The organism is Nitrospina sp. P1_D6, assembly GCF_052156615.1.
GTDB lineage: Bacteria > Nitrospinota > Nitrospinia > Nitrospinales > Nitrospinaceae > Nitrospina.
In genome coordinates this window covers 115344-229460 of sequence record NZ_JBQKUN010000005.1, presented here as the reverse complement: position 1 = coordinate 229460, position 114117 = coordinate 115344, and the positions used below count along the sequence as shown (strand labels likewise).

Annotated in this window: 113 protein-coding genes and 1 other RNA gene (2 of these 114 running past the window's edge); 64 read left to right on the top strand and 50 right to left on the bottom strand. The window is 57.1% G+C overall.

Annotated features, from left to right (window positions below):
• Nucleotides 1-682, top strand: the final stretch of a protein-coding gene (asnS, locus tag ACTRXA_RS10690; RefSeq protein ID WP_442427180.1) for an asparagine--tRNA ligase. 719 nt of this gene lie to the left of the window's left edge; the window shows 682 of its 1401 coding nt (coding positions 720-1401); its start codon lies beyond the left edge, outside the window; its stop codon occupies nt 680-682.
• A gap of 12 nt (nt 683-694) precedes the next feature.
• Here the strand turns inward: asnS and rlmD are convergent, their stop codons facing one another.
• Nucleotides 695-2080 carry a 23S rRNA (uracil(1939)-C(5))-methyltransferase RlmD gene (gene rlmD / locus ACTRXA_RS10685; protein WP_442427179.1) on the bottom strand — a complete coding sequence of 462 codons (1386 nt, stop codon included), beginning with the start codon at nt 2078-2080 and terminating at the stop codon, nt 695-697.
• A gap of 89 nt (nt 2081-2169) precedes the next feature.
• Between rlmD and ACTRXA_RS10680 the strand changes: the two genes are divergently transcribed.
• Nucleotides 2170-2928 (top strand): phosphorylase family protein, encoded by a 759-nt coding sequence (locus tag ACTRXA_RS10680; protein ID WP_442427178.1) that lies wholly within the window; start codon nt 2170-2172, stop codon nt 2926-2928.
• A gap of 23 nt (nt 2929-2951) precedes the next feature.
• The gene (locus tag ACTRXA_RS10675; RefSeq protein ID WP_442427177.1) at nt 2952-3320 is read left to right on the top strand and encodes a hypothetical protein; all 369 of its coding nucleotides are present in this window, start codon (nt 2952-2954) and stop codon (nt 3318-3320) included.
• A gap of 55 nt (nt 3321-3375) precedes the next feature.
• Here ACTRXA_RS10675 and ACTRXA_RS10670 read toward each other — a convergent pair whose 3' ends face one another.
• Genes ACTRXA_RS10670 through ACTRXA_RS10660 form a run of 3 tightly spaced genes read right to left on the bottom strand, consistent with a single transcriptional unit; the run spans nt 3376 to nt 5665 of the window.
• Nucleotides 3376-4332 (bottom strand): Kelch repeat-containing protein, encoded by a 957-nt coding sequence (locus ACTRXA_RS10670; RefSeq protein WP_442427176.1) that lies wholly within the window; start codon nt 4330-4332, stop codon nt 3376-3378.
• 39 nt (nt 4333-4371) lie between these two features.
• Complete coding sequence (gene kdsA, locus ACTRXA_RS10665) at nt 4372-5208, bottom strand: 3-deoxy-8-phosphooctulonate synthase (protein ID WP_442427175.1); 837 nt, start codon at nt 5206-5208, stop codon at nt 4372-4374.
• Between the two features lie 46 nt (nt 5209-5254).
• Nucleotides 5255-5665: a hypothetical protein gene (locus ACTRXA_RS10660; RefSeq protein ID WP_442427174.1), complete on the bottom strand. Its 411-nt coding sequence runs from the start codon at nt 5663-5665 to the stop codon at nt 5255-5257.
• A 169-nt stretch (nt 5666-5834) separates the two neighbouring features.
• On the opposite strand from ACTRXA_RS10660, the gene ACTRXA_RS10655 reads away from it, so the two are divergent.
• The 9 genes from ACTRXA_RS10655 to ACTRXA_RS10615 all read left to right on the top strand — a co-directional run bounded on the left by ACTRXA_RS10655 (nt 5835) and on the right by ACTRXA_RS10615 (nt 14702).
• The gene (locus tag ACTRXA_RS10655) at nt 5835-7196 is read left to right on the top strand and encodes an NfeD family protein (protein ID WP_442427173.1); all 1362 of its coding nucleotides are present in this window, start codon (nt 5835-5837) and stop codon (nt 7194-7196) included.
• A 7-nt stretch (nt 7197-7203) separates the two neighbouring features.
• A complete protein-coding gene (locus ACTRXA_RS10650) occupies nt 7204-8067 on the top strand; it encodes an alpha/beta hydrolase (protein WP_442427172.1) in 864 nt (287 codons plus the stop codon).
• The gene (locus ACTRXA_RS10645) at nt 8064-8729 is read left to right on the top strand and encodes an ankyrin repeat domain-containing protein (protein ID WP_442427171.1); all 666 of its coding nucleotides are present in this window, start codon (nt 8064-8066) and stop codon (nt 8727-8729) included. The genes ACTRXA_RS10650 and ACTRXA_RS10645 overlap by 4 nt, the downstream gene beginning before the upstream one ends.
• A gap of 113 nt (nt 8730-8842) precedes the next feature.
• Complete coding sequence (gene proB, locus ACTRXA_RS10640) at nt 8843-9997, top strand: glutamate 5-kinase (protein WP_442427260.1); 1155 nt, start codon at nt 8843-8845, stop codon at nt 9995-9997.
• Between the two features lie 2 nt (nt 9998-9999).
• Nucleotides 10000-10410 (top strand): YkgJ family cysteine cluster protein, encoded by a 411-nt coding sequence (locus tag ACTRXA_RS10635; RefSeq protein ID WP_442427170.1) that lies wholly within the window; start codon nt 10000-10002, stop codon nt 10408-10410.
• A 149-nt stretch (nt 10411-10559) separates the two neighbouring features.
• Nucleotides 10560-11846: an adenylosuccinate synthase gene (locus tag ACTRXA_RS10630; protein ID WP_442427169.1), complete on the top strand. Its 1287-nt coding sequence runs from the start codon at nt 10560-10562 to the stop codon at nt 11844-11846.
• A 21-nt stretch (nt 11847-11867) separates the two neighbouring features.
• A complete protein-coding gene (locus tag ACTRXA_RS10625) occupies nt 11868-12161 on the top strand; it encodes a CC/Se motif family (seleno)protein (RefSeq protein WP_442427168.1) in 294 nt (97 codons plus the stop codon).
• A gap of 67 nt (nt 12162-12228) precedes the next feature.
• Nucleotides 12229-13932, top strand: a complete 1704-nt coding sequence (locus tag ACTRXA_RS10620; RefSeq protein WP_442427167.1) for a carbon starvation CstA family protein — start codon at nt 12229-12231, stop codon at nt 13930-13932.
• A gap of 194 nt (nt 13933-14126) precedes the next feature.
• A complete protein-coding gene (locus ACTRXA_RS10615; protein WP_442427166.1) occupies nt 14127-14702 on the top strand; it encodes a NifU family protein in 576 nt (191 codons plus the stop codon).
• Between the two features lie 50 nt (nt 14703-14752).
• On the opposite strand, the gene ACTRXA_RS10610 is transcribed toward ACTRXA_RS10615, so the two are convergent.
• The 17 genes from ACTRXA_RS10610 to ACTRXA_RS10530 all read right to left on the bottom strand — a co-directional run bounded on the left by ACTRXA_RS10610 (nt 14753) and on the right by ACTRXA_RS10530 (nt 29044).
• A complete protein-coding gene (locus ACTRXA_RS10610; RefSeq protein WP_442427165.1) occupies nt 14753-17530 on the bottom strand; it encodes a hypothetical protein in 2778 nt (925 codons plus the stop codon).
• A gap of 331 nt (nt 17531-17861) precedes the next feature.
• Nucleotides 17862-18326: a urate hydroxylase PuuD gene (locus tag ACTRXA_RS10605; RefSeq protein ID WP_005005572.1), complete on the bottom strand. Its 465-nt coding sequence runs from the start codon at nt 18324-18326 to the stop codon at nt 17862-17864.
• A gap of 223 nt (nt 18327-18549) precedes the next feature.
• A complete protein-coding gene (locus tag ACTRXA_RS10600) occupies nt 18550-18894 on the bottom strand; it encodes a hypothetical protein (protein WP_442427164.1) in 345 nt (114 codons plus the stop codon).
• 50 nt (nt 18895-18944) lie between these two features.
• Nucleotides 18945-19892 carry an aldo/keto reductase gene (locus tag ACTRXA_RS10595; RefSeq protein ID WP_442427163.1) on the bottom strand — a complete coding sequence of 316 codons (948 nt, stop codon included), beginning with the start codon at nt 19890-19892 and terminating at the stop codon, nt 18945-18947.
• 1 nt (nt 19893) lies between these two features.
• The gene (locus tag ACTRXA_RS10590) at nt 19894-20208 is read right to left on the bottom strand and encodes a hypothetical protein (RefSeq protein ID WP_005005568.1); all 315 of its coding nucleotides are present in this window, start codon (nt 20206-20208) and stop codon (nt 19894-19896) included.
• A gap of 106 nt (nt 20209-20314) precedes the next feature.
• On the bottom strand, nt 20315-20917 hold the full coding sequence (locus ACTRXA_RS10585; RefSeq protein WP_442427162.1) for a uracil-DNA glycosylase: 603 nt from the start codon (nt 20915-20917) through the stop codon (nt 20315-20317).
• A 14-nt stretch (nt 20918-20931) separates the two neighbouring features.
• The gene (locus ACTRXA_RS10580; protein WP_442427161.1) at nt 20932-21081 is read right to left on the bottom strand and encodes a hypothetical protein; all 150 of its coding nucleotides are present in this window, start codon (nt 21079-21081) and stop codon (nt 20932-20934) included.
• 15 nt (nt 21082-21096) lie between these two features.
• Nucleotides 21097-21504 (bottom strand): hypothetical protein, encoded by a 408-nt coding sequence (locus ACTRXA_RS10575; protein ID WP_442427160.1) that lies wholly within the window; start codon nt 21502-21504, stop codon nt 21097-21099.
• A gap of 28 nt (nt 21505-21532) precedes the next feature.
• A complete protein-coding gene (locus ACTRXA_RS10570) occupies nt 21533-21982 on the bottom strand; it encodes a hypothetical protein (protein ID WP_442427159.1) in 450 nt (149 codons plus the stop codon).
• Between the two features lie 72 nt (nt 21983-22054).
• Nucleotides 22055-22501, bottom strand: a complete 447-nt coding sequence (locus tag ACTRXA_RS10565; protein WP_442427158.1) for a DUF1566 domain-containing protein — start codon at nt 22499-22501, stop codon at nt 22055-22057.
• A gap of 4 nt (nt 22502-22505) precedes the next feature.
• The gene (locus ACTRXA_RS10560; RefSeq protein ID WP_442427157.1) at nt 22506-23621 is read right to left on the bottom strand and encodes a squalene/phytoene synthase family protein; all 1116 of its coding nucleotides are present in this window, start codon (nt 23619-23621) and stop codon (nt 22506-22508) included.
• A gap of 61 nt (nt 23622-23682) precedes the next feature.
• Entirely contained in the window at nt 23683-24564 is an 882-nt protein-coding gene (ispH, locus tag ACTRXA_RS10555; RefSeq protein WP_442427156.1) for a 4-hydroxy-3-methylbut-2-enyl diphosphate reductase, read from the bottom strand.
• A 131-nt stretch (nt 24565-24695) separates the two neighbouring features.
• On the bottom strand, nt 24696-25448 hold the full coding sequence (sdhB, locus tag ACTRXA_RS10550) for a succinate dehydrogenase iron-sulfur subunit (protein WP_442427155.1): 753 nt from the start codon (nt 25446-25448) through the stop codon (nt 24696-24698).
• Between the two features lie 11 nt (nt 25449-25459).
• A complete protein-coding gene (gene sdhA / locus ACTRXA_RS10545; protein ID WP_442427154.1) occupies nt 25460-27400 on the bottom strand; it encodes a succinate dehydrogenase flavoprotein subunit in 1941 nt (646 codons plus the stop codon).
• On the bottom strand, nt 27400-28083 hold the full coding sequence (locus ACTRXA_RS10540) for a succinate dehydrogenase (RefSeq protein ID WP_442427153.1): 684 nt from the start codon (nt 28081-28083) through the stop codon (nt 27400-27402). Before ACTRXA_RS10540 ends, sdhA begins: the two co-directional genes overlap by 1 nt.
• Nucleotides 28084-28302: 219 nt before the next feature.
• Nucleotides 28303-28575 (bottom strand): hypothetical protein, encoded by a 273-nt coding sequence (locus ACTRXA_RS10535; RefSeq protein WP_442427152.1) that lies wholly within the window; start codon nt 28573-28575, stop codon nt 28303-28305.
• 127 nt (nt 28576-28702) lie between these two features.
• Entirely contained in the window at nt 28703-29044 is a 342-nt protein-coding gene (locus ACTRXA_RS10530) for an HU family DNA-binding protein (RefSeq protein WP_005005540.1), read from the bottom strand.
• Nucleotides 29045-29371: 327 nt separating this feature from the next.
• Between ACTRXA_RS10530 and ACTRXA_RS10525 the strand changes: the two genes are divergently transcribed.
• On the top strand, nt 29372-30169 hold the full coding sequence (locus ACTRXA_RS10525) for a D-2-hydroxyacid dehydrogenase (RefSeq protein ID WP_442427151.1): 798 nt from the start codon (nt 29372-29374) through the stop codon (nt 30167-30169).
• Nucleotides 30170-30205: 36 nt separating this feature from the next.
• Here the strand turns inward: ACTRXA_RS10525 and ACTRXA_RS10520 are convergent, their stop codons facing one another.
• The 6 genes from ACTRXA_RS10520 to rnr all read right to left on the bottom strand — a co-directional run bounded on the left by ACTRXA_RS10520 (nt 30206) and on the right by rnr (nt 37866).
• Entirely contained in the window at nt 30206-30910 is a 705-nt protein-coding gene (locus ACTRXA_RS10520) for a hypothetical protein (RefSeq protein WP_442427150.1), read from the bottom strand.
• 128 nt (nt 30911-31038) lie between these two features.
• Nucleotides 31039-32490, bottom strand: a complete 1452-nt coding sequence (gatA, locus tag ACTRXA_RS10515) for an Asp-tRNA(Asn)/Glu-tRNA(Gln) amidotransferase subunit GatA (RefSeq protein WP_442427149.1) — start codon at nt 32488-32490, stop codon at nt 31039-31041.
• A 2-nt stretch (nt 32491-32492) separates the two neighbouring features.
• Nucleotides 32493-32780 carry an Asp-tRNA(Asn)/Glu-tRNA(Gln) amidotransferase subunit GatC gene (gatC, locus tag ACTRXA_RS10510; RefSeq protein ID WP_442427148.1) on the bottom strand — a complete coding sequence of 96 codons (288 nt, stop codon included), beginning with the start codon at nt 32778-32780 and terminating at the stop codon, nt 32493-32495.
• Between the two features lie 51 nt (nt 32781-32831).
• On the bottom strand, nt 32832-33038 hold the full coding sequence (locus ACTRXA_RS10505; RefSeq protein WP_442427147.1) for a hypothetical protein: 207 nt from the start codon (nt 33036-33038) through the stop codon (nt 32832-32834).
• Between the two features lie 125 nt (nt 33039-33163).
• Complete coding sequence (locus ACTRXA_RS10500) at nt 33164-35719, bottom strand: DNA internalization-related competence protein ComEC/Rec2 (RefSeq protein WP_442427146.1); 2556 nt, start codon at nt 35717-35719, stop codon at nt 33164-33166.
• A gap of 17 nt (nt 35720-35736) precedes the next feature.
• Complete coding sequence (gene rnr / locus ACTRXA_RS10495; protein ID WP_442427145.1) at nt 35737-37866, bottom strand: ribonuclease R; 2130 nt, start codon at nt 37864-37866, stop codon at nt 35737-35739.
• A gap of 162 nt (nt 37867-38028) precedes the next feature.
• Between rnr and pheT the strand changes: the two genes are divergently transcribed.
• The 12 genes from pheT (at nt 38029) to ACTRXA_RS10435 (ending at nt 50385) form a co-directional block, all read left to right on the top strand.
• Nucleotides 38029-40128: a phenylalanine--tRNA ligase subunit beta gene (pheT, locus tag ACTRXA_RS10490; protein WP_442427144.1), complete on the top strand. Its 2100-nt coding sequence runs from the start codon at nt 38029-38031 to the stop codon at nt 40126-40128.
• 63 nt (nt 40129-40191) lie between these two features.
• Nucleotides 40192-40470 (top strand): hypothetical protein, encoded by a 279-nt coding sequence (locus tag ACTRXA_RS10485; RefSeq protein ID WP_442427143.1) that lies wholly within the window; start codon nt 40192-40194, stop codon nt 40468-40470.
• Between the two features lie 5 nt (nt 40471-40475).
• Nucleotides 40476-40799 (top strand): cell division protein ZapA, encoded by a 324-nt coding sequence (locus tag ACTRXA_RS10480; RefSeq protein ID WP_442427142.1) that lies wholly within the window; start codon nt 40476-40478, stop codon nt 40797-40799.
• A gap of 66 nt (nt 40800-40865) precedes the next feature.
• A non-coding RNA gene (ssrS, locus tag ACTRXA_RS10475) (6S RNA) lies at nt 40866-41042 on the top strand.
• A 337-nt stretch (nt 41043-41379) separates the two neighbouring features.
• Complete coding sequence (locus tag ACTRXA_RS10470) at nt 41380-41952, top strand: 5-formyltetrahydrofolate cyclo-ligase (protein ID WP_442427141.1); 573 nt, start codon at nt 41380-41382, stop codon at nt 41950-41952.
• A gap of 74 nt (nt 41953-42026) precedes the next feature.
• Nucleotides 42027-43595: a ribonuclease Y gene (rny, locus tag ACTRXA_RS10465; protein WP_442427140.1), complete on the top strand. Its 1569-nt coding sequence runs from the start codon at nt 42027-42029 to the stop codon at nt 43593-43595.
• Nucleotides 43596-43685: 90 nt separating this feature from the next.
• Nucleotides 43686-45188, top strand: coding sequence for a lysine--tRNA ligase (lysS, locus tag ACTRXA_RS10460; RefSeq protein ID WP_442427139.1), 1503 nt, complete (start codon nt 43686-43688; stop codon nt 45186-45188).
• A gap of 61 nt (nt 45189-45249) precedes the next feature.
• Nucleotides 45250-46518, top strand: coding sequence for a lipoprotein-releasing ABC transporter permease subunit (locus ACTRXA_RS10455; RefSeq protein WP_442427138.1), 1269 nt, complete (start codon nt 45250-45252; stop codon nt 46516-46518).
• Complete coding sequence (locus ACTRXA_RS10450; RefSeq protein WP_442427137.1) at nt 46511-47221, top strand: ABC transporter ATP-binding protein; 711 nt, start codon at nt 46511-46513, stop codon at nt 47219-47221. The genes ACTRXA_RS10455 and ACTRXA_RS10450 overlap by 8 nt, the downstream gene beginning before the upstream one ends.
• Nucleotides 47222-47243: 22 nt before the next feature.
• Nucleotides 47244-48260: a UDP-3-O-(3-hydroxymyristoyl)glucosamine N-acyltransferase gene (lpxD, locus tag ACTRXA_RS10445; RefSeq protein WP_442427136.1), complete on the top strand. Its 1017-nt coding sequence runs from the start codon at nt 47244-47246 to the stop codon at nt 48258-48260.
• A gap of 70 nt (nt 48261-48330) precedes the next feature.
• Nucleotides 48331-49395: a leucine-rich repeat domain-containing protein gene (locus tag ACTRXA_RS10440; RefSeq protein ID WP_442427135.1), complete on the top strand. Its 1065-nt coding sequence runs from the start codon at nt 48331-48333 to the stop codon at nt 49393-49395.
• 15 nt (nt 49396-49410) lie between these two features.
• Nucleotides 49411-50385, top strand: a complete 975-nt coding sequence (locus ACTRXA_RS10435; RefSeq protein WP_442427134.1) for an acetyl-CoA carboxylase carboxyltransferase subunit alpha — start codon at nt 49411-49413, stop codon at nt 50383-50385.
• Between the two features lie 21 nt (nt 50386-50406).
• Here the strand turns inward: ACTRXA_RS10435 and ACTRXA_RS10430 are convergent, their stop codons facing one another.
• Complete coding sequence (locus tag ACTRXA_RS10430; RefSeq protein ID WP_442427133.1) at nt 50407-52131, bottom strand: ABC transporter ATP-binding protein; 1725 nt, start codon at nt 52129-52131, stop codon at nt 50407-50409.
• Nucleotides 52132-52268: 137 nt separating this feature from the next.
• Here ACTRXA_RS10430 and ACTRXA_RS10425 point away from each other — a divergent pair, with 137 nt between their 5' ends.
• On the top strand, nt 52269-53213 hold the full coding sequence (locus tag ACTRXA_RS10425) for an aldo/keto reductase (protein WP_442427132.1): 945 nt from the start codon (nt 52269-52271) through the stop codon (nt 53211-53213).
• Here ACTRXA_RS10425 and ACTRXA_RS10420 read toward each other — a convergent pair whose 3' ends face one another.
• The 7 genes from ACTRXA_RS10420 to ACTRXA_RS10390 form a co-directional block, all read right to left on the bottom strand.
• On the bottom strand, nt 53214-53825 hold the full coding sequence (locus ACTRXA_RS10420) for a hypothetical protein (protein ID WP_442427131.1): 612 nt from the start codon (nt 53823-53825) through the stop codon (nt 53214-53216).
• Nucleotides 53826-53860: 35 nt separating this feature from the next.
• Entirely contained in the window at nt 53861-54661 is an 801-nt protein-coding gene (locus ACTRXA_RS10415) for a prepilin peptidase (RefSeq protein WP_442427130.1), read from the bottom strand.
• Between the two features lie 63 nt (nt 54662-54724).
• Nucleotides 54725-55198: a regulatory protein RecX gene (locus tag ACTRXA_RS10410; protein WP_442427129.1), complete on the bottom strand. Its 474-nt coding sequence runs from the start codon at nt 55196-55198 to the stop codon at nt 54725-54727.
• Between the two features lie 20 nt (nt 55199-55218).
• Nucleotides 55219-56301, bottom strand: coding sequence for a recombinase RecA (gene recA, locus ACTRXA_RS10405; protein WP_442427128.1), 1083 nt, complete (start codon nt 56299-56301; stop codon nt 55219-55221).
• A 34-nt stretch (nt 56302-56335) separates the two neighbouring features.
• Entirely contained in the window at nt 56336-56920 is a 585-nt protein-coding gene (thpR, locus tag ACTRXA_RS10400) for an RNA 2',3'-cyclic phosphodiesterase (RefSeq protein WP_442427127.1), read from the bottom strand.
• 77 nt (nt 56921-56997) lie between these two features.
• The gene (locus tag ACTRXA_RS10395; protein ID WP_442427126.1) at nt 56998-58107 is read right to left on the bottom strand and encodes a mechanosensitive ion channel family protein; all 1110 of its coding nucleotides are present in this window, start codon (nt 58105-58107) and stop codon (nt 56998-57000) included.
• A gap of 180 nt (nt 58108-58287) precedes the next feature.
• Nucleotides 58288-58593: a hypothetical protein gene (locus tag ACTRXA_RS10390; protein ID WP_442427125.1), complete on the bottom strand. Its 306-nt coding sequence runs from the start codon at nt 58591-58593 to the stop codon at nt 58288-58290.
• 262 nt (nt 58594-58855) lie between these two features.
• Here ACTRXA_RS10390 and ACTRXA_RS10385 point away from each other — a divergent pair, with 262 nt between their 5' ends.
• Nucleotides 58856-59770, top strand: a complete 915-nt coding sequence (locus ACTRXA_RS10385; RefSeq protein ID WP_442427124.1) for a hypothetical protein — start codon at nt 58856-58858, stop codon at nt 59768-59770.
• Between the two features lie 12 nt (nt 59771-59782).
• Here ACTRXA_RS10385 and ACTRXA_RS10380 read toward each other — a convergent pair whose 3' ends face one another.
• Both ACTRXA_RS10380 and ACTRXA_RS10375 read right to left on the bottom strand, forming a co-directional pair.
• Nucleotides 59783-59920, bottom strand: coding sequence for a hypothetical protein (locus tag ACTRXA_RS10380; RefSeq protein ID WP_442427123.1), 138 nt, complete (start codon nt 59918-59920; stop codon nt 59783-59785).
• Nucleotides 59921-59943: 23 nt separating this feature from the next.
• Complete coding sequence (locus ACTRXA_RS10375; RefSeq protein WP_442427122.1) at nt 59944-60990, bottom strand: formylglycine-generating enzyme family protein; 1047 nt, start codon at nt 60988-60990, stop codon at nt 59944-59946.
• A 154-nt stretch (nt 60991-61144) separates the two neighbouring features.
• On the opposite strand from ACTRXA_RS10375, the gene ACTRXA_RS10370 reads away from it, so the two are divergent.
• From ACTRXA_RS10370 to dtd, 5 genes are all read left to right on the top strand, one after another.
• On the top strand, nt 61145-61966 hold the full coding sequence (locus ACTRXA_RS10370; protein ID WP_442427121.1) for a lipoate--protein ligase family protein: 822 nt from the start codon (nt 61145-61147) through the stop codon (nt 61964-61966).
• Between the two features lie 40 nt (nt 61967-62006).
• Nucleotides 62007-63260, top strand: a complete 1254-nt coding sequence (locus tag ACTRXA_RS10365) for an FG-GAP repeat domain-containing protein (protein WP_442427120.1) — start codon at nt 62007-62009, stop codon at nt 63258-63260.
• Between the two features lie 25 nt (nt 63261-63285).
• Nucleotides 63286-64191, top strand: coding sequence for a TerB family tellurite resistance protein (locus tag ACTRXA_RS10360; RefSeq protein ID WP_442427119.1), 906 nt, complete (start codon nt 63286-63288; stop codon nt 64189-64191).
• A gap of 62 nt (nt 64192-64253) precedes the next feature.
• Nucleotides 64254-64439 (top strand): hypothetical protein, encoded by a 186-nt coding sequence (locus tag ACTRXA_RS10355; RefSeq protein WP_237100473.1) that lies wholly within the window; start codon nt 64254-64256, stop codon nt 64437-64439.
• Between the two features lie 22 nt (nt 64440-64461).
• Nucleotides 64462-64899, top strand: coding sequence for a D-aminoacyl-tRNA deacylase (dtd, locus tag ACTRXA_RS10350; RefSeq protein ID WP_442427118.1), 438 nt, complete (start codon nt 64462-64464; stop codon nt 64897-64899).
• On the opposite strand, the gene ACTRXA_RS10345 is transcribed toward dtd, so the two are convergent.
• From ACTRXA_RS10345 to ACTRXA_RS10330, 4 genes are all read right to left on the bottom strand, one after another.
• Nucleotides 64883-66070: a tetratricopeptide repeat protein gene (locus ACTRXA_RS10345; RefSeq protein WP_442427117.1), complete on the bottom strand. Its 1188-nt coding sequence runs from the start codon at nt 66068-66070 to the stop codon at nt 64883-64885. The two genes, dtd and ACTRXA_RS10345, sit on opposite strands and share 17 nt — an antisense overlap.
• A 76-nt stretch (nt 66071-66146) precedes the next feature.
• On the bottom strand, nt 66147-67682 hold the full coding sequence (locus ACTRXA_RS10340; RefSeq protein WP_442427116.1) for an NADH-quinone oxidoreductase subunit N: 1536 nt from the start codon (nt 67680-67682) through the stop codon (nt 66147-66149).
• Between the two features lie 163 nt (nt 67683-67845).
• Nucleotides 67846-68541: a hypothetical protein gene (locus ACTRXA_RS10335; RefSeq protein WP_442427115.1), complete on the bottom strand. Its 696-nt coding sequence runs from the start codon at nt 68539-68541 to the stop codon at nt 67846-67848.
• A 3-nt stretch (nt 68542-68544) separates the two neighbouring features.
• The gene (locus tag ACTRXA_RS10330) at nt 68545-69645 is read right to left on the bottom strand and encodes a 2-aminoethylphosphonate aminotransferase (RefSeq protein WP_442427114.1); all 1101 of its coding nucleotides are present in this window, start codon (nt 69643-69645) and stop codon (nt 68545-68547) included.
• Between the two features lie 152 nt (nt 69646-69797).
• Between ACTRXA_RS10330 and ACTRXA_RS10325 the strand changes: the two genes are divergently transcribed.
• The 17 genes from ACTRXA_RS10325 to sfsA all read left to right on the top strand — a co-directional run bounded on the left by ACTRXA_RS10325 (nt 69798) and on the right by sfsA (nt 88420).
• Entirely contained in the window at nt 69798-70568 is a 771-nt protein-coding gene (locus ACTRXA_RS10325; RefSeq protein WP_442427113.1) for a DUF4159 domain-containing protein, read from the top strand.
• A complete protein-coding gene (locus tag ACTRXA_RS10320; RefSeq protein WP_442427112.1) occupies nt 70565-72868 on the top strand; it encodes a glutamine amidotransferase in 2304 nt (767 codons plus the stop codon). Before ACTRXA_RS10325 ends, ACTRXA_RS10320 begins: the two co-directional genes overlap by 4 nt.
• A gap of 105 nt (nt 72869-72973) precedes the next feature.
• Nucleotides 72974-74314: a hypothetical protein gene (locus ACTRXA_RS10315; protein WP_442427111.1), complete on the top strand. Its 1341-nt coding sequence runs from the start codon at nt 72974-72976 to the stop codon at nt 74312-74314.
• Between the two features lie 437 nt (nt 74315-74751).
• Entirely contained in the window at nt 74752-75105 is a 354-nt protein-coding gene (locus ACTRXA_RS10310; protein WP_442427110.1) for an NADH-quinone oxidoreductase subunit A, read from the top strand.
• Between the two features lie 74 nt (nt 75106-75179).
• Nucleotides 75180-75680: an NADH-quinone oxidoreductase subunit B gene (locus ACTRXA_RS10305; protein WP_442427259.1), complete on the top strand. Its 501-nt coding sequence runs from the start codon at nt 75180-75182 to the stop codon at nt 75678-75680.
• Complete coding sequence (locus ACTRXA_RS10300) at nt 75677-76222, top strand: NADH-quinone oxidoreductase subunit C (RefSeq protein ID WP_442427109.1); 546 nt, start codon at nt 75677-75679, stop codon at nt 76220-76222. Before ACTRXA_RS10305 ends, ACTRXA_RS10300 begins: the two co-directional genes overlap by 4 nt.
• Entirely contained in the window at nt 76213-77415 is a 1203-nt protein-coding gene (gene nuoD, locus ACTRXA_RS10295; protein ID WP_442427108.1) for an NADH dehydrogenase (quinone) subunit D, read from the top strand. The genes ACTRXA_RS10300 and nuoD overlap by 10 nt, the downstream gene beginning before the upstream one ends.
• Nucleotides 77415-77891 (top strand): NADH-quinone oxidoreductase subunit NuoE, encoded by a 477-nt coding sequence (gene nuoE / locus ACTRXA_RS10290; RefSeq protein WP_442427107.1) that lies wholly within the window; start codon nt 77415-77417, stop codon nt 77889-77891. The genes nuoD and nuoE overlap by 1 nt, the downstream gene beginning before the upstream one ends.
• Before the next feature lie 4 nt (nt 77892-77895).
• Complete coding sequence (gene nuoF / locus ACTRXA_RS10285; RefSeq protein ID WP_442427106.1) at nt 77896-79170, top strand: NADH-quinone oxidoreductase subunit NuoF; 1275 nt, start codon at nt 77896-77898, stop codon at nt 79168-79170.
• A 19-nt stretch (nt 79171-79189) separates the two neighbouring features.
• Entirely contained in the window at nt 79190-81670 is a 2481-nt protein-coding gene (locus ACTRXA_RS10280) for a molybdopterin-dependent oxidoreductase (protein ID WP_442427105.1), read from the top strand.
• A 26-nt stretch (nt 81671-81696) separates the two neighbouring features.
• Nucleotides 81697-82716, top strand: coding sequence for an NADH-quinone oxidoreductase subunit NuoH (gene nuoH / locus ACTRXA_RS10275; protein WP_442427104.1), 1020 nt, complete (start codon nt 81697-81699; stop codon nt 82714-82716).
• A 13-nt stretch (nt 82717-82729) separates the two neighbouring features.
• On the top strand, nt 82730-83227 hold the full coding sequence (locus ACTRXA_RS10270) for a NuoI/complex I 23 kDa subunit family protein (protein WP_442427103.1): 498 nt from the start codon (nt 82730-82732) through the stop codon (nt 83225-83227).
• 157 nt (nt 83228-83384) lie between these two features.
• Complete coding sequence (locus tag ACTRXA_RS10265) at nt 83385-83972, top strand: NADH-quinone oxidoreductase subunit J (RefSeq protein ID WP_005011798.1); 588 nt, start codon at nt 83385-83387, stop codon at nt 83970-83972.
• A gap of 7 nt (nt 83973-83979) precedes the next feature.
• Complete coding sequence (gene nuoK, locus ACTRXA_RS10260; protein ID WP_442427102.1) at nt 83980-84279, top strand: NADH-quinone oxidoreductase subunit NuoK; 300 nt, start codon at nt 83980-83982, stop codon at nt 84277-84279.
• Nucleotides 84280-84283: 4 nt separating this feature from the next.
• Nucleotides 84284-86155: an NADH-quinone oxidoreductase subunit L gene (nuoL, locus tag ACTRXA_RS10255; protein ID WP_442427101.1), complete on the top strand. Its 1872-nt coding sequence runs from the start codon at nt 84284-84286 to the stop codon at nt 86153-86155.
• 21 nt (nt 86156-86176) lie between these two features.
• On the top strand, nt 86177-87694 hold the full coding sequence (locus ACTRXA_RS10250) for a complex I subunit 4 family protein (protein ID WP_442427100.1): 1518 nt from the start codon (nt 86177-86179) through the stop codon (nt 87692-87694).
• 36 nt (nt 87695-87730) lie between these two features.
• Nucleotides 87731-88420, top strand: a complete 690-nt coding sequence (gene sfsA / locus ACTRXA_RS10245) for a DNA/RNA nuclease SfsA (RefSeq protein WP_442427099.1) — start codon at nt 87731-87733, stop codon at nt 88418-88420.
• 6 nt (nt 88421-88426) lie between these two features.
• Here sfsA and ACTRXA_RS10240 read toward each other — a convergent pair whose 3' ends face one another.
• Nucleotides 88427-88903, bottom strand: a complete 477-nt coding sequence (locus ACTRXA_RS10240; RefSeq protein ID WP_442427098.1) for a hypothetical protein — start codon at nt 88901-88903, stop codon at nt 88427-88429.
• A gap of 116 nt (nt 88904-89019) precedes the next feature.
• On the opposite strand from ACTRXA_RS10240, the gene ACTRXA_RS10235 reads away from it, so the two are divergent.
• Both ACTRXA_RS10235 and ACTRXA_RS10230 read left to right on the top strand, forming a co-directional pair.
• Nucleotides 89020-89889 (top strand): class I SAM-dependent methyltransferase, encoded by an 870-nt coding sequence (locus ACTRXA_RS10235; RefSeq protein WP_442427097.1) that lies wholly within the window; start codon nt 89020-89022, stop codon nt 89887-89889.
• A 73-nt stretch (nt 89890-89962) separates the two neighbouring features.
• Nucleotides 89963-90343, top strand: a complete 381-nt coding sequence (locus ACTRXA_RS10230) for a hypothetical protein (RefSeq protein ID WP_442427096.1) — start codon at nt 89963-89965, stop codon at nt 90341-90343.
• An 8-nt stretch (nt 90344-90351) separates the two neighbouring features.
• Here the strand turns inward: ACTRXA_RS10230 and tgt are convergent, their stop codons facing one another.
• From tgt to ACTRXA_RS10215, 3 genes are all read right to left on the bottom strand, one after another.
• Nucleotides 90352-91461 (bottom strand): tRNA guanosine(34) transglycosylase Tgt, encoded by a 1110-nt coding sequence (gene tgt, locus ACTRXA_RS10225; protein WP_442427095.1) that lies wholly within the window; start codon nt 91459-91461, stop codon nt 90352-90354.
• Nucleotides 91454-93055, bottom strand: coding sequence for a hypothetical protein (locus tag ACTRXA_RS10220; RefSeq protein WP_442427094.1), 1602 nt, complete (start codon nt 93053-93055; stop codon nt 91454-91456). The genes tgt and ACTRXA_RS10220 overlap by 8 nt, the downstream gene beginning before the upstream one ends.
• 203 nt (nt 93056-93258) lie before the next feature.
• Nucleotides 93259-94458 carry an acetylornithine transaminase gene (locus tag ACTRXA_RS10215; protein WP_442427093.1) on the bottom strand — a complete coding sequence of 400 codons (1200 nt, stop codon included), beginning with the start codon at nt 94456-94458 and terminating at the stop codon, nt 93259-93261.
• Between the two features lie 121 nt (nt 94459-94579).
• On the opposite strand from ACTRXA_RS10215, the gene ACTRXA_RS10210 reads away from it, so the two are divergent.
• On the top strand, nt 94580-95302 hold the full coding sequence (locus tag ACTRXA_RS10210; protein ID WP_442427092.1) for a double zinc ribbon domain-containing protein: 723 nt from the start codon (nt 94580-94582) through the stop codon (nt 95300-95302).
• Between the two features lie 2 nt (nt 95303-95304).
• Here the strand turns inward: ACTRXA_RS10210 and nhaD are convergent, their stop codons facing one another.
• Nucleotides 95305-96639, bottom strand: a complete 1335-nt coding sequence (gene nhaD / locus ACTRXA_RS10205) for a sodium:proton antiporter NhaD (RefSeq protein ID WP_442427091.1) — start codon at nt 96637-96639, stop codon at nt 95305-95307.
• A 587-nt stretch (nt 96640-97226) separates the two neighbouring features.
• Here nhaD and ACTRXA_RS10200 point away from each other — a divergent pair.
• The 5 genes from ACTRXA_RS10200 to ACTRXA_RS10180 are packed head-to-tail and all read left to right on the top strand — an operon-like array spanning nt 97227 to nt 102265.
• The gene (locus ACTRXA_RS10200) at nt 97227-98117 is read left to right on the top strand and encodes a polyprenyl synthetase family protein (RefSeq protein WP_442427090.1); all 891 of its coding nucleotides are present in this window, start codon (nt 97227-97229) and stop codon (nt 98115-98117) included.
• Nucleotides 98118-98137: 20 nt separating this feature from the next.
• Nucleotides 98138-100126: a 1-deoxy-D-xylulose-5-phosphate synthase gene (gene dxs, locus ACTRXA_RS10195; RefSeq protein ID WP_442427089.1), complete on the top strand. Its 1989-nt coding sequence runs from the start codon at nt 98138-98140 to the stop codon at nt 100124-100126.
• Between the two features lie 20 nt (nt 100127-100146).
• Entirely contained in the window at nt 100147-100734 is a 588-nt protein-coding gene (hisB, locus tag ACTRXA_RS10190) for an imidazoleglycerol-phosphate dehydratase HisB (RefSeq protein ID WP_005011756.1), read from the top strand.
• Complete coding sequence (hisH, locus tag ACTRXA_RS10185; protein WP_442427088.1) at nt 100735-101349, top strand: imidazole glycerol phosphate synthase subunit HisH; 615 nt, start codon at nt 100735-100737, stop codon at nt 101347-101349.
• A 4-nt stretch (nt 101350-101353) separates the two neighbouring features.
• On the top strand, nt 101354-102265 hold the full coding sequence (locus ACTRXA_RS10180; protein ID WP_442427087.1) for a DMT family transporter: 912 nt from the start codon (nt 101354-101356) through the stop codon (nt 102263-102265).
• Nucleotides 102266-102295: 30 nt separating this feature from the next.
• Here the strand turns inward: ACTRXA_RS10180 and smpB are convergent, their stop codons facing one another.
• Genes smpB through mtaB form a run of 3 tightly spaced genes read right to left on the bottom strand, consistent with a single transcriptional unit; the run spans nt 102296 to nt 104867 of the window.
• Complete coding sequence (smpB, locus tag ACTRXA_RS10175; RefSeq protein WP_442427086.1) at nt 102296-102757, bottom strand: SsrA-binding protein SmpB; 462 nt, start codon at nt 102755-102757, stop codon at nt 102296-102298.
• An 11-nt stretch (nt 102758-102768) separates the two neighbouring features.
• Nucleotides 102769-103557, bottom strand: coding sequence for an SAM hydrolase/SAM-dependent halogenase family protein (locus tag ACTRXA_RS10170; protein WP_442427085.1), 789 nt, complete (start codon nt 103555-103557; stop codon nt 102769-102771).
• Nucleotides 103545-104867 (bottom strand): tRNA (N(6)-L-threonylcarbamoyladenosine(37)-C(2))-methylthiotransferase MtaB, encoded by a 1323-nt coding sequence (mtaB, locus tag ACTRXA_RS10165; RefSeq protein ID WP_442427084.1) that lies wholly within the window; start codon nt 104865-104867, stop codon nt 103545-103547. Before mtaB ends, ACTRXA_RS10170 begins: the two co-directional genes overlap by 13 nt.
• 200 nt (nt 104868-105067) lie before the next feature.
• Here mtaB and ACTRXA_RS10160 point away from each other — a divergent pair, with 200 nt between their 5' ends.
• The 5 genes from ACTRXA_RS10160 (at nt 105068) to thiD (ending at nt 110633) form a co-directional block, all read left to right on the top strand.
• The gene (locus ACTRXA_RS10160) at nt 105068-105334 is read left to right on the top strand and encodes a helix-turn-helix domain-containing protein (RefSeq protein WP_005011742.1); all 267 of its coding nucleotides are present in this window, start codon (nt 105068-105070) and stop codon (nt 105332-105334) included.
• Nucleotides 105316-106068 carry an NTP transferase domain-containing protein gene (locus ACTRXA_RS10155; protein ID WP_442427083.1) on the top strand — a complete coding sequence of 251 codons (753 nt, stop codon included), beginning with the start codon at nt 105316-105318 and terminating at the stop codon, nt 106066-106068. The genes ACTRXA_RS10160 and ACTRXA_RS10155 overlap by 19 nt, the downstream gene beginning before the upstream one ends.
• Nucleotides 106069-106107: 39 nt before the next feature.
• Nucleotides 106108-107313: a bifunctional sugar-1-phosphate nucleotidylyltransferase/acetyltransferase gene (gene glmU / locus ACTRXA_RS10150; protein ID WP_442427082.1), complete on the top strand. Its 1206-nt coding sequence runs from the start codon at nt 106108-106110 to the stop codon at nt 107311-107313.
• 10 nt (nt 107314-107323) lie between these two features.
• Nucleotides 107324-109147 (top strand): glutamine--fructose-6-phosphate transaminase (isomerizing), encoded by a 1824-nt coding sequence (gene glmS / locus ACTRXA_RS10145; protein ID WP_442427081.1) that lies wholly within the window; start codon nt 107324-107326, stop codon nt 109145-109147.
• A gap of 97 nt (nt 109148-109244) precedes the next feature.
• Nucleotides 109245-110633 carry a bifunctional hydroxymethylpyrimidine kinase/phosphomethylpyrimidine kinase gene (gene thiD, locus ACTRXA_RS10140; protein ID WP_442427080.1) on the top strand — a complete coding sequence of 463 codons (1389 nt, stop codon included), beginning with the start codon at nt 109245-109247 and terminating at the stop codon, nt 110631-110633.
• Between the two features lie 6 nt (nt 110634-110639).
• Here the strand turns inward: thiD and ACTRXA_RS10135 are convergent, their stop codons facing one another.
• Nucleotides 110640-112586, bottom strand: coding sequence for a SurA N-terminal domain-containing protein (locus ACTRXA_RS10135; protein ID WP_442427079.1), 1947 nt, complete (start codon nt 112584-112586; stop codon nt 110640-110642).
• A gap of 251 nt (nt 112587-112837) precedes the next feature.
• Between ACTRXA_RS10135 and ACTRXA_RS10130 the strand changes: the two genes are divergently transcribed.
• Together ACTRXA_RS10130 and mreC are read left to right on the top strand one after the other, a co-directional pair.
• Nucleotides 112838-113860 carry a rod shape-determining protein gene (locus ACTRXA_RS10130; protein ID WP_442427078.1) on the top strand — a complete coding sequence of 341 codons (1023 nt, stop codon included), beginning with the start codon at nt 112838-112840 and terminating at the stop codon, nt 113858-113860.
• 76 nt (nt 113861-113936) lie between these two features.
• Nucleotides 113937-114117, top strand: partial view of a rod shape-determining protein MreC gene (gene mreC / locus ACTRXA_RS10125; protein ID WP_442427077.1) — the 5' end (the start) only. Its footprint extends 566 nt past the window's final position; 181 of the gene's 747 nt are visible here — the first part of the coding sequence; its start codon is at nt 113937-113939; the stop codon falls past the right edge of the window.

The window sequence follows — 114117 nt, the reverse complement described above, 5'->3', positions numbered from 1 at the left end:
CAGCCGGCACCTCGCGGAGTTCTGGATGGTGGAACCGGAGATGGCGTTCTACGACCTGGATGACGACATGGACCTCGCGGAAAAATTCATCCAGTACCTGTTCAAGGACGTGCTGGAGGAATGCTCCGAGGACCTGGAGTTTTTCAACAGCCGCATCGACAAGCACCTGATCGAAACACTGACGCACGTGGCGGAAAACCGGTTCGAACGCATTCCGTATTCTGACGCCGTTCACCTGCTGGAGAAGAGCAATGAAAAGTTCACCTACTCGGTGGAGTGGGGTTGCAACCTGCAGGCGGAGCACGAGAGGTACCTCGCCGAAAAGCATTTCAAGAAGCCGGTGATCATTTACAACTACCCGGAGTCGATCAAGCCGTTTTACATGAAACTCAACGACGACGGCGAGACGGTGCGTGCGATGGACGTTCTATTGCCGAGACTGGGCGAGATCATCGGCGGCAGCCAGCGCGAGGACGACCTGGATACGCTGCAGAGACGTATAAAGGAAAAGGGACTCGATCCGGAGGAATACTGGTGGTACCTGGACCTGCGGCGCTTTGGCAGTGCGCCGCACAGCGGTTTCGGGCTTGGATTCGAGCGGCTCGTGCAGTTCGTCAGCGGCGTCGAGAACATCCGCGATGTCATACCCTTTCCCCGTACCCCCAAGCATGCCGGGTTTTGACGTCCGCCTGCATCATTCCCGTTCCAGAAGCACCGCTGTCTCCACGTGTTGCGTCTGCGGAAACATGTCGATCACTTTGATGGCGCTCACAGTGTAGCCCTGCAGGAGTGCGAGGTCCCGCGCCAGCGTGGCCGGGTTGCATGATACGTAGACGATGCGGTCCGGTTTCATCTCCAGAATCCCCGCCACCACTTCCGGCGAACAGCCTTTGCGCGGAGGATCGAGGACCACTGTCTTCACCGACGCCAGTTCCTCTTTAAGCTGAAACGCCCTCTCCAGTGGCAGGTTCCAGAACCGGCAGGAGGTGAGCCCGTTCAGCCGGGCGCTTTGTTCCGCGTCCTCGATGTTCGAGGCGGCGGAGTCGATGCCCACCACCTCGCACCCTGCCTTCCCCAGCCACAGGCTGATGCCGCCGTTGCCGCAGTAGGCATCGAGCACCTGGCCGCCGGTGCCCTCCACCCAGCTCTGCACGATGCCGTAGAGTTTGACCGACTGGTACGGGTTGACCTGGAAGAACGAAGGCAGGGACAGGTGAAACTCGAGTTCGCCCAGTTTCTCGCGGAAAAAATCCTGCCCCCACAGCGTGGTGTTTTCGTGACCGAGGATGACGTTGGTCCTGGCGCGGTTGATGTTGTGCACGATGCCCCGGATGCCGAATTTTATTAGAACGGCCTCATCGGTCAGGTCGTCCATGAACTTGCGCGAGAACTCGCCGTGGGTGGTGACCAGTCCCACCAGCGACTCGCCCGTTGCCGCCGAATACCGCACCACCAGCCCGCGCAGGAATCCGGTGTGACGCCGTTCGTTGTAAATCGACAGGCTGTGACTTTCGATCAATCCCCGCAACCATTCCTTGATGGCGGTGATCGGTTCCATCAGCGTGTGACATTCGACGTGATCGACCACGTGGTGCGTGCCCTGGCGGTAAAAGCCGATCGACGGTTTCTTGCCACGCTTCTCGACGGCGTAGTTCGCCTTGTTGCGGTAGTGCAGTGGTGGATCGGCGGGAACAGGTTCGATTTCCACCGTGATGTTCAACCCCCCGATATGCCCCAGCGCGTCCTGTACCTGCCGGACCTTGAACCCCATTTGCTTTGCGTAATCCCAGTCCTGGATTTTGCATCCGCCGCATTCCGGAAACACCGCGCACGGCGCATCCACCCGGTCGGGCGTCGAATGGAGTCGTTTGATGACTCGTGTCACCCCGAAGCGTTTCGTGGTTTTGGTGACCCGCGCTTTCACCCGGTCCTGCGGAAGGGTGTGGGGCACAAACAAGGTGTAGCCATGGTGGTGGGTGACGCCGTCGCCGCTCGATGCCAGCGATTCAACTTCCAGTTCCACGTCGTCGCCGACGTGCACCGGGATTTCCAGTTTCTGTTTGGCCAAGGTGTGCTCCATGTGAGAAAGGTCTGCGATCATACTACCGCAAAGCCCGCCGCGTCAAAAATGGATTCAATCGGCAGGGCGAAGGGAGTACAATCGGGCGCATGGAACACCATCTATGCATCATTGGCGCCATCCGGGAAGAGATTGCGGGCATCAAGGGCCGCATGCGCATTGACGAATCGTTGAAGCTGAACGGCGCCTCGGCGTTCATCGGCACGTGGGAGGGGTTTCGTCTTGTGCTGGTGCGTTCGGGTGTTGGGCGCAGACGTGCCGCCAAGGCGTTTCAACAGGTGTGCGACCATTTTCCTCTCGTTCAGGTGATTTCCATCGGCTTTGCCGGGGGGCTCGATCCCGCCTTGCAGGTCGGAGACCTGTTGATCGCCGATACCATCACGATGGTTTGCGACGGCGCGGCGGTGACCACCGAATCGATGGCCATCCCCGTGGCACTGGTGAACCAGGCGATGGTGGTGGCCTGCCCGGAGGGGGCAACCGCCTACCAGGGAACCCTGGTGACAGTGGACGACGTCGTCAGCCACCCCGACGACAAAAAAAAGCTGGGGAAAACGCACGGTGCACTGGGGGTGGATATGGAAACCTTCGAACTGGCCAAAGAAGCCGAGCGGCGCGACGTCCCGTTTTTGTCCGTGCGCGCGATCACCGACACTGCGGGGCAGACGTTGATGAACTGCTCGCATCTGGTCGATGACGACGGCAATGTCTCGACCCTCAAAGCCGGGTGGCACGTGCTGACCCATCCCGGCGACCTCACCGGCATGATCGAACTCGGCAAACACGCCCGCCTTGCCACCGCCCACCTGACGTCTTATTTAAAAGAATACCTGCATTGCCTGAAATGATATTTCCAAAGGAGCGAACGCGAATGTTGCGATGGATGAGTTGTGCGCTGTTTTCATTAGCCCTTTTGCTTCCGGGGTCCACTGATGCCCGGGAATTACGCCAGCCGTGGCAGATATTGATCGATTCCGTCACCTACCTGCGCGGTCTGCCGGAGGTGGCATGGGTCCGTGCCGAGGGGCACCATGTGATGGTAGGCTGGACCGATCCGCCGCGCCGTTTCCGCGCCATCAACCTCACTGCCGCGAAATACGCCAGCCGCGCCCTTCCGAAAGATGAGGTGCACATCGTCAGCCTGCGCGCCAATCAGACCGATTGGCATCCGGGCAGTGACGAATCCTCCCTCTGCACCACCGCCGCAATCAAAGGCGAAATCATCGAGACCAATTGTTAGACAGGGGAACGCGCGGAGGCGCAGGGTTGCCACCGGGAACCGTTTCCCCTTTCGGTCAGGGGGTGAATACCTGGTGGTACTGGCTGCCGCCGCCACCGGGGTTGGGGCCGCCGGTGATCAGGTGGATGGACCCGTTCACCACCGCCGAGCCCAGGCCGTGGCAGGGGTTGGGCATGGGTTTGTAGGTTTTCCAGGTGTTGGTGCCGGGATCGTAGGCCTCGTTCTTGTCGAAAGTGCCCTTGGTGGCTTCGCCGCCGAATACGAAAATCCTTCCATTCACCGCCTGCGAGGTGATGCCGCTCCGTTTGGTGGGGAGCGGCGCCAGCCTCTGCCATTGGCCGGTTTTCGGGTCGAACGACTCGTTGAGGTCGAGGTTGTTGCCGAAATCGACATCGATGCGTCCGCCCAGCGCATAGAATTTACCGTCCACGACAGAGACGGTCAGGTGATCACGCGGCGTTGGGATATCGGCCGCTTCCGTCCACGTGTCGGTGGCCGGATCGTACACCTCGTGCGCGCCGGTGTTCTTGAGCCGGAAGAATTTCCTGAACGCGCCGCCCACTGCATGAATCTTTCCGTCGATCACCCCCGCCCCCAGCGCACCGCGTTCCGTGGGCATCGGCGCCTTTTCCGTCCACTCATTTGACTGCGGGTCGTACTCGTAAATCGTGTCCACCGGCGACCACATTCCCGTGGCGAATCCGCCGACGACGTAAATTTTTCCGTTCACCGTCACCGCCGCGACATGGTGCAGGGCGCGAGGCAGGGGCGCGGCTTCCGACCATCCGCCGCTTGCCGGATCGTACACCTCGACTTTTTCAGCGATGCCTTCCGGCGTGAAGCCGCCGATCACGTAAATTTTTTCGTTGAGGGTGACAACGCCGACTTCGGTGCGCGGTGTCGGGGTGGGGGTCAGGACTTTCCAGCTTCCTTCCTGTGCAAGTGAAGCGGAGGGACCTGCGGCAAAGATCAGGGCGCATCCCAGAAAAAACAGGAGCGATTGAAGTTTCATCCCACACCTCCGGGGGAGAAAGGGAAGAAGGCGGCGGTTTTAAGTAAGTCGCAGGGCGTCGAGCTGCCTGATCTGGTCGAGGAGTGCCGGAAGCGTGTCCAGCCTCAGCATGTTGGGTCCATCCGACGGTGCGCTATCGGGGTCCGGGTGCACTTCCATGAACAGCATGTCGCAACCCACGGCCACTGCGCCGCGCGTGAGGTGCGGCACCAGGTCGCGCTGTCCGCCGGAGGTCGTGCCCTGTCCGCCGGGCAACTGCAAACTGTGTGTGCAGTCGAAGCAGACCGGAAACCCCAGTTCGCGCATCAGCACGAGAGAACGCATGTCCACGACCAGGTTGTTGTAACCGAACATGAAGCCGCGCTCGGTGAGCACGATGTTCTCGTTGCCCGTTTCCCTGACCTTATCGACGACGTTTTTCATGTCCCATGGCGCGAGGAACTGGCCTTTTTTCACGTTGATGGGCTTGCCGGTTTTGGCCGTCTTCACCACGAGGTCCGTCTGCCGGCAGAGGAACGCCGGAATCTGCAACACGTCCAGCACTTCGGCGGCGGGATCGACCTCCTCCTCCTTGTGCACGTCGGAGAGGACCGGCACGCCGAGCTCGGTCTTCACTTTGTTCAGGATGCGCAGGCCTTCATCGAGGCCCGGTCCGCGGAACGATTTGTACGACGAGCGGTTGGCCTTGTCGTAGGACGACTTGTATATGAACGGGATGCCCGCTCTGGAGAAGACCTCCTGCAACTGTTCGGCGGTTTCCATGGCGTGTTTTTCGGACTCGATGACACACGGCCCCGCGATGACCGCCAGCGGATGACCGTTGCCGACCGCGATGGGACCGATGTGCACTTCCTGCGTTTTCAGACTGGATTCCATAAATAAAAATTTCTAGTGCGAGGTTGCTTGTTATTTCGTTGCCAATTCAGGGAAGGGGCAGGGGGTGCGGCGTTTCCGGGCGCGACTGCAACCCGTCGGGCGCGAGGTAGCCATAGGCGATCTCCCGAACCTTCTCATTGTTGGTCGCGGTGAAAATGTTCTCGAACCCCATTTCCCGGTACGGTCCCAATTCCACCTTCTGGTCCGCGTGCTGGACCATCAGGATGAAATGGAGGTTCCGGTCCTTCTTCTTCACCCGCTCCAGCGCCTTCAGGTCCGTCTGCCCTTTGCGGATGACGTAAATCAGCAGGTCGCACTGGATCGGCGTGCGTTTGCCGAAGGCGTTGGCCAGGCTGACGAAGCTCATGATGGTGAAGCTCTCCTGCTTGAGAAACTTGGCCAGCTGGAGGCGCTCGAACTTGACCGGATCGACAATGAAAATGGTTTTGTAATCCATGAGTAATACCTGTGTTTCCAATCGGTTCAGTGTAACACCAAACATCCGGCCCGTTGAACCAATTTTCCCAAATGCCCGTTTTGGCCTGTTTGGACGCGGCTTTTAGGTTTGACTTTGTTCCGGCGGTCTGAAAAAATATTTGTAATCAATCCTTTATCCCGTGCTCCCTATGTACTGGAAACAATGGATGGCGGTGTTCGGATGCGGTCTCCTGCTGGCGGCGGGCGGAGCGCTGGCCGAGGACACCGAAACCCAGCAAGCGCCGCCAGAGTCCTCGACCCAGAGCACCTCCTCGGGCCGGGTCGTGGTCATCAACATTGCGGGAGCCATCAACCCCGTTTCCGCCGACTACACCAGCAGACACATCCAGGCCGCCAATGACGAGGGCGCGGCGCTGGTGGTCCTGCAGATGGACACGCCGGGCGGACTCGACACCGCCATGCGGCAGATCATCAAGGCCATCCAGGCCTCGGACGTTCCGGTAGCCACTTATGTAGCGCCCAGCGGATCGCGCGCCGCCTCGGCGGGCACGTTCATCACCATCGCTTCCCATATCGCCGCCATGGCGCCGGGCACCAACATCGGTGCGGCGCACCCGGTCAACATGATGGGCGGCGGCCAGCAGGATGACAAGCAGGGCAAACCTTCACCGATGGAAGAGAAGGTGGTCAACGACGCTTCGGCGTACATCCGCTCGCTCGCCGAAAAACGCGGCCGCAACGCCTACTGGGCGGAAAAGGCCGTTCGGCAGAGCCAGTCCATTTCCGCCGAGGAGGCGAAGAAACTGGGCGTGATCGATCTCGTGGCCGGGAGCCTCGATGCGCTCCTGCTGGCCATCGATGGACGCGAGGTGAAACTCGACAACGGGCGCACGGTGACGCTCGACACCAAAAACAAACCTCTCGTCCATCGCGAGATGACGCCGCGCGAACAGATCCTCGACGTCATCTCCAATCCCAATGTCGCCTACATCCTGATGATGATCGGCATGGTGGGACTGTACTTTGAATTGTCCAATCCGGGGCTCATCCTGCCCGGCATCCTGGGCGGCATCAGCATGATCCTCGCCCTCTACGCGATGCAGACCCTGCCCATCAACTACGCGGGATTGCTTTTGATCCTGCTCGGTGGCATTTTGTTCGTCGTCGAACTCAACGTGCCGACGTTCGGCCTGTTGACGGCGGGCGGCACGGTGTCGCTGTTGCTGGGATCGATCATGCTGATCGACAGCGACGACCCGGCGATGCAGATTTCGAAGACGGTGCTGATCCCGACGTTCGTCGTCTCGGTGCTGGTGACCGCAGGCGCGGTGTGGCTGGCCACGCGCTCCGCCGGACTCAAGGCGGTGAGCGGGCACGAGGGGCTCATCGGCGAGCACGGCACGGCGTACTCGAAGCTCAACCCGAAAGGCCGGGTGCTGGTGCACGGCGAAATCTGGCAGGCGGTGTGCGACGGCACCATCAAGAAGGGCGATCCGGTGGTGGTGGAAGCGCTCGACGGCCTCACGGTGCGGGTCAAAAAATCCGGTTGATGCGTTGATGAAAGGAAAGCGTATTTTCGAGACGGCGGCGGCAATCCTGGCGATCCTCGTGTTCTACGCGGTGGTGCTGGTCAGTTGCGAGAACAAGATCATCTATCACCCGCACACGTACCCGGACGGGGAGTGGGACGCGGCGGACGGCATGCCGGTGGAGGACGTGTGGTTCACCGCGTCCGATGGAACCAGACTGCACGGCTGGTATTTTCCCGCCATCGAGGCGCGCGCGACGTTACTCTTCTTTCACGGCAACGCGGGCAACCTGACGCACCGCGTGGACAACATCCAGCGCCTCACCCCGCTCGGCCTCAATGTGTTCATCTTCGATTACCGCGGTTACGGCAAAAGCGAAGGCGCGCCGGACGAGGCGGGCATTCTGCAAGACGCGCAGGCGGCGTACGACACGCTGGTCAAGGAACGCAAAGTGCCGCCGGATACGGTGATCCTGTTCGGCAGGTCGCTGGGTGCGGCGTTCGCCACCGACGTGGCCCACCGCAACCCGGCGGCGGCGCTGATCCTCGAGGCGGCGTTCACCAGCGCCAGAGACATGGCAGGCGCGATGTTCCCCATCCTGCCCATCGGCTGGGCCATCCGTTCGAAACTGAACGCGGTGGACAAGGTCCCGGACATCACCATCCCGAAGCTCATCATCCACGGCACCGGCGACGAGGTGGTGCCGTACAAACTGGGACGCAAGCTGTACGACGCGGCGGCGGAGCCGAAAGCGTTTTACGATCTGCCCGGCGCGGGGCACAACAACACCTACCGCCTGGGCGGGCAGGCATACTTCGACCGCATCCACCGTTTCGTCGATGAGGCGCTGGCGGAGGGCAAACCGAAACTTTCAAACAAGCAGACTCCATGAAAAAAATCTGGATGGTATGGATGGCGGCGGCGGTCTGGATGCTGGGCGGACTCGCCGCCTGCGGCAACGAAGCGACCAGCCACCTGCACGAGGCGGCGAAGATCGGCGCGGTCGGCATGATGGACAAGCTGATCGAGCAGGGCGAGAACATTGACGTGAAGGACGCGTTTCACCGCACGCCCCTGCACTGGGCCGTGGCGCGGAGTCACGTGGAGGCCGTGCGGTATCTCGTCGATCACAAGGCCAACGTCAACGCGCGCGACCGCGAGGGATTCACACCGCTTCACTTGGCGACGCAGTTGGGCGAACCGGCGATGGCGCGCCTGCTCATCGAAAGCGGCGCGGACCTGGAGTTGAAAGAGAACTCGTGGCAGAAAACGCCGCTTCATTTCGTGGCGCAGTTCGGCACCGAAAACCTGGCGAAGCTGTTCGTCGAGAAGGGCGCGAACGTGAACGTGCGCGACGCGCTGGAGCTGACGCCGCTTCATTACGCGTCGCTCAGCGGACAGCAGGGCGTCGTCACGTTGCTGGTGGATCATGGAGCCGACGTTCACGCGCGGGGACAGGACCCCTTCACCCGCCAGCCGAACACGACGCCGATGCAACTGGCCTTCGACCCGCAGATGCGCCTCCTCCTCAAATCCCTGGGCGCGAAGGAGTGACGCGTTCTTCCCTCATCTTGTGCCCCTCCTGCAAATGGATTATGATGCCTTCCTTTGGTTTTTATTTACGGAACAGGTGAATGGCGACACGGGCGGGGGCTAAAGAAAAAGAACTGCGGCGGGAGATCCTGAAGGCGGTCAAGCGTGTGGTGATCAAGATCGGGAGCGGCGTGATCAGCGATCACGAGTCGGGCCGCACCGCGCTCGAACGGGGCTTGAGCGAAAAACGCATCCGCAGTTACGCCCGGCGCATCAAACACATCACCGATCTCGGCGTCGAGGTCATCGTCGTGTCTTCCGGCGCCATCATGGCCGGCCGCCAGCGCCTCAACCTGGTGCGCTCCACCCTCGACATTCCGGAAAAACAGGCCTGCGCCGCCATCGGCCAGAGCCACCTCATGCGCACCTACGAACATTATTTCGACAAGCAGGGCCTGAAGGTGGCGCAGATCCTGCTCGGCCACGACGACCTCGAGCACCGCAAACGCTTCTTGAACGCCAAGCACACCATCGAGGCCCTTTTGGAGCGCGGCGTCATCCCCATCGTCAATGAAAACGATTCGGTGACGGTCGATGAAATTAAGATCGGCGACAACGACACGCTGTCGGCGAACGTCGCCTGCATGGCGGGGGCGCAGTTGCTGGTCATTCTGTCGGACGTGGACGGCCTGTTTGACGGCGACCCCGCCCGCGCGCGCAAAAACGCGGCGGACGCGCCGAAGCTGATCTCGCACGTGGACCGCATCACCGCGGATATCGAACAGCTGGCGGGCAAAAGCCGGAACCCGCTCTCCGTCGGTGGCATGTACACGAAGGTGCTGGCGGCGAAAAAGACCATGAGCTTCGGCATCCCCACGTTGGTGGTCAACGGGCTGGATGGTAAGATACTGGACAGGATCTTCGCCGGGGCGGCGGTGGGCACGCTGTTCTGGTCGGGAAAGACCAAGATCCGCGACCGCAAGCACTGGATTGCCCACACGCTCAAACCGGCGGGCACGCTGACCGTCGATGCCGGGGCCTGCAAGGCCATCGTCGAGCGCGGCAAAAGCCTGCTGCCGGCGGGGGTGGTGAAGGTCGAGGGCGCGTTCGAGTTTGGTGCGTCGGTGCGCATCGTGTCGGACGGCAACGAGATCGCCCGCGGCCTGGTCAATTACAGCGCCGGGGCGCTCGATCGCATCAAGGGCATGAAGACCCCGGCGATCCGCAACCTCGTCGGTACCGATTTCTACGAAGAAGTCGTGCACCGCGACGACCTGGTGGTGCTTTAATCATGGCGAAATGGTGGGAAAAGGAACCGGTCCGCTTCGAATGCCAGCAGGGGTGTTTCAAGTGCTGCATGAAACCCGGCGTGGTGTATTTCGATTCCGACGACGTCCACCGCGCGGCGGACTATGTGGGGCTGAACCCGAGCGAGTTCCGCAAAAAGTACCGCCTGCGCAAGTTCGAGGGCTACTGGGAGATGGAAGTGAAGGAGGGGTCTGCCTGCACCTTCCTCACCATGCAGGGCTGTTCCATCCACCCGGCGAAACCGAAACAGTGCAGTGCCTACCCGTTCTGGAAGGAACACCTCGACTCCAAAAACTACTGGACCCTGGTCGGGGGGTTCTGTCCCGGCATCAACGAAGGCCCGCCCGTTCCCGCTAAAGAGATCAAGCAATACCTGCGGGATTTCCGCCTCTAGCCTGCATTTCCCGCTGTCCCAAAAGCGGTTGACATTGCCCCGGCGCGGACCGATAATAACTTCCCGGTCAAAACTCTGAGACCAACCCCGCACGACCGGCCTTGCCAGCCTGTGCTCGATTCCATTAAACCGACAAAGAAGGGACCATCATGCCTGTTTCCGTAGTGGTGGGTATGCAGTGGGGCGATGAGGGTAAAGGGAAAATCATCGACCTGTTCTCCGAAGAAGCCGACGTCGTCGCCCGTTACCAGGGAGGCCACAACGCCGGCCACACCATCTGCTTTGGCGACCAGAAGTTCATCCTGCACCTCATCCCGTCCGGTATTTTCCACAAGGGCAAGCTGTGTGTCATCGGCAACGGCGTGGTGATCGATCCCAAGGCGCTGGTGGAAGAGATCGGCATGCTCAAAAAGGCGGGGTTCGAGTTCGACGACAAGCTGGTGATCAGCGACCGCGCGAACATCATCCTGCCGTACCACATGGTGTCCGACCAGAACAAGGAGAGCACCTCCGGCGACCGCAAGATCGGCACCACCGGTCGGGGCATCGGTCCGTCCTACGCCGACAAGGTGGCCCGCGCGGGACTGCGCCTGTGCGATTTCCTGGACGAGGCGATCCTGAAAGACACCATGCGCGCCAACTACGAGGAAAAGAAAAAAATCCTCAAGAACCTGTACGGTTGCGACCTGCAGGATTTTGAAAAACTGTACGACGACCTGCTCGGCTACCGCCAGGTCATCCTCAAATACATCAACGACACCCAAAGCATCCTGCGCAAAGAGATCGCGGCGGGTCACAAGGTTCTGTGCGAAGGCGCGCAGGGCACCATGCTGGACGTGGACCATGGCACCTATCCGTTCGTCACCTCGTCCAACGCCACCTCCGGCGGCGCGTGCACGGGGCTCGGCATCCCGCCGAACAAGATCACCCGCGTCATCGGCGTGATCAAGGCGTACACCACGCGCGTCGGCGAAGGCCCGTTCCCGACGGAGCTGACCGACGAATTCGGCGAGCAGTTGCGCAAGAACGGCGACGAGTTCGGCTCGACCACCGGGCGGCCTCGTCGCTGCGGCTGGTTCGACGCGGTGGTGGCGAAGTACGCGGTGGAACTGAACGGCATCGACGCGGTGGCTCTGACCAAGATCGACGTGCTCGATACATTCGACACCGTCAAAGTCTGCACCGGTTACTCGCACAAGGGCAGGGTGCTGGAAAGCATGCCCGCCTGCCCGCGCGTGCTGGAGGAATGCGAGCCGGTGTATACTGAGTTTCCGGGCTGGAAGCAGAAAACCTCCGGCGTGCGTTGCTTCAGTGATCTGCCGGACAACGCCAAGCGTTACATCGACGGCCTGCAGAAACTGCTGGACGTGGAGATGCTGATGATCTCCACCGGGCCGCACCGCGACCACACCATTTCGCAGGGCGCACTGTTTTAATTCTTCGCATCGAGGTGGGCGATGAAGATTGAAGTTGCCGACAACGTTGCCGAATTCCTGAACGAGCGGGGCCGGTCCGACCTGACCATCGAGGTCGAAGACCTGGAAACGCCGTGTTGCGTCGGCAGGCTTCCTGAGATGCGGGTCCGGCACCAGCCGCCGCTCGATCCCACCGGTTACCGTCATTTTGAGGCGGGCGGCATCACCCTCCATTTATCAAAGCTTCTGCACACCGGCGACACCGTGCGGGTGTACGTTTCCGGCATGGGCCCCTTCAAAAAGATCGAAGTCTCTGGCATCCACCTCATTTTGTAATTTATAATAAAGCTCCATTATGAATGTCGTTTTTCCCGGTCGATAACCCGGGGTTTGTAAAGGCGTTATGCTGACCTGGACCATACTCATTGGCGCGTGCCTGTTTTTTTATTTCGCCGGTTACCGGTATTACGCCGGGCGGCTGGACCGCGACGTGGTGCGCCCGGATGCGGGATCGCACACCCCTGCGGTGACGGAGAACGACGGCGTCGATTACGTGCCCAGCAAACCGATGGTGCTGTTCGGCCACAATTTCGCCTCCATCGCCGGGGCGGGGCCGGTGATCGGTCCCATCATCGCCATGCACCATTTCGGCTGGGCGCTGACCCTGGTGTGGGTGCTGGTCGGCAACGTGTTCATCGGTGCGGTGCACGACTACCTGACGCTGATGATGTCGGTGAGAAACCGTGGCCGCTCGGTGGCGGACATCGCCGAATCCACCATGGGCTCGCGCGCCAAATCGGTGTTCGCGCTGTTTCTTGTGCTGGCGATGTTGCTGGTCATCGCCGTTTTCGGCGTGGTGGCGGCGAAGACCTTGATCGCGCAACCGGAGATGGTCATTCCCACCTTCGCCATCATCCCCATCAGCATGATCCTGGGCTGGTTCATCTATAAAAAAGGCGGCAACCTGACCGCCGCGTCGATTGTGGCCGTGCTGGCACTCGTCGCAAGCATTTATGCCGGATTCAAACTGCCCCTGCCGCTGGAAGGCGATGTGCTCGGTCTGTCGCCCCTGATGTTCTGGTTCGTCCTGCTCATGATCTACGCCGCCGTGGCGTCGGTGCTCCCCGTCCACGTTCTCCTGCAACCGCGCGATTACCTCTCGACGTACGTGCTGTTCGGCAGCATGTCACTCGGCATCCTGGCGTTGCTGTGGGTGGCGCCCGGACTCAACACGCCTGCGTACATGGGCGGGTTTTCGCAGGAACAGGGTCCGGTGTGGCCAATGCTGTTCGTGCTGGTGGCGTGCGGCGCAGTATCCGGATTCCACTCCCTCGTCGCCGGAGGCACCGTGTCAAAACAACTGGCGAGCGAATCACAGGGTCGCCTCATCAGTTACGGCGGCATGCTGACGGAAGGCGTGGTCGCCGTGGTCACGGTGTTGCTGGTCGGCGGCGGGTTGTACTGGGTGGCGCCTGCGGGCGGCGGCGTCGATATGGCCGAGCTCGGTTTCCGTGAAACATTGAAGGCCGGGGGCTGGATCCACGCCTTCGGCCACGGTTACGGCAACGTGGTCCACCAGATGCTGCCGTTTCTCAGCTTCACGCTGGCGTCGATGATCGCCGTGCTGGCGCTCAACACCTTTGTCATGACGACTTTGGACACGGCGGTGCGCATCACGCGTTTCATCGTGCAGGAGTCGCTGGGCCAGCGCGTGCCGGTGTTCCTCAACAAATACGTCACCACGGCGGGCGTCATCGCCATCGCGTTTGTGATCGGCGCGAGCGACGGCTGGCAGAAAATCTGGCCGATCTTCGGCGCGACCAACCAGTTGATCGCCGCCGTCGCGCTGTTCGTCATCGCGACTTACCTCATCGGTGTCAAGCGGCCGACCGCCTACGCGTTGTATCCGGCGGTGTTCATGGTGATCACGACCATTGGTGCGTTGTCGTGGCAGGCCTACCGGTTTTTCACCGCGCCGGAGCCGCACCTGTTTCTGGGGACGGCGGCGCTGGTGCTCATCGGGCTCGCCCTGTTTGTCGGGCATGAGGGATTGCAGGCCTTGAAAGGCCGCAAAATCAGCACCGAACCCGCCCCCAGCGAGGCGTGAGGAGGACCGGATCCGGGTTTCCCCGGGGCCGCCTGCGGTGTGCGGTTGATTTTTCCCCGGCCGGGGTTGTATGATGGGCGGAATGGACCGATCCAGTTGAAAGGGGTAGCGTTATGAAGTTGAGCGAGGTCATAGCAAGACAGACGGAGAAGAAAACCGGAGGTCAGACGCCCGGAGACCGCCCAAGGACCCCCGTGAACAACCGGGCGCTCAAAGTGATCCGCACCCGCGAAACCCCGAATCCCAACGCCCTGCAGTTTGTGTTGAACGCACAGATTCTTGAGACCGGGAACAAATCGTATTCCTCGCCTGAAGACTGCGGCGACGACAAGCTGGGTCAGGCCCTGTTCAAGAATTCGGCGGTGAAGAACGTGTACATCATGAAAAACTTCGTCACCGTCACCAAGCAGGACACGGCCGGGTGGAATCCACTGAAGACCCAGGTCTGGAACACCATCGACGAGCTGGTGGACGTGTACCCCAGCGAGGAGGCAGGCAAGACGGCGCACGTGGACGTGTCCGATTTCAACAGCCTGCCGCACGAAAAGAAGCTGGAAGCCATTGAGATGGTGCTGAACCGCTCCATCCGCAGTCAGCTGGCGCAGGATGGCGGCGGTGTGGACCTGCAGGGCCTGGAGGGCAAGGAGGTGCTCATCCACTACCAGGGTGCCTGCGAGAACTGTCCGTCATCGATGACCGGCACCCTCCAGCACATCGAAAAACTCATCAAACAGCAGTTGGACCGCGAACTCGTGGTCAAATCTGTCTGACCTCCTGGGAGGGGTCGGGGATAAACGGGCCTCCCGGACGGGAGGCTTTTTTATTTCCCGGTGAATGCGCCACCGGTGAGAAGGTCCCCCAGAGCTTCAAAGATGCGCTTGGGCTTGGCGAGAATCGATTTGGCGGCTTCCATGTCCACGTGGGGATCGTTGAAGGGCCCTTCCAGCTTGAAGTAGGTTTCCACCAGTCCTTCGTCGGTTTTGCTACCCGCCACGAACCGACCCAGAAGGGGCACCCCCTGTAAGACTTTGTCCAGGTCCCCCATCGGCAGGGCCTTGCCGTGCATGTCAAATTTCTCTGTGTTGAGATCGGCCGTGCCTTCCAGGTACACCTTCAGGTACTGGCCTTCCAGTCCCATCAAGGGAGTGTGCACGACGCCTTTTTTGATTTCAAACGTTCCGCCCATGCGGTCGAACAGCAGTCCCTTGTCACTCAGCTTTTGCAGGGCGGTGGGATTGAGGATGGTGAGGATGGCTTTCACCGCACCCAGTTCCTTGAGGCTTCCTTCCGTGACCAGCAGTTTGAGGTCGCCGTTCATGCCCCTGGTTGCCGGACCTTTTTTGGGGACATGCCCCTTCAGGTTCCCGGTGAACTTGACGATGCCTTTGAGGTGTTTCTTTTCGTAATCCTCAATGGAAAGGCCCTTGCCGCCGAAAGAAAAATCGTATTTGTCCTTCGCCGTGTTGTAGACCCCCTTGATGCCCATGGTGCCGTTGCGTGGCACGAACGCAGACTGGCTGAGAACGATCCTGTTTTTTGGCAGAGTCACTTCGCCGGTGATACGCTTGAATGGATACCCCTTCGCGTTCACCCGGGTCAATTTGAACCCGATGGACACCGGCACCTTGGGCGGCCTGGAGTTCACCCGAAACACTGCATCCTGAATCGAAAAGTTGTGTTTATTCGGAGAAAGCACCATTTTCTCTCCCTGAAGGGTGCCGTTGAGCCGGATGCGGTCGATTTCAACCGGGCCCCGCGCTTTCACGTTGCCCGACAATACCGTTTTGACCAGACCCCACTCCGAGGGCCACTTCACCTGCGAAAGATCGAGTTTGTCGAATTTGAAATCGGAGTCGAGCCGGGTTACCGATTTCTTGCTATCCGGTTTGGGGAGAATGATCTTTCCATTCTGGGTCAGTTCCCCGTTCAACACCGACGCTTTGATTTTGCTCTTGATGTTGCGGCCGTTCATGGTCGCGTCCGCATCCAGCCGCGAAACGGGAAGGACCATATTGTCGAGGGCCTGGATTTTGATGAGCACGTCATCGGCAACCAGACTGGTCTCGTACGTCAGCTTGTCCGGGTTGTTCACCGGGCCCTTTGCCGTCAGTTTGCCGGTAAGCACGCCTTTGCTTATGCCTGCCGATTTGGGAATCGGCAGTCGTACCACATCCACGCGGTTCACTGTGACGGTGGAGTCGAGGATCATGCTTTCGTTTTCTTTCGCGGGAAAGGTGAGGTCCCCATCATACTGGACTTCTCCGCCGAAGGCCGTGGCCTTGAGCGTGTTGTGGAGTTTGCGGTTTTTCATCTGTGCATCCGCCTGCCAGCGACCAACAGGGATTTGCAGGTCAGCGGGTGTGAGCAGCAACTCGTCCCCGGATAGCGAAGCGTTGAGGATCAACTCATCGAGGACGGCGGGTCCGCGCAACTCGAATGACCCGGTCACCAAACCATTCGCCCATTGGGAGACCTCTGGGATGCCCAGCTGATTGAGTTCCAGCTGGTTCACCTTTGTGGTCGTGTTCAATTCCGGATCCGGGTTGTTTTCCAGAAACCGCAGGTCACCGGAATGCTCGATTCGGCCTGCACCCATGTCCAGGTCGAGGTGATGGTTCAGGTTGCCCTTTCGCCAGATAACGTGGCTGTCCATGTGATCGAACAGGTAAATCCGATCTGCGGCGGTGACGGAAACATTGTTTCCCATGATGTGCGCCTGAACTACTGCCTGCTTCGTGAATTTATCTCCATCTTCCAAAGCATCCAAAGGCACCTGCATTTCCGCCTGAAGTAACTCGAAATTCCCCTGGGGTTGGTATTTTTCCAGAACTTTCGAGGGATCGACGGGAATAAAAAAATGGATGGCTTGAAGGTCCTTGAGGTGGAACCGGTTCAACTCCATATGAACATCCAGGGATGCGTTTGGGGTCAGCACTTCATGCACCACAAGGTCGCCGAAGAGGTGAAGTTGGTCCATATAAACATCCAGGTCGGTCAGGGCCAGGTCCAGCTTTTGGTTGCTGGGTCGGGAAATCTGGATCAACCCGGACAACCGCATCATTTGCTGATCTACGGGCTTTCCGCCCCTGCGTTTGATCCAGTAAATGCGACCCTGTTCGACGTCGATGTTATCGATTGCCAGATGAAAATTGCGAAAGGTGTCGCGGATGGAATTGACCACGGTCTTATCGTCTTTACTTCCAGGTACCGGCTCTTCAGGCTTTTCTTCCTCTTCGTCCTGATTGAGGTAGATGGTGACCACGGGCTGAATGAGGTCGATGGTCTTCACCTCAACTTTTCCTGCAAGCAGGGGCATGAGGTAAACATGAACGAAAAGGGTTTTGGCGGAAACGAATTTGTCCTTTCCATCCATGGACTCAACGCTCACGCCATCGGCTTTCAGGCCGAATCCGTCGTGAAAATCGTAGGCAAGCCCTTCGATTTTCACCTTCATACCGGTGGCTTCGGTGAGAGTCTGGGTGAGAGACCCTTTCAGGGATTTTACATCCACGAAATATGCAAGCCCGGCGAGAACCAGAACCCCCAGGAAGACCATCGCCGCAAAACCCCACATGACCCGTTTGACCAGTCGGACCATTCTCCTTCCACGGGGCGATTTTTTTTTGGGTTTGTTTGACGCCGGAGTTTTTCCGGAAGAGGGAGGGGTGGCTTTTGAAGCGTTTCCGGAACCAGCCGGAGAGCTGCTTTTGGCCCCTTTTTTTGGGGAATTGAATTTCTTGGGGGTATTGGCCATACCTTTAATTATAAAGGTTTATTAGCCAGAGAGAAAACCGATTTCAGGGTTGCGGGAGGCCCGGGTGTCAGGCTTTTTCGCGGCACTTACCGGATTCGGGAAAGAAACTTAAACAAAAAAACGGCCGGATTCCCAACGAACCCGGCCGCTTCTTTAATTCTGCTTTTTGGGGTGCTTAGAATGTCCAACTTCCGTGGTTGGCCACGATCATGCACATCAGCATGGGGATGGACAGGATGGCATTGGTGCGGCTTGCCACAAAAGCGGTCTTTTTCGCCTTGGCCAGCGCATCGCCTTCCAGTTCGCCCGCGATGATCTTTTTCTGATTGGGCCAGATGAATGCCCAGACGTTGATCATCATGATGATACCCAAAACCATACCGATGTGAATCGTCATGCTGGGAATGCCTTCCACCTGGCCACGGCCGACGCCGTAGTAAATGATTCCCGACACGACGGTCAACCAGGCCATATGGCGAAACCACCAGAGGGCTTTCGGCAGGACGACCTGGGTATAAGGTTTGGCAGCTCCCTGTTCCGTCAATTGGGGCATGCTGGAAACCTGAATGATATTGAAAAACCAAAGCAGGCCAATCCAGAAAATCCCGAACACGACGTGAAAAAATTCAGCTACCCACATAAAATGTGCCTCCTTTATATATGCCTTGAAATTGCTGGTTTATGAAATTCGGATTTTTGAGAATCAAGCTCTGGGCCGAATGAGGACGGACAGACATTTTAGAAGTAAGATGGAAAATCGGGGTTAGAGATTCATCAATTTTGGAAAATTTTGGGAAAAATGGGCCGATTTAAATGCGCCCGAACGGATTTTCGTGCTTCCAGCCACAGGACGGAGTGGCGGATCAGCGTTCAAGGAGAAAGATCAACAGAGTCCCCAGGGCCAGCAGGTTGAAAATGAGGAGGGACCATGCCCAGCTTCGTGGCACCATCGCGCGCGAGGTGGGAACCTCCGGATCCGGGGCAGGGGAATTTCCGATGGCGGTGCCGGTGCGGGCCAACGCGTCCTGCAGGCTCCGGTTTTCCGCAGTCAGTTGTTCCACCTGCTTTTGCAATGAGTCTACCTGGTCGCGCAACTGCAGGCGCTCCACTTTAAGCGCTTTCGACCGGGCTATTTCCCGTTCCAGGGCTTCTTCCGGTCCCCGGGTGATGCCTTCGCTTTCGGGCGGGTCGTCCCAGTCTTCGGTCATGGTGCTGGAGGCTTTCTCCCACCGGATGATGTGGCGTCCGACAGGTGATTTCAGGCTGTATTGCTGGCGGCGTGAAAGCGGCCGCTTGCTTCCATCAGCCGTTGCATGTGGCCCGGCGATAATATGAGGTCGCCCGCCTGGGCGAACTCCCGGATCTGCGTGGATTTTTTGGAACCGACCACCGCCGTCACCACGTTGTCCTGTGCCAGCACCCAGGCGAGGCTGACGTTCACCGGGGCGGTGTCCAGCTCCTGGGCGACGGCTTCCACTTCTTCCCGAACGGGTTTGGAATTCGAAAAATAAGGCTCCTGGTACAGATAGTATTCCCGACGTGTGGGTGCCTTGCGTGCGGTAGCGTCGATGCGTCCCGCCAGGAGTCCCCGTGCGGTGGGGGAATAAATCATGTAGCCGATCTTGTTCTGCTTGCAGGCGTCCAGCGTCCGGCCCTCGTATTCGCGTTGCAACAAATTGTAGGGAATCTGGTTGATGGTAAATGTGCCGGCGCGGTCGCCAAGAAGTTGCAGGTCGGTGGAATCAAAATTGGACAGGCCCACCGTGCGGGCTTTGCCGCTGTCTTTGAGTGCCTGCATGATTTCGCACAGTTTGCGCGATTTCTCAGGCGAGTTGAAGAAAGTACCCGGCCAGTGGACGAGGTACACATCGACATAATCCCTGTCGAGCGCCTTCAGGGTCCCGTTCAGGCGTTCTTCATACGCGTCGCGGGTGAGGTCCGCATCCGGCCAGATTTTGGAAATGATGAGAACGTCGTTCTTTTTGCTGCCGAGGGCCTTGCCGAGACGCCGTTCGGATTCCCCATCACCATAGCCTTCGGCGGTGTCGAAGGCGGTGATGCCGCCGTCCAGCGCGGCCTTCACGGAGGCGTCCGCCTCCTCCGGCGTGGCGTAGTCGCCCCAGCCGCCGCTGGGGGCGATTTGCCAGCATCCGAAAGTGATCACGCTCCAAGGTATGTCCAGGCCCTTTACGGAGACGGTTCGCATGTTACCTCACGATCATGGTGAAACTGCGGTAGCGGTAATGGGGACCTTCCGTCTTGATGGTGGCGGCGAAGGGTTCGCCTTCCTTTTCCACTTTCTCGATGTGTTTCTTGAAGCGGTACAGGCGGTATCCACCGATCAGAGCCGCGGCGCCGACAATCAGGATCAACGTTGCGAACAGGAATCCCAAAAGCGCCGGATACAGGAAGATCAGTACGGCAAGCGTAATCAATGCGACACCAAAAATCAACACCGACCACTGTAATGAATTGTAGCCTTCAGTGAACAAATCCTTGGGTTGATGGGTACGTTGGAACATAGGGCCTCCTTTTTAAAAGGCTCCATTGCCTTTCATACCACATACATAAAATCGCGACGGGGCCGGGTCAAGACCCGTGTGTGCCGATTGGGGCGAATTTTGGAATTCAGGCGGGCTTTTCCAGCAGGCGGCGGATCCGGTTGAAATCCCGTTTCTGCCGGGAAAGGGGCCGACGCCAGTTGACCACGCGCGGGCTGGGATGATACAGGGCCAGCAGCGTGAATGTTGCCAGATTCTGCGGTTTGGCGAGCACCTCGGCCAGCTTGAACCGTGTGCCTTTGAGGCGGTTGATGGCATCGAGGCCCACCGTGCCCAGAGTCACCACCACGCGCGGCTGGATGATTTCCAGCGTTTCCTCCAGGAATCCGGCGCAGGTGTCTATTTCTTTGGTTGTGGGGCGACGGTTGTTGCCGTTTTCCAGGGGATTGCACAGGACAGCGTTGGTGACGAACACGTCGTTGCGGGTGAGGCCGATATGGGCCAGCAGAATCTCGAAGTTTTTTCCTGACTGGTCACCGGAAAAAGGAACGCCGGTGCGGGCGGCGCCGAATCGGCCGGGGGCTTCGGCAACAAACACCACCTCGGCGTTGAGACTGCCGTTGCGGTCGCTCAAAATGGCCTGCTCGGATGCCAGCCGGGGACACTGTATGCATTCGGCGGCACGTGTGGAAAGCGAAAGAAAGTGGCGGCGTTTGGCGGATGCACTCATGGTGCGGTTCCCTCTCAGGAATTTTCCGTCTTGTCGCGGCGGGCGGGGTCGTTGGTCAATTCGTCTTCCGTCTCGTCCTCCTCGTCATCGTCGCTGGAGCGGCAGATGACAAGGAAACCGACGAGCAACAGCACGCTGGCCAGAATGGTGAACAGAATGTCCATGACGCCTCACGCAAATCAGAACGGCTTGACGGTGGCGAAATAGATCATGCCGCCGCCAATGAGGAAAATCGCAATATGCACCATCATAGCGTATTTCTTCGGCAACGTGTCTTTATTGATTTGAACGCCGTTCTGGAACCCCAGCGCGATGAGCACCAGCAAAAGCCCCAGCTTGGGATAAATCCATTTCGATTCGTTGAACACGCTGGTGGTGACGGCAAGGTAAATGCCGGACAGGATGGTGACACCGAGGATTGGGTAGTAGATGAATTTGTGGATGCGCTTCTGGGTTTTGCGCAGGCCGTCGCGTTCCTCCGCAGACTTGAGTCTCAGGCGAAACACCACGGTGAGCGATTGCAGAAACAATGTGCCCACCACCAGGCACATGGAAACCATATGAAGGGTCAGAAAGAAATTTTTCATGGACTCGAAACCGCTCCGTGTGACTTGATCAGGGACTGTTCTCAACCGCCGGTTTATCCGGGCCGGCTCTCCAGTATACGAGGCTGGAGACCATGAGTGCCATGCCGACGCCGCAGTAGATTGCCGCCACCACCACATATCCCCCCAGGTGTTCGTTCAACGCGCGGAGCATGAAGCCGAGGCCCATCATGGCCGCAATAAAGATATAAAACGGTTTTGCGTACACATGATGGAACTTGAGCGGAGGTGTGAGGTTGTCAATACGGTTTTTGTTGCGCCGCGCGGTTTTAGTGAGCACAAATTTGCCTTTCACCGCGCCGATCAAAAGCCCTGCGGCCAGCGAGATGAACACCGCATTCTGGGACGAACCCTGGGTTTCGATGGCAAGGAAGTACATGCCGATGCCGCGTACCAGCAAAAACAGGCCCACCAGGCCCCAGATGCTGCCCGCAAGCGTGTACAGTTGGTTTTTAGTCATGATGTCATGGCTTTCCAGCCGCCCGAGTCTCAAAACCAGATGCCGGGCTGGGTTAAGGGTTTGTGCCTGCGTTCAGGGATTGGCCTTGCGGTCGCTGAACGGTTTGCCACGGACGGGCCGGGTCGCCATCCGTCCGCTTTTGCTTTTATAGAGCAGGCGGGTCTCGCCGTTTCTCAGGTCCACCAGGTACCCGTCCTGCCCGATCCCCTCCGTGGTCCACATGTAGGGCAGGGGGCCGGCGGGAAACACAGGGTTCAGGTGAATTTCGTGTTCGTACTTGTCGCGGTTCACAGGATCGGGTTCAATGAGCGACTTGCACTCCTCGACTTCCGGAAGCCGCCATTCGTCGAAACCTGCAAATTTGTTGGTCGTCAGCTTTTTGCAGTATTCCAGCGCTTCATCCCAGGTCAGCCATTTTTGTTCGGCCTGCCAGGAGTCTTCCTTTGTCCACAGCAGGTCGTGAAGGGTGTCCTTGATGGTGCCGTCGCCGTTATCGATAAATCGTTCTTTGTCGCTCATGGTTTCAGTGTGAAAGGGCGGTTTCGTTTCCGAGGGGATCCAGGGAAATCCGATTCAGCCGGTCGTTGAGGGCATCCAGATCGAAACGGGGCGGGTTTTTCAGCTGCGCCCGTTTTTTAATATCTCCAAAGGCCCATTTCAGAAGAAGGTCCGAGTAACACAGCCAACGCGTCCGCCGCAAAATGCGGCGTACCGTGGACCGCGAGATTTTAACCGGATCGTCGGAGTTGAGCAACGACTGGTTGTTGTGGAGAACAGCGACGGTCTCCATCGCCATCCATAACGGCCAGATGCAGAACAGCCGGATACGCGTCTGGTTTCGGGGAATGGCCAGAGTGAATCGCAGGGCATCCTCCAGGTGGCCCAGGGTTTTGTGTAGAAGGCGTTCCATTACTTCGAGATTCTGATTGATGGACGTGCCGGCGTTGAACTCCTCCACCGTCAGCCCCTGCCCGGTGATATAAGAACGCGGGATGTACGACCAGCCGCGGCCACGATCCACAATAATGTCCTTGGAGATATTCGTCATCTGCAAACCCAGTCCAAAGGAAACCGCGGTACGCTGCATGGTCTCCCTGGATTTTGGCGACAGGTTCGGGATCTCCTGGAAGAACAGGTTGCACAGCATTTCGCCCACCAATCCGGCGACAAAGTAGCAATATTCTTCCAGCTCGTGTTCGTCTTCAAGCAGGGTGATTTCGTTGAACGAGAATTTCTGCTGGAAGTAGGCCATGCCCCGTGCCATGCGCGAGACCGAGGGTACGATCTGTTCCTGATGGTTCACGGGTAGAGAGTCGAACACGTTGAACACGCGCGGCGTATTGATCAGCAGGTCGAGATCGTTTTCCGAGCCGTCCACGGCGCGGCAATCCTCCACCCAGCCATCCAAATTCCGGGCACGGTGGTCCGGGTCCTCAATGATTTGCGAGAACTCCTGCAGGAGGCGGATTTTGATCTTGGGATCGAGCTCCGCTGCGTCTTCCACGGTATCGACGATGCGGCAGAACAGGTAGGCGGTCAGGATACTGCGGTGCAGGTCATCCTTGAGAACGGTGATATTGAGAGCGAAGGTGCGGCTGACCTTCGGCAACATCTGTTTGCAATATTCCCAATCCTGCATTGTGTATCCAAAGTACGGGACCCGTCATGTGGGGTGACCCTCCGGAATGAGGTCAAAAGGCCTAATGTGTGGCCTGTGACATTTCTTCCATTTCCTGCGCGATTTTCAAAATGGCAGTGTGGACTTCGTTGATCACGTATTCCGGGGTGCTGGTTCCGGCGGTGATGCCCACGTGTTTTTTATTGGTGAACCAGCTTCGGTCCAACTGGGTGGCGGCTTCAATGTGATGCGCTTCCACATCTTTCTCGTCGCACACCTGGACCAGCTTCTTGGTGTTGGAGGAATTGTAACCGCCGATGACGATCATCAGGTCCACCTGGTCGGCCAGGTCGCGCACCGCAATCTGCCGGTCGCGGGTCGGCTGGCAGATGGTGTTGACGAAGGCAACGTCTTCCACGCAGTCCATCTCGCGGATTTTACGCACCAGGTTCTCCACCTTTTCCATCTGCTGGGTGGTCTGGCTGACGATGCCGAACCGCTTGGTGGGCGCGGCACGCAGTTTCTCGAGATCCTCTTCATTGTTGATGACAATGTAGTCGTCCAAATCGCCGACGATGCCCTTCACTTCCACGTGTTCTTCCTGCCCGATGACAACGGGGAAGTAGTTCTGCTCGACCATGCTCTTGACGGTTTTGTGCACGCGCATGACGAGGGGGCAACTGGCGTCGTAAACGATGTGCCCGGCTTCCACCAGCGCCTCTTTCATTTTTTCGGCGGCGCCGTGGGCGGTGATCATGACTTTTTTGGTTTTGATTTTATCGAGATCATCGATGCCGTTGACCAGATCGACACCGTTGCGTTTCAACGATTCATTCACCTGACGGTTGTGGACCAGCTGACCCACGATGGTGAGGTCGGATTTGAACTGAGGTTCCATCGCCAGATTGATGGCGTCCTTGACGCCGAAACAGGTGCCGAGCGCACTTGCGAGGGATACTTTCATCGTCCGTCCTTATTCTGGAAATGTGGAGTGAATACCCGGAAGTGGGTTTTTCGTTAACGGTTTAAGTTCAAAATCATAACAGAATGCAGGCGGTATGGGAATAAAAAACCGTTTTGCCCATAACTGCGGAATCACTTGAAAATGAGGTTTTTGACCAGCTGCCAGGTGGTCTGGCGGCCGATTTCAGCGATGCTTTCGGTCAATGGGATGTTTTTGGGGCAGACTTCCACACAGACCTGCGCGTTGCCGCAATCGGCGATGCCGCCCTTGCCCATCACCGCCTCCAGACGCTCCTCCTTTTCCATTGCGCCGGTGGGGTGCATGTTGAACAGCCGCACCTGGCTGAAGGTGGAGGCACCCAGGAAGTCGTTGTCCAGCGCGAACTGCGGACAGGCCTCCAGGCAGCAACCGCAGGTCATGCACTCGGAGAGCGCGTAGGCGGCGTTGCGCCGTTTTTCGGAAATTATCGGGCCTTCGCCGATGTCGTGACTGCCGTCGATGGTGATCCAGGCATGGACTTTTTTCAGGTTCTCGAACATGCGGGTGCGGTCCACCGCGAGGTCCCGCACTACCGGGAACTTTTTCATCGGTTCCAGCACAATCGGTTTTTCCAACTGGTGCACCAGTGCCGTACAGGACTGACGGACGCGGCCGTTGATGTTCATGGTGCAGGAGCCGCACACTTCCTCCAGGCAGTTACACTCCCAGACCACAGGCGTCACGGTTTGACCGTCGGCGGTGACCGGGTTTTTCTGGATGTCCATAAGACAGGAAATCACGTTGGCGTTTTCCCGGTCAGGCACCTCAAATTCCTGCCAGTACGGTTTGGAATCCGGGGTGTCCTGCCGCTTGATTTTCAGTCGAACTTTTTTCTGGTTGCTCATGTCCTGCCGCCTCACTCGTATTTGCGCGGACGCGGGGTGATCTGCGATGTGTCCACGTCCTCGTAATGGATTGCGGGCTCCCCATCCTTGTACTCCGCGATGGTGGTTTTCAGCCATTCCCGGTTGTTCGCCTCGAAACGTTTCATGTATTCCAGGTGTCCGGATCGGAACTCGCTTTCGTCCACCTCCCCGTATTGGCTTTTTTCCAGGTAATCGACGTATTCGTGTGGATCGAAATTGTCCGGCTGTGTCAGGTCGAATTCCGGCTTGTAATGGGCGCCGCGGAATTCGTTGCGCCTGAGCGCGCCGATGGTGATGATCTTCGCCAGGTGGATCATGCAGTGCAATTGGTTGATGAAGCTCGGCGCCGGGTTGGACCAGTGGGTGGTGTCCAGGCACTTCACGTCGCGGAACCGTGTCTGGATGTCGTGGATCAGGGTCAATGCCTTTTCCAGCTTCGGGTTCTCCCGTACGATCAAAACATTTTTCATCAGGATGTCGCCCAGTTCTTTTTGCAGGACATGCGGGTTTTCCTTGCCGTTCATGCGTTTGATGTCTTCGAATCGCGATTCCCATTGTTTGCGAGCATCTTCGAATACCTGCGACGACACATCCTCGTGGTGCATGTCGAGGTTTTTGCTGTACTGGATCATGCCCGGACCCATCATGAGTCCCGTGTAGATACAGCTCAATAAAGAGTTCGCACCCAGCCGGTTGGCACCGTGGAACTGGTAATCCGCTTCGCCTGCGGCATACAGGCCGCGGATGTTGGTCATCTGGTTGCGCGGCGACCGGTGGTCGATGAGCCCGTGTGCCTCGCTTTCGTAATCCGTCCAGATGCCGCCCATTGAGTAATGCACGGCAGGAAAAATTTTCATCGGCACCTTGTGCGGGTCGTCGCCGGTGAACTTTTCGTAGATTTCAAGAATGCCGCCCAGGCGCTCGTTGAGGTAGTCCTCGGTATGATGGGTGAGGTCCAGATACACCATCTGCTCGCCGCCGACGCCCAACCCCTGGTTGATGCAGACGTCGTAGATCTCGCGCGACGCCACATCGCGCGGCACCAGGTTGCCGAACAGGGGATGGTTTTCCTCGAGGAAGTAGTACCGTTCCGCATCCGGGATGTCGAGCGGGTTGCGGTCGTCGCCCGCCTTGCGCGGCACCCAGATGCGACCGCCCTCGCCACGCGCCGACTCGCTCATCAGCCGCAGCTTGTCCTGCCCCGGGATGGCGGTGGGGTGGATCTGGATGAATTCGCCGTTGGCGTAGCGCGCTCCCTGCAGGTAGGCGGACATCGCCGCCGCGCCGTTGCACACGGTGGAGCCGGTGGCCTTGCCGTACACCTGTGTCGGTCCGCCGGTGGCCAGCACGACGCCGTCGCCTGCCAGGGTGAAGATCTCTCCCGTGTGCAGGTCGTGGATCACCGCGCCGCGACAGGTGCCGGTCTCATCGATCACCGCCCCCAGGTATTCGTGCCATTCGAGTTTGGTCACCTGCCCGTCGGACTCGTACCGTCGTACCTGCTCGTCCAGGGCGTACAGGAGTTGCTGTCCCGTGGTGGAGCCGGAAAACGCGGTGCGGTTGTACAGCGTGCCGCCGAAGCGGCGGAAATCCAGGTGTCCTTCCGGGGTGCGGTTGAAGGTGACGCCCATGCGGTCCATCAGGTGAATGATGGCCGGGGCCTGGAAACACATGTCGCGCACCAGCGGCTGGTGGGCAAGGAAATCGCCGCCTTTGACCGTGTCGTAGAAATGGATGTCCGGCGAATCGCCCTCTCCCTTGGAATTGATGGCGGCGTTGATGCCGCCCTGCGCACACACCGAGTGGGACCGCTTGACCGGCTGGTAGGAAACCAGCAATACCTGGGCGTTGTTCTCGCACAGCTTCATGGTGAGAGACAGGCCCGCAAGGCCCCCGCCAATGACGATGAATTTGGGTTGACGCTTGGGCATCACAGGCCTCCCACTTTGGTGGGCTCCACTGGAACCGGGTTCAGTGAAAACTCAACCACGGTGGCGAGGCCCAGTACCGTCAGCCCCAGTCCGATCAGGATAAACGCGATTCCCGCGTTTCTCTGCGCTCTGGGTCCGACGATGATGCCCCACGAAATGCAGAATCCCCACAACCCGTTGCCGAAATGAAACGTCGCCGCGACGATGCCGATGAGGTAAATGATGCGCCCCGTCCAGGTCTGGAATTCGTCGTTCATCACGCCGATCAGAAACGGGGCCGCCTGGAACTCGTTGTGTCCGTACCAAAGCTTCGGCACGACAGTGGTGCTCATGTGGTAAACCAGGAAAACAAACACAATGGCACCGGTCAGCCGTTGCATCGTGTACATCCAGTTGCGCGGGTAACGGTATCGAATGAAGTTGTACTTCGCAATGGAGGTCAGGTAGAAACCCATCACCGAATGAAACAGGATGGGAATGTAGAGCACGAAGATTTCGATCCAGATCAGAAACGGCAGGTTGTTGATGACGTCGATGCTGAGCTGGTAGGGGAACACGCCGACGGTGCGCAGGCTGTTGACCGCGAGATGGAAGACCAGAAAGATGCCGATGGGGATGAGACCGGTCAGGGAGTGGATTTTTAGAAGAAGAAAATGCGCCTGGTCTCGCTGGATCGCGCCCATGGTCTCGTCCACGTGAAGAAGATTGGAACCGCCGCGCTCTTACTCGAATTGCCGACCCAAGGGACGCACCGGGCGGATGACAGGGTGCGCTCCTTCCGGCAAACCGACCCGTAAAACGGGTCTGTATTTTTCATTTTACGCGATTGAGCTGTGCAGGGGAACGATTTAATTACGCCGCTTTCGACGCATCATAAACAGGCTGGGAAAAACAGGGTGGGTTCAGAAATCGTATTCGAGGAGCGGCCGGTGTTTGTAATCAGGGTCGACCGGTTTGTCGTTGCGGGTGATCATGAGCTTCTTCGGCTCTTCGACGAAAAGATCGACGAATCCGCACTTGCCGCACACGCGGGGCTGAAGCGGCACTTTCTTCTCGATACCGTGGTCCTTGCGCACGACCATGATGAGTTCCAGGTCCCGGCTCGTACGAAGACCGATGTCTCCCTTCAGGATACTCTCCTCACCACATTTGGAACATGCGTTGGGATCACTCATGCCGGGCCCCTCCTGTGAAAGGTCGATGGATGAGGGGAGGAAAACCTCCCCCTGCCATCAGGTCAGCCGCCATTATAGCACAAGGGTGAATGGGCGTTAAGGGATTCCCACTCAAGGCGTTTTTGCATTACGGACGTTGTACGTACAGCGGAGCTGATTCCACGAACACGCGGGCGATCGGCACTTCCTTGCCTTCACGGTTGATGAGTGCGTTGAGTTCCTTGCTGGCATGGAACACCGGTTTCTTGCGTGCCGGAATTTCGATGGGCTCGCCGGTCACCGGTTTTTTGCCGATGCGGGCCGGGTATTCGCGCACCCGGAAGGAACCGAATCCCTGGATCACCACGCGTCCTTCTTTCTCCAGATTGGACATGATGCCTTCCACAAACGTGAGCAGAATGCGGTCGGCTTCCTGCTTGGAAATGTCCAGTTTTTGAGCTAACTTGTTGGCCAGATCGGATCGAATCATTGCTACCCCCCATTGGTAAAAAGTTGGTTTCGCACTATGACTTCAAGAACCGTGCCAATGCAGTCTTAACGGCATAACCCCTTGATTTCTGAATGTTTTGAAAAAAGCCGTTTTAGCGAGGGGGTGATTTGTTTATCTTTTTTCATAAACCGGCTTGAAAGAAAGTGAACAGTTGATATCCGTTGAATTTGGCCTATGAAGAACCTGTTGATTTACCTGACTCACCCGCATGTGGGGGTGTGGAACCTGCAGGACCGGCATGTTGAGCAATTAAGTGCACAGTTTCCGGGGTTTCGGATTGTAAAATGCCTGCATTCAAAGGAATTTTTGGAAGGAATTTCCGAGGCGGACGCGGCGATCTGCTGGTATTTTCGCCGCGAATGGGTGGAGCGGGCCTCACGCCTGCAATGGATTGCCACCCCCGCAGCCGGGAGTGACTGGATCGACCTCCCCGCTGACTCCAGCATCACCATCCACCATGGCGGCTTCCACGGATGGATGATGGCGGAGAGCGTGCTGGGTGCGATGCTTTATTTCTGCAAGGCCTTCGAGCCGTCGCGCCGCTTCCAGAAACAGAAGAAGTGGGCGCGTATCAAACTCTCCCAACAGATCACGTCCCTCTACCGGGCGCGGGTGACCATCCTCGGTTTCGGCCGGATTGGCCAGACCATAGGCCGGGTTGTGAAACCCTTCGGCAGCCTTGTGACGGGCGTGCGCCGGCGGACGGATGCAAGGCCGGATTACTTTGATGAGGCCGACCGTATCGTTTCCGTCGATCGCCTCGACGACGTCCTGCCGGAGACGGATCACCTTGTCCTCGTCCTGCCAGGTGGGAAGGAGACCGACGGACTGCTCACCGCCGACCATTTTGCCCGGCTCCCCGCCCACTGCCACCTCTACAACGTGGGCCGGGGCAACCCCTACCGGGAAGAAGATCTGGTGCGGGCCCTCGAGACCCCGCAGATTGCCGGAGCTTACCTCGATGTGTTCGACGAGGAACCCCTGCCGGAATCGTCGCCTCTCTGGAGCTTCGACAACGTCCTCATCCAACCCCATCTGTCCGCAGCCTCGCCGCAGTACCTGGATCTTTTTATTCAGGAATTGGTTGAAAAATTAAAAAGGTGAATGGACTCGTGAGCGGGCCGGTTTTTGTGGGGGAGGTCAGTCGCCCAGGAAGGGGTTGTTGATGCCGCTTTCCAGGTTCTCGGTGATGGCCTGGGTGCGCCAGATGATTTCGATGATCTCGAAGATGCGGTTGGCGATGGAATCGGCTTTCGAGCCGTATCGGGAAATGACCACGCCGGCGTCGCCGATCAGCCCCCAGATGGGATCGAGGTTGACCGATTTTTTGTGCAAAATCTGCAGTGACCGTTGAATGCGGTTGATGAGCCGGGTCATGTGGTTTTCGTCGAGGTAGTCGGAGCGGGACACGATGTGCCCCAAAAGCCGCAGGAGATTCTGCGTCTTGCGCAAGTCACCGTCGGAGAACTGGTAGGCGAAGCTCCTGCCGAATTTCTGCGCGTACTGGTCCTTGATCAACTGAAAGTCCAGTTTTTCCTGGACCATCTTGAGCTGGCGGAGCTTGCTGTTGGCGTAGTGGTTGAAGGCTTTGCTGATGTTGAGGACGTTTTCGTCCTTGTTGTTGACGTTCAGATCGGGAAACACGATTTTAAGGTCGTGCGCTTCGGAATACGCCTGCAATACGGCATAAGCCTTCAGCATGTCCGGATAATGCCCGTTGAAATCCGGATGCTTCTTCATTTTGAAGCGGTTGGCGCTTTCCCACTCCTGAAACTTGCCGATCAGCTTTTCCAGAGCGTCCACCGGGTTGTCCGGCAGGTTGTCCAGAAATTCGTCAGTAAACATAATTTGCTCCACCCCAAATGGGGTATCGAACGTGAGGCCCCAATCCTCTATCGGTCATATAAATTATATACTTGAAAGCTTTTTGTCCGAAGAAAAATTGAGAACCGGGATATTCGGCACTTCTAAAATCACGCAGGTGGGTTTTTAAGGTGATGGTCGGTGGTGATCTGGAACCGGTGGCCGACGTTCAACAACAGCGCTTCGTCGAAGTGGCGGCCCATGAGTTGCAGGCCGATGGGCAATCCCTCCTTGGAATGGCCGCAGGGGACGGACAAGGCGGGAATGCCCGCCAGGTTGGCCGACAGGGTGAGCAGGTCGGAAAGATACATCTGCAAGGGGTCGTCCAGTTTTTCGCCCAGCCTGAACGGCAGGGCAGGCGCAACCGGCGCGGCCAGAACATCGCATTTCCTAAGAGCGGCGTCAAAATCCTGCTTGATCAGGGTCCTCACCTTCTGTCCCTTCAAGTAATACGCGTCGTAATATCCGGAACTCAAAACGAATGTGCCGAGCAGGATGCGGCGTTTGACTTCCTCTCCGAATCCTTCCTCGCGGGTGTGTGTGTACATATCGAGCAGGTTCTCCGCGTTTTCGGAGCGGTAACCGTACTTCACGCCGTCGTAGCGCGACAGGTTGGTGCTGGCCTCGGCGCAGGCGAGAATGTAATACGCCGCCACGGCATACTGGGTGTGCGGCAAGCTGACTTCCACGCGTTCCATGCCCAGTGATTCCATGTGCCGGATGGCCGCTTCCACAGCCGCCTGCACCTGCGGATCGATGCCGTCGGTGAAGTATTCCTTAGGCACGCCCACCTTCAACCCTTTCACGTCGCGGTCGAGCGTCGCGGTGAAATCGGGTAGTTCCACGTTGGCGCAAGTGGAGTCCATCGCATCGTGTCCGCCGATGACGTTGAGCAGGGTCGCGGCGTCTTCCACCGTTTTGGTCATGGGGCCGATCTGGTCGAAAGACGAGGCGAACGCCACAAGGCCGAAACGGGACACGCGGCCGTAAGTGGGTTTGAGTCCGGTGATGCCGCAAAAGCTGGCGGGCTGGCGGATTGAGCCACCGGTGTCGCTGCCCAAAGCCGCAACGCATTCGTTGGCGGACACTGCCGCCGCCGATCCACCGCTCGATCCGCCGGGAACGCGGGTCTTGTCCCACGGGTTGCGCGTGACATGGTGATACGCGGTTTCGTTGGACGAGCCCATAGCGAACTCGTCCATATTGGTCTTGCCGATCAGAACCGCCCCGGCATCTTTCAGGCGCGCCACCACCGTTGCGTCGTAGGGCGCGACGAAGTTGTCGAGGATGCGCGACGAACAGGTGGTGCGGGTGTCTTTCACGCAGATGAGGTCTTTGACGGCGATGGGCACCCCGAGCAAGGGAGCGTCTTCTCCTCTGGCGATGCGTGCATCCGCGGCCTGGGCCTGCTCTTCCGCCAGTTCGCGCGTCAGATGGGCGTAGGCGCCGATGTCTTTATCCACCTTGTCGATGCGCTGGTAATACTCTTCCAGCAGGTCGAGCGATGAGTAGGATTTCGCCTTCAGGTGTTTGCGGGCCTCGGCCAGGCTGGGTCTTTGCATGGCTACGAGATGATCTTGGGCACTTCGTAATGCCCCTTGGCGGCGCGCGGCGCGAGCGACAGGTAGTCGGCTTCCGGAAACCGCACCATCGCTTCGTCTTCACGCAGGACATTCTGGAGCGGCAGGACGTGCGAGGTCGGTTCCACGTTTTCGGTATTCAGCGTGCCGAGGTGGTCGATGTACTCCACGATTTTCTGGAACTGCGGGCCGAGCTTCTCCCTTTCTTCCGGGGTCAGCTCCAGCCGGGCGAGGTGGGCGATTTTTTGAATGTCGACGTTGTCGTGGGACATGATGTTGTGTGAATCAAACGAAAAAGAGAAGGGGGGAACAGTTTCGTGGGATCAGCCTTCTTTCTTTTTCTTGCCTTTTTCCGCCAGCATCTTTTCCCTGTAGTCGATCTTTGCCACCTTGCGGGTCAAGCGCTTGAATTTCTTTTTGGATTGGCGCAGATTCGAATCGTATTTGTTATCTCCCGCTTTTTTCTTTGCTTCCTCTTTTGCCGATTTGGCCTTGTCGATGTGGCCTTTCAACTGTTCCTTCGTTGCCATGGTTGTGTCTGCCTCGATTGGGTAAAGGGTTGAGATTGGGGCTCGTTTATACCAGATTTCCGGCCTTTCCGCAAACCTTCTGAGAGGAAGTAACGGGAAAGCCGGGTCCGGCTCCCCCATTTGCCCTAAAGGCCTTCGTGGGTTTTGAACTGATAGTCGTGTCCGTTGGTGGTGAGGGTGATGGCGCCATGCCGGTCGGTGCGCCACACGCGGGTGCCCTGGTCTTCAAGCCGCTTCAGGGTTTCATCATGCGGGTGGCCGAAGGGATTGACGTGGCCCGCTGAGATGAGGGCGTCCTTCGCCCCGACGGCCTTTAAAAAATCCGGGGAACTGGAATAACGGCTTCCATGATGCGGCACTTTCAGCACGTCCGCCCCAAGCGGCTTTCCGGAGGCGACCAGGTGGGCCTCGGCCTCGGCGGTGATGTCTCCGGTCAGCAACAGGCTGAACTCGCGGAAATCAAGGCGCAACACCCAGGACAGGTCGTTGTCGATGCGCCGGGGTGGAAGGCCCACGGTCTGAATAAAAGGTCCGGCCGGATGCAGGGCGGTGAGATGCACTTCCCCGAATTCGAGGGTCTCTCCCGGCACGAGAATGAGACGCTTTGTTCCGCTTTCATGAAGCGTCTGATGCAAGTGATCGATCTTCGTGTCGGCGATGGGCGGGGTGCGGTCGAGAAAATGCCCCACTTTCATCAGCTTTGACAGGGAGAGCAGGCCGCTGATGTGGTCGTGGTCCGAATGCGTCGCGGCGAGGTAATCGAGACCGCGCTCCCCCCGGTGCCAGAGGAAACGGCCCACCACCGCCTTGCCGATATCGAGGGCGTCGCGGTAAAAGCCGCCGCCGTCGATCAGGAGGGTTTCGCGGTTGGGGAATTCGACGAACACGCTTTCGCCCTGGCCGACGTCGAGCATGGTTATCTTCAGTGTGTCGGTCTGAAACCTGGGAAACTGCGGCCACATCCACCAGACAAACACGCCAAGAGCGCAAACCACGAGCCCTGCCGCCTGACTGCGTTGCGGTGTCAGCAACTTTTGAGACGGGATCTCCTCCGTTGTCTTCGCGGTCAGGTGGTAACGATACAGATACGCGGGAACGCCCAGCACCAGCGCGATATAAAACACCAGCCAGAAGTCCGGCGGGGTCGGTACATAAAATGAGGCGAAATCAAACGATGCGGCCCACACCGGGAGCGCGACGAACACGCCGAGGAGTCCATCGACGCCGCTCATCAAAAAATCGGAGAGCGTCGGGAACGCGGCATTGAGGAGGGCGATCAACAACGTGGCCGGGATGAGCAGGGATGCCAGAGGCACCAGCACCAGGTTCATCAGGAACCCGACTGCGCTCACCCGGTTGAACTGGTACACGAGCGCGGGAAAGGTGCCGAGGATGGCGGCGGCGGAGACAAACGCCGTGCCGTAGACAAAGCGCAGAGCGGAAGAGATCGCCCCGCCGTGCTCGTCCTGCAATCCAGGCAGGCGACGGTACCAGGGTGGTTCTCCCAGACGATCGACCGCATCCCCTTGCACCTGCATCAGCATGCGGTGCAGGTACAGAATGGCGAACACCGCACCAAAGGACAATTGAAAACCGGGAGTGAGGAATGCCCCGGGACTCCACAGCAAAATACCGAACGCCGCCACCAGCAGGGCGTTCAGCACGCTGCGTTCGCGGTCGGCAAGCACGGCGATCAGGAAGAGGATCACCATCGTTCCGGCGCGGAGGGCTGAGACCTTGTTTCCCACCAGGATCAGGTACATCAGTACAGGCAGAAAACAGAATGCCACCGCCCATTTTTGTGTGCGCCCGAGGTACACCCAGCGCGGGCGGTATCTTGAAAACAGTTTCCACAAGACGGGGTGAATGAGGAAGTACGTCGCGGCCGCGACGAAACCGATATGGAGACCCGACACCGCCATCAGGTGTGCCACGCCGGTGGCGCGAAATGCTTCCTGCATTTCCTCGCTCAGAAACTCTTTCTCCCCCAGCACCATGCCCCGCAACAACGCCCCTTTATGTGCATCGAGGTTGCGGTCAAGCAGCGCCCGTATGGAATGAAGCATCGCTTCGTGCAGGCGGGAGAGGGCGGTGGCCTCCGTCGAATCGATGCGCTCCACGCGTTCCGCTTTCGACACACCGCCGGTGACGTCGATTCCTTCCGTCCTCATGTAGTGTTCGTAATCGAATCGGCCGGGGTTTTTAAAATTGCGTGGACGTTTCAACCGCAACTGGTGGACGCGGATGCGATCGCCTTCGCGCAGGTCCGGTTTCGCTTCGTACACGGTGATGCGGGCGCGTCCGGTGACCGGGATGGGCGTGTCGTGGTATTGGAGGGATTCGAGATCGAGATGCACACGCACGCGATCAGGGTAATGCTGCGGGGGTTGGATGACCACGCCGGTGATATCGCCGCGGCGCCGGTCCTCAACATGATTCAGGATGTGGGCTTCGGGACGCAGTGCCGTGTCGCGATAAGACGTCGTCGCCCCCAACACGAACAGCGCTGTCAGCAAAATGAACTGCCACGCGGCGCGAATGCAAAGCCGCCGGGCGCACCCAACTGCGAGCGCCAGTGTAACGAATGCCAGCGCACCGGGGAACAAAAATTCCCGGGAGGCGGGATGGGCGAGAAAAATTCCCGAAAGGTAAAATAAAAAGTAAGGAAGCAACGGTCCCATAACCGTGGGCCTTGACTCTACCGGGCCACCAGCGCCAGGTCGATCTGTTTCTTTGCCATGTCCACCCTTTGCACCCGCACCTTGACCGGGTCGCCAAGCCGGTACGCCTTGTGTTTGTGCTGGCCCTTGAGCGCATGCTCGTGTTCGAAAAACACGTAGTAATCGTCCGACAGAGTCGACACCCGCACCAGTCCCTCGACAAACACGTCAGCGAGCTCCACGAAAAAACCGAAGGAAGTGACGTTTGAGATGTGGCCTTTGTGCGTGGAGCCCAGCTTGTCGGCCATGAACTGCACGCGGCGCAGGTCGCTGACCTCGCGCTCGATTCCCATGGCCTTGATTTCCATGTCGGTGGACTGCTCGGCGGCCTTGGCGGTCTGGCTCATCAGCTGCTTGCGCTCTTTGAGCGAACATTTCTTTTTGCCCAGGTACTCCTTCACCACGCGGTGGGTGAACAGGTCCGGGTAACGCCGGATGGGCGAGGTGAAGTGGGTGTAGTGTTCGAAGCCGAGGCAGTAGTGGCCGGGGTCTTTTTCCGAGTACACGGCTTTTTTCATTGAGCGCAACAGCACGTAATTGAGCGCACGCTCCTCCGGTTTGTCGCGGGCACGTTCCAGAAGTTTTTGCAGGTGCGTGGATTTCACCTTCTTGAACGATGGCAGGCGGTAACCGAAGTCCGCGGCGAACTCTCCGAAACGGTGAATGCGGTCGGCGTCCGGTTCTTCGTGAATTCGGTGAATGACTGGCAGGTTCTTCTTCGCCATGTCTTCGGCGACGACTCGGTTGGCCGACAGCATGAACTCCTCAATGATCTCATGCGCGATGTTGTGCGGCGCTTTGCGGATGGTCTGGATTTTACCGTCCTGCGTCATCAGGATCTCCGCCTCGGGAATGTTGAAATCGACACTGCCTTCCTGGAACCGTTTCTTGCGCAGGATGCGGCTCAGCTTTTCCATGTCCTTCAGCATGGGCATGACCTCGTCGAACTGTCCTTCCGGGTCGCCGTCTTCCAGCAGAGACGCCACTTGTGTGTAGGTGAAGCGGATCTTGCTTTCAATGATGGAGTCGTAGATGTCGTAGTCCACGACTTGGCCCTTGCTGTTGAACACGATGTCGCAACTGAGCGTCAGGTGTTCCTCGTTGGGCCGCAGGCTGCACACCTCGTTCGACAATTTGAACGGAAGCATGGGGATGACCCCCTCGGCGTAGTAGATGCTGGTGCCGCGCTTGAACGCTTCTTCATCCAGGGGCGAGTTTTCGGTGACGTAATGGCTGACGTCGGCAATGTGCACTCCGAGGCGGTACAGGTCTTTTTCGCGGGTGAGCGTCACCGCGTCGTCGAAATCCTTGGCGCGTTCTCCGTCGATGGTGAAGATGAGTTGATCGGTCAGGTCGCGCCGCCGGGACCGTTCTTCATCGGAAATTTCAAGGCTCAGTTTCTTCACCTGCCGCAGAACCTTGGTCGGGAATTCCTGCCGGGCGTCGTGCTTGTGGAATATGGAGCGCAACTCCACCGCAGGGTCGTCCGCAGGGCCCAGCACCTGGATGACGCGTCCGACCGGGGGATGGTGCCGCGTCGGGTAATCGACGATCTCCACCTGCACCATCTCGCCGGACTGCGCTCCCAGGATATCCTTGCCGGGGATGAACACGTCCTGGAAGTACTTGGCGTCGGAAGGCACCACCCAGCCGTCGCGGTTGAGCGCTTCGAACAGGCCCACCAGTTTCTGGGTACGGCGTTCGAGGATGCGGATGACGCGTCCTTCCGGACGCGAGTAACCGCGGTATTGCGACTCGATGCGCACCACGATCTTGTCCTGGTGCATGGCGCCGCCCATCTTCTGGCGGCTGATGTAGATGTCCGGCTCCTCGCCTTCACGGATGAGGAAGCCGTAGCCGTCCGGGTGGCCGTGCAGGAGGCCGGAAACGAGGCTCATTTCGTCCGGGAGGCCGTAGCGGCCGCCACGCAGTTTGACGACGGAGCCTTCGCCCGCGAGGTCCTTGAGCAAGTGACGGAACTCTCGGCGCTGGGTTTCCGGAATGCCGAGCGTTTTCATCAGCTCGGAAAACTTCATCGGCCGGTTGGTTTTTTCGTGGAGGAGTTTGAGAACGACGGATTCGCTGAGTTCCATAAGGGGGCAGGTCACGATTAGAATGTTTCTTCATCGTAACATCAACCCCATTCCCTGCGAAACCGAATCGGCAGTGACTCATCCAAATCTCTTTTTTCTTACCCGTTCAGGCGTTTTGCTTTTTGAAAGCAACTCCCCTATAATCCTTTGAAATTTTGCGAATCAAGGGTTTGAGACATGAAAGTTCAGTTGGACTGGCTTAGGCAATACGTGAAGTGGGACATGTCCAAGGAAGACCTGTGTCACCTGTTGACCATGGGCGGGCTGGAAGTGGAAGCCGACGAACCGGTGGACCTGGGCGGAGGCAACCTCACCGAGGTGGTGGAGTTGAACGTCACGCCCAACCGCGGATACTGCCTGAGCCACCTGGGTGTGGCGAGGGAAATCGCGGGTTTCACCGGAGCCGCGTTCCGTTCGCCGGAGCCGGACCCCGAGCTGGAAAAAGCATTCACCTCGAGACCGGCCGCCGATGCCCTGCAGGTGGATAACGAAGAGACCGGGTTGTGCCCACGTTACGCCGCCCTGGTCATCGACAACGTCAAGGTCGCGCCGTCTCCCAGGTGGTTGCAGGAACGGTTGATCGCCATCGGACTCCGTCCCATCAACAACATCGTGGACATTACTAACTTCGTGATGATGGAATACGGACAGCCCCTGCACGCCTTCGACCTGAACCTGCTCAAAAACCGCCGTATCCTCATACGTCGTGGCCGGGACAGGGAAGCGTTCGTGGCGCTGGACGGCACGCAACTGCGGCTCGATCCCGACGCGCTGGTCATCGCGGACGGAGAAAAGCCCATCGCGCTGGCTGGCATCATGGGCGGCGCCAACAGCCAGGTGAACAAGGACACGACCACCGTGGCTCTGGAAAGCGCGTACTTCGATCCCGTCACCGTTCGGCAGGCATCCAAGAAGTACGGCCTGCGCTCGGATTCCTCGTATCGCTTTGAGCGCGGCGCCGACATTGAGGCCGTCATCACCGCACAAAGCCGGGCGGCGTTGTTGATCCGCGAGCTGGCGGGAGGCGAGATTTTAAACGGCCGTTTCGATATCTATCCCAACCCTGTGCCGCGCAAACAGATTTCTCTCCGCGTCTCCCGTACCAACCAGGTGCTGGGCACTGAGTTGCAGGCGGACAAAATTGTTAAATACCTGAAGGGACTGGGACTGGAAATAGCCAAAGAAGAACAGGCCGGCGAACGATTTCTGGTGGAAGTGCCGGCCTTCCGCCCGACCCTGCAACGCGAGATCGACCTCATCGAAGAAATCGCAAGGCTGGACGGCTATGACCAGGTTCCTGTTACCAGTCCGAGAGGGGCGTTGTCGCCGGTGATCGATTCGCCGACCCGCACCCTCGTGCAGGAGGCCCGCGCACGGTTGTGCCACCTGGGGTACGCCGAGGCGGTGAACTACAGTTTCATTGAAAAGGAATACGCGACGAATTTCATGACGGCGTTCGCGCCCGGGGTTGCCGGGACGATCGATCTCGACAACCCGATCAGTGCCGATCTCGGCACCATGCGCACCAGCCTCATTCCCGGTCTTTTGAAGACCGCGATCAGCAACATCAATAAAGGGAATAAATCAGTGCGCCTGTTTGAGGCCGGCAGCATTTTCCACCAACCCAACGGCGGGCAGAAGGCGGTTCAGAATACCTGTATTGCCGTGCTGGTTGCCGGACCGCATCCGACAAGCGTTTGGAAGGGGGCCAACGCCGGGCATGATTTTTTCGATATCAAGGGCGTGCTGGAATCGCTGCTGGAGGGCTTCGGCGTGAAAGCGCAAACCGGGTCCGCCAGCCGCGCCTTTCTCGATGCCGGGCAGTCGGCGGCCTGGACCGTGGAGGGCCGGGAGATAGGTTATTGCGGTAAAGTGGAAGGGAAACGGGCTTCCGCAATGGGACTCGACACCCCTGCTTATGTATTGGAGATTCACGTCGGTCTCCTGGCTGAGAGCCTGCCGGGTCGCAAAAAATTCCAGCCCCTGCCGAAGTTTCCCGAGACCTACCGCGACATCTCCATCCTGGTGGACAAGCCCGTGGCGTCGGGCGAGATCAGCGACCTCATCCGGGAGGCGGGACAGCCGTTGTTGAGCCGGGTGGAGTTGTACGATCAATTTGAGGGGAAGAAACTTCCGGAGGGGAAGAAAAGCCTCACCTACGCCCTTGCATTTCAGTCGCCGGACAAGACCCTGACCGACGAGGAAGTGAACCCCGTTTTCCAAAATATTGTGAAGGCACTGGACGACCAGGTGGGAGCCACTCTCCGCGACCAGTAACGGGTCCTGCCAGGCCGTTCCCATGCAATTGACACCCCTGTCGCCCGGTGATACGATTCGCCCATGTCCACGCACCCGGTTGACAAGCTGGAGCGCCTCGTCTCCGAATGGATCGAGACCGCCCGCACCCTGCGGGAAGAAAACGCTCGCTTGCAAACCGAAGTCCGGCAACTGCGACAGCAGGTGGAATCTCTCTCGCAGGAGCAGAACGGCACCCAGGCGAAACTGAACCGCCTCGCCAGCCTGGAAGCGGAGCAGAGACGCTGGGAGGAGGAGAGAAAAACCATGCGGACCAAAGTGCGCGGCATCCTCGAACAGCTCCACCGCATTCCGGCAGAGTGACGGCCATGGCTCCCGGCACGCAGATCCAGATTTACGGAAAAAAATACACCGTCAAAGCGACCTCTTCCAGCGTGTCTTTGCAGGAACTCGCGGATTATGTGGATTCCCGCATGCGGGAGCTTTCGTCTACCAGCCGTACCGTTCCGGCGGATGTGGCGGTGCTCGCCGCGCTCAATATCGCGCAGGATTTATTTGAATTGAAACAACAATTTCAAGCCCTGAAGATGGAAAACGAAGCGGAAAAAAAAGAGTTGGAGGAACGGACCCGTTCCCTTTCCGAAAAGCTGGAAAACGAACTGGCGCGAACCCGCGAAAACCCCGGTAAATGACACAAAAGAATAGGCTTGAGGGGGTTCGGGGGTTGTGCTACGATTGATCGAAAAATGGGGTACAGTGCTTCCCTGTGGTGCTCGAGTATAAAATCAATTCTTGAGCCAACATTAACCAACGGGATCGAAACTGGCTGTGGTGAGCAAGCCTCCGTCGGAGGAAGCCTAAAACAGTTCACGGAGAACCCACCTGTCCTTGGCAGGTTCAAAAACTGATTTTGACACGGCACACGCGGGGAAGCATTTCCGAATATTTTAGTGGGTGTGCAGGCGGTAAACCCGGTCGCCAGTTCCCAGTAAGGGACGAGCTGAAAATCAGGCGGGACCGGTTTTGATTTTGAAAAGGATCAACGGATCTTGAATCAGGGATACGTTATTAAATATAAAATCTGGACAACTCCCCAACGGTTTGCCGGTAGGTTCTCGCCTTGTGCAGTGCGGCCGGGTGCTACAAGCCAGCGCAAACCCGATTCTTCCCGTGATTCGGAAGGGTCCGGTTGACGCGGCAGACCGCTTCCACCGACTCCTCCAGAGCCTGACCCTCTTTACTTGGTTTCACCCACGGAATATTGAGGGCTCTTTGCATTCGAAAGCAGTCATCCGGAAAGAGATTCTGGCCCATCGCCGGACCCTGGATCCGGAAAGCCTGAAAACGCTGAGCGGCCGCATCACCGAAACGGTGCTGGAACTGGATGCGTTCCGGCGTGCGGGTACCATGTTGATTTACCTGTCCATTCCCGGTGAGGTGGAAACGGACGGTCTGGTCAGCGCAGCGCTGGATGTCGGCAAGCGCGTGTGCGTGCCGGTCGTCCATTCCCGGTCAGGCGAACTCACCGCCACGCACCTTCCGGGATGGGACATCGAGTTCCGAACCGGGCCGTTCGGTATCCGCGAGCCGGAAGACCGGTTCCTCAATCGGGTGCCGCCGGAGGAAATCGACCTGGTTTTGCTGCCGGGTCTGGCTTTTGACAGGAAAGGGGGACGCATCGGGTATGGCAAGGGGTACTTCGACCGGTTTCTGGACCGGTTGAACGACCGCGCAGGCAGGATTGCACTGGCTTTCGATTTCCAGATTCACGACACCCTGCCTCAAAGCCCTTTGGACCGGCGCGTTCACAAAGTCATAACTGAGAAAGAGATCATTCATTGCTGAGCGGAGGGTTCCGTTCGGGCAGGATGTTTTGAGATATAACCAGGGGTTACGTTATGGGAAATGCAACGGGTGGTATGGAACTGAGCTTGGTGACATTGATTGTGAGCCTGGCCGGGACCCTGGGTATCGGGTTTTTCGCCGGATACCTTCTGCGTAAGAAACTCTCTGAGTTTCAGTTGAAAGAGTCGGAGGAACTGGGCGCCAGGATCCTTCAGGAAGCGGAAAAGGAAGCGGAAAGGCTCAAGAAGGAAGCCGAACTCCAGGTCAAGGAAGAACAGATCGCCATCAGGGCCCGCATGGAGAAGGAACTGGAGGGTGAGATGGGCGAGCTGCGTGAGCAGGAGAAGGCCCTGCGCCAGAAAGAGACCGAGCTGAACAACCTCATCGAAAAAAACCGCCAGGCGGAACGCAATTTCGAGTACCGCGGAAAGGAACTCGACGAAAAAGAAGCCGCGGTTGCGAAACAGAAAAAGGAATACGAGACGCTGGTCGTCGATCAGATCAAAAAACTCGAATCCATCAGCAACTACACGGCCGAGGAGGCAAAGGAAGCGATCCGCAACCAGATGCTGGAAGAGGCACGCCAGGATGCGGCGCGTCAGGTGAAGCGCATCGAGGAAGAGGCGCGGACCAATGCGGAAGAAGAAGCCCGCCGGCTCATTTCCATGGCGGTGCAACGGCTGGCCTCCGACCACGTGGCGGAAACCACGGTGTCGGTAGTCGAGTTGCCGAACGACGACATCAAGGGCCGCATCATCGGACGTGAAGGACGCAACATCCGGGCGCTCGAGCAGAGCACGGGCGTCGACCTCATCATCGACGACACGCCGGGTGCGGTGGTGCTGTCCAGCTTCGATCCCATCCGCCGGGAGATCGCGCGCCGCGCGCTGGAGAAACTCACCCTCGACGGACGCATCCACCCCGGCCGCATCGAGGAAGTGGTCTCCAAGTGCAAAAAGGAAATCAACCAGGACATCATCGATGCCGGCGAGCAGGCGGTGATGGACGTCGGCGTGGACCGCATGCATCCGGACATGGTGAAGCTGCTGGGCCGACTCAAGTACCGCACCAGCTACACGCAGAACGTACTCCAGCATTCCAAGGAAGTGGCGTGGGTGTGCGGCGCGATTGCTTCCGAGATGGGCCTGGATGTGCAGTTGGCAAAACGCTGCGGACTCCTGCATGATATCGGTAAGGCCATCGACCGGCAGACCGACGGCACGCACACCCAGCTCGGCGTGGACATCGCCAATCGCTACAACGAACACAAGTACGTGATCAATGCCATTGGCGCGCATCACGAAGACATCGAACCGGATTCCATTTATGCCGTGCTGGTTGCAGCCGGGGATACCATCTCCGCATCCCGGCCGGGCGCGCGCCGCGAAATGCTGGAGACCTACGTCAAACGCATGTCGCAGCTGGAAGAAATCGGCGATTCGTTCAAGGGCGTCGAAAAGACCTATGCGATCCAGGCCGGACGCGAGGTGCGCATCGTCGTCGTTCCCGACAATATCACCGACGAGGAAGCCATCCTGCTGTCCAAGGACGTGGCCAAACGCATCGAAAAGGAAGTGACGTACCCCGGCGAGATCAAGATCACGGTGGTGCGCGAATCCCGCTTTGTGCAGATTGCCCGCTGATAAAGGCGGTCCATCAACAATCCGAAAACTCCCATGCACCCGCTTGCTGAACGCGGGTGTGTTCCTTCAAATTCCCTAGCCTCCGAATTCATGGAAGAGACCAGCAATTTTCTACAACAGCGCCGCGACAAACTCGATGAACTGCGGCAGATGGGTGTCAACCCCTACATCAACCGCTTCAAGGTCAACGCGCATATCGGCGATCTTTTGTCCGCTCACGGGGATAAAAGCAAGGAAACATTCGACGAGGAAAATCTGAATTTTGTCGTCGCCGGGCGCGTCATGACCCGCCGCAAGCATGGCAAGACCACGTTCTGCCACATCAAGGACGGCACCGGACAGTTCCAGATTTACGTGAAGAAGGACGATATCGGCGCGGACAACTACGAATGGTTCAGCAAGGTGGACATGGGGGATTTCCTCGGCGCCGAAGGGCGGTTGTCCAAAACCAAAACGGGTGAGCTCACCCTGTTCTGCACGAAGGTCACCCTGCTTTCCAAATCGCTCCTGCCGCTTCCGGAAAAATGGCACGGTTTGAAAGATGTCGAGCTACGTTACCGTCAACGGTACGTGGACCTCATCGTCAATCCCGGGGTGAAGGATGTGTTCGTGGCGCGGAGCCGCATCATCCAGGCCATCCGCACCTTTTTGAACGATCGAGATTACCTGGAAGTGGAAACGCCGATGATGCAGTCCATCCCCGGCGGCGCGACGGCGAAACCGTTCAAGACGCACCACAATGCGCTCGACATGGAACTGTACCTGCGTGTGGCGCCGGAGCTATTCCTGAAACGGCTGGTGGTCGGCGGCATCGACCGGGTGTACGAGATCAACCGCAATTTTCGCAATGAAGGCATTTCCACCCAGCACAATCCCGAGTTCACCATGCTGGAGTTTTACACCGCCTACGCGGATTACCGGGATCTCATGGACCTGACCGAGGAGTTGTTCCGTTACATCGGCACCAACGTGTTCAACACGCTCACCTTCCCCTGCACGATTAACGACAAGGAAGGCCGTACGGAAACCCTCGATCTGTCGAAACCGTTTCAGCGGTACACGTTCTTTCAGTCCATCACGGAGTTGGGGGGCGTGCCCGCGGACGTGCTTCAGGATTACGACAAGATCACCGGCTATGCGCTCGAGCACAAGGTGCCGCTGGAAAAACGCGACACGCTGGGCAAGGTTCAGGGCAAGCTGTTTGATCACTTTGTCGAACCGAAGCTGGTGCAGCCGACGTTCATCATCGACTACCCGCTGGAACTGTCGCCGTTGTCCAAAAAAAAGGAAGACGATCCAAACCTGGTGGAACGCTTCGAGTTTTTTGTCGGGTGCCGGGAACTGGCCAACGCGTACACCGAGTTGAACGATCCCATCGACCAGAAAGCCCGGTTTGAACAGCAGGTGGCGCAGAAGGATGCGGGAGACGAGGAAGCACACTGGATGGACCTCGATTTCATCCGCGCACTGGAATACGGCATGCCGCCGACGGCGGGCGAGGGCATCGGCATCGACCGCCTGGCCATGCTTTTCACCAACTCCCCGTCCATCCGGGATGTGATTTTGTTCCCGCAGTTGAAAAAAGAATCCTGAACGCCGTACTCTAATCATCCGGACTGCGGTCCGGTTTCGGTCAACCTCACTTGCCATCGTCATGGGTTACGAATTACGAGTCAGCTGGCGGTATCTCTGCTCCCGGAAATCCCACAAGTTCATCTCCCTCATCACCTTCATCTCCGTCGGCGGGGTGGCCCTGGGCGTGATGGCGCTCATCGTGGTCATCGCCGTCATGTCCGGTTTCAGTAAGAACCTGCGCGACAAGATCCTCGGCACCAACAGCCACATCGTGGTGACGAGTTTCGAGCGCGAGGGCATCGCCCATTACGAAAAAATCGTGAGTACGGTGAAGGAAGTCGAGCAGGTGAAGGCGGCGGCGCCGTTCATCCTCAAGCAAGTGATGCTCACCTACGGCCAGCGCACGTCCGGTGTGGTGATCCGCGGTGTCGATCCCAAACGGGAGGGCGACATCTCCGATCTTGAGAAGAACATGGTGGAGGGCAAACTGGAGAACCTGGCAGGAACCGCCCCCAGTAAATCGAATATCCATCGGCAGGGGATCATTCTCGGGGTGGAGTTGTCACGCTCGCTCGGCGCGTCGGTGGGGGATGTCATCGGTATGCTCGCGCCCTCGGTGCGCATGACCCCGCTGGGCGTCATCCCGAACATCAAGATGGTGCAGGTGGTGGGGCTGTTCCAATCCGGTATGTATGAATACGATGCCAACCTCGCGTTCGTGTCGATCGAATCCGCACAAAAGCTGTTCAATATGAAGGGCACGGTGACGGGTGTGGAGATCAAGGTCGAGGACATTGACCTCGCGTGGAAAACCGCCGAATCCATACAGAAAAAGCTGGAGTTCCCCTACATCACCCGCGACTGGATGCAGATGAACAAGAATTTATTTTCGGCGCTCAAGCTGGAGAAAATCACCATGTTCATCATTCTCATCCTCATCATTCTTGTCGCCGCGTTCAACATCATCAGCACGCTGTTCATGGTGGTCATGGAAAAGTCCAAGGACATCGCGATTTTGAAATCCATGGGGGCCACCGGCGGCAGCATCATGAAAATTTTCAGTATGCAGGGACTGATTATCGGTCTCGTCGGAACGGGGCTGGGGGTGGTGGCGGGATTCACCATCGTGCCCAACCTGAATGAGATCGTCGGTTTCATCGAGTCGATGTTCAGCATCCAGGCGTTTCCGAGCGATGTGTATTACCTCGACCGCCTGCCGTCGGAGATTCAATACTTCGATTCTTTTTTGATCATCGTATTTTCCATTCTCATCTGCTTTGCGGCGTCGCTGTATCCCGCGTGGCGCGCGGCGCGGCTGGACCCGGTGGACGGATTGCGTTATGAATGATCCGCGCGGAGAGATCCTGCTCAGCGTGACCGGCGTGTGGAAAGCCTACCGGCGCAATGCGGAGTCGGTCGAGGTGCTCCGGAATGCCGACTTGCAGGTGAAGACGGGGGAGGTCCTCGGTATCGTCGGCGCCAGCGGGGCGGGCAAAAGCACGTTGCTGCACATCATGGGCGGCCTCGACCACCCGCAGAAGGGAACGGTCGAATTCAAGGGACAGGACATCTTCGCCAAGAAAAACGGTTTCCTGGAGCAGTTCCGCAACCGCCATATCGGATTTGTGTTTCAGTTGTTCAACCTGTTGCCGGATTTCACCGCACTGGAAAACACGCTGTTTCCCGGTTTCATTGGGGGGCAGGATGAGGGCGAGCTTCGCGAGCGAGCCGTGGGCCTGCTCACGCAGATGGGATTGAAAGACCGCCTGCATCACAAGCCCGGAGAGTTGTCCGGCGGTGAGACCCAGCGGGTGGCGCTGGCGAGGAGCCTGGTCAACCAACCGGATCTTTTGCTGGCGGATGAGCCTACGGGCAACCTCGACTCAAAATCCAGCGATGCATTCATGGACCTGGTGCGCGATCTCAACAAGAAATCCAACCAGACGTTTGTCATTGTCACCCACAGTCCACGCATCGCCAAAAGCCTGGACCGGGTCCTGCAACTGGTGGACGGCGAGATCAAACCGATCGACAAGGAATTGATTCTGTAACCTTTCACACCCAAGAGGCAGTATGAAACTGAAGGACATCATCGCGCAGGTGGGCGGCACCGTGCAGGGCGACGACCAGATCGACATCACCGATGCGTGCGGACTCGACCACGCCCAGGCCGGACACATCACCTTCCTCGCCGATAAAAAATACAAGGACAAACTGGCAACTTCTCCCGCCTCGGCGGTGCTGGTCAAAGAGCCGATGGAAACAGGAATGACGCAGGTCATCCACCCCGCGCCCCAGCTTGCGTTCGCCAAAATCCTCGCCGCATTCCATCCCGAGCCGAAACCCGAACCCGGGATCGACGAGCGCGCGGCTGTGGATCCAACGGCGAAGCTCGGCAAAAACGTCACCGTTTTTCCTTTCGTCACCCTCGGCAAAGACGTGACCGTCGGCGACAACACGGTACTGTATCCCGGTGTGGTGGTTCACGACGGGAGCCGCATCGGTAACGATTGCACCCTGCATGCCAACGTCACCGTGTATCGGGATACGCAGATCGGCAGCGGCGTCATTCTGCATTCCGGTGTGGTGGTCGGTGCGGACGGGTTTGGCTACACGCCGAACGAGAAAGGCGAACATGTGAAGATCATGCAGGTCGGCCGGGTGGTCATTGAAGACAACGTCGAGGTCGGGGCGAATACCTGCATCGACCGCGCGGCGTTCGGCGAAACCGTCATCCGGCAGGGAACGAAGATCGACAATCTCGTCCAGGTGGCGCACAACTGCGATATCGGGCCACACTCCATCCTCGTCTCGCAGGTGGGGTTGTCTGGAAGCTGCAAACTGGGACACCATGTCATCCTCGCCGGCCAGGTGGGACTGGCCGATCACGTGACCCTCGGCAGCCAGGTGATCGTTGCGGCCAAGGGAGGTGTGAACAAGGACATTCCCGATGCGGGATTCTACGGTGGAAGCCCTGCCGTCTCGGGCATGACCTGGAAAAAATACGTTACGATGTTTCCCAAACTGCCGGAAATGGCGCAGAAACTGAGAGAATTGGAAAAGCGCCTGAATGCGATTGAAAACAAATGAAAACGCTTGCTAAAATAAACAAATAATGTATTTTAGCGAACTTTTGTGATTCTAAAAGGTGGATCGAAACATGAAATCGACCTGCAAGGCACTTTTGTTGTGGGTGGGCCTCGGGATCATGACCTCCGGCGCGGTCTGGGAAATGACGCCGGAAGATCTCGGCCAATATATAGAAAAGAAACTGCGCCGCAATGACCGGTCGCTCAAGCTGAATGAAAAAATCATTCATGAGTCCGGTGCGAAGTTCCTCGCCAACTCCCCGCTTCTTGAAAGCGTCACCGTGCTCAAGATTTACAAAGGGGATATCGGCGACGAAGGAGTGCGTGCGCTGGCGCAGTCACGCTACCTGAAAAACCTGAAAGAGTTGTCGATTGAAAACAACGGGGTGACCGATGTGGGGGCACGTTACCTGGCGGAGTCTCCGTATCTCGGCAATCTGGAAACGCTGAACCTGTTCAACAATAAGATCGGCGATGCGGGGGCCAAAGCCCTGGCAGAATCGCAAACGCTTTCGGGGCTTCTGGACCTGAATCTCAACTACAATGAAGTGGGTGACGCGGGTACCTTGGCGATTCTCCACTCTTCCAGTTTCAAAAGACTGATGCACATCGGCCTCGCTTACAACAAGCTGGGCAAGGAAGGGGCGCAGGCGCTGAAGGATTTCCGCCTGCGGCAGAAGATCGAGGAATGGAAGGCAACCGATTCTCTTGAAAACCTTGAGAAGAACTACATAGGCGACCGCGGGGTGATGATCCTTTTGGAGTCGCCCTATATCAGCGAGATTCAGGAGTTGAACCTGAGCAACAACAACCTGACGGACGAGGCCATTGTGGCGCTTGCCAACTCATCCAAAGTGAGCAAGCTGCGATCGCTCCGCCTGGCGGGCAATTACATCACGGACCGCGGGGCGGAAGCGCTGGCCAAATCCGAATCCCTGCGTAACCTGAAAAATCTGGATTTGAACTTCAATTACATCGGCGATGAAGGCGCGTTTGCGCTGGCGAAGGCGGAACACCTGTCACAGCTGGAAATGCTCCGGCTGGGGCAGAACCGTATCGGCTTCGAGGGAGCGAGAGCCCTCGACCAGTCTCCTTATCTCAAAAACCTCATTTATCCCATCTTCGGCTTTTACTGATCCCGGACACGACTCATGGCGCAGATACTCGAATTTGAAAAGGAAATTTTTGCGGTCGAAAACCAGATCCGCGAGCTTGTTTCGCTGTCGCACATGTATGACAGCATCGGCGACATCTCTCACGAAATCGCCAAACTCAGGAAAAAGCTTCGGCGCATGAAGTACGACACGTTCAATAATTTGGACGGCTGGCAGAAGACGCAGGTCGCACGTCATCCCATGCGACCGTACACCATGGATTACATCAACGGCATTTTCACCGATTTTCAGGAGCTGAGCGGCGACCGTCATGGGGGACTGGGTGCGCCCATTATCGGCGGCATGGCGAAATTCGGCGACCTCACGGTGATGATCATCGGTCATCAAAAGGGTCGCGATACGAAGGAAAAACTGCTTCGCAATTTTGGCATGCCGCAACCGTCCGCTTACCGCAAGGCCTTGCGCTTGATGGAGATGGCGGAAAAGTTCAACCTGCCCATCGTGACGTTCATCGACACCCCCGGTGCGTATCCAGGCGTGGATGCCGAAGAGAAGGGCCAGTCGGAAGCCATCGCCCAGAACCTGTTTGTCATGGCGGGGCTCAAGGTGCCGATCATCGCCACCATCATCGGCGAAGGCGGCAGTGGCGGTGCGTTGGCCATAGGCATGGGCAACCGCGTGCTCATGCTGGAACATTCAGTGTATTCCGTGATCTCGCCGGAAGGCTGTGCATCGATTTTGTGGGGTGATAAAGAAAAGGTGAAGCAGGCCGCAGATGCGCTTTGCCTGACCGCGCAACAGCTCATCACCATGAAGGTCATCGATCAGATTGTGACCGAACCTCTCGGCGGCGCCCATCGCAATTACAAGCGCGCCACCATCCTGCTCAAAAAGGCCCTTCGTGTGCATCTCAACGCATTGACGCAGATGAGCGCAGAACAGCTTGTTGAACAACGGCAGGAAAAATTCCGAAATCTCGGCGAGTTTGTTACCGGCCCGGTGAAGGAATGATCATTTCCGGATAAACGTGAATCAAAGGTGGAGTTGAGACCGGAACAGGTTCGCGTAGCTGGTGTCTCCCTGAATCAGGTCTTCATGCGTTCCGGATTCTACCAGTGTGCCTTCCTGCAGGACCACGATGCGGTCCGCATCCTCCAGCGTGGACAGACGATGCGCGATGATGAGCGTGGTGCGGCTGGCCATGAGCTGGCGAAGCGCTTCTTTGATCTGCATCTCGGTTTCCGAATCGACCGATGCCGTGGCTTCGTCCAGCACCACAATGGGCGGATCTTTTAAAAACACGCGGGCGATGGCGAGTCGGTGGCGCTCTCCGCCGGACAGCTTCACCCCGCGCTCCCCGATCAACGTATCGTATCCATTAGGTAGTTTTTCGACGAATCCCGCGGCATTCGCCGCTTTTGCAGCGCGACGGATGTCTTGCTCCGAAGCCTGAAGGTTGCCGTAACGGATGTTGTCGGCCACGGTTCCATTGAACAAAAACGGCTCCTGCGATACCAGCCCGATCTGTTCGCGCAGATAGGACAGGCTGAGTTCGCGAAGCGGGTAGCCGTCGATGCGCACCTCCCCCGCCGTCGGATCGTAAAACCGCATGAGCAGTTTCACCAGCGTCGATTTGCCGCTTCCCGTATGTCCCGCCAATGCGATGGTCTCTCCCGGCTCAATGTCAAAAGAAACGCCGTGCAGAACTTCCTTGCCTTCGACATAGGAAAAATGAATGTCGCGGAAATCGATGTGGCCGCGCACGTGGGTGGAGGGCACGATGGGGTTTTCCGGCTCCTTCACTTCCGGTTCCGCGTCGATGATTTCAAACAACCGCTCGCTGGAGGCCAGTGCGTGTTGCAACATGTGGTTGAGCGAGTGCAATTGATTGATGGGGGTGTAAAAGAGAGCGAGGTAGCCGATGAAGGCAACCAGCGTCCCGACGGTGATTTCCCCCCCACGCACCAGCCCAATTCCATAAAGCACGATCAGCACTGTGCCCATCGATCCCAGAAACATCATGCTGGGTGAGTAATACGCCCACAGCTTCATCACTTCCAGCGTTCCCTTGCAATAGGCGTCGCTCCGTTTTTCAAACCGTTCGATCTCGTGATTCTGCCGGTTGAAGGCAAAGGTTTCCTTCATGCCGGAGATGGTGTCCTGAAGGATGCCGTTCATCTTTGCCGCGCGTTCACGCACCATGTGGTACAGATCGTGCGCCTTGAAGGTATACTTCCATGCACCCAGGATCAGCAGGGGGATCGGGATCATCGACGCCAGTGCCAGCTTCCAGTGCAGGAAAAACATGATGATGGTGATGCCGATGAGCGTCAGGACCGCCGTGACCAACTGCTCGATACCATCGATGAATATGCGCTCCACGTAGGTCACATCATCATTCACGCGTGACATGATTTCGCCCGTCGCTCGATTTTCGTAATACTTGAGCGACATCTTCTGCAGGGAGCGGTACACGTGCGACCGCAGGTCGAAGACCACTTTCTGCTCGAGGTTGTTGTTGAGCCGGATGCGTTTGTAATTTGAAAAATTACGGCCGAAGTAGGAGAGAACGAGTGCCAGCACGACCCAGTAGATCGCACTGCCGGCCTGCTCCTGCACCAGTTGATCGACGATGATCTTGATGAGCCACGGTGGAACGAGGTCCAGAAGGGTGGTCAGGATGGCGAATCCCAGAGTCCATGCCACATAAGGTTTGTAGGGTTTCAGGTAGCCCAGAACCCGGAGAAGAGATTTCATGATGCGTGTGTGTCAGCGTTGTTATATTTTTTTGTGTGTCATGCATGGTGACTTGACCCTGTTGAGGTCCATGGTTCAATATTAGACCAGACAGGGCGGAAATCTTAAATAAAAACTTCTGGATGGATGGAGAAGGCATGGAATATCGACAGTTGGGATCGAGCGATTTGAAGGTTTCGGTATTGGGTTTTGGTGCGTGGGGTATCGGCGGTTCGCCGTTCTGGACGACGGAGGGCGATCGTGCCTCCGAGAAAGCTCTCCTTAAGGCGGTGGAACTGGGAATCAATTTTTTCGACACCGCGCCGGTATATGGATTCGGTCATTCGGAGTCAATTATAGGAAAAACCCTGAAACCGCACCGGGACAAACTGGTCTACGCCACCAAATGTGGCCTGCGTTGGGAAAAAGAATCGTTGGGCTCCATCCGAAAGGTGGCGACCCGCGCGTCGATCGAGGAAGAAGTCGAACTGAGCCTCAAACGCCTGCAGACGGACGTGATCGATCTCTACCAGGTGCATTGGCCGGATGTGGACACGCCGCAGGCCGAGACCATGGAAGCCCTGATGCGACTGAAAGAGCAGGGCAAGATCCGACACATCGGTGTCAGCAATTACAATGTCCGGCAGATGCAGGAGTGCCTGGAAGTGGGGCCAATTGTCTCCCTGCAACCGGAATACAGCCTTTTGCAAAGGTCGATCGAAAAAGAAATCGTGCCGTTCTGTTTGGTAAACGGTATGGGCGTGGTGGCCTACAGCCCGCTTGCGTCCGGCGTGTTGACGGGCAAGTACGGCAAGGACACCAGGTTCAAAGACTGGCGGAGCAAGGGAATCATCGGCGAGTTCACGGGTGAGGCGTTTGAGCGCAACGTGGAGAAAGTGGAGCAGATGAAAGCCGTTGCCGGTGAACTGGGAAAAACCTGCACTCACGTGGCGATCAACTGGGTCACGCGCCAGCCCGCGGTGGCGACGGCCTTGATCGGCGTCAAAAACGAAAAGCAGGTGGAAGAAAACGTTCAGGCCATTGGGTGGGAACTGGATAAAGACGCTGGGAAACGGCTCGACAGAATTTTTACCATCCAGTGATCAGGGGGCGGGTTCCTGAAGGACTTCCTTGTAAGTTTTAACCATATCCTCGGTCTTTTCTTTTACCAACTCGACTTTCGCACGGACCATCGGGCTTTCCGGTTTCAACAGAGAAAGCGATCCATTGATACCGGTCATGGTTTCTTCCAACCGGTTCACCTGTCCGGGGTGGTCGATCTGCGGGGTGGGTGGCTCCGGCTTTTTCGACATGTCCAGCAGGGCCTGCTGAAGGGCCATCTCCAGCGCCTTGATTCGTTCGTCCATGGTCTTTTGTTTGACGCCGAGATTGAGGGATGCCTGGTTCTGCGACAACGTCAACTGCGTTCCCAAATCCTTCAGGTGCAAAACCTGGGTTTTGTTGATGGTGTAGAAGGTGACCCCAAGGACCGCGAGGATGCTGATGTACAGCATGGTTTTGACGACCGTGATTTCCCGCCGGTTTCTTCTGATTTCCGCGCGCAGGGTTTCCACCTCGGATTCCGGGTGGGTTTCGTCAGGGGCGGTACCGGTTTCCTGGTTGTCGTTTTCTTCCATCGGGGAAGGGGCGGGGGAGCCGTCTTCGCCGTTTTCGGACGAACGATCCGGCTCCAGGTTCTCGTCACGCGATTCCATGGGTTTCCTCAACAATGAAATTTTCAGGATGTGGGCTATTGTTCCACAACCATGAGGCTCAGGTAAAGGCCTAAAATGTCATCCCCAAAGAAAATGGAGACAACCGTGGCCAGGGCGAGGAACGGCCCGAAAGGAATCCGGCTGAGAAAATTCAGTTTTTTGGTTGTCATGCCGAGCGCCCCGAACAACGCTCCCGAAATCGCCCCGAGAAAAATGACGAGCAGCACCTGCGCCCATCCCAGAAGTGCTCCCGCCGCGGCGATGTACTTGATGTCGCCTCCCCCCATGCCCATGGCCCCGCGTACCTTGAAATACACTTCTGCCAGAAACAGGAACAGGCCGCCCCCCACCACCAGCCCGATCAGGGAATCCATGAAACCATTCAGGTAGGTGCCTGCAATCAAACCAAACGCGATACCGGGAAGTGTGATTTTATCGGGAATGATCTGGTGTTGGATATCGATCACGGTGATGATGACGAGAGTCGGCATGACGATGGCGTAAATCGCGCTGGTCCATGTGAAACCGAATTTATACAACACCCCGGCCAATAAAAGAGCTGTCACCAGCTCGACAGCCGGATACACCGGGGAGATGGGTTCCTTGCATTTCCGGCAGCGACCGCCGAGAGCCAGGTAGCTCAGGACGGGAACATTATCTCGCTTGCGGATGGGCGTTTTGCAGTGGGGGCAGTGCGAGGCGGGAAAGGCGACGGATTCCTTTTTGGGGAGGCGCGCAATGCATACGTTGCAAAAGCTGCCGATCACCAGGCCGAACAGGAAACCGGTACCCGCCAGCAGGGGAGGGGGAATGAGAGCGAATGTGGAGAAATCCATGCGGGCTCAACGAGAAAAGGAGTCATCCGGCACAACCGCCGCCATTTCCATTGTCAGGCAGAATCAGTAAGGAATCAATCGTTCTACCGTATCAAATACGGTTTCGCTGGTGAAACCTTTGCGTTGCAGAAACCCGGCGAGACGTTGCCTTTGTTTCTGCTTATCGAGGTTTTTCCATTTAACCAGTTTGCTTTCGGCCGCTTCGCGGGCCAGCTCCTTTTCATCGACCTCGCCATAAAGCTGGCGCAGGGTTTCCCCGACGATGGAATCGGCAAGCCCTTTCAGGCGCAGGTCCTGTTGCAGGCGAAAACGGCCGAACCGTTTGGTTTCGATGCGGTACCGCCCCCATTGCAGGGCAAACCGGGTGTCATCCAGGTAACCCAGGCGTTTGAGATAATCGACGACCAAATCGACAGTGGAGGTATCGAAGTCCTTACCCAGGAGGTAGGTCCGCATTTCGTGCTCCGTACGGTCGCGATAGGTGAGGTAGCGGAGAGCCCTGTTGCGGGCCTGTTTGAGCGCGTCGTCGTCCGGCATCGGAGGCAGGCCTGCGTGGGCTACTTCTTTTTGCCTTTACCGGAGGCTTTGGGCTCGACTTCTTCTCCTCCGTTATTTCCACTGTTCTCGGTGGGAGGGGCTGCGTGAACCGGCAGGTCCAGTTTCTGCCGGATCTGGGTTTCGATTTTTTGCGCGATGTCGGGATTCTCTTCCAGGAAGTTCTTGGAGTTTTCGCGGCCCTGGCCGATGCGTTCGTCTCCAAAGGAAAACCAGGTGCCGCTTTTCTGGATGATTTCGTTCTGCACGCCCAGGTCCAAAAGGTCGCCGTAGCGGGAGATGCCCTTGCCGTAAATGATGTCGAATTCGCATTCACGGAAGGGAGGCGCGAGTTTGTTTTTCACCACTTTCACGCGCGTGCGGTTGCCGATCACTTTGTCGCCGTCCTTCAGGGCGGAGATCCGGCGGATGTCGAGTCGCACCGAGGAATAGAATTTCAGGGCGTTGCCGCCGGTGGTGGTCTCCGGACTGCCGAACATGACGCCGATCTTCATGCGGATCTGGTTGATGAAGATGAGCGCCGTGCGTGATTTGTTGATGACCCCGGTGAGCTTGCGCATGGCCTGTGACATGAGCCGGGCCTGCAGTCCCATGTGGGAGTCGCCCATCTCACCGTCCAACTCCGCTTTCGGTACCAGGGCCGCCACCGAATCGATGACGATCACGTCCACCGCGCCGCTGCGCACCAGCACCTCGGCGATCTCCAGGGTTTGCTCGCCCGTATCGGGCTGGGACAACAGAAGGTCCTCCAGGTTGACGCCCAGGTTGCGTGCATACTGCGGGTCGAGCGCGTGTTCGGCATCGATAAATGCGGCGACCCCGCCCGCCTTCTGCGCTTCGGCAATGATGTGCAGAGTGAGGCTGGTTTTTCCAGACGCCTCCGGTCCATAAATTTCGATCACGCGGCCCCGTGGCACGCCGCCGATTCCCAATACCGCGTCGAGCGAAAGGGAACCGGTGGGAATGGTGGCCACCTTCTGCACTTCACCCTGACCCAGCTTCATGATGGATCCCTTACCGAACTGCTTTTCAATTTGAGAAAAAGCGAGGTCGAGGGCTTTTTCCTTATCCGGATCGATGGACATGGCGTCTCCTAATAGAAAGGTAAGGTAGTACGAATCAGGGGTCCGGACTCCGGCCCTGGAGTGAGATTTCCTTCAATACCGTGTAAATCGAACCCTTGGGGGTCAACTTGCTTTGAATCAGGCTGAATGATTTGACCTGAATTGGGCTTGGGTCCAAATCCCCGAGATCGTCCATTTCCACCTTCAACCGTTCGCAACCCTTCGGGGACTTGATGCGGCCCAGTGTGAGGTGTGGAGAAAACGCCCGGCTCTCCCGCGGCCAGCCCAAGGGTTCTACGGCGCTTTCCACGCCTGACTGGAGCGAAGCCAGATGGCCTTCCCGGTCATCCAACCCGACCCAGACCACCCGGGGTTTTTTCCATCCCGGAAACACGCCCAGCCCACCCAGCGAAACCTGGAACGGGGCCCGCCCAGCGGCTAGCCCATCCAGTGCGGTGTTGATCTCGGGAATGCGATGAGGGTCGGTGTCCCCAAGAAACTTTAAGGTCAGGTGAATGTTTCCGGGTCGTGTCCAGGTCGCATGCACCCCCAGTTTTTTAAATCGATCCTGAATGGCACTGAGGGTGTTGAGCGTGGTGGACGGAACGAGAACGGCTACAAAGGTCCTTATGGCCAGCACAGTTTACAAATCGCCTCCGGGGTTGTCAATTTGATTTGGCTACGGCAATCCGCGTGCAACACCAGTCTCTTATTGTATCACTGGTACCCTTTTGCAGGGATTCCGGATTCCTCCACAGGTGCGTTCCAACCATTGGCCAGATGGATCGTTGAAGTGGGAAAGGCCACTTCGGCATCCTCTTTTTCGATGATGTTGATGATTTTAAGCAGAATATCCTGCTTGATTTCGTGGTAGTGCTCCCAATCGGTCGTTTTGGTGAAAGCATAAACGAAAAAATCGAGAGACGACGCGGCGAATTTATCAAAGTTGACCATCAGGGTTCTGTCCGTATCGATTTCGGGATGGCCCTCCAGCATGGTTCTGACCTTTTCCACGATGGTTCCCATTTTGGAAACGTCGTCGTAGCGGATGCCGATGGTTTCATAGAGGCGCCGGTTCTCCATGCGGCTGGGGTTCTCCACGGTGATGGAAGCAAACACTGCATTGGGCACGTAAAGCGGACGTTTGTCGAAGGTACGGATGCGTGTGAGCCGCCAGCCGATGTGCTCCACGACGCCTTCGATCTCGCGGTCGGGAGAACGCACCCATTCGCCCACAACAAAGGGGCGGTCGAGGTAGATCATCAATCCTCCGAAAAAATTGGCGAGCAGGTCGCGCGCGGCGAAACCGACGGCGATACCACCGATGCCGCCGAAAGCAAGCACCCCGGAAATGCTGAATCCCAGCGTTTGCAGGACCACCAGAAAGGCGGTGATGACCACCGAAAGCTTCAGCAGTTTGGAGATGGCGTCGGCCGTTGTGCGGTCGAGGTTGGTTCCTTTTTTTTTCAGGAACACTTCTTCGCCGTTTTTGATGAGGCGAACGATGAACCAGGTGATGCTGCCGATGATGAGAGTGTCCCGTGCCGGCCCCATCATTTCAAAAACGACGGAACTGATTTCCTTCTCGATGACTTCCGAGGCTGTGTAGACGCCGATTGTCCAGATGGCGAGCCGGAGCGGTTTGCGAACGGCATCAATCAGGGCTCCATCCCAGATTTTTGCTGACCTTTCGGCGCGCTTCTGAAGCCGGTCGAACGCCCTTTTCTGGAAATAGTCCACAAGGAGCGTCACGAAAACGACAACGAAGGCCTGCAGGATATAGGAATGATCTTCTATGATGGAATGGATGAGGGACTCAAAATCCATAGAGGGTCTCCTTTGCAAAAATAAAAACAGCCCGATATCCCTGAGGGATTTTTAGAATTCGGGCTGTTTTCCATTACTAGCAAAATTGACCGGGGATTTCAACGCATCGCCGGAAACCCAACTGGCAGCAGGTGATGCATTACCCCTTGTGGAGCAGACCTTTTATGGAGGGCCCTTCACTCACTGCATTTTTTTCGAACTGGGTAACGGAAAAGGGTGGCTGAGGCCGGTCTCCGGTTCCGACAATTCTTTTTTGTCTTTGTCAGCCCGACGGATCAGCGACCTCTCCCGTCTCAAAATGCCGGTCATTTTTTCCCACGCCCGGTCCACAGGGTGTGTGTATTCCAGGAAAAACTGGCTCACCATCTGCCGTGTGAGGGTCTGTTTGAAAACCGTCGGGGTGATCTGCCCGGCGACGAGCCGTTTTTTTAACACTTGCACCCCGGTGGGGTCGAGGTATTGCTTGAGGTCCGGTATTTTAGCCATGGCGGTATCCATTGTAGTCATAGGGGTTCCAGTTGAATTGGGTTCAAAATTTTGACGCGAGTCTTTATAATTTAAATATGAGCAAGAACCATGCCAGTCTCTCAATCAGGGGGTGTTGTCTGGCCAGGGCCTTTTGAAGGGATCGGGATAGAGGGATCCCGGATACCCAAAACTTTTCTTCCATCCCTTTTGGGCGGGGAATCAGGTTTTCCTTTAATTAGCCGATGGGGATAAAGGACTCATTTGGATTGGCAGGAAATTTATGGACCTGACTCAGGAACCTCCGCCGGAGGAAAAACCACAGCGCCGGTATTATTTCGAAGAGGAGCAAACCGCCCCTCCTCCTGCGCCGCCCAAGCCTATTCAAGTCAGTTCATCGACGTGGAAGGTGCTTGTGGGGCTGGCTGCAGGATTGGCGTTCCTCGTCTGGAACGCCCGGTTGGAACCGGTGGACCTCCCTCCCATCGTGGCGCAGTTGTACACGGAGCCCGGCCCGGGTCCCCTTTCCCCCGAACCTGTAAAAGAAAAAAAGGCTTCCACCCTGCCACCGGACTGGCAACAACGTTTTCAGCCGAAACCGAAAACCTACCCCGTGAAAGAGCGGGTCACCCAGACCGAATCCGATTACCGGCAGATTAATCGATACGAACTCTTGCCGGAAGTTCTGCAATCTCGTCCCAAAAGATCGCTTTGGGTCGAAAGCAATCGGCCTGTACCTCGACCCACGCAGGTGCATGACAAAGGTCTGGTGCTGGCCGGACGCGGTTTTGAGATCGGACGGTTCGAACCGGACAAGGGGTTGACATTCCGCCTGAACACCTTACCGATCCCGGAACCGCACATGATGCCCCTCGATGAATTGCCTGAGTATGGAAACGAAACTGAGGGGTTGGAAGCGTCCCCTTATAAAAAGGGTTTGCTTTTTCATGCGGGTGCCACGGGGCTGCCGCCCCGAATCGACATGGAGACGGTGGGCCAACCGGAAACCCTTCCGCCGGAGCAGGAAGAGGAGCAACTGGAAACCGAACCGGTTCCAGAAAGGCGGGTCCTGCTGGATGTCAAAGGGAAAACGATGCTGAAGTTGAATCCATCGGCCCAACCACCTCTTGATTTGCTGAACCAGCACCCGGCCATCCTGCGGCATCAATTCGACCAGCGCGAAACCCGCCCTGAATAGGGGAGAGGCGGGTCAGGACCGGCTCCAGTAAAAAAGAATCCAGAAGCCGATGATGAGCAACCAGACCAGAACCTTGCGGAACCAGTGAACTTTGTAACGCTCCCCGGAATCCTGCAATTCCCGGTTGCGTTCGCGAAATCGGTTGCCCATGGGTGCGTTCCTTATCCCGCCCGTCAGGGCGACTGGGATTGCGCGGATTTCTCAGGTTTTGCGGAGAGAGCGCAGCGGAAACCGAAACTGTTGTTGCGCACTTCCGGATTGAAGAAGGCACGGTTGAAGGTCGGTGCGCTCAACCCGCAACCGTAAGACAGGCAGTCGAACCACGACCCCCCCTTGAGGATGCGTTTTTCACGGCCGTACTCCGCTTTCGGGATGGGGTTGCCCGGGTGCGGCAGGTAGTAGCTGTCCACCCACTCCCAAACATTGCCGGACATGTCGAACAGGCCGTAAGGACTGCGTCCGTCGGGATAACTGCCGACGGGTTCTGTGCCGGTGGAGCCTTTGTAGGGGTTGTTGGATTTGGTGAGCACCCATACGTTGCCCCAGGGATAGATATTTCCATCTTCACCCCTCGCGGCTTTCTCCCATTCCTGCTCGGTGGGCAGGCGTTTGCCTTTCCATTTGCAGTATGCATCCGCATCAAGCCAGTTGACGTAGGTGACAGGGTGCTTCTCCTTGCCTTTGGGCAGGTTGCCGTCCGGCCAGTGAAACGGAGCTTCGTGGCCGGTGGCTTTCACGAATTCCCGGTAATCTCCGTTGGTGACTTCATACAGGTCGATATAAAACGCTTCGGTCAATGCAATGTGTTCCGGCGACTCGTCGTCCCAGCGGTCGTTGGAACCCATGATGAACTCGCCTGCGGGAACATACACCATGCCGGGAATGGATTTTCCGGACAATACGGTTTTGTTTCCTTCGCTGCCGGTGGTTTTTCCCGCCAGTACCGGTCCACGAAACGATCGCACCCGGCGGTTGGGGATGGCATCCTCAGGTTGGATATGCAACGATTGCTTGCTGAATGGATTTTGTCCGGCCACCTTCCCGGACCCCATATGGCAGGCGCGGCATTCGGTTTTGTCGAACTTGTCGAGTTTGGCGCGCACCAGGTTTTCCGGTTGATGACACGCCGTCTGGCAGGTGGTTTTGCCGGTGGCGTGACCTTTCAGGCTCTCAAACGCAAGTGTGGACTCGGTGGAAAAAAGCACCGCAACAAAAAACACGGCTTTTATGTGCCTGAATAAAAATTGGAGGAGCATGAAATTGCTGAATGAGCCTGTTATTGGGCCGTTTTTCACCTATATTTAAAAAACGGGTTTATTTGGATTCTATAATAAGGAAAAATAACCAGTCAAAATTAAATGCCGGAGGAATGGTGTGAACCGTTGGCGGTACATTGAAGACGACAAACAAAACGGGGCCTGGAACATGGCCGTCGACGAGGCTCTGCTGCGCTCCTGCGAGAGCGACCCGTCTTATGTGCCGACGCTCCGCCTGTACGGTTGGAACCACCCTACGCTTTCCATTGGATACTCACAGCCATTGGAAGCGGAGATCGATTTAATGCGCTGCCGGGAAAATAATGTCGACTGGGTTCGGCGTCCCACGGGCGGGCGTGCCCTGTTGCATATGGAGGAACTCACATATTCCATGGTGGGTCCGGTGACGCATCCGTTGTTCTCCGGCGGACTCAAAGCGACGTTCTCCGTCATAAGCCAGGCGTTGCTGCGCGGTCTGCGTGAATTGCGTATTGCCGATGCCCACATCAACAAGGAAAAGCAGTACGGGACCACGCGTCAGGAACGTTCCCCTGCCTGCTTTGCCTCGCTCAACCATTGTGAGATCACCGTTCATGAAAGGAAACTCATCGGCAGTGCGCAACGCCGCACGCAACAGGCATTTCTGCAACATGGGTCGGTACTGATCGCCACGGATCACGACCTGTTTCATTCTCTGTTACTCCACCGCCACTCGGGGGTTGCAACCAGGTCCCTCGAAAAATTGAAGGCTTCCACCACCACACTCAATGAAATCGTGGGGCATCCCGTCGCGTTTCAAACCGTGCGCGACGCATTCCGTACGGGCATGACCACGCATTTTGGCGGAACGTGGGAGACGGCGGAACTCACCCAGGCCGAGCGAAGCCTGGCGGACCACCTGCTGGAAGACCACCGCGCCACCGCAGAGACGGCAAGATGATCCTGAACCTGAATTACCTCCCTGGAGACCCCCTATTCCCGTGACCCGGAAATATTTGTACTTTTATGGCATGGTTCTCGCGTTGTGCCTGGCGCTTGCGGGATGCGGTCCGAACAAGGGCCTGTTTAAAAAGGATCCCGGCCGTCAGCGGTACCTCGATTTGACGGAAGCATTTCTACCCGGTCTGCAGAAACAACCGGTCCAGCACGCATGGTTCGCGTTTGTCAACCGCGACCCGCTTCCGGACCTGCTGGTGGTGGAAAAGAACGCCGATGGCGCACCGGTGGTCCGCGTGTGGCAAAACCGCGAAGGCAAGCGGTTGTCCAAAATGAAGCGCCCCGGCTGGGTGGGAGAGCCGGGCGACACGATCTTGGCCATGCGCGCGCGGGACCTCAATCACGATCGCACCGCCGACCTGGTGCTGATTGGCCGCTTTGCCGACGGCGATTCCGTCAAGGTGTTCATCAACAACGGCCGCGGTTATTTTTACACACCGCAGGGATTCCACCTGCCTCCGTTCAAGGAGGGGCTGGACCGTGTGGATCTGGTGGATGTGGACCAGGACGGCAATGTCGATCTGTTTTTCACCGGGCACCATGTGCAGAACAGGGGTGAGCCGGACCCGTACCAGGTGCAGTTCCTTTTGAACAACGGCCGCGCCCAGTTTCGCGATGCCACCCAACTGCTCATGCCGCCCCTGCCTGCCGGCATTCGCGGAACCTCGTTCGCGGATTACGACGGCGACCGGGTGATCGACATCTTTCTTGTTTACGACACCGGACGCAACCGCCTGCTGCTGAACAACGGACTGGGCCAGTTTACGGACCGCACCAGCGAACTGGTCCCGTTTATCCGCAGTAAAAGCAGTTTTGCGGACTGGGCGGATTTCGACATGGACGGCGACAACGACCTGCTGGTGGTCAACGAGGAGATCGATCCGCGTTCCCGTTCGTATGAGAACGAGTACAGTTATGTACTGGTGAACAACGGTCATGGGTATTTTCGCAAAGGACCCCTCCGCGCCTTTCCGGGTTACCCGTCCCGTGCCGTTTACCTGCTCGATGCCAATGCGGACTCAATTCCTGATATCATTATATTGAGCCGGGAGGGAATCCACTACCAGCGTGGCCTGGGCAAGTGGCGCTTTTTAAGTGAAGGGGCAAAACGCCTTCCCGCCAACCTGCATTTTAAAGAATTGACGTTTGCGGACGTCAACAACGACGGACATTTGGATATATTTGGCATCGTTCGTGAGAACGGCCGTGGCCATTTGTGGATAAACAGCTTTAAGTGACACCTTTCAAAACAGAGAGTGCGATATGGCTACCGTTAAAAACATGACCCTCCTGAAAACGCTTGCCGCCATTGCCTGGGCCGATGGGGAGATGAGCGAATCCGAAAAAAACATCCTGAAGCGGTTTTACCGTAAGTTTCACCTCACGGATAAGGAAATGAACAGCCTGAAGCCGTATCTGTTGTCCCCGGTATCCAAAGAGGAACAGGATCGGCTGCTGGTGAAATTGTCGCACGAGTTCGGTTCCGGTCAGGAGCGGGAGCGGGTGGTGAAAGTCATGGAAGAAATGGCGTCCGCCGACAAAAAATTAAAGGACGAGGAACGCGAACTGCTGGAAACTTTTGCAAAGCATCTCAAGAAATCGTCGATCACCAGGCGCACCGTGGGCAAGATCCGCAATTTTTTCGAGAGCACCATTTTCCAGCCCGCTTACGAAAAAAATCCGGAATTGCATCAGTATTTCCGCAACCAGATTTTGAAAAGAATCGAGTTGAAATCCAACGGTAGCCTGAAGAAAGGGCGAATTCCCGACGACGACCTGTATTTCATTTGCCTGCTGGGCACCCTGCTGGCATCGGTGGCGCACGTGGATGAAGACTTTCGGGAAGAAGAAAAAAAGGCACTCAAGGCCGAATTGAAAAAACGTTTCGAGTTCACTCCAAAGGAACTGGACTTGTTGCTGGAAGTGGTTTCCGAACAGGCCGAGCGGGGTTACGACTTCGACGAGGTGACGCGGGAGTTCAACAAGCTCTATTCGTACAACGACCGTGTGGCTACGGTGGATTGTTTCTTTGCGGTTGCGGCGGCGGACGGCACCATTTCGCACGAGGAATCCGAGGAAATCCGCCGCATCACCAAAGCCCTGCGCATTCCGCACAGCGCCTTCAAGGCGTCCAAGGTTCGGGCGCTGGATCAATTGCGCGGGCGGTGAGAACGGGAACCGTGTTGGGACCCTTTTGCTTTCCGGTATCCGGATTGGGGATTTGATGGATCATGACTCCCGAACAAAAGAAGAAAAAGTTTCTCGGCATATTATTCGAATGTTGCAACGTGTATCGCCGCATTTACCTCAACAAGGACGGCAACGCGTATGAAGGACGCTGCCCGCGTTGTTCCCGCGAGGTGCGTGTACTGATCGGTCCCGGCGGAACCGACCAGCGATTCTTTCGCGCCCATTGATCAATCTTTTTTCTTTTATTCCATGAAACTGGTTGTGCAGAGGGTTTCGGCTTCGGCCGTCTCGGTGGATGGATTTGAGATCGCGCGTATCGGACGCGGGCTCATGATTTTGTTTGGGGCGGAAAAGGGGGACACTGACGCAGCGGTTGAATGGCTGGTGGAGAAGGCCGCCAACCTGCGCATCTTTCCGGATGAGGCGGGAAAGATGAACCGGTCGTGTGTCGATATTCAGGGCGAGGTGCTGGTGGTGTCGCAGTTCACCCTCGCCGGGGATTGTTCGCGGGGACGGCGGCCGGGATTCGACACCGCCGCGCCGCCGGAAGAAGCGGAACGACTTTACCGCCTGTTTGTAGACAGGTTCATGACCACGGGGTTGAGCGTGCAGGAAGGGAGGTTCGCCGCCGACATGCAGGTGGAGATCCACAACGACGGTCCGGTGACGTTCATCCTCGAGCGTTGACCGGATTCCTGTTCAGATCGTGCCGCTTGAGCAGGCGTTTCAGTGCGCGGTCGTTATAATGATATTTGCGCGCGAACAGGTTCAGGTTCTGGTGGCTGGTATCGGCTTCTTCCCGTTTGTTCTGCCGTAAATACTCCTGTTCGGCCACTGCCATGTAAAGCAGTGCACTTTCCCCCACTTCCAACTGATCGTACAACAAAGCCAGCTTGTAATACGCCTGGGGCCGGTCGGGATCAAGACTGATGGCGAGTTCGTATGATTCCACCGCTTTCTCTGCCTGCTGGTTGAGGTGGTACAACTCCGCCATTTCCAGGTACGTGTCCGCATTTCCGGGGCGATAATGAAGCGAGGCCTCATAATGCTCCAGCGCCTTGTCGTATTTTCTGAGGTCGGCGAAGGCGCGGCCGAGACCGATGCGGATGGTCGCGTCCGAAGGATTGCGCCGCTGCGCTTCGTGCATGTGGCCAAGCGCCAGCAATTTGTTACCGCGCCGCGCGTAATACGCGCCGAGGTTGTAGTGCCCGATCGGCTCCTCCGGATCGAGACGCAGAGCCAGGTTGTATTTTTGAAACGCGTCTTCGTCCATGTTCAACGACTCATACAATGCACCGAGATTGCTGTGGACCCTGGCAACGTTCGGGGCCAGACGCGAGGCGATCCGCAGTTGATTTGCGGCTTTGGTTTTCTCTCCCAGGTGCCGATAGGCGATGGCGAGGTTGTTGTGAATCTGGAAATGGGTGGGGTCCCCGCCCAGGGCGCTGTTGTCCAGCACCGCCACCGCAGCGGAATACCTTTCCCGGGCGATCAGCACCGCTCCCAGGTTGGCGACGGTTTTCGGGTCCCTGGCATGTAACCGGTACGATTGCCTCAGCCATTTTTCTGCGGCGGCGAGGTCTCCCATTTGGTACAGGGCCCAGCCCAGGTCGCGCAACGCCTGAGTGTGATTTTTGTTGAGGCGGACCGTATCTTTCAAATGACTGGCCCCGGCCTTCCAGTTGCCCGCGGAAAGGTAGGCGATGCCCAGTTGGAAATGGGCGTCGGCGTCCTGCGGGTCGGTTTGCAGACGCGAGGCGTACTCGGCGATGCGCCGCTGGTATTGCGTGTGGGAATCGGTGCAGGCGGACGTCGCAATGGCAAGCAGGACGACGCACACCGTCAGCAATCGGGTCATGACATTAGAATCGCAGGAATCCTATGGGCCTGCAAGACTTAACGGCGAAGGGGGGTAAGTTCTTGAATGGTCCCGATCAATGCGGGATTGAGGGAATTGCCGAGAGGGCCAGCTGCATGAAAGTGGAGGGGAAAATACCCATGACCAGGATGGCCGCGGAGCTCACGGTGACGAGTGCGGTCATGCCGCGGTTGCTCACCACTTCGGTTTCCGGCTCGCTTTCGTGGAAGTACATCATCACTATGATGCGCAGGTAAAAGTACACGGCGATCATGCTGGCCAGCACCGCCAGCACCGTGATCAGCACATAGTCCTGTTTGATGGCGGCGACGAAGACGTAAAGCTTGCCGAAAAAACCAGCGGTGGGAGGGAACCCGGCCAGCGACAGCATGAACAGGCTCATCGCCGCGGCCATCAGCGGGTTGCGCTTGGCAAGTCCTTTGAAGCGGTAAATGGAATTCGATCCCTTGCCTTCGCCTTCCACCATGTACACCACGGCGAACGCGCCGACGTTCATGAACAGGTACACAGCCAGGTAGAAGATGATGCTCGCCACGCCGTCCTGGCTGTTGGCGACAATGCCGATCAGCAGGTACCCGGCATGCGCCACGCCGGAATACGCCAGCATGCGCTTGACGTCGTCCTGAAAAATGGCGGCGATGTTGCCCACCAGCATGGTGACCACCGAAACGCCGAACAGGAACGGCATCCAGATTTCCTGCAACTCCGGCAGGGCGATGTAAAACACCCGCGCGATCAGTGCGAACGCCGCGGCCTTGGTGGCAACCGACATGAAGCCCGTGATCGGTGTCGGCGCGCCCTGGTAAACATCCGGCGTCCAGGAATGGAACGGTACCAGCGATACTTTGAATGCCAGTCCGCAGAACATGAGTGCCATGCCGATGTACACCAGCGGATTGTGCGTGTAGGGATTTTCGTGCAACAGCTTGCCGATCAGGCGGATTTCCGTGGTCCCGGTACCCGCGTACATGAGCGCCATTCCGTATACCAGGATGGCGGAGGCGAACGCGCCGATCAGCAGGTATTTGACGGTGGACTCCTGCGACGCCACGGTCTCCCACGGCAGATGATCCACGTCACCGGGTTGTTCGCGGCCTGTGCCGTGCTTGGCGTTGAACCCGCACAGGATGTAGAGCGAAATAGAAAAGATTTCGAGCGAGATGAACGCGGTGATCAGGTTGCCGGACTTGGCGAGAAACATCATTCCCACCACGGCCATGAGCAACAGCGAAAAGTATTCGGCCTTGTTCTGGTGGTCGGGCTTCGGGTAGCGGAACGAAGCGATGATGGCAAACAGAGACATCACCAGGAAAATCAGGTTGAAGGTCTGCGAGAAGCGGTCGTGTATCAGCGCCCGGCTGAACATTTCCGGGTCGGCGCCGTCGGCAACGGTGGGGGCCCCGATCCACAGATAGCATGACAGCAGAAGGGCGGTGACGATGCCCGCGGTGGCCGCCTTGGCCAGATACGAGTTTTCGTTGAATGCCTTTTTCAGACCCATCAATAACAGCAGGAACGACGTCGCCATCAGGATCAGTTCCGGCGAGATGGCGATCCAGTTCATGTCTTCGAGATTGATGTTGGCGGTCATAGTGTGCTGTTTCCCGGAAATCCTGCGGGTTGGAATCAAAACGAGGCGGCGAGCCCGGTTCACGCGTAGTGCGTGTTTTAAATCATTTCCCCCCGATTTTCAAGAAAAGTTTGGTCTGCCGGCAGGGTGGGGGAGGTGGGGAAAAGCCCGTTGAATCCGTCTTTTAACCCGCGGGTGTGGAGGGGGCGGAACCCTCCCCCTGCCCCAGTTCAGGGTACACCTGTCCGGCTTCGAGAATCACCCAGCGGTCCGAGGTATCGCCCACCACGAGGTCGAGACTGTCTTTCAGATGGATGAGCCCCACAATGTCCAGCGGAAGGCGAACGCGAATGGGGTCATCGTGGTTCTGCCCCTGCAAATGGATGAAGTCGTGGTCGATCTTGGTGACACAGAAAATGTCGTTGATGGTTTCGACAATGTGGGTGATTTCCTTGAGGGTTTCACCGGTGGCTTCGTCCAGGTGGTGGCTGAGTTTCAAACACCGGTCCTGCGATTCAGTCAGTTTCAGGATGACCGCGTCCAACTGGATGCCCTGCAACCCGTGGTTGAGATCGCGTTTGTCCATCCAGCGGAAAAATGAATACAGATCGAACAGCACTTCGTTGGTTTCGGTTTTGGTGGAAATGGAATTGAATGGAAGGAAACCCACAACAAACCGGCTCAGATGCGACAGGTTGATCTCCATCGGCGAGGAAATCAGTTTTCTTCCGTCGGGGAACTCCACGTACTCGAGTCCGGATTCCATCAAGCACGAATGGAACAGCGCCAGGCTTTTGCCGAGTTCCGGTGTTGGCAGGTCATGTGCCGGGGCCACGCCCTGTGACCGGGCGTACTCTTTCATCACCTCGTACAGTTCCATGAATCAGTCCCGTAACGAGGGCGATTTGGAGAGGCACGTTTTCAACACCTCCAGCAGGCGTTGAAACTCCCCGGTTCGGATATCGCCCATGTTGGCGATGCGGAATATCGACTTCTTGAGGCCGCCCTGACCCGCATAAATGACGTACCCATGCTTTTTCAGCTCACCGTGCAGGAACTCGTAGGTGATCCCCTCCGGCAGTTTGAGCGCGGTCAGGCTGTTGGAACGGTGCGCGGGATCGACCAGGTACTCGAGGCCCATTTCGTCGAAACCCCTGCGAAGCAAGGCGGACGCACCGGCATAGCGATCGATGCGCGCGGTCACCGTCTCTTCGATCAACTCGTCGAGTGCCGCATCAAACGCGTAATGCACCTGCACCGCCGGGGTGAACAGGGTTTCCCCCGCTTCCTGCGCTTTCAGGTTTCTATGCAGATCGAAGTACACCGACCGCGCCGGGTGCGTGGCAAGAGTGTTCACTTCCTCTTTGCGTACCAGGACGAACGACACACCGGGGAACCCCTGCAAACATTTATTGGCGGTGCCGACGCAGTAATCGACGTGACTGCGTTCAAAATCGAGCGTGTCGCCGGCCAGACTGCTGATGGCGTCGATCAACAGTTTTTTGCCGTAGCGGTGTGCGAGCTCGCCAACCTCGTGTACGGGGTTGAGCAGGCCGGTGGTGGTTTCGTGATGCACCAGCGCCACCAGCCCGATCTCGGGATGTTCTTTCAAAGCCCGTTCAATGGCTTCAAGCGACGGTGCGACGCCCCAGTCGCAATCGACGGTCACAATGGGAATGCGATGCGTTTCCGCCATCGTGGCGATGCGCTCGCCGTAAACACCGTTCCGGACCACCAGCATGGCCTGTCCCTCCGCAACGCAGGAGGACACCGCCATCTCGAGCGCAGCGGTGCCGGACCCGGTGATGAGCGCTGTCAGAAAAACCCCCTCCAGCCTGAAGGCTTTCAGCAGTTTCTGGCGGATGGATTGCACCAATTCGGCGCATTCCGGTTCGCGGTGACAGAGGTCCGGATGCAATAAAGCCTGGCGCACGCGATCGGTGACGTTGACCGGGCCGGGATTCAGCAGGATCATGCGGTTCATATGCGGTAACCTTTAGGAAAATCGCCCCACTATAACACCCGATCCGGAGTGAACCAAACGAATTGAAATCGCGTTCGGGGGCTTTATTAATTTGCTAACATTATTATATGATTTGTAACTTAAGCGCAGGTCACCCGATCCGGAGTTTGTCGTTGTCCTTTTTGAAGCAGCTGGGTTGTTGGACCCTCGTCGGGTTCGGGATTCTTTATACCCCTCCTCTCGCGCAGGCGGAAGGCGAAGGCTCAAAACTCGTCATCCCGCAGGTGAAGTACGAAGGCGGCACGTACAAGCCGCGTCCCGATGCGGTGGAAAGCCTGTTGGCGCAGGTGGCGAAGCGCACGTCGATCGAGGTCAAGCGCGAACCGCTGGACCTTGCACCCACCGACCCGACTTTATTTCATCATCCCTTTCTTTATCTTGCGGGCGACCGTGAGTTCAAACCGATCTCTGACGATTCCGTCAATGCCCTCCGTGATTACTTGAACTTCGGCGGATTCCTTTTGATCGACGACAACTCCGGCAGGCCCAACTCCGGATTCGATGCATCCGTACGCCGCCTGCTGGACAGACTGTATCCCAACACCCCGCTGGAACGCATTCCGCGTGACCACTCGATCTTCCGTTCGTTCTACCTGATCAACCAGGTGGTGGGCCGTGTGGTGGTGAAGCCTTATCTGGAAGGCATCACCAGCAAGGGACGCACGGTGCTCGTTTACTCAAACAACGACCTTGGCGGCGCGTGGTCGAAAAACAAGCTCGGCCACTGGAATTTTGACATGGTCGGCGGCGGCTATCGTCAACGCAAACTGAGCCTGCGCCTCGGAGTCAACATCGTCATGTACGCGCTCACCCTTGATTATAAAAAAGACATGGTGCACTTGCCCATCATTCTTGAGCGGCTCCGGAGGTATTCCGGCCGATGAATTTTCTGGGAAAGCTGTTCGGGCAGAACTGGGAAGAGTACAACGCATGGGAGCTGCACTGGGCCCTGGGCGAAAACCGATGGGCATTGATGGCGCTTGCGGTGCTGGCGCCGCTGATGTTGTGGTTTTTCTGGACCAGCCTGCGCAAGCTGCGGAGCCTTCCGCGAAAAACGGTGCTCTACACACTGCGCGTTCTGACACTGGCGCTGCTGTTGCTTCTCATACTTCAACCGCGCCTGGAGTTGAAAAACATCCAGCCGCTCAAAAACACGATCGCCGTGCTGGTCGACGACAGCAAAAGCATGTCGATCAAAACCTTTCCAGAAGAAATTCCGCGTAAGCAACTGGTGAGCGACGCCCTGGCGCAGCATAAGGACTGGCTGACGGGCCTGCGGCAAAACTATGACGTTGATTACTATTTCGTTTCAGACCATATCGATCCCGTCCGTGCAGAGGAACTGGCGTCGCGGTACCAGCCCCTCAACGTGAATACGGATCTCGCCCGCGTGTTCCGCGAGGTACTCGAGCAGTATGAGAACAAATCGTTGCAGGGCGTTCTGCTGTTTTCCGACGGCGCCGACCTTATCCAGGATCCTGCCGACTTCTCTGAGGACTTCGAGCAGACACTGGTTAAATTTGACGGCCCCATACATACCCTGCAGGCGGGCACCAACGACGAGTTCAAGGACCTTGCGATCGAGACCGTGGACGTAGCGGATTTCGGTTTCGTCAATCAGCCGGTCAAGGTGTCGGTAAAACTGGGTGCCTACGCCATCGGCAACAAGAACATCCCCGTGGTGGTGAAGGAAGGAGACAAGATCCTCGTGTCGCAGGTCGTCTCTTTAAAAGAGGACGATCGGGATTACCGGGTGGATATGGAGTTCATGCCGGTGAACATGGGCAAACACATTTATTCGGTAACGGTGCCCGTGTTTGCGGGGGAGGCGGTGGAGACGAACAACCGCTGGGATTTCCAGGTGAAGGTGGTGCGCGACCGCCTGCGCGTTCTGCATTTGAACGGCCGGCCGTCATGGGACTCGCGCTTTCTGCGCGAGGTTCTGATCAACAACCCGAAGGTGGACCTGCTTTCGTTCTTTATTTTGAGGACGCTGAGCGACGATGTCGATGCACCGACCACCGAACTCAGCCTCATTCCGTTTCCATCCAACCTGTTGCTCAGTGATTACCTGAGTTCCTTCGATCTCGTCGTGTTTCACAACTTCCGGTACAAACCGTTTCTCGATAAAAAGTACCTGTCGAACCTGAAATCGTATGTGGAGGAAGGTGGCGCGTTTCTGATGATCGGCGGCGATTTGTCCTTTCAAGGGGGAGGGTACGAACGCACGCCGGTGGAGGAAATCCTTCCCGTTGAACTGAAGCATGCCTCGCAACCGTTCGCCGACAAATCCTATGCGATCGACGTTCCGGGGAGCCTGAACAATCATCCCATTCTGCAATTGGAGAGTAGAAAAGAGGCGAATGTAAAAGCCTGGCAGTCCCTGCCTCCGCTTCAGGGATTGAATATGGGTCTGGCCGCGGCCGGGGAGGCACAGGTGCTGGCCACGGCCAGGGTGGACAAGAAAAACCTGCCGGTGCTCGCCGCCCGGAAAGTAGGCGAAGGCCGCACCCTGATGATCGCCACCGACTCCGCGTGGTACTGGAACTTCCGCCGCGTGGGGGAGGGCGGCAGTGGCCGGCATTACCAGAAGCTGTGGGAGAATATCCTCGCCTGGCTGACCCGGGATCCCGAAACGCGCCTGCTCAAGGTGGAGACCGACAAGGAAAAGTACCGCGAACACGAGAAGGTGCTCGTGCAGTTCAAGCTGGTCGGCGAAGATTACAACCCCCTGGCCGGAAAACAGGCGGAGTTGACCCTCTCCACATGGCCTGACCGCAGCACGTTGAAGACGGAATCGATCTCCACCGACGAAAACGGGGAAGGCCGCTTCGAATTCTATCCAGGCCGCGAGGGATTCTACGCGGCCCAGGTTTCCGTAAAGCAGGGCGACCGCACACTCACCGAGCGCGAATTATTCAGTGTCACCAGCCCCCGGGTGGAGTTCCAGAAACCGCGTGTTCAGCCAGAGTTCCTCCAGAAGCTGTCTGAGGTTTCCGGAGGGAGTTACCAGGTTCTCCGCCCTGACTTGCGGCTGGATACGTTGACTTTCCCCAATCCGGAGGTGGAAATCAAAACCAGTAAACTGTTCGTCTCGTTGTGGGATACGTGGGCGGCATACGGGTTGATCCTCGGGTTTCTCTTTTTGGAGTGGTACCTCCGCCGCAAGTCCGGGCTGAGTTGAGAATGCATGAGAAATGGGTGAGATTCCCGTAACGTTCTTGTGAATCCTCCTGCCTTGCGTTACCATCGATTTCAATACTATTTACCCGTTCAGGCTCATTTAAAAATGCTCGAAGACAAGAAAACAAGCAAAGGCCCGGCCCTCCGGATGTGGATTCGGGACCGTGTGGTGTTTCTGGCGCTCATCATTTTCGGATTCGGCGCGGCCGCATACATTCTCTCTCCCCAGGTCTTCCCGGCCCACAGCATCTGGCTCCATCCCGTCAAGGAGTTCTCCCTGCTGATTGCCATGATCGGTGTTGTGTCTTTGGGCTATGAGTTGTTCCTGAGAGAACTCACCTTTAATGAATACAAGGACGCATTGCAGGAAATTGTCAATCCCGATGCGGTGCGCCTTGGAATCCAGGGGATTTTCAAGAACCGGTCGGAGTTGGGGAACGCCACCTCCTTCGAGGCGTTGTTCAAGCGGGTGAAGCACGAAATCTACATTGGCGGGACATCGTTGCTGTCCATCTCCACCGGAAGCCGCGACCTTCTGCGTGAAAAGGTGTTGAGCGGGGTCAATGTGAAACTTTTGTTAATGGACCCGCAATCGCCGGTGGTCGACCTCATCAGCCGGCAGGCGCACGGCAAATCGACCTTTTTGAACGAGATCAAAACCTCCATCCTGCTTTTGCAGAAACTTCAGGAGGAGATCGAGTCCGTGGAGTCGCCAACCAAGGGCAAGTTTGTTGTGCACACCTACCGGTTCATTCCCTCCCACTCGTTTATCTCTCTCGACGTGCAGGAGCCGGGCGGGCTCATAGTGGCGGACATCGGTCCGTATCTCGGTCGTAACTTCCAGCGACCGAGCATTGTCCTCATCAATAAGAAACACGGTCTGTACGATCACTATCGCGATCTCAACGACTCCATGTGGCTGGAGAGCAAGCCACTCACCCCGAGTTGGCTGGTGGGGGAAGGTCCCAAAACCCGGACCCAGGTGTTCGCCAGCGGCAAGGACACGGAAGTGTACGATCCTGAAACCGAAAGCTGGCGGACTGCCGAGATCTGCCAGGGCAGTGACGACTGGCGCGGCATCAAAGGAAGCATGTGGGTGTGGATCCGGGAGCAGGTGACGCTGGAGGAAGCCAAGACCGGCACCCAGCACGGATTTCGCCTGAGGTTTGACATCCCGCCGGGGATCAAAGCCATGCCCCGGGCGGAGCTCTTTCTGCGGGCCGATGATGTCTGCCGCGTCACCGTGAACGATGTCGGCCTGAAACAGGATTACGGCGGAGCGGAGTACCCGGAGCCGTTCATTATCAACTGCGATGACTTTTTGCGCGAAGGGACCAACGAAATTCAATTCGAGGTCATCAACTACGCCAAACCCGATGCCACCGCGCCGGAAGACAACCCTTCCGGCCTGATTTACCGTCTGCACCTGGAATATTTGGAGGGTTGAGTCGGATCGGTATCCCGCCCGGAAAATCCGCAAATTAGGGCATCCACCTGTGCCGGACACTGTAAGCCAAGTACGGCCCCCTTTCATCTCCCTGTCGGTCCACACGCCCTTCCGGGTCCCCCACACGCTCCCCGGCTACTCGCGTTCAATTTCCAACCCATTGATAAACAAGTGGTTATCGTTATTTTGGGGTACCCCCCAGCACCCCGTAAAGATAGGGAAAACAGTAATTGACAGGGTATGGTGGTGCTAATATAATCCCCCATTCCAGTAGTTTCTGGAACCCTGAAACGGGTTTTAGGTAAAATGGGTCCATAAGGATGGGAGACACCCGGCTGCTACCTTCCAGGAACATTTGACCGGAGGGTGGAGTTGTTTGAAATTGCCTCGATTAGGATGGCAATCCCCCCTCCCGACGAAACAAACGGAAACTCCAAGTGACCGAATATATTTTTGTCAGCGTATTCGCCGTCGTGGCGCTGGTCATTGTGCTGGGAATCCTTTTCCTTTCCATGGTTCTGGGCCCGCGCAAAGCCAATGCTGAAAAGCACATCGCCTATGAGTGCGGCATGCTCCCCTCCGAAGAGGCCAAGGGCCGTTTTCCGGTCCGGTTCGCCACCATCGCCATGCTTTTCATAATCTTCGACATCGAGGTGGTGTTCATGTACCCTTGGGCCGTTGCGCTCGATGAACTGAAGCTGTTTGGCCTGGTGGAAATGGTCATATTCATTACGATTCTGGCTATCGCCTATGTATACGTCTGGGGGCGAGGAGGTTTGGAATGGGATTGATGGATGAAGCGGTCGATGCTTTTGAGACCGAAGTCAAGAACCTGAAACTGAACGCCCAGGACGCCTGGGACCAGATGTCAGCGGATTATTCCGGCGCGCTGTACGACACCATCCTCACCACCAAGCTGGGGAAGGTGATCGGCTGGGCGCAGAAAAACGCTCTTTGGCCCGCGACCTTCGGGCTGGCCTGCTGTGCCATCGAAATGATGGCGATGGCCAACAGCCGCTGGGATGCCGCCCGCTTCGGCGCGGAGGTGTTCCGCGCTTCTCCGCGTCAGGCGGATTTGATGATCGTGTCCGGGCGTGTGTCGCAGAAGATGGCGCCCGTCCTCAAGCGGATTTACCAGCAGATGCCGGAACCCAAGTGGGTCATCGCCATGGGCGCGTGTTCCTCCTGCGGCGGCATTTTCAACAACTACGCCATCGTTCAGGGCGTGGACCGCGTGGTGCCGGTGGACGTGTACGTTCCAGGGTGCCCGCCAGGTCCGGAAGCCCTCATCTACGGCATCATCAAGCTTCAGGAAAAAATCATGAACGACGCCGGCACGGAGCGCGCCAAACAGAGGGTGGCATGACCGGCGAAGAACTCGTTGAAAAGGTGCGGGCCTCCCTGCCGGACGCCATCATCAGGGCGGAGGTTACGCTCGGCGACGCGGTGGTTCATGTGCAACCGGAAAATCTGCTGAAGGTTGCGGGTTTCCTTAAAGAGAGCCCGGAGCTGGATTTCCATTACCTGTCTCACATCACAGGCGTCGATTACCTGGAAGAGGAACGCGAGCCGCGTTTTGAGGCGGTGTACGAACTGCACAACCTGGACCGCGGCGACAGCATCCGCCTGCGTGTCGGGCTGGACGAGGACGACCCGAAGGTGCCGACGGTCTCGGAAGTCTGGAAGGGGGCCCTGTTCCCCGAACGCGAACTGTTCGATATGTTCGGCTTTCAGGTCGAGGGCCATCCCAACCTCAAACGGCTCATTATGCCGGAGGACTGGGAAGGGCACCCGCTTCGCAAGGATTATCCGCTGGTGGTCGAGGAAGTGGCTTTCTCACACAACCCCGAGCACAAGCAGGAACTGATTAAAGATAAAAAGGATATGAGTCCGACGCCATGGGAGTGACCGAACAAGGCCTGCTGGAACGCGAAAAAGACACCATGACCCTCAACATGGGTCCCCAGCACCCGAGTACCCACGGGGTGTTCCGCATGGTCATGGAAATGGACGGCGAGCAGGTGCAGTCGTCGGAACCGGACATCGGTTTCCTGCACACGGGCATCGAGAAGACAGGCGAGGCCAAGCGTTACGAGCACTGCATCCCGATGACCGACCGGCTCGATTATCTGAGCCCGCCGCAGAACAACCTTGCTTTCTGCCTGACCACGGAAAAGCTGTTGCAGTTGGGCGAACTGCCGCCGCGCGCCGATTACATACGCGTCATCATGGTCGAACTCAACCGCATCGGCAGTCATCTCATCTGGTTGGGCACGCACGCGCTGGACATCGGCGCGATGACGGTTTTCCTTTATGCCTGGCGCGAGCGGGAGATGATCCTCGACCTCAACGAGATGGTCTCCGGCGTGCGCATGATGACGAGTTTCATCCGCATCGGCGGGGTTGCCAAGGACGCCACCCCGGAATGGATCGACCACGTCAAGAAGTTCGTCGAGATTTTCCCTTCCAAGGTTGATGAATACGAAAGCCTGCTGACCAAAAATCCCATCTGGCTGGACCGGACCCAGGGTGTCGGGACCTTCAATCGCGAGGAGTGCCTGAACTGGAGCATGAGCGGCCCCGTCCTGCGCGCTGCGGGAATCAATATGGACTGGCGTAAAATGCGTCCCTATTCCCGCTACAACGAATTCAAGTTCGATGTCCCCGTCAGGGAACACGGAGACGTTTACGATCGTTACCTGGTGCGGATTGAAGAGATGCGGCAGAGCCGCGAAATCATCAAGCAGGCCATCGAAAACCTGCCGGACGGACCCTACCGCATCCCGGACAACAAGGTGTCCCTTCCCGCGCGCGACACCCTGCACTCCAGCATGGAAGCGCTCATCCATCACTTCAAGCTGGTGTCGGAAGGCATCAACGTGCCGAAGGGCGAAACGTATGTGCCGACGGAAGGGCCGCGCGGCGAGGTCGGGTTTTACATGGTCAGCGACGGATCGAACAAACCCATGCGCATGAAACTGCGGGCTCCGTCGTTCATGGGCATTCCGGGAATGTGCAAGATGATGGAGGGAGCGTACATCGCCGACGTCGTCGCCATCATCGGTAGTATTGATATCGTGATGGGGGAGGTTGATCGCTGATGTTCGTGTTCACCGACGAGGCGGAAAAGAAAATCGAAAAAATCATGGCGAAGTACCCGCCGGAACGGAAGAAGTCCGCCGTTCTGCCGCTGTTGCACCTGGCGCAGGACCAGGAGGGGTATGTGACGCCGGAAGCGATGGTGGAAGTCGGTCGGAGGCTCGACGTGTCCCCGGCATACGTCGAAGGCGTGGTCACGTTCTACACCATGTACTTCACCAAGCCGGTGGGACGCAACGTCATCCGCTTCTGCCACAACATCAGTTGCAAGCTCAACCGGTCCGACGAGTTGATGGATTACACGGCGAAGAAGCTGGGCATCCAGATCGGCGAGACCACGGCGGACAAGCGGTTCACTTTGCTGAAAGAGGAATGCCTCGCCGCTTGTTCCGAGGCGCCGATGATGATGGTCAATAAAACCTACCACGTTAATCTCAACGAAACCAAAATCGACCAGATTCTGGAAACGTACAAATAAAGCCATGCAAGAACCCGTACTCATTCTGATGAAGGACATCGACACGCCCAACCTCACGTCGATCGACGTGTATGAAAAAACGATGGGCGGATACCAGTCGCTGAAAAAACTGTTTGAGATAAAGCCGGAAGAGATCGTCGAGATGGTCAAGGCGTCGGGTCTGCGCGGACGCGGCGGTGCGGGGTTCCCGACGGGGCTCAAGTGGTCGTTTCTGGCGAAGGACGTGTTTCCGCGTTACCTGTGTTGCAACGCGGACGAAAGCGAGCCGGGCACCTGCAAGGACCGCGAACTGCTTATGAAAAACCCGCACCTGTTGATCGAGGGCATGATCATCTGCTCGTACGCTTGCCGGATCAATACGGGGTACAACTACATGCGGGGCGAATTCGCAGAACTGGCGGACATTTTCGACAAGGCTCTCGAAGAGGCCTATGAGCGCGGGTACCTGGGTAAGAACATCATGGGATCGGGATTCGATCTCGACATCCACTCGCACCTCGGCGCGGGCGCGTACATCTGCGGTGAGGAATCCGCTCTGCTGACGTCGCTCGAAGGATGCCGCGGCGAGCCGCGCCTCAAGCCGCCGTTCCCGGCAGTCGAAGGCTTGTACAGCAAGCCGACCGTGGTCAACAACGTCGAGACACTGTGCGCGGTGCCTTACATCTTCAACAACGGACCGCAGGCCTACGCCGCCATCGGTACGGAAAAGAGCAAGGGCACGAAAATGGTCAGCGTTTCGGGCCATGTCAACAAGCCGGGCAACTACGAGGTGCCGATGGGCACCCCGACGCGCGAGATCATCGACAAGTGGGCGGGTGGTGTCAGAAACGGCAACAAGCTGAAGGCGTTCATCCCTGGCGGTTCGTCGGTGCCCATCCTGCCCGCGGACAAGGTGGACGTACCGTACGATTACGAATCGTTGATGGAAGCGGGGAGCATGCTGGGTTCGGGCGCGCTCATCGTCATGGATGAGACCGTCAACGTGGTGGAAGAGACTTTGCGTCTCGCTTACTTTTATATGCACGAGTCCTGCGGCAAGTGCACGCCGTGCCGTGAAGGCACGCGCTGGATGCACCAGATTCTGTCCGAGATCATTCACAAGCAGGGCAAGCCAAACCAGGTGGAACTGCTCAACGACATCTGCGACAACATGGCGTTCAAGTGTTTCTGCCCGCTGGGCGATGCGGCGGTGGGGCCGGTGGCCAGCAGTATCAAATATTTCCGCGAAGATTACGAAGCGCTGATCGAATCCCTGAAAACTGCCGACGCCGTCGGTTAAAGATACAGGTTCAGATTTTATGGAAACCAAGACTGCACAGGATACCGTTACCCTGACCATCGACGACAAGGTGGTCACCGTTCCCAAGGGCATGGTGGTGGTGGACGCGGCCAAGATCGTGGACATCGAAATTCCCATCTTCTGCTACCACGAAAAGCTTGGGCCGTTTGGCTGTTGCCGCATGTGCATGGTGGAAGTGGAGAAGATGCCGAAACTCGCCACCGCCTGCACCCTTCAGGTCAGCGAAGGCATGGTGGTGCGCACCAACACACCCAAGGTGGAGAAGGCCCAGCAGGGCGTGCTCGAGTTCACCCTGCTCAACCATCCGCTGGACTGCCCGGTGTGCGACAAGGGCGGGGAGTGTCCCCTGCAGGACAACACGTTCAAATTCGGTCCGCCGGACACGCGCATGCAGTTTGAGCGTTACAATCGCGATAAGGCAACCCCGCTCTCGCCCGTCATCACAATTGATCGTGAACGGTGCATTGCATGCCAGAGGTGCACCCGCTACAGCGACATCATCGAAAAAGACCAGGCACTGGTCATGCGTCACCGCGGGTTCCAGAATCGCGTTTCGACGTTCAACGACCGGCCCTACGACACGCGTTTCTCCGGCAACGTCATCGACATCTGTCCCGTCGGCGCGTTGACCAACACCGAGTTCCGTTTCACCGCCCGGTCGTGGGATCTGGACAACACCAAAACGCTCTGCGCGCACTGTGCCTGCAACTGCAACATGATCCTCGGCACGCGGCTCAACGAACTGCGCCGCGTGACCACGCCGGAGACGCCGAACGATGCGGTGGACGACGGCTGGATCTGCGACAAGGCGCGGTGGGGCCACGATTTCACCAAAAGCAAAAACCGCATCACCCAGCCGCGGAAGAAGGGCCTGCACGATCCGGTCTCGGCGCAGGATGCCTGCCGCGAAGTGGCGGAGAAACTGAAACAGACCGTCGAAGCCCACGGACCCGGCAGCGTCGGTTTCATCGGCTCCGGTTACGGCCTGAACGAAGAACTGTATCTCTACCAGCGTTTCTTCCGCGAGCAACTGGGCACCAACAACATCGATCACAAAACCTATGTCGACACGCCGGGCCTGCCGGTGCCGAACTTCGACATGCTGGACATCGAGTCGAGCAAGCTCATTGTCGTGATCGCGAGCGACCCGACGGAAGAGCTTCCCATTCTCGACCTGCGGCTCAAAAAAGCGGTCACGCAGCTGGGTATCGAGATGGTGGTGCTGAACGATCAGGCGACGTTGATGGACAAGTACGCAACGCTGTCCCTGCGCTACGACGTCGGTTCCGATGGAACGCTTTTAGCCGCGTTGAACTCCACGTTGAGCGGCACGGCTCCCGCAAGTGATGTTGAAAAGCAGACGGGGGTTGCCGCCGACCGCATCGGCGCGCTGGCAGATAAAATCCGCGCCAGCGGAAAGACCACGGTGGTGTTCAATCCCGCTGCATTGACGGGAGCGTCCATTCACACGCTCAAACAAATGCTGAATACGATGGGTGGCCTGCCGGATACCGCGGTCGGCGCCATGCCCGCCGCTCCGGTGACCAATGCGCTGGGGGCGATGGACATGGGCGTGCTCCCGGATTGTTATCCGGGCGGACTCGATCTGTCGCAGGCCGACGCCATCCGTGAAAAGTGGGGAGAGACCGCTCCCCTGGAACCGGGCTTGACAGCCTTGCAGATGATCGAAAAGGCGGCGTCGGGTGAACTGAAAGCGCTGGTTGTTTACCGCAGTAATCCCCTGGTCAATTTTCCCGGTGGCAACAAGGTCAAACAGGCGCTGGAAAAACTCGACCTTCTCGTCGTGCACGACATGATGGAAACGGAAACCGCGGCAATGGCCGACTACGTTATCCCGTCCAACGGTCCTGGGTACGACGAGGGCACGACCACCAGCATCGCCGCACGGGTGCAGATGCGCAAACGCGGCCTCACCACGGACAATCCGTCCGACTGGAAACTCGTGTCCACGATGGCGAAGGCGCTGGGCGCGGACTGGAAACACAAGACGGTGTGGGAAGTCACACAGGAAATTGCGGATAAAGTAAACGGCTATGCGGAAATCCGGCAGAAGACGATCCGCAAAGCCGGGCACAACCGCCAGCCTGTCGCCGCCGTCAATGGCGCCGCACCGCCAGACGGGACGCCGGAGGCGAATGGTTCCGGTGACGTTTTTAGGTTGCGCGTCTCGGAAGTGCTGTTCTGCCATGACAAGGTTCTCGATGCGGAGTCGCGGCTCGCGCACCAGTTCCAGCCGTCCACGGTTCACCTGAATAAAGCCGACGCCGACCGGCTGGGCCTCAAGGCCGAGCAGGAGGTGACGGTCGCGGGGAACGGCCATGAGGTGAAAGCCGAGGTGGTGATCTCCAACCGGTGCAATCCGGGTTCGGTGGTCCTGCCGCGTGTTTCCGACGAGCAGCGTGTGGCCAGCCTCATGGAACCGGGGCAGGCGGTTGCCTGGGTGCAGATCAAAAAGTAATGCGGGTATATGGAAAGGTTTGAGGATTGATCGACAGCATCACTGAGTTTCTGGCGTCCTACGCCTACCTGTGGATCGGGATCATCAAGGCGGTGATCATCGTGATCGGCCTGTTGACCACGGTTCCGGGTCTTGTCTGGCTGGAGCGGCGGCTGATGGGACGTTTCCAGGTGCGGCTGGGTCCGAATCGAGTGGGCCCTTTCGGTCTCGCACAGGGGATTGCCGATTCGATCAAACTGCTCTTTAAAGAAGAGATCATCCAGAAGTCTGCGGACCGGTTCCTGTTTCTGCTCGCGCCGTCGATTGTGGTGTTCACGGCGATCGTCACGTTTTCGGCGGTCCCGTTTGGTGAAAGCTTCACGATCTTCGGGCAGGAAATCGGCATGTGGGGCGCGAACCTGAACATTGGCATCCTGTTCATTTTCGCCATCTCGTCGATGGGCATTTACGGCATCGTGCTCGCAGGTTTATCGTCGAACAACAAGTATTCGCTGATGGGCGGACTGCGCTCGTCGGCGCAGATGATCAGTTACGAATTGACACTGGGCCTGGCCGCCCTGAGCGTCATCATCATGAGCGGGTCGCTGAGCCTCATCGATATTGTGAACGACCAGGCGACACTGCCGAATATTGTGACCCAGCCGCTGGCGTTTCTTTTGTTTTTCATCGCCGGTGTGGCGGAGACCAATCGCGCCCCGTTCGACCTGCCGGAAGCGGAGCAGGAGCTGGTGGCGGGATTCTTCACCGAGTACTCGGGCATGAAGTTCGCCATGTTTTTCCTGGGCGAGTACGTGAACATGATCACCATGAGCGCGCTCATCACTCTGCTGTTTCTGGGTGGCTGGCACGCATACGTTCTGCCGGACATTCCGTTCGTCTGGTTCGCGCTTAAAGTGTTCTTACTGCTGTGTGTGTTTATCTGGTTGCGGTCCACGTTTCCCCGCATCCGTTATGACCGGCTCATGGCGTTCGGCTGGAAGTTTCTTCTGCCGTTGTCGCTTGTGAACATGCTGGTGTACAGCTTTATTAAAGTCAGCACCATTTGAATTAGGATCATTTATGTTGCAAACCGTATTCAATGGAGCCAAGAACCTGTTGATCGGTATGGGAGTCACCTTTCGCAATATGGTGTCGAAACCCACGACGTTCAGCTACCCGGAAGTGAAACGGACCATGCCGGAGCGTTACCGCGGGCGGCACTTCCTGAACAAGGACGAGGAAGGTTACGAGAAGTGCATCGGGTGCAGCTTGTGTTCCGTCAACTGCCCCGTCGGGTGCATCCACGTGGTCGCCGCGGAGAACGATCCGGAAAACCCGAAGTCGAAAGGCGAACGCTACGCGGAGGTGTACGAGATCAACCTCCTGCGCTGCATCTACTGCGGATTCTGCGAGGAGGCGTGCCCGGTGGACGCGGTGGTTCTGCGCGAGCACTACGAATTGGCCGACTACGATCGCCGGAATTACATTGCGACAAAAGAAGATTTGCTGGTGTACCCGGAACCCAATCAATTCCGCGTGAACTTTCTTGGCAATACCAGCCTGGTGAACAAGAAGTAGTTCTCCGGGCGAAACACAAATTTCTCAACAAACCCTGCGGGACGGAATCTCGCTCCGCGGTGAACCAACAATGTCCGGTAGAGGGCGCCGGACATTCACCCAACTGGGTATTTTTGTCTCTATCCCGGGCGGTTGAAGGAGAGGAGAGCATCACACCGTGATGGAAATGCTGGAGCAGGCATTGAATTTCAACCTGCCGCGGGAAGTTGTATTTGATCTGTTTTACCAGACGGTGATCTTTGTCGTCGGCATGACTGCTGTGCTGGCTTCGCTGGGGGTCATCCTCTGCACCAACCCCATTTATTCCGCACTGTTTCTCATCGGCAACATGGTGTGCCTGGCGATGCTGTTTCTTCTATACAGTGCGGAGTTCCTCGCGGCCGTGCAGGTTGTGGTGTACGCGGGCGCGGTGATGATCTTATTCCTCTTCATCATAGCCCTGTTGGGTGCGCATAAGGAAAAGCCGGAATTGAACCTGCAGGCCATGGCCGGGTTCGCGTTTGTCGGCGCGTTGTTCTGCGAACTGCTGATGACGCTACGTATCGGCGCCAACCGCCCCGTCACCGGCAACATCACCCCGGAAGTACTGAAGGAAGTCGGCTCCGCCAAAGCCATCGGCATCGAATTGTTTTCGAACCATATCGTTCCGTTCGAACTGGCGTCGATCCTGCTCCTGGTCGCCACGGTGGGCATCATCACCCTGGCCAAGTTCCATTATCGTCCCGTGAGAAAGCGGTCGAGGTAATTTCACTATGGAAAGCGAATTCGTCCTGGTTGTAAGCGCCGCCATTTTTTCGATTGGCGCAGTGGGATTTGTCATCCGCAAAAACCCGCTGGTCATGTTCATGTCGGTGGAGCTGATGCTGAACGCCGTCAACTTTTTGCTGGTCGGTTACTCGCGCGAGTTGCAGTCGCTGGACGGACAAATCTTCGCCCTGATCATCATGACGGTTGCCGCCGCGGAGGTTGTGGTGGGGCTCGCCATCATTCTCACCATTTTCCGGACGCGCCACGATCTCAATGTGGACCACATCGATGTGCTGAAAGGATAAACTGTTGTATTCGATCGCCTGGCTCATACTGCTGTTTCCGCTTCTCGGGTTTCTGATCCTGAGCTGGTTCGGTTCGCGCCTGCCCAAAACCTGGGTGGGGTGGGGTGGAAGCGGTACCATCGGAGCGGCCTTCGGCGTGGTGCTGCTGATCTTCGCCAGCATGGCAGGAGGCGAAGGCGATCCCGGCGGTTCCGTTGAGGTTCTTTACCACTGGATCGAATCGGAAAAGTTTTCGCTCGACCTCGCCATTCTGGTTGATCGCCTTTCCATTTTCATGTTGCTTGTGGTGACGGGGGTGGGATTTGTCATCCACGTCTATTCCATCGGTTACATGCGCGAAGACCCGGAATACGCCCGGTTCTTCTCGTACATGAACCTGTTCATCTTCTCGATGTCCGTGCTGGTTCTGGCGGCGGATTTCTTTTTCCTCATCGTCGGCTGGGCGCTGGTGGGTCTCGCCTCGTACCTGCTGATCGGATTCTGGACGGAAAAGCGTTCGGCGGTTCTGGCCGCGCGCAAGGCGTTCGTCATGAACGTCATCGGCGACGTCGGCATGGTCATCGCCGCGTTCATGATTTTCGAGCGCTTCGGTTCGCTCAGTTACACGGAAGTGTTTTCGCAGACGCAGTCCGGGTTTATCCCGAACGAGGGTACGATCCTGATGATCACCCTTCTTCTGCTGGTGGGAGCCTTCGCCAAGTCGGCGCAGTTGCCGCTCCACACCTGGTTGCCGGACGCGATGGAAGGTCCGACACCGGTCAGCGCGCTCATCCATGCGGCGACGATGGTCACCGCGGGCGTGTACCTGGTGGCGCGGTGCAACTCCCTCTATACGCTGGCTCCGTGGGTGATGTACTTCGTCGCCTTTGTCGGGGCCGCAACGGCAATCTTTGCGGGCACCATCGCGCTGACACAATACGACATCAAGCGGATCATCGCCTATTCCACCATGAGTCAGATCGGCTACATGTTCCTCGCGGTGGGCGTCGGCGTGTTCAGCGCAGGAATGTTTCACCTGATGACGCACGCGTTTTTCAAGGCGCTTTTGTTTCTTGGCGCGGGCAGTGTCATCCATGCCCTCAATGACGAGCAGGACATCCGTAAAATGGGCGGGTTGGCCCGCTCCATGCCCATTACCTTCGGCACCTTCCTGGTTGCGTCACTTGCCCTCACCGGGTTTCCCCTGACCGCCGGGTTCTACAGTAAAGAAGCCATCATCATGCATTCGTGGTTCGCGGAGGAGTATGGCAACTGGTTATTCTGGCTGATGGCAGTGGTGGCTACGGGCCTGACGGGATTCTACACATTCCGCCTGTTCTTTTACACGTTTCTCGGCAACCTGCGGCATCCCACTGCACATCCGCACGAGTCGCCTCTGGTGATGACGGGACCGCTTTTGATCCTGGCGGTGTTTTCCCTGTTGGGCGGTGCCTTCGGCCATTCGGTCGATACGTTTCTCGCGCCGGTGTTTGGCGGTGCGGTCCCAGTGCACCACGAAAACATCGTTCTCGAAACAGCCCCGTTGCTGGTGGCGTTGGTCGGTATCCTGGGTGCGGTGGGCCTGTTCATGACGGGAAGCGGTCAGCTGGGTTTCCTGCAACAGGTGCTGGCACCGGTGCACGACCTGCTTTACAACAAATATTATGTCGATGAAATTTACGACCTGCTGATCGTCAAACCGGTCAAGGCCACCGGCAAGTTTTTGGAAGAGCGTGCGGAGAAGTTCGGCATCGATTTCTCGGTCGATCAGGTGGGTGCGCAGATGCGCGAGGTGAGCCGCCAGATCAGCATCTGGCAGTCCGGAAACGTACGTCTCTATGCACTCAACATGGTGGCGGGGTTGATCACCGTCCTGCTGTTCGTGATATTTCTGTAACGAAAGGGTATTGGAAACGTCATGCTTACTACGGTTCTACTGCTTCCGCTGGCGGCGGCCATCCTGATCCTGTTCATGGACGGGCAACGGGTTGCAGCCATCCAGAAAACGGCGACCATCGCCGTTCTGCTGACGTTTCTCGGATCGCTGGTCCTGCTGTTTGGTTACGATGCATCCGACCCGGGCATGCAGTACGTAAATGCCTTTCACTGGGTTCCGCTCCTTCATATTCAATTCATGGTCGGGGTCGATGGCATCAGCCTGTGGATGGTGGTGCTGACGGCGTTCCTTTCCATCATGGCGGTGCGCTTCTCTGCAGGTGAGACCAAAAATCCGAAGTACTACCTCGCGCTCATCCTGATTCTGGAAACCGGCATGCTGGGCGTGTTTGTTGCACTCGACCTCATCCTGTTCTATGTGTTCTGGGAAGTGATGCTGATTCCGACGTACTTCCTGATCGGTCTGTGGGGTGAGGGACGCCGGGTGTACGCCACCACCAAGTTCGTCATATTCACGCTGGTGGGCAGCCTGCTCATGCTGGTCGGCATGATCTGGATCACCGTTCTCCATTACACGGCAACGCACGAGTTGACCTTCAATATCCAGGAACTGGTGCATACGGCCGTTCCCCACGATCTGGAATGGATCCTGTTTTTGTTCTTCTTTCTGGCGTTCGCCATCAAGGTGCCGATCTTTCCGTTCCACAGCTGGCTTCCCCATGCATATGTGTCCTGCCCGATTCCGGTCCTCATTCTGGTTACCGGGGCGATGTCGAAGACCGGGGCCTATGGGCTCATCCGGTTTTGCCTGCCACTGTTCCCGGATTTCATCCAGGAGTGGGGCACGTGGATCGGCGCGGCGGCGGTGGGCGGCATCATTTACGGTGCTTGGATCGCCATCGCGCAAAAAGACCTCAAATCGCTGGTCGCGTATTCCAGTATCAGTCATCTCGGATTCGTCGTGCTCGGAATTTTTGCGGTCAACGGCAACGGAATCGAAGGCAGTGTCCTGCAGATGGTCAACCACGGCATCATCGCCTCCGCCCTGTTCATCATTGTCGGGATCATCGAGCGGCGACTGGGAACCCGCAACCTGGACGAATTTTCCGGCCTCAAAAAATCCATGCCAATTCTGTACGGCATGTTCATGCTGGTCACCCTGGCGGCTCTGGGTATGCCCGGCCTGAACGGCTTCGTCGGCGAGTTCCTCATCCTTGTTGGTGTGTGGACCTCCGCCGTGCAGAAAGACATGGCCGTATTGTTTGTGCTGGGCGCGGGACTGACCATTGTGTACGCGTCCATCTACATGCTTTTCATGTTTCAGGGATCGATGCAGGATAAAGGAAAAAATCTTCCACAGGGGTTGAAGGATGTCAACGAAACCGAAGCGGGCCTGCTCGTTCCGGCATGCATCCTGATCCTGTTCATCGGTCTCTACCCCAAACCCTTCATCGACACCATGTCCGCTTCGGTGGACAAACTGCTCCAGATCGAAAAAACAGTGCATGTGCCCTCGCAGGGTGGGGGCGGCGGTCATTGATCCCCGTCCTCTGCTACTGACGGATTTACCCTCGCCATGAAACTGGGACAACGCATCGTGGACGGCGTGTTTCAGGAGCGGCCGAACCGGTACCTGGCGCAGGTGGTGGTCGATGGAGTCACCGTTCCCGCCCACGTGCCCGATCCGGGGCGTCTGCCGGGCATCATGATCCCCGGCCGCCGCGTGCGGCTTCTACACAATCCCGGACCGAAACGCAAAACCGATTACAGCCTGGTGCTGGTGCGTCACGGCCGCATCTGGGTCTCCGTCTATCCCGTGTTCGCCAATGCACTGGTGCGTGACGCGTTGGAGTCGAGAACCCTCCCGCTGCTCACGGGATACGACCGCTTCGATGCCGAAGTGAAGCATGGCAAGAGCCGGTTTGATTTTTGTCTTCGGTTTGGCGGGCAGGACTGTTACGTCGAGGTGAAGTCGGTCAGTTGCGTGGAGAAGACGGTGGGCAAGTTTCCGGATGCGCCGACGGAGCGCGGGCGCAGGCATATCGAGGAGTTGATCGCACTGAAGAAAAAAGGAAACCGCGCGGCGGTGCTGTTTGTGTCGCAACGTTCGGACACGCGGACCATCACCAGCTTCGATGACATCGATCCCGCTTTTGGAGAAATCCTGAGGCAGGCGCGGGATGCGGGGGTCGAGTTGTATGGCTACAACTGCCACGTCACCGCGTCGTCGGTGTCCCTGAACCGTCCGCTGGATGTGGTTTTGTAAACCGGATTATTTGATGAAGGGATCGAGGTTGGGCACCAGCACCCAGCGTCCGTTCTGCAACAACCATTCCTGATCGTACACCACCGTACGTACGCGGTTGCTGGGCTTGGTCGCCACTTCATACCGCATGGTGATGACGGCCTTGTTGAACGGAGGGTGTTCCGCTTCCAACACCTGCTCGGTCAAAGGCACCAGTTCGTCATCCTTGTACAAGGCCTGGTTGATGCGCTGGCTCTGGCCGAAGATCACGCGATCCTTGACCTGCGCGTATTGCATCAGGTAAGCAGATTTCAAATCGTCGCGCACATAAGTCACACCCCCATCGGGATGGCGGCTTTCGAAGAAATTGTTGTACGCACGGGTGATGGTCTCGAGATCTTCCAAGCGTTCCTGTGGCACCGTGGCGCAGGCCTGCAGGGCGGACAGGGCAAGGAACAGACAGAGACCGGAAACGAGTTGAAAGGCGGGGTTGCGGCGTATCATGTTGAAACCTCGTATGGTAAGATTGATGAACCCGGATTGTGGTTCCCGAATAACCTTTTGAATTATATAGGGTTATTTGGCGCCGCGCAAGTCCCTCTTTGGGAAAGGCAACCTGATTGGCAAAATCCCCGAAATCATTCAAATCACCACGCCCCCGTCGTGAAACGGAGAGGGGTGGCTCCCAGCGCCGCAGTGCCGGGCGCTCTCCGGGACGAGTTGGCAGCAAACCCGGCACGGCGTTGTGGGACCAGGCGGCGCGGTGGTACGATTCCTTGGTTGGCTTTAAAGGGAGTGAGTACCAGAAGAACATCATCCTGCCCGGCACCGAGCGCATGCTGGGTCTCAAAAAGGGACGGGAGGTGCTGGACCTTGCCTGCGGGCAGGGGGTTCTTTCGCGCCATCTTGCGCAAAAGGGATTGCAGGTGACGGGACTCGACGTGTCGGAGGAGTTGATCCGCTTTGCCGGCAAGCGGACTGGCAAGGGGGTGCGGTTTGTCTGCGCGGACGCGGCCGATCCCAAAGCGCTCACTGACAGGACGTTCGATGCGGTCGCCTGCCTTTTGGCCATACAAAACATCGAACACCTGCAACCGGTGTTCGAAAACGTGCGGCGCTGGTTGAAACCGCAGGGACGGTTTGTGATGGTGACGACGCACCCGTGCTTCCGTATTCCGCGGCAAACGCACTGGGGGTGGGACGAAGAGAAAAAAATCCAGTACCGCCGGGTTGATCTGTACCTGTCGCCCAACACAATCCCGATCCTCACACCGCCGATGGCGCGGTCGCAAGTGTACACGATGACGTACCATCGGTCGTTGCAGGATTATTTCACAGCGCTCAACGCGGCGGGGTTGCAGGTGGATCTGCTGGAGGAATGGACGTCGCACAAGACCAGCGAGCCGGGCAAGCGCGCCAAGGCGGAAAACCGGGCTCGTCAGGAAATCCCACTCTTTCTGGCATTGCGCGCGGTGTCGGCAAAGGAATAAGGAATGATGAGGCGACGGGCATGAGTCCCCGCCGCCGGCAATGAATCAAAATCAAAACCCGGACCATTTTGTTATGCGGCGTAACCGAAGCTACACTTACGAATTGATGGACGGTGGTGAACTGCTTTCGCGGGTGAGGCAGGAATTAAAAGAGGAACCCGGTTACTGGCAGGCCGTCATCGAGTGCCTGCCTTCCGGTGTGGTCGAATACAAACCGATCCGCAATAATCCCATGCGCGCGGGATACACCTACCAGTACAAGCAGGCCGGGCTCAACCTCACCCTGTACTTTCCTGAAAAGCAGTTCGAGCGTCTGCTCGACGACCTGGTCGAGGAAAAAGTGATGGAGTTGAAGCAGGTGATCCAGAACGTGATTCCCGACCGCTCCGGCTATATCATCAACGAGTTCAAGATCAAGGGCATTCTCGACGACCCCAAGCACGGGGCATCCTGACCTTTCGCTCAGCCGCCATTGGTCTCGCCTGATTCCGGCAGACGCCAGTCCAGCGGGCGGTCCTCTGCGATGGCCTGCCGCATGTCCGCCATCCATTTCTGAAAGAACGCGGTGTTGTGCAGTGAGTTGAGCCGCATGGCGAAGATTTCGTCGGCCATGTAGAGATGTCGCAGGTAGGCACGCGAGTAATGCCTGCATGTATAGCAGGCGCATTCCGGGTCGAGGGGCCGGTCGCTGTCCCGGTGACGCGCATTGCGGATGTTGAGCTTGCCCTCACTGGTATACAGCGTACCGTTGCGCGCGTTTCTTGTCGGCAGGACGCAGTCGAACATGTCGATGCCCATTTTCACGCAATCGATCAGATCGTCCGGCGTGCCGACGCCCATCAGGTAACGCGGCGCATTCTCCGGCAATAGTGGCGCGGTGTGATCGGCCAGTTCCAGCATCAGGTTTTTTTCCTCGCCCACACTGAGCCCCCCGATGGCGTATCCCTTGAAGCCGAGGTCGATGATCTGCCGCGCGCTTTCGTTTCTCAGGTTCTTGAACATGCCCCCCTGCACGATGCCGAACAGCGTCTGTCCTTTTCGCGTGTGCGCTTCCTGGCAACGTCCGGCCCAGCGGGTGGACAGCTCCAGCGATTTCAGCGTTTGCGCCTCGTCCGCGTCCGGGGGCGTCGGCTCGTCGAAGGTCATGATGATGTCCGCGCCCAGTGACTGCTGGATTTCAATAGCCAGTTCCGGCGACAACAGGTGCCGGGATCCGTCGAGATGTGAGCGGAAGGTGACGCCATCCTCGGTGACCCTGGCGAGGTCGTTCAGGCTGAACACCTGGTAGCCGCCACTGTCGGTGAGGATCGGACGGTCCCAGTTCATGAACCGGTGCAGGCCACCCAACCGTTCGATCAGTTTGTGTCCGGGTCGCAGGTACAGGTGGTACGTGTTGCCCAGGATGATTTCCGCGCCGCAGTCTTTCAGGTCTTCCGGAGACAGCGCCTTCACCGTGGCCTGGGTGCCGACGGGCATGAAGGCGGGAGTCTGGATGCGGCCATGCGATGTGGTGATGGTTCCTAGCCGTGCCCGCGAGTGGGTGTGCTTCTTCTGGAGTTCAAATTCAAACACGGGAGGGTGGATCGTCTTTCCGGTCGGAGGGGGTTTGCATGGATTGCCTGTTGTTTTCAGCTAAAGTGACGGTGAGCTGGGTGAACGGGATGCGCAGTTTGTTTTCGTTGCAGATGCGAACCAGGGCGGTCTGGATTTCCCGCTTGAGTTCATCGTACCATTCCGCGCGCCGGCCGTCCACGTGAACCACGATGCGCAGGTTGAGAGAACTGCTGCCGGCCTCGTCGAAGGTGATCTCCAGATGGGTGAAATCCGGCTCTCCCTCCTGAAAATGATTTTTCAGGATTTCACGCAGTCCTTTTTCAAACAGTTCCGGAATCTCGTCGCACACTTTCGGCTGGGTTTCGTAGTCAAGTCCGAAGACGATGTCGTAACGGAACCCTCGCGAGATATTTTTCGGCGTTTTGGCAAGAAAATCCGTTGTCGCGTAAAAATGTTCCGTGCCGCCCTTGAGTTCCAGCACCACCTGTTCCATGGTCTGGTGCTGCACCCGGCCGTAAGTCCCGTCGGCGAGGAGCACCCATTCGCCGACCTCCGTCGGAAACCACGGCTCGTCTTCGACCACGGGCCGCGAATGCTGTCCGACCAGTTCCCCAACGGGAAGCAGGACACTGCCCGCCTCCAGGCTCGGGTTCTTGAGCGCCGCCTGCAGGCCGATTCCCTCCACATACCAGGGTACGCCTTTCCAGATGAGGCGTTCGTTTTCCTTGACCGTACCGAGGTTGAGAGCGAGACGCATCTCCTGGAACAACCGCGGAATGAACTGGCGCGAGGCCCACGCCACCGCGAGCAGAAATAGAATCACCACGCTGAGCAACAGCCAGTCGTTCAAAAGATACAGCGACACCAGGCTGGATACAACACACAGCACCAGCACCAGGCCGGTGTAGGCGGTCATCAGCACCTTCTGCATCCATGGCTCGAATGAGAACAGGCTTTTGTCACCAACGATGTACAGCCGCAGTTTGATGAGGAGGTACCAGATGGCGATGAAAATGCTGACGGAGATGAGCAGGTTGAGTCCGCGGTGTTTGAAAAAGTTTTTGATGGAACGCGTGGCGGTGTCGATAAAGGGTTCGCTGTTGGCCATTTCTTTTTTCAAAGCGCGGCGGGCTTCAAGAAGTTTCAGGCGGATCAATTCCGGATTGTATTTGTCTTTCAGGTTTTCGAGGCGGGCCAGGAACTGTTCTTCCTGTTCATTGAGCGGTGGGCGGTTCTCGCGGGCGGCGGTCAACAACGCTTCAATATTTTTGCGTCCTTCTTCGTAATTGCGTAACTGAGTGCCTAAAAGGTCAATCCGCGTTTTGAGGTTCTCGATCCGGCGCGGCTTTTCCGTCAAATCGCTGGTGGCTTCGAGAAGTGGCATGATGAGCGATTCCAGCTTCTGGCTCCAGTCCGATTTTTTTGGGTCGCCTTCGAACAACTGGTCGGCACTCAGTTGCGTGGCCAACGATTCGAAGTTGCGTTGCAGCCCGTCGATCTGGAAAAGCAGGTCCTCCCGCTTTTTGTTGACTGAGGGAGTGGCGGGCATGTCGTTCAGGTCTTTGAGCCGTGCCTGAACCTGTGTGATCTGCTTGGACAGCAGAAACAGCATTTTCTGGACGTTTTCCTGAGCGGAAGGCTCGGCGGAAGGGATGTTGCTGTTTTGGGCCCAGGCAAGGGAGGGAAGGGGGAGGGCGAAAAGGGAAACAACGATAATCAAAAGAAAATGTCGCAGGAAACCAGACCGGAGAAAAGAATGCAGGCAATGAATTTGGGGCATTGTGGATCGTCCTCCACAATCGGTTTGGCGGCCGCTTAGGATTCCAGCCGCGAAAGGCTTTCCGACACAGTTTGAATGAGGGTGTCGATTTCTTTTCGTTTGATGATTAAAGGCGGCAGGAACCGGAGCGTCATGTTCTGCACACAGTTAATCAGAATTCCCTTTTCCATGCAATCGTTGAGCACGGGCATGCCCGGGACTTTCAGTTCCATAGCCAGCATCATTCCCAATCCCCGCACTTCCTTGACCACCGGGTGTTGCTTTGCGAGCGACTTCAGTTGTTTTGCGAAGTAATCCCCCGTCTCCCGTACATTTTTAAGAAAGGGTTTTTGCGCCACCACATCCAATGCCGCCTGTGCCGCGGCGCACGCCAGGGGATTGCCGCCGAAGGTCGCTGCGTGCGTTCCGGGTACGAACGATTTCATGACCTCGTCGGTGGCCATCATCGCGCCGATGGCCATGCCTCCGCCCAGGGCCTTGGCCAGGGTGATGACGTCCGGCTTCACCCCGAACCGTTCGTAAGCGAACAGGGTCCCCGTCCGCCCGAAGCCCGTCTGGACCTCGTCGAATATCAGTAACAGTCCATTGTCCCGGCAAAGTTGCCGCAGGTCCTTCAGGAACTGTTTGTCCGGAACATTGACACCGCCTTCGCCCTGCACCGGCTCGATGAGCACGGCACAGGTCTTCTGGGAGACGGCCTTGGCCACAGCGTCAATGTCATTGAACCGGACATACTTGAAGCCTGAAAGAAGGGGCTTGAATCCGGAATGAAACTTCGTCTGCGCGGTGGCGCTCAAGGACCCCAGCGTGCGTCCATGGAACGAATTCGTAAACGTGAGTATCTCGAACCGGTTGTTGTATCCCTGGTCGGTGGAGTGCTTGCGCGCGAGCTTGATGGCTGCTTCGTTGGCCTCGGTTCCACTGTTGCAGAAAAACACCTTGTCTGCAAAACTGAGGCGCGTCAGGTCCTTCGCCAGCCGGGACTGGGGTTCGATGTGGTACAGGTTGGACACATGGATCAGCGTACCCGCCTGTTTTCGGATGGCCTTGACCACTTCCGGGTGGCAGTGGCCGAGATTGTCCACCGCAAGCCCGGTGACGCAGTCGAGATACTTTTTCCCATCCGCGTCCCAAACGTAACAACCCTTTCCCCGGACCAGGGCAAGCGGGAGCCGTCCGTAGGTGCGGGCGACGTGCTTGTCGGTGAGCTTGATGATGTTTGCGGTTTTTTTCATGAGTAACGGTTCGCTGGAGGTGACGGGGTCGCCGGAAAAGGAGAATCCCTTCTTAACTATTGCTCATTTAACATATAGTATTTTAGGTGAATTTTAAAAGCATTTTTGGGGGTGGTAAAAGGTGGTCTGGATCCGAAATCTTTTCGATGTCCTGTTTCCGCGCCCGTGCATCGGTTGCGGTGGAAGGCGTCTGGACGACGGCGAATTCCTGTGTGGACTGTGCCGTGACCATGTCCCTTTCATTCTCCCTCCCTTTTGTGCCACCTGCGGTCAACCCGGAGAAATGGAGTACGAGTATCCAACCGAAGACTTCGAGTGCGGATTGTGCCGCAAGAACACCTATCGCTTCGACCGGGCACGGTCCTTGGGGGTATACGGGTCGGTGCTCAAGGAGCTGGTGCACTTTATCAAATACCAGTCTCATCCGGGCGCCATCGGCGATATCACTTCGCTGATCGAACAGAACCTGAAAGAAAATGGCGAAACCTATTCCGGCCTGGAAATTATCTGGGTGCCGTTGCATCGGCATAAATTAAAAGAACGCGGGTTCGACCAGTCTTACGTGCTTGCCGACCGGCTGGCGCGTCTGTGTAACCTGCCCCTTGTGGAAGGAAGCCTTTGCCGAGTCCGCGATACGCCGCCGCAGGCGAGAAAAACCCGTGCCGAGCGCATGGAAAACGTGAAAGGAGCGTTCGAGGTGACCTGTCCGGAACGGATTGCCGGCCGCCGCCTGCTGGTGGTGGACGATGTGTTCACCACCGGGGCGACGGTCAACGAAGTGGCCAAAGTGTTGAAACGCGCGGGAGCGGACCGGGTGGAAGTATTCACCCTGGCCCGCGCCTGACGTCAACGCAGGGGAAGGGTGACCAGATACCAGCTGAATATGCTCGCAATGTAACCGATCATGATGGTCCATGACCATTTCAGGTGGCTCATGAAGGTATAGTGCTTCCGATCCACACCCATGACGGCGACACCTGCGGCGGACCCGATGGAAAGCAGACTGCCGCCAACGCCCGTGGTGAGGGTGATCAACAGCCACTGGTCCAGCCCCATGTTCGGGTCCATCTTGAGCACAGCGAACATGACCGGGATATTATCGACGATAGCGGAAAGAACCCCGACAATGATGTTCGACCAGGTGGGGCCGATGCCTTCGTACATGTTTTGGCTGACAAGAGCCAGGTAACCTATGTACTGAAGTGCACCGACGGCTGTCAGCACCCCGAAGAAAAACAACAGGGTGTCGAACTCCACTGTGGCGATCTTGTTGAAAATGTCAAATTGCTTTGGCTCACCTTTGTGGATTTCCCCGTAGAGTCCGGTTTCGTATTCCTTCTTATCCGGCCGGATTTTCAGCCAGTAGCCGTAGATCATCAGAACCCCCAGGCCGAACATCATTCCCAAATAAGGCGGCAGGTGAAGGAAGTGATGAAAACTGACTGCGGTGGCGATGGTCAGGACGCCCAGCACCATAACCACTTTTCCGCCCTGTTTGATTGGAATGGTCTCCTTGGGGACGTCCGGAAATTTTTTGGGAAGAAAAGGGAACATGCACAAGGCCGGAATGATCCAGTTTACAAACGAGGGAACAATCAGGTAAATGAACTCGTGCGTTTCCACTTTGTGCGCCGTCCACACCATGAGGGTGGTGATATCGCCAAACGGGCTGTATGCGCCACCCGCGTTGGCCGCAACCACAATGTTGATGAAGGCCAGCGTGATGAAGCGTCCGTTGCCCTGGCTGACCGCCAGCGCGACGGTGGACATGAGCAGGGCGCTGGTCAGGTTGTCCGCCAGAGGGGAAAGGAAAAACGTGATGAGTCCCGTTGCCCAGAACAGCTTGCGAAAACCCAGGTTCTTGCTCAACAACCACGCCCGCAGGGAATTGAAAACGTTTCGCTCCGCCAGCGTGTTGATGTAGGTCATGGCAGCCAGAAGAAAGAAAAACAGTTCTCCAATTTCCGCGATGAGTTCTTTTACATAGTGGTGCGCCGCATCGCCATCCATGCCGTTGGAAGCCTGGTATAGGCCGATGATGAACCACATGAAACAGCCGGCAACGATCACCGGTTTGGATTTTCTCAAATGAAGTTTTTCTTCCAGCACCACAAGCGAGTAACCGACGACAAATGCAATGAGGCAAATGTAACCCGCCCAGGTGTTAGTCAATTGGTGCATCTGAGGCTCCTACATTTATATCCGGGGGTTTGGCGCTGAACGGAAGGGATCAGACGATTAAAGTCCGGAACACAATAATTATGGGGAAAGAACCCTGAATCAGATTCTTCTTTGAAGAAAAGATGATTCTACCAAACTGTATCAACCATACCACCCCCAATTCTATTAGGTTGAAAACGAATTTGTTGGTTTTTATTGTCCAATTTTTTCGACCTGGTATTGGGGGTTGGTGAGGGCGGATCTCAACAGTTGGGAAAACGCCTGCCGGGCTGCCTGCAAATCCAACAGGGAGCGGCTCCCAAGCTCTGCAGGTGTTGCACCGGTGAAAACGGGTCCAGCAAATAGGTCTGGTCAGGCATCGGAAAATAAGGAATCCCCGCACGGATATGGTTGCGAGGAGCGTCCCCAATTCCGACCCGGACTGGGATATCCGGCGAAAAGGGTTATTTTTCAAGCGGTTTCGTGTTAGGGATGAGTTGGATTAAAGGTTGACTGTGATTGAAAGTGTGTTACCATCTTATTTTGTGAAAGAAGTGAATAAGAGTTTCTCCCGTAAATTTAATAAGATATAAGGGAATAAGGAAGCGTTGCCCGCCGAGGATTATTTAGCTGAGTGTAAGGAATATATCGACGAGGCGATTCCCCTGTTCCTTCCGGAACCAGACACGCATCCGGTAAGCATCCATGAGTCGATGCACTACAGTTTGTCCGCTGGGGGGAAACGGCTGAGGCCCACCTTATTGATTGCCGCGACGGAAGCCGTGGGTGGCAACCGTAAGGACGTGCTTCCATTCGCAGTTGCCGCCGAGTTCCTCCATACTTACACCTTGATTCATGACGACCTGCCCGCGCTGGACAATGACAGCCTGCGGAGGGGTAAGCCGACAAACCACAAGGTTTTTGGTGAAGCCATTGCCATTCTCGCGGGCGATGCGCTTCTCACTCAGGCGTTCGTATTGATGACCAACGCCTTTTTGATGGAGGCCATCCCGCACGAAAACATCCTCCGCGCATCGCATGAAATGGCTCAGGCGCTCAGTTCCACCGGGGTCATCGGCGGCCAGGTGGTTGACTTGGAATCGGAAGGGAAGCCGATCGAGGCTTCTACACTGGAATACATTCATATTTACAAAACCGGTTTCTTTTTTAAATCGTGTGTCCGTGTGGGCGCCATCCTGGGTCGCGCGGATTCGCAGCAACTTGGGGCCATTTCCCGGTTCGGGGCACATATTGGTTTGGCCTTTCAAATCATAGATGATATCCTCGATATCGTTGGCGATAAGGCAAAGATCGGCAAGGATGTCGGAAGCGATGTCAGTAAAAACAAGGCGACGTATCCGGCGCTGTTTGGCTTGGAAGAATCCCGAAAGAAAGCCGATAGCCTGGTTGAGGAGGCCATCACCTGTCTTAAGGATTTTGACGAGCGCGCGAATCCTCTCCGCGACATCGCCCTCTTTTTTGTTCAACGGACTTTTTAAATAAAACAAGTGGAATCGTTATGAGCAAATTTTTGCAAAAAATCAACAGTCCCCAGGATCTGAAATCGTTGAGCCGGGAAAACCTGCCGGACCTGGCGGCGGAAATCCGCGACGCTCTCCTGAATACCATCTCCAAAACGGGAGGGCACCTGGGGTCGAACATGGGAGTGGTGGAGTTGACCATCGCCCTTCACTATGTATACGAAAGTCCGAAGGACATGTTCATCTGGGACGTGGGTCACCAGACCTACGTACACAAACTGTTGACCGGCCGACGCGATCGGTTCCACACCCTGCGCCAGTATGATGGGTTGAGCGGTTTCACCAAGCGTGAAGAGAACGAGCACGATCATTGGAACTGCGGGCATGGCGGCACGTCCATTTCGGCGGCGCTGGCCTTTGCCAAGGCGCGCGACCTGAAAAAAGAAGATCATAATGTGCTGGCGATCATCGGCGATGGCTCCATGACGGCAGGCATGGCGTTTGAGGGCCTGAACCATACGGGGCATCTGCAGACTGACATGGTGGTCGTGCTGAATGACAACGAAATGTCCATCTCCAACAACGTTGGCGGGATGTCGGCTCATCTGAGCCAGATCATGACCGGGCAGGTCATGACCAAGATCAAGCGCGAGATCGACCAGCTTCTGCTCGCCATTCCGGGTATCGGCAAGGATATTTCCCGTTATGCCCACAAGATCGACGAGGCCATCAAAGGCGTGTTCATTCCCGGACGGCTGTTTGAAGACCTGGGATTCCGTTACATCGGCCCGATCGACGGCCACAACACGGATGCGCTGATTGAGACCTTTGAGGCCATCAAGGGATTGAAAGGTCCGACTTTGGTTCATGTCATCACCCGCAAGGGCAAGGGGTACAAAGTGGCGGAGGAAAAAGCCGACGTATGGCATGGCGCTTCTCCGTTCGACATTGAAACAGGAGTTTTTCACAAAAAGGCTTCGAATCCGAATTACACCTCCGTTTTCGCGCAGGCACTGATTGACCTGGCGAAAGAGGATGAGACCATCATCGGCATCACTGCGGCCATGCCGGACGGCACGGGCATCAGCAAGTTCGGCAAGGAGTTTCCGGAGCGCACGTTTGATGTGGGCATGGCCGAACAGCATGCAGTGGATTTTGCAGGTGCGATGGCGCTCAAGGGCTTGCGGCCCGTTGCGGCCATCTACTCCACATTCCTGCAACGCGCCTACGACCAGGTGGTCCATGACGTGTGCCTGATGAACATCCCGGTCGTGTTTGCCATGGACCGCGCGGGCATCGTTGGTGAAGACGGTGCGACGCATCAGGGACTGTACGACATTGCCTACCTGCGCACTCTCCCGAACATGGTCATCATGGCGCCGAAAGATGAAAACGAAATGCGTCACATGCTCAAAACGGCCATTTACCACAATGGCCCCGCCGCACTGCGTTATCCCCGGGGTGCGGGTCTGGGTGTCGATCTTGATCCGGAAATCCAGGAGATGGAAATCGGCAAGGGCGAGGTTTTGAAAGAAGGCGCGGACATCGCGCTTGTGGCTTACGGACACATGGTTCGCCCGGCGGAAAACGTAGCCCAGAAACTTGAAGAGCAGGGCATCAGTGTGGCGGTCATCAACGCCCGCTTTGTCAAGCCGCTCGACGAGGAACTGGTTCTGCGCTACGCCCGCGGCACGCAGTGCATGGTGACTCTGGAAGAGCATTCGGAGCAGGGCGGGTTTGGTTCCGCCGTACTGGAAGCGCTCCACAAGGAACCGTCTGACCAGGCGTTCCAGGTGAAGTGCATCGGTGTCGCAGACATCGTGGTGGAGCACGGGGCGCCGGCCCTGGTTCGCCGTGACCTGAAAATCGACGAAGAGGGTCTTTTTGAAACAATTTCCCAGTTCTACAGCCAGGTCATGGAAATGTCCCTGATTTCCGGGATGAACCACCAGAACAATGGGAGCAAACACAGCCATCCGTCCAACGGAGCCAAGGAAACCGTCAAACCCACTCTCAGGACGGCCTGAGTAATCCGGCCATCGCGTCAATGGATAGATGTTCCCAGATCACACGCAAAACCAGCGAAACGGAAATTGAAGTCAGTCTGGTCATCGACGGCAGCGGGCAGAGCGAAATTCAAACCCCGATTCCGTTCCTCGACCATATGCTGGCACAATTGACCCGCCACGGTTATTTTGACCTGCAACTCAAGGCCAAAGGTGATATCGAGATCGATTTTCACCACACGGTGGAGGACGTCGGCATCACCCTCGGTCAGGCCTTCGACAAGGCGCTGGGCGACAAGAAAGGCATCCGCCGCTTTGCCAGTTCGAGTGTTCCCCTGAACGAGGCGCTGGCGGAATGTGTGGTGGATATCAGCGGCCGATCGTTTTTCGTGTTCAACATCGACCTGCCCAAAACCAAGCTGGGCCAATTCGATGTCGAACTGGTACCGGAATTCTTCCAGGCCTTCTCCGCCAACAGCGGCGTCACCCTGCACCTCAACTCGCCGTATTGGAGCAACCTGCACCACATCGTGGAAGCGTCCTTCAAGGCGTTTGCCAAGGCGCTCGACCAGGCCTGTGCGCTGGACCCGCGGTCGGATGCGATTCCCTCTACCAAAGGCAAATTGTAGATGATCGCCATCATCGACTACGGGATGGGCAACCTGCGGTCGGTGCACAAGGCCTTCGAGGCGGTGGGTGCCGATGCCCGCGTTACCCGCGATCCCAAAACCATTGCGGATGCCTCTTCCGTTGTCCTTCCCGGCGTGGGGGCGTTCAAGGATTGCATGGCCAACCTCGATGAGTACGGCCTGATCGACCCCGTCCGTAAATCCATCCAGAGCGGCAAACCGTTTCTCGGTATCTGCCTCGGCCTGCAACTGCTGTTTGAGCAGAGCGTGGAGTTCGGCACCGTGCCGGGACTGGGCGTTTTGCCGGGCAAGGTGATTCGTTTCGATTTCGAGGACGGCTCCGAGCTCAAAGTGCCGCATATGGGATGGAACACGGTAAATGTTAAAAAGGATTCGGCGCTGTTCGATGGTACCGACCCGCATCCCTATTTTTACTTCGTCCACTCGTATTTCGTTCAGCCGGACAATCCTGCCGCCGTGGTCACCACCACCGAGTACGGACGTGAGTTCGTTTCCGGTATCGAGCACGAAAACATTCACGCCTTCCAGTTCCATCCAGAAAAAAGTCAGAGGGTCGGCTTGAAACTGCTGGAGAAGTTTGCCCGGCTGAACTGACTTCATGCCACGGACCGATTACGCGCGCGGTGTGTTCTTCGCGCTGACCACCACCGTGCTGTGGGGGTTGCTGCCGGTCGCCATGCAGATCGCGCTCGCCGATCTCTCTCCCGGCTCCATCGTCTGTTTTCGATTTACGTTTGCGTTCTTCGCGCTGTGGGCATTCCTGCGCCTTCAAAAAAAACCGCCGGAAGGCATTTTTCGCAAGCCTCCCTTGTTCGCCATCCTTGCGGGTTTATGCCTTTCAGGAAATTACTATTATTTCCTGCGCGGCATCAGCGCCAGTTCTCCCTCCAATGCAGCGGTGCTGATCCAGACCGCACCGGTGCTGGTGGTATTGATCGGGGTCTTCGTTTTCCGGGAGCGTTTCTCGCGCCCCCAGGCGGGGGGACTTGCGATTGCGCTGGTTGGATTCTTCCTGTTTTTCCGTGACCAGCATGCCCACGCATTGAATGTGAAACTCTATAATACGGCAAATGGTTTTGTGCTGGTTGCCGGGGTGCTGTGGGCGGCGTACATGACGATTCAGAAGTCGCTCACATCGAGGTATGAAGCCCAGCAATTGAATCTGCTGGTTTACGGAATCGCCTCACTGGTTTTGGTGAGCACGGTAAGCTGGGATGATTACACTCATGCAGGTTGGACGGCCTGCGGCCTTCTGCTGTTTCTCGGCATGAACACCCTGCTGGCTTACGGGTTTCTGGCGGAAGCCATCAAGCACATCCCCCTGTGGCTCATCAGTGTGATTGTCACACTCAATCCCTTTATCACACTGGTGGTGATGAAGCTGTTGCCTCTGGTCTTGCCGGGTCTGGTTGAGCCGGAACGGATCGGATTGCTGGGTTACTTCGGAGCCATGACGGCCATCGGCGGGGTGATCCTTGTCATCCGGAAAAAAAGTGAAGCCGAGGAATGATTCTGGAAAGTAGACAACGATTGGCGGGATTCAACCCTTGAAGTCGCCTTTCATTGCCTTGCGGATTTCGCGATCCACTTCCCGTTTTTTGATGGACTCGCGTTTGTCGTGCTGTTTTTTGCCCTTGGCGATCGCCAGCTCCACCTTGGCAATGCCGTTTTTGAAATAAATTTTGAGTGGAATCAGGCTGTATCCTTTTTCATTGCTTGCACCGATGAGGCGGTTGATCTCCTTGCGGTGCAGGAGCAACTTCCGCTTTCGCATGGGATCATGGTTGAACTGGGTCGCCGGGGTGTACGGGCTGATGTGGCAATGATGCAGGTACACTTCGTTGCGCTCCACCCAGGCGTAACTGTCCGCAAGGTTGGCGCGCCCGTCACGCAGGGATTTCACCTCCGTCCCCATCAGGGCCATGCCCGCCTCCATCGTGTCCTCGATGAAATAATCGTGGCGGGCTTTCTTGTTCTGGCAAATGATTTTGATATCCGACATGTTTTTTACCGTCAATCGGCCTGGGTGACGCGCACCGGGGTGCCGATTTTCACTTTCAGTTTTTGCGCGGCGTTGCCTTCGCGGTGGAAAATCTCCAGCGCGTTCCAGCTGTTGATGATGATGCCGACCGCATCTTCCTTCTCTTCAGAATAACTGGCAACCGGGCCTTGCAAGGTATGGCGGCCCACCTGCACCTCCAGTTTTTCCGGGTGCTCAAAAACCCCCTCCAGCAGACCCGCATCGACATTGGTTGTAAGGTTGCCGAAGTGATCGACGTAACTGATCTCTCCGGTTATTGTGGTGCCGTCAAACTTGGGCAAAGGAAGATCCAGTGTCACCGGGTCGGCGATCTTTCGTCCGAACGCCCGCAGGGTTTTACCTCTTGCCAGCCACGCTGCAACGGGAGAGAAGATATCGCGTCCGTGAAATGTGGTGGAAAGGTTTTTCAGGAAATATTTTTCGGTGGTCAATTCGTAGCAACTGGCCTGGGAATCGATCACCGAGGTGAAGACGCCGTTGTCGGGACCGACGAACCAGTAGTCGTAACTTTTCAGCCCCATGGGACGCCGCACCCCGCCCACACCCGGGTCCACCACCACGACGTGCACCGTGCCTTTTGGAAAATAAGGGTAGGCCGCCTTCACCACCAGGGCCGCCTGTAAAATGTTCTGGGGCTGGATCTGATGTGTGAGGTCGACAAGACGGACGTCCGGAGCGATGTTGAGCATCACCCCCTTCATGATGCCGACGTAAGGGTCGTCGAGTCCGAAATCAGTGGTGAGGGTGATTACAGGACGCATCCCGAAACCTGCTGATCGGATGCGTCCTGGATCCGCACCGGCACGATCCGGTTCATCATCGCATCGCTGCCGTCGAGTGATACCGGGATGAAGTGTTCGGTATGTCCCCGCAAGCGGCCGCTGGCCGGGTCGCGGCTGGTCTCGATCAGCACGTTGGCGGTTCGGCCCTCCAACGACTGCCGGAACGCGATGGCCTTGTCGCGTCCCAACTCGGTGAGCCTGCGGTTGCGTTCCTTTTTCTCCGTCTTGGGTACGTTGTTGTTCATGGCAAATGCCGTCGTTCCCTTTCTCGGGGAGTAAGTGAATACGTGCAGGTAGGTGAAGGGCAGGTCCTGCACCAGCCGGTACGTATTTTCGAACATGGCCTCCGTTTCTCCGGGAAAACCGACAATGACGTCGGCGCCCAACCCGAGGTCTGGAATGCGCGCCGCCGCCCGCTCCACCACACGGCGGTATTGTGCCGAGTTGTAATTACGTTTCATTGCCGACAGAACCGAGTCATCACCGCTTTGCAGTGGAATGTGGAAATGCGGGCAGATGTTGATGCGTTCCGCCATGAGGTTGATGAGCCGGTCGTCGATCTCCATGGGATTGATACTGCTGATGCGCAGACGGAAATCGCCGGGCAGGTTTGCGATCTCTTCCACCAGGGACGAAAACGTCTCCGGAGTTTCCTTGTCCATGCCGTAGGTGCCGAGGTTGATTCCCGTCAGAGTGATTTCCTTGAATCCTGCGTCCAGGGAGCAACGTACATTATTCAGAATGTTTTCGCGTTCATCACTGATGGAACGGCCGCGCGCCCGCGCCACGGTGCAGAACGTGCATTGCTCGTCGCACCCGGTTTGTACCTTGATAAACGCTTTCGATTTGCCGCCGAATTCCGTCACGGGGATGGTTTTGAAATCCCAGCTTTTGGTGATGTCCGTCATCACCACGTCCGGATCGCCAAATTCGTCTTTTCTGCGCAGGCTTTCCAGCCGTTTGCGGATGGCGCCAGCGATGTCCAGCTTGTTGGCATTGCCCAGCAAAACGTCCAGACCGGCGACCTGGCTGACTTCCTCTGGGTTGTTCTGTGCGTAACAGCCGGTGAACACCACCATGGCATCCTCGTTGATGGCAAGCGATCGTTTCACCGCCTGCCGGGAGGATGCGTCGCTTTTCGCCGTGACCGTGCAGGAATTGATCACGTAAATATCCGCTGAATCATTCGGTTCGACAATGGTAAACCCCTCATTTTCAAGAAGGGTCTGCATTTCCGCGGTATCGTTCTGGTTGGTTCGGCAACCCAGTGTGTTGAAAGCGACTTTCATGATAATTCGGAATAACGGTTTTTGGTTGAGGAATCATATTAAACGAGGCAATTACATCGAATCAACCGATAAATCCCCGTCCCGGGTTCCCCGCGGCGTTTTCAGTTGACCCCCTAAAAAGGGTTTGCTAGTATGCCCGCATCTTATCCCATCCCATTTAAAAAGTTTGTCCGAATTCTCTTCGTGTCGGGTCGCCTTCTATGGATAGAACTTCCAAAGATATCCGCACCTTTTTGGAAAAATGGCTCCATAAAAGTGTCAAACAGTACGTTTCCAGTATGGACGGCAATGAAAAAGGAGACCTGTATGACCTGCTGGTCCTTGGATTGGAAAAACCTCTTCTTGAAATGGTTCTGGAAGAAACCAATGGCAACCAGACCAAAGCCGCCAATATTCTGGGTATCAACCGGAACACCCTCCGCAAAAAAATCCACGAGCATGGCATTCAATGCAAGGTAAAGGTTTAGCCGCAGTCATCCTGGCGGCGGGGAAGGGGACGCGCATGCGCTCCGATCTGCCGAAGGTCCTGCACCCGCTGGGCGGACGGCCGTTGCTCCTGCACGTTCTGGACGGATTGCGCCCGCTGAACCCGGAGCGGGTGGTGGTTGTGGTCGGCTACGAATCCGATCGCGTGCGCCAGGCCGTGCCGGAGGGGGTGGTTGAATTCGTTGAGCAGGCCCAGCAGCTGGGTACGGGCCATGCCGTCCAGCAGGCCGAGGCGGTTCTGGCCGACTTTTCGGGCGATGTCCTCATCCTGTGCGGTGATATGCCATTGATCCGGACGGAAACCCTTTCCGGCCTCGTTTCCCTGCATCGGGAAAGGGGTGCCGCCTGCACCCTGTTGAGCCTGAAATCAAAGGAGAAAAGGGACTTTGGACGGGTCATCCGCACCCCCGGCGGGCGGGTGGACGGCATTGTGGAAAACAAGGACGCGACCCCTCAGGAAAAAACAGTTGACGAATACAATTCCGGAGTTTATTGTTTTCAAAAGAGTATTCTTTTCAAGGCTTTAAAGGGCGTTGACAATCGCAACGCGCAGCAGGAATACTACCTGACAGATACCATCGCTCGCATCAATCGGGAGGGGCTTGCGGTCGAGGCCATTCAGACCTCGGACGCTTCCGAATTGATCGGTATCAATTCGCTCGAAGATCTGAACGCCGCGGAGCGGCTCTTTTCCCAACGCGCCTCGAACCCCTGAGCTTTCCGTCTTCGCATTTTGTTCTGAGGAATCACACTGATGAAAGCGGTTATCCTTGCGGCAGGAAAAGGAAACAACCTGACTCCCTTTTCCGACACCCGCCCTAATCCCATGATCAGTGTGGCCGGACGGTACCTGTTCAACCACTGCCTCGGTCTGCTTCAGAAGTCAGGCATCAGCGATGTGTACGTGGTGGTGGGGCACAAAAAGGACAAACTGCTGGAGGAAATTCACCAACACAGCCTCAACGGCCTCAACCTGAATGTGGTGGAGCAGAAAAAAGCCGCTGGCATCGGCGATGCGGTCATGCAGGTACGCGACAAGATCCTGCACGGTGAATACTTTCTGTTGATCTACGGCGACATCGTGACCGCCGACAATATTTTCAGCAAGACCCAGCAGTCGTTTCACACGTTCAAGTCGCCGGTGGCGTCCATCTGCCTGCCGCCGTCGAACGACATGTTCGGCAACGTGTTCCTGAACGCGAACATGAAGATCACGCGGATCATTGAAAAGCCCAAGGGAGACAACCTGGGCAACTACGTTCTGGCCGGCGTCTACATCCTGCCGGAAACGTTTTTCGACCTGCTGCAGAAGAACAAGCGGTCCATGGAAAAAGCGATCAAGGCGCTGGCGGATGGCGAAGGCCTTCGTGCCTCCATGTGGGAAGAGGACTGGCTGGACATCGTGTATCCCTGGGAAATCCTCACGGCCAACCAGATCATCATGGACAGCTGGGAGGAGTCGTCGATTGCCAAAAGCGTGAAGCTGGAATCGAACGTCACCATCACCGGGCCGGTTCAGATTGAAGAGGGCGTCCGCATCAAGGCGGGGGCGGTGCTGGAAGGGCCGTGCTCCATCGGCGCCGGCAGTTACATCGGCAACAATTCGCTCATCCGGAGTTACACGGCCGTGGGTGCGAACTGTTCGGTCGGCTACGGTGTCGAATTGAAAAACTGCGTGATCCACAAGGATTCCCGTATCGGCCGTCTGTCGTTCATAGGAGACAGCGTACTGGGCGAAAACGTGGACATTGGCGCGGGTACCATGACCGTCAACCGGACGATGACGTGGGCCCCGGTTGAAGTCAAGCAGAACAAGAAAACGTTTAAAACGGGCCGGACCAAGCTGGGCGCCTTCATCGGCGACAACGTGGTCATCGGCGCTGGCAACACCATCGAGCCAGGCATTGTGATTCCGCCGGGCAAGATTTTTCCATCTCATTACTCAGTCAAGAACGGATAGCGAATTCATCATGTGCGGCATCACCGGCGCGGTCGGCTTGAAAGACATCTCGAATCAACTGTTCGAAGGCATTCGAAACCTCGAATACCGGGGCTACGATTCCTGCGGCGTGGCGTTGATGAATGGCAAGCGCGCGATCGTGGTTAAAAAGAACGTCGGTTACGTGGACGATGTGTACAAGAAGGAGAACGTTCTGCATCACCAGGGTCATACCGGCATCGCCCATACCCGCTGGGCCACGCACGGGCAGGTGACCAAAAACAACACGCATCCGTTTCAGTCCTGCGACAAAAAATTCGCCGTGGTGCACAACGGCATCATTTCCAATTACCAGGCCCTGCGCAAGCAGTTGAAGGCCGAAGGGCACAAGTTCATCTCCGACACGGATACCGAAGTGGTGCCTCATCTCCTCGAAAAGTTTTACCAGGAGACCGGCGCGGTGGAAGCGGCGTTCGTCAACACTCTCCGTCAGCTGGAGGGGTCTTACGCCATCGCTTTCATCAGCATTCACCAGCCCGACCAGATTTACTGCGCGCGGCGGGAGTCGCCGCTCCTTCTCGGCATCGACGACGAAGTGAAATACATCGGCTCCGATTTCAACGCATTCATCGACCACACCAAGAACGCCGTCATCATGGATGATGACGAATACGCCATCGTGTCCCGCGATGCTTATGTGGTCAAGAGCACGGTCACGCAGGAGGTTGTGGCGAAGCCGGTAACTCGGATCGAGTGGGACAGCGAAACCACGCGGAAGGGCGGGTACCCGCATTACATGCTGAAAGAAATTTACGAACAGCCGCAGACCATCAACAACGCGCTGGATGTGGATGAAAAAAAGATGGACGAGTTCGTGGATCTGCTCGACAAAAAGGCCACCGCCCAACTGGTGGGCGTGGGCACCACGTTTTACGTGACGATGTATGCCAACTACATTTTCAGCCAGATTTCCGGTAAGTACATTCCGGCCATCAGTTCCGACGAATTCGTGTCCCTGTCTCCGGTGGACAGCGACAGTTTCGTACTTGCCATTTCGCAATCGGGCGAAACCTACGACACCATTTCCGCTCTCAAGCACGCGAAGGCGCAGGGGGCGGCGACAGGCGCCATCGTCAACGTTATGGGCTCCACCATTTCGAGGCTGGTGGACAAAACCATTCTTCAGGGGTCGGGTCCGGAAATCTGCGTGATCAGCACCAAGGCGGCGCTGGCGCAGATGGTGATCCTGACTCACATGGCGTTGAAGCTGGGCCTGCGCAGGAAGCGCATCACCCAGCGACAGTACAAGGCGTCGCTCAAATCCCTGCACGACCTGCCGGAGGTGATCAACGGCATCCTCAACGAACGTTCCGGGTTCATCCACCGCATCGCGCACCAGCATCGTAATGTAAAGAACTGGTTGTACCTGGGTCGGGGCATTTATTATCCCATCGCGCTCGAGTCGGCACTCAAAATGAAGGAAGTCGCTTATGTCCACGCAGAGGGCATGCCTTGTGGGTTCCTCAAGCACGGTACGCTGGCGATGATCGACGACGACGTGTATTCCATTGTTTTCATTCCGCCGAAAAGCGACAAGGCCATGTACCAGGCGACACTGGCCAGCGTGGCGGAAATCCGCGCGCGGTCGGGATTCGTGCTGGGCATCCATTTCGACGAACGCGGCAAGGACAAGGAACTGTTCAGTGAGGAACTCATCATTCCACAAGTGCCGGACATCGTCGCTCCCTTCATCCATCTGGTGATTTCCCAGTTACTGGCCTACTTCACCGCGACCTCCCTCAAACGGAACGTAGACAAGCCGCGCAGTCTTGCCAAATCGGTGACGGTGGGTTAGTCTGTGCAACCGTGCCGGCGTGTGATGGGTTGCATCCCAGGTTGCACTGCCGGACTTCAATAACGAATCCAATCCTTTTTCCTGCATCGCACACGTCATGAAAACTGTTTCAACCGTACTGGCCGTTGGCGGCTCGGACTCCTCCGGCGGCGCCGGCGTGCCCGCCGACATCAAAACCATCACCGCGCACGACCTGTTTGCCACGTCGGTGATCGCTTCCATCACCATCCAGAGCTCGCAGGGTGTGAAGACGGCCTATGACCTCGAAGAGGAGGTGGTGACGGCGCAACTGCAAACCATCCTGGAAGACAGCAAACCCGCCGCGGTTAAAACCGGTATGTTGGGCAACGAGGAAATTGTGGATTGCATCGCCCGCTTGTTCAAAAAATTTAAAGTGAAGAACCTGGTGGTGGACCCCGTCCTCCGTTCCTCCAACGGAACCCCATTGCTGTCGGACGAAGGTGTGCGGATTCTTAAAGACAAGTTGCTTCCGCTTGCGCAGGTGGTGACGCCCAACCTGCCGGAGGCGGAAATCCTCTCCGGTGTCCGTATCCGCAACGAGAAGGATATGAAGAAAGCGGCGCAGGCGATCCTGAAAACCGGCGTCCGGCACGTGCTCATAAAGGGCGGCCACGCCAAGAAGAACGCAGATGACTGGTTGTTCGACGGCGAGCGGTCATGGGTGTTCGAATCCGGGCGGCTGGGCAACGAAAACCTGCATGGTACGGGCTGCGCCCTGGCCTCGGCCATTGCCTGCGGACTGGCAAAGGGGATGGCTGTGATGGATGCGGTGGAAAATGCGAAAGGATTCATTCACGCCGCCATCCGAGGGGGTGTTCGAGCGGGAAAGGGCAAAGGCCATGTCGATCCCATGGCACGCATGATCCAGGTACATCAACGGTTCGAGTTGTTGCAGGGTGTTTCCGCCGCGCTGGAGGTGTTGAAGGCCAATCACATCGGTCACCTGATTCCGGAAGTGCAGTCCAATATTGGCGTTGGCGTGCCCGGTGCAAGCGGCGTGGAAGATGTGATTGCCGTTCCCGGTCGTATCGTCAAGCTCGGCGATGAAATCCGCACCGTGGCCGCACCGCAGTTCGGCGCATCACGCCACGTCGCAAAAATTGTGCTCACCGCCATGCGGTTCGATCCCAATATGCGCGCGGTGATGAACATCAAGTTCAGCGATACCATCCTGAACGCGTGCAAACGGTTGAAGTTCCGCATTGCGTCGTTCGATCGTGCCAAGGAACCGAAATCGGTGAAGCAGCTGGAAGGATCGTCTCTGGAATGGGGGACCTACACCGCCATTGAAAAGTTTGGAGCGGTGCCGGACATCATTTACGATCTGGGGGGGCAGGGCAAGGAGGAGATGGTTCGCGTTCTGGCACCGGATATGGGCGCCCTGCTGGACAAGGTGTTGAAAATTCACCAGGTAGCCCTCAGGATCCGCCCGGCAAAAGAAACCGACCGCTGGCGAAAGCGCTGACGTTTTTTACAATAGCGTTTTGTCCACCAGGATGCGTGCCTCGGCTTTTTTATTTTCCAGCCAGTTGCGGAAAACAATGTTGCCCTTTTCCTGTTTCAAACGCTGGTAAGTTTGTTGAATTTCTTTTTTATTCGGTTTGTCGGCATCCTGCAGGTCAACGACCTTGATCAGGTAATAAGTCTGCGGGGACTCCCCCCGGGTGGTTTTTCCCGGTTCGGTATCGAAAGCTTTGGCTTTGATTGATTGAATATTACCGATGCCTGGGATGGAGTCCACCTGGCTGAAATACGGTGTCTCCTCGACGATCAGTGTGTTGGCTTCCGCCAACGCTTCCAGGTTGGGGTCGCTGGCGAGTTCCTGGGCCATCTTTTCCCACTTTGCCTTCGTCACCTCCAGATGGCGGCTTTGCATGAAGGCTTCTTTCACCTCCGCAGTTACCTCTTCAAAATCCGGAACATAGGGTGGTTTGCGCTCGACGACTTTGAGCAGATATGACGCCTCAAACGTATTGACCGGGTTGCTTACCGCGTTGTCCTGGAGAGTGAACGCGGTATTGAAAAACTCCGGCACCACGCCGATTTCTGGAATATCGTGATCCTTGCCTGAAAAGAAACCGGTGGTCTTCGTGGTCTGCTCATACTTCCCGGCCGCTCTTGACAGATCCTGATCCTTCTCTGCCGACTGGTAGATTTTTTTAGCGATGCGGCGGATGCGTTGCGTCGCTTTCATCTTTTTCAGTTTTTCAACAATCTCTTCCTTCACTTCCTCCAGCGGTTTCAGGCGTTGCGGGTGTACTTCCTCCAGTTTAATGAGATGAAAACCAAACGCGGTCTGCACCGGGCCGGAGATGTCGCCGGGTTTCATTGTCTCCAGGGCCGCTTCGAATTCCGGAACCATGGTTCCTTTTGGAAACTGCCCCAGGTCACCCCCCTTGGCGCCGGACATCTTGTCGTCGGAATGTTCCTTTGCCATTTCTTCGAAGGCCTTGCCACCTTCCTTGATTTGCTTGAGGATATCTTCCGCTTTGGCTTTGGCCTTGGCGTCTGACTCGTTCAGCCGTTTTTCCTTTTCGTCGGTGGACAGCGTGTCTCCGCCCAGCGTGTTGAGTTCCGTCCGTACGAGGATGTGTTTGGCCTTGTACCGTTTTTTTATCAGGTAGGTCGCCTGGTTGGCCTCGTAGTAATCCTTGATGTCCTCATCATAGACTTTGATATCCTCGATGACCTGATCCGGACTCAGCTTCACATACTGTGCCTTGATCTGAAGGGGTACTTCAAAATCGCGTTTGTGGGCCTCGAAGTATTGCTTCAGCTGCTCATCGGTGGGAGTGATTTGTGACTGATAGTAATCCCTGGAAAACTCCACGTACTTGATCTTGATCTTGCGGTTTTCCTTGGCCCACGCTTCCTGGACTTCCGCGTCCGAAACCTGCGTGTTGTCTTTGATGAAGGATTCCACCTTTTCCATCAGCAGGAACTGGCGCTGGTTGGCTTCAAACTCCTGAGCCGTCATACGGTTGAAAGTGAGGAACCGGTCATAAAGGGCCCGGCTGAATTTGTTGTCCTTCTGAAAATTGGCGTTGGTAAGAATGCGGTCCGCCAGCTCGGCATCGCTTATCTGAATTCCCTGCTTTTCAGCTTCCATGAGCAGAAGCTTTTTCTGGACGAGAGCCTCGAGTGCGGAGTTCTTAAGGTCCATTTTCTCGATCATGTCTTCCGAAAACCGGCTCTGGAACTGGTCGCGGTAAAAACTGACCAGGTTTTCGAAAGAACGGTCATATTCTGCGAGGGTGATGTTCTTTCCGTTGACGGTCCCGAGGAGGCCACTTCGGCCCTGCACCGGGCCACCCATACCCCAGGAGTAGAAAATGGTGCCCACGAAGGCGAGAACGATCAACCACAGAATGCCCTTGATCATCCATGAATCCGCATGTTGTCGGATCAAATTCAGCATGCAAAAACTCCAAGTCCCTAAAAAATAATGTTAAAATCGACCTGTCATACTATAGAACCCGTTGCGGGTTCGCAAGCCTTTATTCCCGGCGGAGTTGCCACCTTTTTCCAGCCATTGTACCGCATCCGGGGCAGGGCCGTACCGGATGCCTGCGTTTTATTGTTTGCAATTTCGGCAAACGCTTGTTATATATTAAGTTCTAAAAAAACAAGTATTTACATAGGTTTCACTCATTCCTACAGGATAGCTGCGTGTTCAATTTATTCGCCGATCTGTTTTCCAACGATCTCGCCATTGATCTGGGAACCGCCAACACTCTCGTTTATGTCAAGGGCCGGGGGGTCGTTCTGCGCGAGCCTTCGGTGGTGGCGATCAACAGCCACACCAGGGAAATTCTGGCAGTGGGGGAAGAGGCCAAGAAAATGCTGGGCCGGGCTCCGGGAAGCATCCAGGCCATCCGCCCGATGAAGGACGGGGTCATTGCCCATTTTGAAGAAACCCAGCAGATGATCAGCCACTTCATCCGCAAGGTGCATAACAACCGAAAGACCTTCGTGTCGCCGCGGGTGATCATTGCCATTCCCTCAGGGGTGACGCAGGTGGAGAAGCGGGCGGTGCGCGATTCCGCCCATTCCGCCGGTGCTCGAGAGGTGTTTCTGATCGAGGAACCCATGGCTGCGGCGATCGGTGTGGATTTGCCCATTGAGGAGCCGACCGGCAACATGATCATCGATATCGGCGGCGGCACCACGGAAGTCGCAATCATGTCGCTTTCCGGCACCGTCTACAGCAAATCCGTGCGTGTGGCCGGGGATGAGATGGACGAGGCCATCGTCAATTACGTCAAAAAGAAATACAACCTGCTGATTGGGGAACGTACCGCAGAAAGCGTGAAGATCCAGATCGGTACAGCTTATCCCACCGAGCCCCGGCAGACCATGGAGGTCAAGGGACGCGACCTGGTGGCGGGCATTCCCAAAACACTCATCATTTCCGACGAGGAGATTGCCGAAGCCCTGCAGGAAATTTTCGGGACCATCGTCGAATCGGTGAAAATCGCGCTGGAGCGGACCCCGCCGGAACTCGCAGCCGATATCGTGGACAAGGGCGTCGTCCTGGCAGGGGGCGGGGCGTTGATCCGCGGGCTGGACACCCTGCTTCGCGAGGCCACGGGCCTGCCGGTGACGGTTGCCGAGGACCCTCTGTCCGCTGTGGCCAACGGAGTGGGAAAACTCCTGTCGGACCCCAAACTCCTGAAAAAAGTCGCCCTGTGACGTGGTGAAAAAAGGACTCAAAGACAGAAAAAAAACAGTCGTATTTGCCGCCATCGTTTTTGTTTCTCTCCTCCTCATGACGGTGAATATCAAGCGGTCGGCCCATCCCACCTTCTTCGAAAAAATCATTCTCTGGATCGTCAGCCCCATCCAGGGCGCCGTCACCCACACCACCCGTGCCCTGTCCGGCGTCGTCGACGATTACTTCCTCCTGATCAAGACGGAGGAGGAAAACGAACATCTGAAAAAACGCATCA

Excerpts from the sequence above, each read along its gene's own strand:
- rlmD (WP_442427179.1), bottom strand. The coding sequence starts at position 2,080 with ATGGAGCACACCTTGGCCAAACAGAAACTGGAAATCCCGGTGCACGTC.
- ACTRXA_RS10680 (WP_442427178.1), top strand. The coding sequence starts at position 2,170 with ATGGAACACCATCTATGCATCATTGGCGCCATCCGGGAAGAGATTGCG.
- ACTRXA_RS10675 (WP_442427177.1), top strand. The coding sequence starts at position 2,952 with ATGTTGCGATGGATGAGTTGTGCGCTGTTTTCATTAGCCCTTTTGCTT.
- ACTRXA_RS10670 (WP_442427176.1), bottom strand. The coding sequence starts at position 4,332 with ATGAAACTTCAATCGCTCCTGTTTTTTCTGGGATGCGCCCTGATCTTT.
- kdsA (WP_442427175.1), bottom strand. The coding sequence starts at position 5,208 with ATGGAATCCAGTCTGAAAACGCAGGAAGTGCACATCGGTCCCATCGCG.
- ACTRXA_RS10660 (WP_442427174.1), bottom strand. The coding sequence starts at position 5,665 with ATGGATTACAAAACCATTTTCATTGTCGATCCGGTCAAGTTCGAGCGC.
- ACTRXA_RS10655 (WP_442427173.1), top strand. The coding sequence starts at position 5,835 with ATGTACTGGAAACAATGGATGGCGGTGTTCGGATGCGGTCTCCTGCTG.
- ACTRXA_RS10650 (WP_442427172.1), top strand. The coding sequence starts at position 7,204 with ATGAAAGGAAAGCGTATTTTCGAGACGGCGGCGGCAATCCTGGCGATC.
- ACTRXA_RS10645 (WP_442427171.1), top strand. The coding sequence starts at position 8,064 with ATGAAAAAAATCTGGATGGTATGGATGGCGGCGGCGGTCTGGATGCTG.
- ACTRXA_RS10635 (WP_442427170.1), top strand. The coding sequence starts at position 10,000 with ATGGCGAAATGGTGGGAAAAGGAACCGGTCCGCTTCGAATGCCAGCAG.
- ACTRXA_RS10630 (WP_442427169.1), top strand. The coding sequence starts at position 10,560 with ATGCCTGTTTCCGTAGTGGTGGGTATGCAGTGGGGCGATGAGGGTAAA.
- ACTRXA_RS10625 (WP_442427168.1), top strand. The coding sequence starts at position 11,868 with ATGAAGATTGAAGTTGCCGACAACGTTGCCGAATTCCTGAACGAGCGG.
- ACTRXA_RS10620 (WP_442427167.1), top strand. The coding sequence starts at position 12,229 with ATGCTGACCTGGACCATACTCATTGGCGCGTGCCTGTTTTTTTATTTC.
- ACTRXA_RS10610 (WP_442427165.1), bottom strand. The coding sequence starts at position 17,530 with ATGGTCCGACTGGTCAAACGGGTCATGTGGGGTTTTGCGGCGATGGTC.
- ACTRXA_RS10605 (WP_005005572.1), bottom strand. The coding sequence starts at position 18,326 with ATGTGGGTAGCTGAATTTTTTCACGTCGTGTTCGGGATTTTCTGGATT.
- ACTRXA_RS10600 (WP_442427164.1), bottom strand. The coding sequence starts at position 18,894 with ATGACCGAAGACTGGGACGACCCGCCCGAAAGCGAAGGCATCACCCGG.
- ACTRXA_RS10595 (WP_442427163.1), bottom strand. The coding sequence starts at position 19,892 with ATGCGAACCGTCTCCGTAAAGGGCCTGGACATACCTTGGAGCGTGATC.
- ACTRXA_RS10590 (WP_005005568.1), bottom strand. The coding sequence starts at position 20,208 with ATGTTCCAACGTACCCATCAACCCAAGGATTTGTTCACTGAAGGCTAC.
- ACTRXA_RS10585 (WP_442427162.1), bottom strand. The coding sequence starts at position 20,917 with ATGAGTGCATCCGCCAAACGCCGCCACTTTCTTTCGCTTTCCACACGT.
- ACTRXA_RS10580 (WP_442427161.1), bottom strand. The coding sequence starts at position 21,081 with ATGGACATTCTGTTCACCATTCTGGCCAGCGTGCTGTTGCTCGTCGGT.
- ACTRXA_RS10575 (WP_442427160.1), bottom strand. The coding sequence starts at position 21,504 with ATGAAAAATTTCTTTCTGACCCTTCATATGGTTTCCATGTGCCTGGTG.
- ACTRXA_RS10570 (WP_442427159.1), bottom strand. The coding sequence starts at position 21,982 with ATGACTAAAAACCAACTGTACACGCTTGCGGGCAGCATCTGGGGCCTG.
- ACTRXA_RS10565 (WP_442427158.1), bottom strand. The coding sequence starts at position 22,501 with ATGAGCGACAAAGAACGATTTATCGATAACGGCGACGGCACCATCAAG.
- ACTRXA_RS10560 (WP_442427157.1), bottom strand. The coding sequence starts at position 23,621 with ATGCAGGATTGGGAATATTGCAAACAGATGTTGCCGAAGGTCAGCCGC.
- ispH (WP_442427156.1), bottom strand. The coding sequence starts at position 24,564 with ATGAAAGTATCCCTCGCAAGTGCGCTCGGCACCTGTTTCGGCGTCAAG.
- sdhB (WP_442427155.1), bottom strand. The coding sequence starts at position 25,448 with ATGAGCAACCAGAAAAAAGTTCGACTGAAAATCAAGCGGCAGGACACC.
- sdhA (WP_442427154.1), bottom strand. The coding sequence starts at position 27,400 with ATGCCCAAGCGTCAACCCAAATTCATCGTCATTGGCGGGGGCCTTGCG.
- ACTRXA_RS10540 (WP_442427153.1), bottom strand. The coding sequence starts at position 28,083 with ATGGGCGCGATCCAGCGAGACCAGGCGCATTTTCTTCTTCTAAAAATC.
- ACTRXA_RS10535 (WP_442427152.1), bottom strand. The coding sequence starts at position 28,575 with ATGAGTGATCCCAACGCATGTTCCAAATGTGGTGAGGAGAGTATCCTG.
- ACTRXA_RS10530 (WP_005005540.1), bottom strand. The coding sequence starts at position 29,044 with ATGATTCGATCCGATCTGGCCAACAAGTTAGCTCAAAAACTGGACATT.
- ACTRXA_RS10520 (WP_442427150.1), bottom strand. The coding sequence starts at position 30,910 with ATGTTTACTGACGAATTTCTGGACAACCTGCCGGACAACCCGGTGGAC.
- gatA (WP_442427149.1), bottom strand. The coding sequence starts at position 32,490 with ATGCAAAGACCCAGCCTGGCCGAGGCCCGCAAACACCTGAAGGCGAAA.
- gatC (WP_442427148.1), bottom strand. The coding sequence starts at position 32,780 with ATGTCCCACGACAACGTCGACATTCAAAAAATCGCCCACCTCGCCCGG.
- ACTRXA_RS10505 (WP_442427147.1), bottom strand. The coding sequence starts at position 33,038 with ATGGCAACGAAGGAACAGTTGAAAGGCCACATCGACAAGGCCAAATCG.
- ACTRXA_RS10500 (WP_442427146.1), bottom strand. The coding sequence starts at position 35,719 with ATGGGACCGTTGCTTCCTTACTTTTTATTTTACCTTTCGGGAATTTTT.
- pheT (WP_442427144.1), top strand. The coding sequence starts at position 38,029 with ATGAAAGTTCAGTTGGACTGGCTTAGGCAATACGTGAAGTGGGACATG.
- ACTRXA_RS10485 (WP_442427143.1), top strand. The coding sequence starts at position 40,192 with ATGTCCACGCACCCGGTTGACAAGCTGGAGCGCCTCGTCTCCGAATGG.
- ACTRXA_RS10480 (WP_442427142.1), top strand. The coding sequence starts at position 40,476 with ATGGCTCCCGGCACGCAGATCCAGATTTACGGAAAAAAATACACCGTC.
- rny (WP_442427140.1), top strand. The coding sequence starts at position 42,027 with ATGGAACTGAGCTTGGTGACATTGATTGTGAGCCTGGCCGGGACCCTG.
- lysS (WP_442427139.1), top strand. The coding sequence starts at position 43,686 with ATGGAAGAGACCAGCAATTTTCTACAACAGCGCCGCGACAAACTCGAT.
- ACTRXA_RS10455 (WP_442427138.1), top strand. The coding sequence starts at position 45,250 with ATGGGTTACGAATTACGAGTCAGCTGGCGGTATCTCTGCTCCCGGAAA.
- ACTRXA_RS10450 (WP_442427137.1), top strand. The coding sequence starts at position 46,511 with ATGAATGATCCGCGCGGAGAGATCCTGCTCAGCGTGACCGGCGTGTGG.
- lpxD (WP_442427136.1), top strand. The coding sequence starts at position 47,244 with ATGAAACTGAAGGACATCATCGCGCAGGTGGGCGGCACCGTGCAGGGC.
- ACTRXA_RS10440 (WP_442427135.1), top strand. The coding sequence starts at position 48,331 with ATGAAATCGACCTGCAAGGCACTTTTGTTGTGGGTGGGCCTCGGGATC.
- ACTRXA_RS10435 (WP_442427134.1), top strand. The coding sequence starts at position 49,411 with ATGGCGCAGATACTCGAATTTGAAAAGGAAATTTTTGCGGTCGAAAAC.
- ACTRXA_RS10430 (WP_442427133.1), bottom strand. The coding sequence starts at position 52,131 with ATGAAATCTCTTCTCCGGGTTCTGGGCTACCTGAAACCCTACAAACCT.
- ACTRXA_RS10425 (WP_442427132.1), top strand. The coding sequence starts at position 52,269 with ATGGAATATCGACAGTTGGGATCGAGCGATTTGAAGGTTTCGGTATTG.
- ACTRXA_RS10420 (WP_442427131.1), bottom strand. The coding sequence starts at position 53,825 with ATGGAATCGCGTGACGAGAACCTGGAGCCGGATCGTTCGTCCGAAAAC.
- ACTRXA_RS10415 (WP_442427130.1), bottom strand. The coding sequence starts at position 54,661 with ATGGATTTCTCCACATTCGCTCTCATTCCCCCTCCCCTGCTGGCGGGT.
- ACTRXA_RS10410 (WP_442427129.1), bottom strand. The coding sequence starts at position 55,198 with ATGCCGGACGACGACGCGCTCAAACAGGCCCGCAACAGGGCTCTCCGC.
- recA (WP_442427128.1), bottom strand. The coding sequence starts at position 56,301 with ATGTCCATCGATCCGGATAAGGAAAAAGCCCTCGACCTCGCTTTTTCT.
- ACTRXA_RS10395 (WP_442427126.1), bottom strand. The coding sequence starts at position 58,107 with ATGGATTTTGAGTCCCTCATCCATTCCATCATAGAAGATCATTCCTAT.
- ACTRXA_RS10390 (WP_442427125.1), bottom strand. The coding sequence starts at position 58,593 with ATGGCTAAAATACCGGACCTCAAGCAATACCTCGACCCCACCGGGGTG.
- ACTRXA_RS10385 (WP_442427124.1), top strand. The coding sequence starts at position 58,856 with ATGGACCTGACTCAGGAACCTCCGCCGGAGGAAAAACCACAGCGCCGG.
- ACTRXA_RS10380 (WP_442427123.1), bottom strand. The coding sequence starts at position 59,920 with ATGGGCAACCGATTTCGCGAACGCAACCGGGAATTGCAGGATTCCGGG.
- ACTRXA_RS10360 (WP_442427119.1), top strand. The coding sequence starts at position 63,286 with ATGGCTACCGTTAAAAACATGACCCTCCTGAAAACGCTTGCCGCCATT.
- ACTRXA_RS10355 (WP_237100473.1), top strand. The coding sequence starts at position 64,254 with ATGACTCCCGAACAAAAGAAGAAAAAGTTTCTCGGCATATTATTCGAA.
- dtd (WP_442427118.1), top strand. The coding sequence starts at position 64,462 with ATGAAACTGGTTGTGCAGAGGGTTTCGGCTTCGGCCGTCTCGGTGGAT.
- ACTRXA_RS10345 (WP_442427117.1), bottom strand. The coding sequence starts at position 66,070 with ATGACCCGATTGCTGACGGTGTGCGTCGTCCTGCTTGCCATTGCGACG.
- ACTRXA_RS10340 (WP_442427116.1), bottom strand. The coding sequence starts at position 67,682 with ATGACCGCCAACATCAATCTCGAAGACATGAACTGGATCGCCATCTCG.
- ACTRXA_RS10335 (WP_442427115.1), bottom strand. The coding sequence starts at position 68,541 with ATGGAACTGTACGAGGTGATGAAAGAGTACGCCCGGTCACAGGGCGTG.
- ACTRXA_RS10330 (WP_442427114.1), bottom strand. The coding sequence starts at position 69,645 with ATGAACCGCATGATCCTGCTGAATCCCGGCCCGGTCAACGTCACCGAT.
- ACTRXA_RS10320 (WP_442427112.1), top strand. The coding sequence starts at position 70,565 with ATGAATTTTCTGGGAAAGCTGTTCGGGCAGAACTGGGAAGAGTACAAC.
- ACTRXA_RS10315 (WP_442427111.1), top strand. The coding sequence starts at position 72,974 with ATGCTCGAAGACAAGAAAACAAGCAAAGGCCCGGCCCTCCGGATGTGG.
- ACTRXA_RS10305 (WP_442427259.1), top strand. The coding sequence starts at position 75,180 with ATGTCAGCGGATTATTCCGGCGCGCTGTACGACACCATCCTCACCACC.
- ACTRXA_RS10300 (WP_442427109.1), top strand. The coding sequence starts at position 75,677 with ATGACCGGCGAAGAACTCGTTGAAAAGGTGCGGGCCTCCCTGCCGGAC.
- nuoD (WP_442427108.1), top strand. The coding sequence starts at position 76,213 with ATGGGAGTGACCGAACAAGGCCTGCTGGAACGCGAAAAAGACACCATG.
- nuoE (WP_442427107.1), top strand. The coding sequence starts at position 77,415 with ATGTTCGTGTTCACCGACGAGGCGGAAAAGAAAATCGAAAAAATCATG.
- nuoF (WP_442427106.1), top strand. The coding sequence starts at position 77,896 with ATGCAAGAACCCGTACTCATTCTGATGAAGGACATCGACACGCCCAAC.
- ACTRXA_RS10280 (WP_442427105.1), top strand. The coding sequence starts at position 79,190 with ATGGAAACCAAGACTGCACAGGATACCGTTACCCTGACCATCGACGAC.
- ACTRXA_RS10270 (WP_442427103.1), top strand. The coding sequence starts at position 82,730 with ATGTTGCAAACCGTATTCAATGGAGCCAAGAACCTGTTGATCGGTATG.
- nuoK (WP_442427102.1), top strand. The coding sequence starts at position 83,980 with ATGGAAAGCGAATTCGTCCTGGTTGTAAGCGCCGCCATTTTTTCGATT.
- ACTRXA_RS10250 (WP_442427100.1), top strand. The coding sequence starts at position 86,177 with ATGCTTACTACGGTTCTACTGCTTCCGCTGGCGGCGGCCATCCTGATC.
- sfsA (WP_442427099.1), top strand. The coding sequence starts at position 87,731 with ATGAAACTGGGACAACGCATCGTGGACGGCGTGTTTCAGGAGCGGCCG.
- ACTRXA_RS10240 (WP_442427098.1), bottom strand. The coding sequence starts at position 88,903 with ATGATACGCCGCAACCCCGCCTTTCAACTCGTTTCCGGTCTCTGTCTG.
- ACTRXA_RS10230 (WP_442427096.1), top strand. The coding sequence starts at position 89,963 with ATGCGGCGTAACCGAAGCTACACTTACGAATTGATGGACGGTGGTGAA.
- ACTRXA_RS10220 (WP_442427094.1), bottom strand. The coding sequence starts at position 93,055 with ATGCTGTTTCTGCTGTCCAAGCAGATCACACAGGTTCAGGCACGGCTC.
- ACTRXA_RS10215 (WP_442427093.1), bottom strand. The coding sequence starts at position 94,458 with ATGAAAAAAACCGCAAACATCATCAAGCTCACCGACAAGCACGTCGCC.
- nhaD (WP_442427091.1), bottom strand. The coding sequence starts at position 96,639 with ATGCACCAATTGACTAACACCTGGGCGGGTTACATTTGCCTCATTGCA.
- dxs (WP_442427089.1), top strand. The coding sequence starts at position 98,138 with ATGAGCAAATTTTTGCAAAAAATCAACAGTCCCCAGGATCTGAAATCG.
- hisB (WP_005011756.1), top strand. The coding sequence starts at position 100,147 with ATGGATAGATGTTCCCAGATCACACGCAAAACCAGCGAAACGGAAATT.
- hisH (WP_442427088.1), top strand. The coding sequence starts at position 100,735 with ATGATCGCCATCATCGACTACGGGATGGGCAACCTGCGGTCGGTGCAC.
- ACTRXA_RS10180 (WP_442427087.1), top strand. The coding sequence starts at position 101,354 with ATGCCACGGACCGATTACGCGCGCGGTGTGTTCTTCGCGCTGACCACC.
- smpB (WP_442427086.1), bottom strand. The coding sequence starts at position 102,757 with ATGTCGGATATCAAAATCATTTGCCAGAACAAGAAAGCCCGCCACGAT.
- ACTRXA_RS10170 (WP_442427085.1), bottom strand. The coding sequence starts at position 103,557 with ATGCGTCCTGTAATCACCCTCACCACTGATTTCGGACTCGACGACCCT.
- mtaB (WP_442427084.1), bottom strand. The coding sequence starts at position 104,867 with ATGAAAGTCGCTTTCAACACACTGGGTTGCCGAACCAACCAGAACGAT.
- ACTRXA_RS10160 (WP_005011742.1), top strand. The coding sequence starts at position 105,068 with ATGGATAGAACTTCCAAAGATATCCGCACCTTTTTGGAAAAATGGCTC.
- ACTRXA_RS10155 (WP_442427083.1), top strand. The coding sequence starts at position 105,316 with ATGCAAGGTAAAGGTTTAGCCGCAGTCATCCTGGCGGCGGGGAAGGGG.
- glmU (WP_442427082.1), top strand. The coding sequence starts at position 106,108 with ATGAAAGCGGTTATCCTTGCGGCAGGAAAAGGAAACAACCTGACTCCC.
- glmS (WP_442427081.1), top strand. The coding sequence starts at position 107,324 with ATGTGCGGCATCACCGGCGCGGTCGGCTTGAAAGACATCTCGAATCAA.
- thiD (WP_442427080.1), top strand. The coding sequence starts at position 109,245 with ATGAAAACTGTTTCAACCGTACTGGCCGTTGGCGGCTCGGACTCCTCC.
- ACTRXA_RS10135 (WP_442427079.1), bottom strand. The coding sequence starts at position 112,586 with ATGCTGAATTTGATCCGACAACATGCGGATTCATGGATGATCAAGGGC.